Origin of the sequence: Micromonospora sp. C28SCA-DRY-2, from assembly GCF_030519475.1 — a bacterium.
In the GTDB taxonomy this organism is placed as follows: Bacteria; Actinomycetota; Actinomycetes; order Mycobacteriales; family Micromonosporaceae; genus Micromonospora.
This window is the reverse complement of the sequence record NZ_JAUMKD010000003.1, coordinates 630,733-745,081: the sequence shown is the minus strand read 5'-3', so window position 1 is coordinate 745,081 and position 114,349 is coordinate 630,733. Positions and strand designations below refer to the sequence as shown.

101 protein-coding genes, 1 tRNA gene and 3 pseudogenes (2 of these 105 running past the window's edge) are annotated in these 114,349 nt (G+C 72.5%); 55 read left to right on the top strand and 50 right to left on the bottom strand.

The genetic code is table 11. The annotated features are described in order from the left end of the window. Positions 1-4, bottom strand: partial view of an amidohydrolase family protein gene (locus Q3W71_RS16975; RefSeq protein ID WP_302920301.1) — the start only. Its footprint begins 914 nt before the window's first position; only the first 4 of its 918 coding nucleotides appear in the window; the start codon lies at positions 2-4; its stop codon lies beyond the left edge, outside the window. Next, on the bottom strand, positions 1-810 hold the full coding sequence (locus tag Q3W71_RS16970; RefSeq protein WP_302920300.1) for a metal-dependent hydrolase: 810 nt from the start codon (positions 808-810) through the stop codon (positions 1-3). Before Q3W71_RS16970 ends, Q3W71_RS16975 begins: the two co-directional genes overlap by 4 nt. Positions 811-913: 103 nt before the next feature. After that, positions 914-2,563 carry a serine/threonine-protein kinase gene (locus Q3W71_RS16965; protein ID WP_302920299.1) on the bottom strand — a complete coding sequence of 550 codons (1,650 nt, stop codon included), beginning with the start codon at positions 2,561-2,563 and terminating at the stop codon, positions 914-916. Positions 2,564-2,673: 110 nt separating this feature from the next. Then, entirely contained in the window at positions 2,674-2,910 is a 237-nt protein-coding gene (locus Q3W71_RS16960) for a potassium transporter TrkA (RefSeq protein ID WP_302920298.1), read from the bottom strand. Positions 2,911-2,936: 26 nt separating this feature from the next. Then, complete coding sequence (locus Q3W71_RS16955) at positions 2,937-3,746, bottom strand: rod shape-determining protein (RefSeq protein ID WP_302920297.1); 810 nt, start codon at positions 3,744-3,746, stop codon at positions 2,937-2,939. Between the two features lie 151 nt (positions 3,747-3,897). Continuing rightward, on the bottom strand, positions 3,898-4,104 hold the full coding sequence (locus Q3W71_RS16950; RefSeq protein ID WP_302920296.1) for a hypothetical protein: 207 nt from the start codon (positions 4,102-4,104) through the stop codon (positions 3,898-3,900). A gap of 169 nt (positions 4,105-4,273) precedes the next feature. Here Q3W71_RS16950 and Q3W71_RS16945 point away from each other — a divergent pair, with 169 nt between their 5' ends. Then, a complete protein-coding gene (locus tag Q3W71_RS16945; protein WP_302920295.1) occupies positions 4,274-5,119 on the top strand; it encodes a rod shape-determining protein in 846 nt (281 codons plus the stop codon). Positions 5,120-5,141: 22 nt separating this feature from the next. On the opposite strand, the gene Q3W71_RS16940 is transcribed toward Q3W71_RS16945, so the two are convergent. Both Q3W71_RS16940 and Q3W71_RS16935 read right to left on the bottom strand, forming a co-directional pair. Continuing rightward, the gene (locus tag Q3W71_RS16940; RefSeq protein WP_302920294.1) at positions 5,142-6,461 is read right to left on the bottom strand and encodes a glycosyltransferase family 4 protein; all 1,320 of its coding nucleotides are present in this window, start codon (positions 6,459-6,461) and stop codon (positions 5,142-5,144) included. A gap of 137 nt (positions 6,462-6,598) precedes the next feature. Further along, the gene (locus Q3W71_RS16935; RefSeq protein WP_302920293.1) at positions 6,599-8,530 is read right to left on the bottom strand and encodes an amylo-alpha-1,6-glucosidase; all 1,932 of its coding nucleotides are present in this window, start codon (positions 8,528-8,530) and stop codon (positions 6,599-6,601) included. Between the two features lie 42 nt (positions 8,531-8,572). Between Q3W71_RS16935 and Q3W71_RS16930 the strand changes: the two genes are divergently transcribed. From Q3W71_RS16930 to Q3W71_RS16915, 4 genes are all read left to right on the top strand, one after another. Further along, positions 8,573-11,281 (top strand): glucosidase, encoded by a 2,709-nt coding sequence (locus tag Q3W71_RS16930; RefSeq protein WP_302920292.1) that lies wholly within the window; start codon positions 8,573-8,575, stop codon positions 11,279-11,281. A gap of 84 nt (positions 11,282-11,365) precedes the next feature. Beyond that, positions 11,366-12,103 (top strand): TetR/AcrR family transcriptional regulator, encoded by a 738-nt coding sequence (locus Q3W71_RS16925; RefSeq protein WP_302920290.1) that lies wholly within the window; start codon positions 11,366-11,368, stop codon positions 12,101-12,103. 50 nt (positions 12,104-12,153) lie between these two features. Then, positions 12,154-12,864, top strand: a complete 711-nt coding sequence (locus tag Q3W71_RS16920) for an HAD family hydrolase (protein WP_302920289.1) — start codon at positions 12,154-12,156, stop codon at positions 12,862-12,864. A 552-nt stretch (positions 12,865-13,416) separates the two neighbouring features. Further along, the gene (locus Q3W71_RS16915) at positions 13,417-14,079 is read left to right on the top strand and encodes a L,D-transpeptidase (protein ID WP_302920288.1); all 663 of its coding nucleotides are present in this window, start codon (positions 13,417-13,419) and stop codon (positions 14,077-14,079) included. A gap of 120 nt (positions 14,080-14,199) precedes the next feature. Here the strand turns inward: Q3W71_RS16915 and Q3W71_RS16910 are convergent, their stop codons facing one another. From Q3W71_RS16910 to Q3W71_RS16890, 5 genes are all read right to left on the bottom strand, one after another. Then, a complete protein-coding gene (locus Q3W71_RS16910) occupies positions 14,200-14,634 on the bottom strand; it encodes a TIGR03668 family PPOX class F420-dependent oxidoreductase (RefSeq protein ID WP_302920287.1) in 435 nt (144 codons plus the stop codon). 100 nt (positions 14,635-14,734) lie between these two features. After that, positions 14,735-15,010, bottom strand: coding sequence for a hypothetical protein (locus Q3W71_RS16905; protein ID WP_302920286.1), 276 nt, complete (start codon positions 15,008-15,010; stop codon positions 14,735-14,737). Between the two features lie 47 nt (positions 15,011-15,057). Further along, positions 15,058-15,489: a hypothetical protein gene (locus Q3W71_RS16900; RefSeq protein WP_302920435.1), complete on the bottom strand. Its 432-nt coding sequence runs from the start codon at positions 15,487-15,489 to the stop codon at positions 15,058-15,060. 190 nt (positions 15,490-15,679) lie between these two features. Then, on the bottom strand, positions 15,680-16,381 hold the full coding sequence (locus Q3W71_RS16895; protein ID WP_302920285.1) for a VOC family protein: 702 nt from the start codon (positions 16,379-16,381) through the stop codon (positions 15,680-15,682). Positions 16,382-16,542: 161 nt separating this feature from the next. Beyond that, complete coding sequence (locus Q3W71_RS16890; RefSeq protein ID WP_302920284.1) at positions 16,543-17,106, bottom strand: DsbA family protein; 564 nt, start codon at positions 17,104-17,106, stop codon at positions 16,543-16,545. 226 nt (positions 17,107-17,332) lie between these two features. Between Q3W71_RS16890 and Q3W71_RS16885 the strand changes: the two genes are divergently transcribed. The 4 genes from Q3W71_RS16885 to Q3W71_RS16870 are packed head-to-tail and all read left to right on the top strand — an operon-like array spanning position 17,333 to position 21,664. Continuing rightward, entirely contained in the window at positions 17,333-18,613 is a 1,281-nt protein-coding gene (locus Q3W71_RS16885; RefSeq protein WP_302920283.1) for an ABC transporter substrate-binding protein, read from the top strand. Beyond that, positions 18,610-19,608: a carbohydrate ABC transporter permease gene (locus tag Q3W71_RS16880; RefSeq protein WP_302920282.1), complete on the top strand. Its 999-nt coding sequence runs from the start codon at positions 18,610-18,612 to the stop codon at positions 19,606-19,608. The genes Q3W71_RS16885 and Q3W71_RS16880 overlap by 4 nt, the downstream gene beginning before the upstream one ends. A gap of 1 nt (position 19,609) precedes the next feature. Then, positions 19,610-20,446: a carbohydrate ABC transporter permease gene (locus tag Q3W71_RS16875; protein WP_302920281.1), complete on the top strand. Its 837-nt coding sequence runs from the start codon at positions 19,610-19,612 to the stop codon at positions 20,444-20,446. A gap of 9 nt (positions 20,447-20,455) precedes the next feature. Continuing rightward, complete coding sequence (locus Q3W71_RS16870) at positions 20,456-21,664, top strand: ABC transporter ATP-binding protein (protein WP_302920280.1); 1,209 nt, start codon at positions 20,456-20,458, stop codon at positions 21,662-21,664. A 61-nt stretch (positions 21,665-21,725) separates the two neighbouring features. Here the strand turns inward: Q3W71_RS16870 and Q3W71_RS16865 are convergent, their stop codons facing one another. Both Q3W71_RS16865 and Q3W71_RS16860 read right to left on the bottom strand, forming a co-directional pair. Continuing rightward, positions 21,726-22,463: a YsnF/AvaK domain-containing protein gene (locus Q3W71_RS16865; protein ID WP_302920279.1), complete on the bottom strand. Its 738-nt coding sequence runs from the start codon at positions 22,461-22,463 to the stop codon at positions 21,726-21,728. 156 nt (positions 22,464-22,619) lie between these two features. Continuing rightward, complete coding sequence (locus tag Q3W71_RS16860; RefSeq protein WP_302920278.1) at positions 22,620-23,723, bottom strand: winged helix DNA-binding domain-containing protein; 1,104 nt, start codon at positions 23,721-23,723, stop codon at positions 22,620-22,622. Between the two features lie 152 nt (positions 23,724-23,875). Here Q3W71_RS16860 and Q3W71_RS16855 point away from each other — a divergent pair, with 152 nt between their 5' ends. Continuing rightward, entirely contained in the window at positions 23,876-24,262 is a 387-nt protein-coding gene (locus Q3W71_RS16855; protein WP_302920277.1) for a DUF4190 domain-containing protein, read from the top strand. 210 nt (positions 24,263-24,472) lie between these two features. Here the strand turns inward: Q3W71_RS16855 and Q3W71_RS16850 are convergent, their stop codons facing one another. Then, entirely contained in the window at positions 24,473-24,961 is a 489-nt protein-coding gene (locus tag Q3W71_RS16850) for a GNAT family N-acetyltransferase (RefSeq protein ID WP_302920276.1), read from the bottom strand. A gap of 134 nt (positions 24,962-25,095) precedes the next feature. On the opposite strand from Q3W71_RS16850, the gene wrbA reads away from it, so the two are divergent. Further along, positions 25,096-25,713 carry an NAD(P)H:quinone oxidoreductase gene (gene wrbA / locus Q3W71_RS16845; RefSeq protein WP_302920275.1) on the top strand — a complete coding sequence of 206 codons (618 nt, stop codon included), beginning with the start codon at positions 25,096-25,098 and terminating at the stop codon, positions 25,711-25,713. Positions 25,714-25,835: 122 nt separating this feature from the next. Here the strand turns inward: wrbA and Q3W71_RS16840 are convergent, their stop codons facing one another. Beyond that, positions 25,836-27,782 carry a chorismate-binding protein gene (locus Q3W71_RS16840; RefSeq protein WP_302920274.1) on the bottom strand — a complete coding sequence of 649 codons (1,947 nt, stop codon included), beginning with the start codon at positions 27,780-27,782 and terminating at the stop codon, positions 25,836-25,838. A 252-nt stretch (positions 27,783-28,034) separates the two neighbouring features. Between Q3W71_RS16840 and Q3W71_RS16835 the strand changes: the two genes are divergently transcribed. The 3 genes from Q3W71_RS16835 to Q3W71_RS16825 all read left to right on the top strand — a co-directional run bounded on the left by Q3W71_RS16835 (position 28,035) and on the right by Q3W71_RS16825 (position 32,437). After that, positions 28,035-29,414: a gluconokinase gene (locus Q3W71_RS16835; RefSeq protein WP_302920273.1), complete on the top strand. Its 1,380-nt coding sequence runs from the start codon at positions 28,035-28,037 to the stop codon at positions 29,412-29,414. A 99-nt stretch (positions 29,415-29,513) separates the two neighbouring features. Then, a complete protein-coding gene (locus Q3W71_RS16830) occupies positions 29,514-32,015 on the top strand; it encodes a nitrate- and nitrite sensing domain-containing protein (protein ID WP_302920272.1) in 2,502 nt (833 codons plus the stop codon). An 8-nt stretch (positions 32,016-32,023) separates the two neighbouring features. Continuing rightward, the gene (locus Q3W71_RS16825) at positions 32,024-32,437 is read left to right on the top strand and encodes a roadblock/LC7 domain-containing protein (protein WP_172899480.1); all 414 of its coding nucleotides are present in this window, start codon (positions 32,024-32,026) and stop codon (positions 32,435-32,437) included. A gap of 103 nt (positions 32,438-32,540) precedes the next feature. Here the strand turns inward: Q3W71_RS16825 and Q3W71_RS16820 are convergent, their stop codons facing one another. Then, positions 32,541-34,037, bottom strand: a complete 1,497-nt coding sequence (locus Q3W71_RS16820; RefSeq protein ID WP_302920271.1) for a GH1 family beta-glucosidase — start codon at positions 34,035-34,037, stop codon at positions 32,541-32,543. A gap of 950 nt (positions 34,038-34,987) precedes the next feature. Here Q3W71_RS16820 and Q3W71_RS16815 point away from each other — a divergent pair. Further along, positions 34,988-37,879, top strand: coding sequence for a glycoside hydrolase family 48 protein (locus Q3W71_RS16815; RefSeq protein WP_302920434.1), 2,892 nt, complete (start codon positions 34,988-34,990; stop codon positions 37,877-37,879). A 282-nt stretch (positions 37,880-38,161) separates the two neighbouring features. Here Q3W71_RS16815 and Q3W71_RS16810 read toward each other — a convergent pair whose 3' ends face one another. Beyond that, a complete protein-coding gene (locus Q3W71_RS16810; protein ID WP_302920433.1) occupies positions 38,162-38,851 on the bottom strand; it encodes a DUF3159 domain-containing protein in 690 nt (229 codons plus the stop codon). Positions 38,852-39,010: 159 nt separating this feature from the next. Here Q3W71_RS16810 and Q3W71_RS16805 point away from each other — a divergent pair, with 159 nt between their 5' ends. Next, positions 39,011-39,898, top strand: coding sequence for a phosphatase PAP2 family protein (locus Q3W71_RS16805; protein ID WP_302920432.1), 888 nt, complete (start codon positions 39,011-39,013; stop codon positions 39,896-39,898). Positions 39,899-39,904: 6 nt separating this feature from the next. Here Q3W71_RS16805 and Q3W71_RS16800 read toward each other — a convergent pair whose 3' ends face one another. Next, positions 39,905-40,357, bottom strand: a complete 453-nt coding sequence (locus Q3W71_RS16800; protein ID WP_302920270.1) for a YbhB/YbcL family Raf kinase inhibitor-like protein — start codon at positions 40,355-40,357, stop codon at positions 39,905-39,907. A gap of 135 nt (positions 40,358-40,492) precedes the next feature. Here Q3W71_RS16800 and Q3W71_RS16795 point away from each other — a divergent pair, with 135 nt between their 5' ends. The 4 genes from Q3W71_RS16795 (at position 40,493) to Q3W71_RS16780 (ending at position 44,310) form a co-directional block, all read left to right on the top strand. Beyond that, positions 40,493-41,773, top strand: a complete 1,281-nt coding sequence (locus Q3W71_RS16795) for a low temperature requirement protein A (protein WP_302920269.1) — start codon at positions 40,493-40,495, stop codon at positions 41,771-41,773. Between the two features lie 2 nt (positions 41,774-41,775). Then, complete coding sequence (locus tag Q3W71_RS16790) at positions 41,776-42,501, top strand: maleylpyruvate isomerase N-terminal domain-containing protein (RefSeq protein ID WP_302920431.1); 726 nt, start codon at positions 41,776-41,778, stop codon at positions 42,499-42,501. Positions 42,502-42,625: 124 nt separating this feature from the next. Further along, positions 42,626-43,567 (top strand): ATP-binding cassette domain-containing protein, encoded by a 942-nt coding sequence (locus tag Q3W71_RS16785; protein WP_302920268.1) that lies wholly within the window; start codon positions 42,626-42,628, stop codon positions 43,565-43,567. Next, the gene (locus tag Q3W71_RS16780; protein ID WP_302920183.1) at positions 43,564-44,310 is read left to right on the top strand and encodes an ABC transporter permease; all 747 of its coding nucleotides are present in this window, start codon (positions 43,564-43,566) and stop codon (positions 44,308-44,310) included. The genes Q3W71_RS16785 and Q3W71_RS16780 overlap by 4 nt, the downstream gene beginning before the upstream one ends. On the opposite strand, the gene Q3W71_RS16775 is transcribed toward Q3W71_RS16780, so the two are convergent. From Q3W71_RS16775 to Q3W71_RS16765, 3 genes are all read right to left on the bottom strand, one after another. Further along, positions 44,294-47,431: a BTAD domain-containing putative transcriptional regulator gene (locus Q3W71_RS16775; protein WP_302920267.1), complete on the bottom strand. Its 3,138-nt coding sequence runs from the start codon at positions 47,429-47,431 to the stop codon at positions 44,294-44,296. The genes Q3W71_RS16780 and Q3W71_RS16775 overlap by 17 nt on opposite strands. 153 nt (positions 47,432-47,584) lie before the next feature. Continuing rightward, on the bottom strand, positions 47,585-48,448 hold the full coding sequence (locus tag Q3W71_RS16770) for a DUF1028 domain-containing protein (RefSeq protein WP_302920266.1): 864 nt from the start codon (positions 48,446-48,448) through the stop codon (positions 47,585-47,587). Positions 48,449-48,531: 83 nt separating this feature from the next. Further along, entirely contained in the window at positions 48,532-49,473 is a 942-nt protein-coding gene (locus Q3W71_RS16765; protein WP_302920265.1) for a hypothetical protein, read from the bottom strand. A 142-nt stretch (positions 49,474-49,615) separates the two neighbouring features. Between Q3W71_RS16765 and Q3W71_RS16760 the strand changes: the two genes are divergently transcribed. From Q3W71_RS16760 to Q3W71_RS16720, 9 genes are all read left to right on the top strand, one after another. Further along, complete coding sequence (locus Q3W71_RS16760; protein ID WP_302920264.1) at positions 49,616-50,785, top strand: sensor histidine kinase; 1,170 nt, start codon at positions 49,616-49,618, stop codon at positions 50,783-50,785. Next, the gene (locus Q3W71_RS16755; protein ID WP_302920263.1) at positions 50,782-51,450 is read left to right on the top strand and encodes a response regulator transcription factor; all 669 of its coding nucleotides are present in this window, start codon (positions 50,782-50,784) and stop codon (positions 51,448-51,450) included. Before Q3W71_RS16760 ends, Q3W71_RS16755 begins: the two co-directional genes overlap by 4 nt. A gap of 136 nt (positions 51,451-51,586) precedes the next feature. Then, on the top strand, positions 51,587-52,087 hold the full coding sequence (locus Q3W71_RS16750) for a SigE family RNA polymerase sigma factor (RefSeq protein WP_302920262.1): 501 nt from the start codon (positions 51,587-51,589) through the stop codon (positions 52,085-52,087). A gap of 1 nt (position 52,088) precedes the next feature. Continuing rightward, positions 52,089-52,865 (top strand): hypothetical protein, encoded by a 777-nt coding sequence (locus Q3W71_RS16745; RefSeq protein WP_302920261.1) that lies wholly within the window; start codon positions 52,089-52,091, stop codon positions 52,863-52,865. A gap of 445 nt (positions 52,866-53,310) precedes the next feature. Further along, positions 53,311-55,908, top strand: coding sequence for a rifamycin-inactivating phosphotransferase (gene rph / locus Q3W71_RS16740; RefSeq protein WP_302920260.1), 2,598 nt, complete (start codon positions 53,311-53,313; stop codon positions 55,906-55,908). Between the two features lie 250 nt (positions 55,909-56,158). Beyond that, positions 56,159-56,449 (top strand): DUF4287 domain-containing protein, encoded by a 291-nt coding sequence (locus tag Q3W71_RS16735; RefSeq protein WP_302920259.1) that lies wholly within the window; start codon positions 56,159-56,161, stop codon positions 56,447-56,449. Between the two features lie 146 nt (positions 56,450-56,595). Then, a complete protein-coding gene (locus tag Q3W71_RS16730) occupies positions 56,596-57,588 on the top strand; it encodes an LLM class F420-dependent oxidoreductase (protein WP_302920430.1) in 993 nt (330 codons plus the stop codon). A 1-nt stretch (position 57,589) separates the two neighbouring features. Next, positions 57,590-58,381, top strand: a complete 792-nt coding sequence (locus Q3W71_RS16725; protein ID WP_302920258.1) for an SDR family oxidoreductase — start codon at positions 57,590-57,592, stop codon at positions 58,379-58,381. 36 nt (positions 58,382-58,417) lie between these two features. Beyond that, positions 58,418-58,936, top strand: a complete 519-nt coding sequence (locus Q3W71_RS16720; RefSeq protein ID WP_302920257.1) for a hypothetical protein — start codon at positions 58,418-58,420, stop codon at positions 58,934-58,936. Between the two features lie 93 nt (positions 58,937-59,029). Here Q3W71_RS16720 and Q3W71_RS16715 read toward each other — a convergent pair whose 3' ends face one another. After that, positions 59,030-59,305, bottom strand: coding sequence for a hypothetical protein (locus Q3W71_RS16715; protein ID WP_302920256.1), 276 nt, complete (start codon positions 59,303-59,305; stop codon positions 59,030-59,032). A 34-nt stretch (positions 59,306-59,339) separates the two neighbouring features. Here Q3W71_RS16715 and bla point away from each other — a divergent pair, with 34 nt between their 5' ends. The 3 genes from bla (at position 59,340) to Q3W71_RS16700 (ending at position 62,357) form a co-directional block, all read left to right on the top strand. Continuing rightward, on the top strand, positions 59,340-60,296 hold the full coding sequence (bla, locus tag Q3W71_RS16710) for a class A beta-lactamase (protein ID WP_302920255.1): 957 nt from the start codon (positions 59,340-59,342) through the stop codon (positions 60,294-60,296). 80 nt (positions 60,297-60,376) lie between these two features. Next, complete coding sequence (locus tag Q3W71_RS16705) at positions 60,377-61,660, top strand: D-alanyl-D-alanine carboxypeptidase family protein (RefSeq protein WP_302920254.1); 1,284 nt, start codon at positions 60,377-60,379, stop codon at positions 61,658-61,660. A 235-nt stretch (positions 61,661-61,895) separates the two neighbouring features. Beyond that, entirely contained in the window at positions 61,896-62,357 is a 462-nt protein-coding gene (locus tag Q3W71_RS16700; protein WP_302920253.1) for a VOC family protein, read from the top strand. Between the two features lie 38 nt (positions 62,358-62,395). Here the strand turns inward: Q3W71_RS16700 and Q3W71_RS16695 are convergent, their stop codons facing one another. Continuing rightward, the gene (locus Q3W71_RS16695) at positions 62,396-62,962 is read right to left on the bottom strand and encodes a hypothetical protein (RefSeq protein ID WP_302920252.1); all 567 of its coding nucleotides are present in this window, start codon (positions 62,960-62,962) and stop codon (positions 62,396-62,398) included. A gap of 133 nt (positions 62,963-63,095) precedes the next feature. Here Q3W71_RS16695 and Q3W71_RS16690 point away from each other — a divergent pair, with 133 nt between their 5' ends. Beyond that, positions 63,096-63,605, top strand: coding sequence for a GNAT family N-acetyltransferase (locus tag Q3W71_RS16690; protein ID WP_302920251.1), 510 nt, complete (start codon positions 63,096-63,098; stop codon positions 63,603-63,605). A gap of 88 nt (positions 63,606-63,693) precedes the next feature. On the opposite strand, the gene Q3W71_RS16685 is transcribed toward Q3W71_RS16690, so the two are convergent. From Q3W71_RS16685 to Q3W71_RS16650, 8 genes and pseudogenes are all read right to left on the bottom strand, one after another. After that, positions 63,694-64,470 carry a nucleotidyltransferase domain-containing protein gene (locus Q3W71_RS16685; protein WP_302920250.1) on the bottom strand — a complete coding sequence of 259 codons (777 nt, stop codon included), beginning with the start codon at positions 64,468-64,470 and terminating at the stop codon, positions 63,694-63,696. Between the two features lie 152 nt (positions 64,471-64,622). Next, the gene (locus Q3W71_RS16680) at positions 64,623-65,888 is read right to left on the bottom strand and encodes an MFS transporter (RefSeq protein ID WP_302920249.1); all 1,266 of its coding nucleotides are present in this window, start codon (positions 65,886-65,888) and stop codon (positions 64,623-64,625) included. A gap of 55 nt (positions 65,889-65,943) precedes the next feature. Continuing rightward, positions 65,944-68,268 carry a transglutaminase domain-containing protein gene (locus tag Q3W71_RS16675; RefSeq protein WP_302920429.1) on the bottom strand — a complete coding sequence of 775 codons (2,325 nt, stop codon included), beginning with the start codon at positions 68,266-68,268 and terminating at the stop codon, positions 65,944-65,946. A gap of 104 nt (positions 68,269-68,372) precedes the next feature. Then, positions 68,373-69,578, bottom strand: coding sequence for a DUF58 domain-containing protein (locus Q3W71_RS16670; protein ID WP_302920248.1), 1,206 nt, complete (start codon positions 69,576-69,578; stop codon positions 68,373-68,375). Positions 69,579-69,591: 13 nt separating this feature from the next. After that, positions 69,592-70,587, bottom strand: a complete 996-nt coding sequence (locus Q3W71_RS16665; protein ID WP_088993057.1) for a MoxR family ATPase — start codon at positions 70,585-70,587, stop codon at positions 69,592-69,594. A gap of 25 nt (positions 70,588-70,612) precedes the next feature. Next, positions 70,613-73,222, bottom strand: coding sequence for a fibronectin type III domain-containing protein (locus tag Q3W71_RS16660; RefSeq protein WP_302920428.1), 2,610 nt, complete (start codon positions 73,220-73,222; stop codon positions 70,613-70,615). 173 nt (positions 73,223-73,395) lie between these two features. After that, positions 73,396-73,845 (bottom strand): annotated as a pseudogene (locus Q3W71_RS30980) (fibronectin type III domain-containing protein); the annotation flags it as partial. Positions 73,846-76,848: 3,003 nt separating this feature from the next. Further along, positions 76,849-77,022, bottom strand: a pseudogene (locus tag Q3W71_RS16650) (tetratricopeptide repeat protein); the annotation flags it as partial. 233 nt (positions 77,023-77,255) lie between these two features. Between Q3W71_RS16650 and Q3W71_RS16645 the strand changes: the two are divergent. The 6 genes from Q3W71_RS16645 (at position 77,256) to Q3W71_RS16620 (ending at position 83,442) form a co-directional block, all read left to right on the top strand. Next, positions 77,256-77,342: transfer RNA gene (locus tag Q3W71_RS16645), tRNA-Leu, on the top strand. A 408-nt stretch (positions 77,343-77,750) separates the two neighbouring features. Then, complete coding sequence (locus Q3W71_RS16640) at positions 77,751-78,503, top strand: hypothetical protein (RefSeq protein WP_302920247.1); 753 nt, start codon at positions 77,751-77,753, stop codon at positions 78,501-78,503. A gap of 841 nt (positions 78,504-79,344) precedes the next feature. After that, positions 79,345-79,989 (top strand): DUF998 domain-containing protein, encoded by a 645-nt coding sequence (locus tag Q3W71_RS16635; protein WP_302920246.1) that lies wholly within the window; start codon positions 79,345-79,347, stop codon positions 79,987-79,989. Between the two features lie 7 nt (positions 79,990-79,996). After that, positions 79,997-81,139, top strand: a complete 1,143-nt coding sequence (locus Q3W71_RS16630) for a sensor histidine kinase (protein WP_302920245.1) — start codon at positions 79,997-79,999, stop codon at positions 81,137-81,139. Further along, positions 81,136-81,813, top strand: a complete 678-nt coding sequence (locus tag Q3W71_RS16625) for a response regulator transcription factor (RefSeq protein WP_302920244.1) — start codon at positions 81,136-81,138, stop codon at positions 81,811-81,813. Before Q3W71_RS16630 ends, Q3W71_RS16625 begins: the two co-directional genes overlap by 4 nt. A gap of 1,176 nt (positions 81,814-82,989) precedes the next feature. Then, on the top strand, positions 82,990-83,442 hold the full coding sequence (locus Q3W71_RS16620) for a hypothetical protein (RefSeq protein ID WP_302920243.1): 453 nt from the start codon (positions 82,990-82,992) through the stop codon (positions 83,440-83,442). On the opposite strand, the gene Q3W71_RS16615 is transcribed toward Q3W71_RS16620, so the two are convergent. Beyond that, positions 83,432-83,818, bottom strand: a complete 387-nt coding sequence (locus tag Q3W71_RS16615) for a hypothetical protein (RefSeq protein WP_302920242.1) — start codon at positions 83,816-83,818, stop codon at positions 83,432-83,434. The genes Q3W71_RS16620 and Q3W71_RS16615 overlap by 11 nt on opposite strands. Positions 83,819-84,334: 516 nt before the next feature. Between Q3W71_RS16615 and Q3W71_RS16610 the strand changes: the two genes are divergently transcribed. From Q3W71_RS16610 to Q3W71_RS16595, 5 genes are all read left to right on the top strand, one after another. Next, on the top strand, positions 84,335-84,565 hold the full coding sequence (locus tag Q3W71_RS16610) for a hypothetical protein (protein WP_302920241.1): 231 nt from the start codon (positions 84,335-84,337) through the stop codon (positions 84,563-84,565). A 215-nt stretch (positions 84,566-84,780) separates the two neighbouring features. Continuing rightward, on the top strand, positions 84,781-85,683 hold the full coding sequence (locus tag Q3W71_RS30975; RefSeq protein ID WP_368050746.1) for a hypothetical protein: 903 nt from the start codon (positions 84,781-84,783) through the stop codon (positions 85,681-85,683). Positions 85,684-86,225: 542 nt separating this feature from the next. Beyond that, positions 86,226-86,885, top strand: a complete 660-nt coding sequence (locus Q3W71_RS16605; protein ID WP_302920239.1) for a hypothetical protein — start codon at positions 86,226-86,228, stop codon at positions 86,883-86,885. A 313-nt stretch (positions 86,886-87,198) separates the two neighbouring features. Then, positions 87,199-87,633: an SDR family oxidoreductase gene (locus Q3W71_RS16600; protein ID WP_302920238.1), complete on the top strand. Its 435-nt coding sequence runs from the start codon at positions 87,199-87,201 to the stop codon at positions 87,631-87,633. Between the two features lie 38 nt (positions 87,634-87,671). After that, a complete protein-coding gene (locus tag Q3W71_RS16595) occupies positions 87,672-89,360 on the top strand; it encodes a serine hydrolase (RefSeq protein ID WP_302920237.1) in 1,689 nt (562 codons plus the stop codon). A gap of 250 nt (positions 89,361-89,610) precedes the next feature. Here Q3W71_RS16595 and Q3W71_RS16590 read toward each other — a convergent pair whose 3' ends face one another. Next, positions 89,611-89,958, bottom strand: a complete 348-nt coding sequence (locus Q3W71_RS16590; RefSeq protein ID WP_302920236.1) for a hypothetical protein — start codon at positions 89,956-89,958, stop codon at positions 89,611-89,613. A 642-nt stretch (positions 89,959-90,600) separates the two neighbouring features. Between Q3W71_RS16590 and Q3W71_RS16585 the strand changes: the two genes are divergently transcribed. Next, on the top strand, positions 90,601-91,140 hold the full coding sequence (locus tag Q3W71_RS16585) for a hypothetical protein (protein WP_302920235.1): 540 nt from the start codon (positions 90,601-90,603) through the stop codon (positions 91,138-91,140). Between the two features lie 30 nt (positions 91,141-91,170). Next, positions 91,171-91,341 (top strand): hypothetical protein, encoded by a 171-nt coding sequence (locus Q3W71_RS16580; RefSeq protein WP_302920234.1) that lies wholly within the window; start codon positions 91,171-91,173, stop codon positions 91,339-91,341. A gap of 46 nt (positions 91,342-91,387) precedes the next feature. Here Q3W71_RS16580 and Q3W71_RS16575 read toward each other — a convergent pair whose 3' ends face one another. Beyond that, entirely contained in the window at positions 91,388-92,623 is a 1,236-nt protein-coding gene (locus Q3W71_RS16575; RefSeq protein WP_302920233.1) for a DUF5979 domain-containing protein, read from the bottom strand. Between the two features lie 210 nt (positions 92,624-92,833). Next, positions 92,834-93,397 carry a TetR/AcrR family transcriptional regulator gene (locus tag Q3W71_RS16570; RefSeq protein WP_302920232.1) on the bottom strand — a complete coding sequence of 188 codons (564 nt, stop codon included), beginning with the start codon at positions 93,395-93,397 and terminating at the stop codon, positions 92,834-92,836. A gap of 99 nt (positions 93,398-93,496) precedes the next feature. Here Q3W71_RS16570 and Q3W71_RS16565 point away from each other — a divergent pair, with 99 nt between their 5' ends. The 3 genes and pseudogenes from Q3W71_RS16565 to Q3W71_RS16555 all read left to right on the top strand — a co-directional run. Next, a complete protein-coding gene (locus tag Q3W71_RS16565) occupies positions 93,497-93,853 on the top strand; it encodes a nuclear transport factor 2 family protein (protein WP_302920231.1) in 357 nt (118 codons plus the stop codon). Positions 93,854-93,903: 50 nt separating this feature from the next. Continuing rightward, positions 93,904-94,137, top strand: coding sequence for a hypothetical protein (locus tag Q3W71_RS16560; protein ID WP_302920230.1), 234 nt, complete (start codon positions 93,904-93,906; stop codon positions 94,135-94,137). Positions 94,138-94,335: 198 nt separating this feature from the next. Next, positions 94,336-94,512, top strand: a pseudogene (locus Q3W71_RS16555) (transposase); the annotation flags it as partial. Here Q3W71_RS16555 and Q3W71_RS16550 read toward each other — a convergent pair. Beyond that, a complete protein-coding gene (locus Q3W71_RS16550) occupies positions 94,510-95,112 on the bottom strand; it encodes a TetR/AcrR family transcriptional regulator (protein ID WP_302920229.1) in 603 nt (200 codons plus the stop codon). The pseudogene Q3W71_RS16555 and the gene Q3W71_RS16550 sit on opposite strands and share 3 nt — an antisense overlap. Before the next feature lie 99 nt (positions 95,113-95,211). On the opposite strand from Q3W71_RS16550, the gene Q3W71_RS16545 reads away from it, so the two are divergent. Then, positions 95,212-96,414, top strand: coding sequence for an MFS transporter (locus Q3W71_RS16545; protein ID WP_302920228.1), 1,203 nt, complete (start codon positions 95,212-95,214; stop codon positions 96,412-96,414). 536 nt (positions 96,415-96,950) lie between these two features. On the opposite strand, the gene Q3W71_RS16540 is transcribed toward Q3W71_RS16545, so the two are convergent. The 4 genes from Q3W71_RS16540 to Q3W71_RS16525 form a co-directional block, all read right to left on the bottom strand. Continuing rightward, positions 96,951-98,057 (bottom strand): winged helix DNA-binding domain-containing protein, encoded by a 1,107-nt coding sequence (locus Q3W71_RS16540; RefSeq protein ID WP_302920227.1) that lies wholly within the window; start codon positions 98,055-98,057, stop codon positions 96,951-96,953. 58 nt (positions 98,058-98,115) lie between these two features. Further along, positions 98,116-98,958, bottom strand: coding sequence for an NAD(P)H-binding protein (locus tag Q3W71_RS16535; RefSeq protein ID WP_302920226.1), 843 nt, complete (start codon positions 98,956-98,958; stop codon positions 98,116-98,118). Positions 98,959-99,478: 520 nt separating this feature from the next. Continuing rightward, positions 99,479-99,886: an SRPBCC family protein gene (locus Q3W71_RS16530; protein ID WP_302920225.1), complete on the bottom strand. Its 408-nt coding sequence runs from the start codon at positions 99,884-99,886 to the stop codon at positions 99,479-99,481. A gap of 44 nt (positions 99,887-99,930) precedes the next feature. Further along, positions 99,931-100,287, bottom strand: coding sequence for a VOC family protein (locus Q3W71_RS16525; protein WP_302920224.1), 357 nt, complete (start codon positions 100,285-100,287; stop codon positions 99,931-99,933). A 293-nt stretch (positions 100,288-100,580) separates the two neighbouring features. On the opposite strand from Q3W71_RS16525, the gene Q3W71_RS16520 reads away from it, so the two are divergent. Further along, complete coding sequence (locus Q3W71_RS16520; protein WP_302920223.1) at positions 100,581-101,360, top strand: AraC family transcriptional regulator; 780 nt, start codon at positions 100,581-100,583, stop codon at positions 101,358-101,360. A gap of 463 nt (positions 101,361-101,823) precedes the next feature. After that, on the top strand, positions 101,824-102,618 hold the full coding sequence (locus tag Q3W71_RS16515) for an endonuclease/exonuclease/phosphatase family protein (RefSeq protein WP_302920222.1): 795 nt from the start codon (positions 101,824-101,826) through the stop codon (positions 102,616-102,618). A gap of 652 nt (positions 102,619-103,270) precedes the next feature. Here the strand turns inward: Q3W71_RS16515 and Q3W71_RS16510 are convergent. The 5 genes from Q3W71_RS16510 to Q3W71_RS16490 all read right to left on the bottom strand — a co-directional run bounded on the left by Q3W71_RS16510 (position 103,271) and on the right by Q3W71_RS16490 (position 108,998). After that, complete coding sequence (locus tag Q3W71_RS16510; protein ID WP_302920221.1) at positions 103,271-104,473, bottom strand: MFS transporter; 1,203 nt, start codon at positions 104,471-104,473, stop codon at positions 103,271-103,273. A 312-nt stretch (positions 104,474-104,785) separates the two neighbouring features. After that, positions 104,786-106,033 carry an MFS transporter gene (locus tag Q3W71_RS16505; protein WP_302920220.1) on the bottom strand — a complete coding sequence of 416 codons (1,248 nt, stop codon included), beginning with the start codon at positions 106,031-106,033 and terminating at the stop codon, positions 104,786-104,788. Positions 106,034-106,087: 54 nt separating this feature from the next. After that, positions 106,088-107,092: an ABC transporter substrate-binding protein gene (locus Q3W71_RS16500; RefSeq protein ID WP_302920219.1), complete on the bottom strand. Its 1,005-nt coding sequence runs from the start codon at positions 107,090-107,092 to the stop codon at positions 106,088-106,090. Beyond that, positions 107,089-107,883 (bottom strand): ABC transporter ATP-binding protein, encoded by a 795-nt coding sequence (locus Q3W71_RS16495; protein ID WP_302920218.1) that lies wholly within the window; start codon positions 107,881-107,883, stop codon positions 107,089-107,091. Before Q3W71_RS16495 ends, Q3W71_RS16500 begins: the two co-directional genes overlap by 4 nt. Continuing rightward, positions 107,883-108,998: an iron ABC transporter permease gene (locus Q3W71_RS16490; protein WP_302920217.1), complete on the bottom strand. Its 1,116-nt coding sequence runs from the start codon at positions 108,996-108,998 to the stop codon at positions 107,883-107,885. Before Q3W71_RS16490 ends, Q3W71_RS16495 begins: the two co-directional genes overlap by 1 nt. A 322-nt stretch (positions 108,999-109,320) precedes the next feature. Here Q3W71_RS16490 and Q3W71_RS16485 point away from each other — a divergent pair, with 322 nt between their 5' ends. From Q3W71_RS16485 to Q3W71_RS16475, 3 genes are all read left to right on the top strand, one after another. Next, a complete protein-coding gene (locus Q3W71_RS16485) occupies positions 109,321-109,641 on the top strand; it encodes a DUF2716 domain-containing protein (RefSeq protein WP_302920216.1) in 321 nt (106 codons plus the stop codon). Positions 109,642-110,182: 541 nt separating this feature from the next. Continuing rightward, entirely contained in the window at positions 110,183-110,572 is a 390-nt protein-coding gene (locus tag Q3W71_RS16480; RefSeq protein WP_302920215.1) for a DoxX family protein, read from the top strand. Beyond that, entirely contained in the window at positions 110,569-110,979 is a 411-nt protein-coding gene (locus tag Q3W71_RS16475; RefSeq protein WP_302920214.1) for a hypothetical protein, read from the top strand. Before Q3W71_RS16480 ends, Q3W71_RS16475 begins: the two co-directional genes overlap by 4 nt. Here Q3W71_RS16475 and Q3W71_RS16470 read toward each other — a convergent pair. The 3 genes from Q3W71_RS16470 to Q3W71_RS16460 all read right to left on the bottom strand — a co-directional run. After that, entirely contained in the window at positions 110,969-113,707 is a 2,739-nt protein-coding gene (locus tag Q3W71_RS16470; protein ID WP_302920213.1) for an AAA family ATPase, read from the bottom strand. The two genes, Q3W71_RS16475 and Q3W71_RS16470, sit on opposite strands and share 11 nt — an antisense overlap. A gap of 75 nt (positions 113,708-113,782) precedes the next feature. Further along, positions 113,783-114,145 carry a nuclear transport factor 2 family protein gene (locus tag Q3W71_RS16465; RefSeq protein WP_302920212.1) on the bottom strand — a complete coding sequence of 121 codons (363 nt, stop codon included), beginning with the start codon at positions 114,143-114,145 and terminating at the stop codon, positions 113,783-113,785. A 63-nt stretch (positions 114,146-114,208) separates the two neighbouring features. Further along, positions 114,209-114,349: the 3' end of an NADP-dependent oxidoreductase gene (locus Q3W71_RS16460; RefSeq protein ID WP_302920211.1), read on the bottom strand. Its footprint extends 828 nt past the window's final position; 141 of the gene's 969 nt are visible here — the last part of the coding sequence; its start codon lies off the right edge, out of view; its stop codon occupies positions 114,209-114,211.

Genomic DNA, 114,349 nt, shown 5'->3' with positions numbered 1-114,349 from the left:
TCATACTTGAATGTTGAAGCGTTGCAGCACCGACGGGGCGACCAGCCCGGCGGCGGCCAGCACCGCGATCACGGTCAGCGCGGCGCGCACCACGACCACCTCGGTCTTGCTGCCGGCCCGCAGCGCGATGCTGTTCGGCAGGCCGATCATCGTCCACATCCGACGTTTGATCGGGATCGGCCAGAGGATCGGCACCCCGGCCTTGGTGATCATGTCGCCGAGGATGTGCACGAAGCAGCCCACGCCGACGGCGGTGCCGATCAGCGGATAGCCCCGGCCGCCGGGCAGGTTGGCGGCGACGAACCAGGCCGAGCCGGCGGACACCAGGGTCACGATCACCCAGCCGGCCCGCTCGGCCCACTCGTCGAACAGCCCGCGCAGCGCCAGCCCGATCATGAAGAACAGGATGCCGATCACCGCCCACTTGCCGTACGCGGCGCAGAGCGCGGTGGTGCCCCAGCCGACCAGCAGGGTGAACGGGATGGTGTGGGTCAGGGTGCGGTGCCCGTTGCTGCGGCGCGGGTCGCGGCTGAGTTTGGTGGCGTAGTAGACGCCGAGCGAGATCTTCTCCATCACCTCGGCGATGAACAGCGAGAACACCCCGAAGGTGCGGGCCACCGTGGCACCGCCCTGGTTGCGGGTGACCTTGCCGGACAGGTCGAGGTCGGGGAAGAGCGCGCCGCCCGCGCAGACCGCCGTGCCGACGGCGAGCGCGAGCGGGGACTGGTGGTAGTCGGCGAAGTGGTCCAGCGCCCACGACCCGGCCAGCCACACCGCAGCGCCGGACAGCGCGTGGGACGGTCCCATCATCTCGGCTCACCCTCCCCAGGGATCTTGAGCGCCAAAACTACGCCACTGTAGTTCAGAGCCGTGCCGCGCGGGCATCGCCCGGACGGGTCCACAGGGGACGGTGTCAGGGCAGGGGGGTGAAGCTCTGCCGGATCATCGCGAAGTATGCCGTGTTGACCTGCCAGTCGAACTCTTTTGTCAGCCATGAGACGGTGTACGCCCGGTCGGCGGAGACGTTCGCCAGCAGCCGGCCGGTGTGCACCCGGTCCCCGGCCGCACTGATCCAGGCGCACTCCCAGATCGCGGCGCCCCGGAACATGTCCAGTGCCGCGAGGTCGTAGCGCTGGTAGCCGGGGAGCGCACCGCCCCCGGTGAGCCGCCGCTCCTCGGCCCGCCACCAGGCGACCGGGTCGGCCCGCCGGGGACCGGCCTCCACGCTCAGCACGCGGGCCCCGTCCGGCTCCCGGAAGCAGGTCGCCGCGCCGTCGGTCCAGCGCAGCCAGGCCACCGGGGCGGCGATCCGGTAGCCGGCCGGGTCCACGTGCCAGGTCCAGTTGTCCACCAGCCGGAACGCGCCCGCCGGCGCGGGCACCGACGGCACCGGTGCGGCACCGGGCGGCGGCGTCGCCGCACAGGCGAACGCGGCGGGCCGGGGCCGGTCGGTGGCACCGGCACCGGAGCCGGACGGGGCGGTCAGCGGCTCGCCGGTCCGTCCGGCGAGGCTGAGCGCGACCCCGACCGAGGCGAGCAGGGTGGCGGCCAGGCCCGCCGCCACGAGGCGCCGCAGCCGCGTCGACCGCGCGCGCCGCACCGCACGCCCGGCCGGCTCCGCCCGCGCCGGTGGCGGCGTGCCGTCGGGGACCGGGCCGGTCGCGCCGGCAGCGGGCCGCGGCCGGGTCGGGCCGGCCGCCGGGGGTGGCGCCGGCTCCGCCGTCGGTGGCCGGGCGGCGGCCGGCCGGTCCGGGTCGGCGGCGGCGCGCAGCAGCGGTTCGGCCTCGAGGGCGGTCAGCCGCCGCCACGGGTCGCGTTGCAGCAGTCCGGTGAGGACCGGCCGGAGCACGCCGGCCCGGCGCATCGGATCCGGCGGCTCGGTGGCCAGCGCGCTCAGCGTCGCCATCGCGCTGGGCCGGGCGTACGGGGCCCGCCCCTCGACGGCCGCGTAGAGGGTCGCGCCGAGCGACCACAGGTCGGTGCGCGGATCGGAGATCCCGTCCCGGGCCCGTTCCGGGGCGACGAACTGCGGCGAGCCGAGCACCATGCCCGGCCCGGTCATCGCGCCGTCCCCGCCGTCGAAGGTGGCCAGGCCGAAGTCGGTCAGCACCACCCGGCCGTCGTCGGCGACCAGTACGTTGTGCGGCTTCACGTCGCGGTGCAGCACGCCGGCGGCGTGCGCGGCGCGCAACGCGGCGAGCACCGCCAGCCCGATCCGGGCGGTACGTCGCGGGCTCAGCGGCCCGTCGGCGGCGAGGATCTGGTGCACCGAGCGGGAGCGCACGTACTCCATCACGATCCACGGGCTGTCCCCGTCGTGCACCACGTCGTAGATCCGGACCACGTTCGGGTGGTTGAGCCGGGCCGCGGTGCGCGCCTCGCGCAGCGTCCGCAGCCGCACCTCGTCCCGTTCGGACTCGGTCAGCCAGGCCGGCGGCCGGATCTCCTTGACCGCGACATCCCGGTGCAGCATCTCGTCCCGGGCCAGCCAGATCCGGCCCATCCCCCCGGTCCCGACCAGGTCCAGCAGCCGGTACCGCCCCGCGATCAGCCGCTGCCGCACGGTCCGCGATCCCTCCCGGTCACCCTGGGTCACACGATAGTCAGCGCAGCGCGGTTTCTCATCCACCGCCGGCCGGAGGGTCGATCCGACGGCGGACGCGGCCACCGCGGTCAGCCGGTGGCGTCGGGCTGCACGACGTCGAGGATGCCGAGCAGGTTGGCGAGGGCGAGCGCCTCGGTCCGGGTCAACCGCAGGTCGCAGCTGCGGTCCGGATCGGTGGGATCGTCGTGGACCAGGCGGCGCAGCCCGCCGGCGTGGTGGGTGACCACCCCGACCCGGCGCCCCTGCTCGGTGGTGAACGTGTGGCGCAGCCCGATCCCGGGCAGCGGCACGACCTCGATCTGCATGGCGGATTCCCGCTCCTCTCGCTGGGTCAGGCGCCGGGCTGGCCCGGACGGCCGTCGGCGTGCGGCGGCCGGGCCTGGGCCAGCAGGGCGAGCCCCTGGATGGTGGCGAGCCGGACGTCGGGTGGCATGGTGACGGCGCGGCTGGTGAGCGCGGCGAGCCGGGCGGCGACGCCGATGGTGGCCGCCCCGCCGCCGGTCACCAGGAGCCGTCGCGGGCCGGGCCGGTGGGTGTGCTCGCCGAGCCGCCGGACCGCCGCGGCGATGGCGGGCACCTGGTCGACGTCGTTCGAGCCGTCGGCCCGGGCCGCGGCGGTGACCGTGCCGTCGGTGATCCGGGCGACCTCGGTGCGGCCCTGTCCGATGTCGACGACCATCAGGTCCTCGGTGTCCAGGCCGGCCCGGCAGGCCAGCGCCGCGGCGAGCGGCTCCTCCACGGTGCTGACCCGGCCACCGGTCGCCCGCCGTACGGCGGCGGTGAGCCGCTGCTGCTGGCGCAGGGTGGCGGTGGCGGGCACCCCGACCAGGACGGGGGTGTGCGGCGCGCCGGAGCCGGCGTGGGCGACGGTCAGCACCCGCAGCAGGTGCACGCAGGCGGCGAAGTGGTCCACCACGCCGTGCCGCAGCGGCCACACCAGCGGAGCGCCGGTGCGGTCGGCCAGCTCGACGGCGGCCCGGCCGACGGCGCGCCGGGAACCGGGCGGTCCCCAGGCGACGACCGTCGGTTCCTCGACCACCCGGCCGAGGGCGGGCGACCAGATCCGTACGTGGGCCGTGCCCAGGTCGATGGTGAGTATCTGCCGCAGCCCGTCACGGGCGTAGGCGCCGGGGTTGAGCATGTCAGCACCCTTCCGGGCGGGTCGTGCCGCCGGCCGGAGCTGGTCGCGACCGGCGGCGGGGCGCTGCCCGAACGGGCCGGTACGCGGACGGGGACGGCTCGGGACAGCGGAGGAGGACCGACGGCCGGGCGGGCCGTGGCGGTGGTGGACGTCAGGCGATGCCGAGCCGGGCCGGCGGAGCCCGGTCCGCCGACCACGCCGGGACGCAACCCGGAACCGCCCGCTTCGCCAGCCGGTAGACGATGCACAGCCCCACCGCGCGACCGGGCGAGAAGATCACCGCGAGTACGGCGGCGACGACCAGCATCGGCAGCCCGGCGGGCTGCTCGACGGTGCGTCGCTGCTGGGGGACTCGCATGCGGCACACCATAGCCGCGCCGCACGCGGACCGGCCAACCGTCGCCGCCGCGCCCGCCGCCTTGCCGGTGGCCGGCAAGCTGCGGCGCGGTTGTTGGCCCGTCGGCTCCGCTGTCGCCGCCGGGCCGCCGGCCCAAGCTGGAGGTCGTTTCGCGGAAAGTGAGGGCGGCATGCCGGCCAGGACCACCGTCGACCGACCGCAGCCGGGAGCCCGCCGCGGCCCGGTCACCGCCGACCGCGGTACGGGCCCCGCGCTGCTGGCGGTCGACGCCGGCAGTTCCCACCTGCGGCTGTGGGGCCTGGGCCGGGGCACCGTCAGCGTCCCCACCGGAGGCGGCCCCGGCCAGGGGGCGCCCCTGGTGCGGCGCGGACGCCTCGTCGACGCCCCGGCCTGCACCAGCGCGCTGCGCCAACTGCTGCACCGGTTCCGTCCCCCGGTCGAGGCGGAGCCGTTCGTGGTGGCCTGCCGCCCGGTGTCCGCGACGCCGGCCGACGAGTACGCCATGCGGGAGGTGCTCACCGCCGCGCTCGCGCCGCGGCGGCTGCTGTTCATCGACACCCTCCGCGCCGCCGCCATCGGCGCCGGCGCGGCCGCCGGCGCCCTGCTGCTCGCCGACATCGGCGCGCAGGTCACCGAGATCGGTCTCCTCGACGACGGGCAGCTGGTCGCCGCCCGCCGCACCGACTTCGGCACCCGCGACATCACCGACGGCGCCGCCGTACACGTGCTGGCCACCGTCGCCGCCCGGCTGGTCCGCGAGATCTACCAGCAGCCGGCCGTCCGGCCGACCGCCCTGGCGGCCCTGGCCCGGGGCATGGTGCTGGTCGGTGACGGCGCGGCCCGACCGGACCTGATCGCCGCCCTGTCCCAGACCCTGCGGATCGCGGTGCAGCCGGCCGCCGCGCCGTACACCGCCGCGCTCACCGGCGCCGGTCTGGCCGCGATGGCCGCCGCCCGCCACCCCCGCGGCGGCCGCGCCGCCCCGCTGGCCGCGACGCCGACCGGCGCGCCGTGACTCCTCGGCGTCCCGGCCGGGCTCAGCAGGCGGCGTGGCCGAGCAGGTTCCCCTCCGGGATGACGATCCGCTGACCGCCGGCCGGCCGGGCCGCGCGCCGGGCCCGCCACGCGCCCTGCTCCCGCCGGGCGGTCGCGTACGTGCCGGCGGTCCGGTCGGCGATGCTCGCCCAGCCGTAGCGCCGGCCGACCATGGTGCGGGCCCGCCGGGCGACCCGGCGGGCGAACACCTCGTCGCCGAGGAGCTGGTCGACCGCGCCGGCCAGGGCATCCGGATCGCTGTGCGGGAAGGTCACCCCGGTGACGCCCGGCTCGACGATCTCGGCGAGCCCGCCGGTACGGGCCACCGCGAGCGGCGCGCCGGCCGCCGCCGCCTCCAGCGCCACCATCCCGAACGGCTCGTAGAGGCTGGGCACCACCGTCGCGTCGGTGGCCCCCAGCATCGCCGGCAACTGGGTGGTGTCCAGGAAGCCGGTGAAGCGTACGGTCGGCCCGAGCGTGAGCCGGCGCGCCTCCTCCTCCAGTTCGGCCCGGTACGGCCCGTCCCCGGCGATCACCACCCGCAGCCCGGGGTGCCGCTGGCGCAGGTACGGCACCGCGTGCACCAGGTGCTGCACGCCCTTCTCGTAGACCAGCCGGCCGGCGTACCCGACCAGCGGCCCGTCCCCGGCGAACCGGGCCCGGGCCGACGCCACCGCGCGGGGACGGGCCCGCCAGGCCCGGTCGTCGACCCCGTTGGGCACCACGTCGACCTGCCCGGCCGGCACCTCGAAGAGCGTGGTGACCTGGTCGCGCATGTAGCCGGAGCAGGCGATCACCCGGGTCGAGGCGTTGCTGAGCCAGTGCTCGACGCCGTGGATGGTGCGGTTCATCTCCTCCGGCAGCCAGCCCTGGTGCCGGCCCGCCTCGGTGGCGTGCATGGTGGTCACCAGGGGCAGGTCGAGGTGCTCGGCGAGGGTGACAGCGGTGTGTGCGACGAGCCAGTCGTGGGCGTGGATGACGTCGTGGTCGGCGGTGTCGGTGGCGCGCAGGGCGGCGCGGGTGAGGGTGTGGTTGAAGGCCATGGTCCAGGCCAGCAGGCTGTTGGTGGCCAGGGGGAAGGTGACGGGGTCTTCGGCGGCGCGGATGACGCGGACGCCGTCGGCGTATTCCTCCAGGGGCGCGCCGTCGGCGTGGCGGGTGACGACGGTGACCTGGTGGCCGGCGGCGGCGAGGGCGACGGAGAGGGCGTGGACGTGGCGGCCGAGGCCGCCGACGAGCACCGGCGGGTACTCCCAGGAGAGCATCAGCACCCGCTGGTGCCGGGCGGGGTGGATGTCGATCACGTCGGCGTCAGGTGACATGCGGCCCCCTTGGAGTTGTCCCCGGGCGCGCGCCGGCCGGCACCCGCGCGGTGCCCGTCGTCGCGGCTGGATCGCCACCAATCCTGCGGGCAGCCGGCTAACCAGCGGAGACGCCGTCGTTGCAGAGGTGTAAACCGCTACCGGCGAACGCGCAGCACCTCGGCCACCGACCAGGCCTGGAACGGGCAGCCGGTGGCCCGGTGCGGGGCGAGGGCGTCGGCCGTCTCGCTCACCGAACCCAGCCCGTACTCGGTCAGGTGGGCTTCGACGCCGACGAACAGGTCGTCGACCGGCAGGCCCGCGCGCCGGCAGGCGTCGGCGTACGGGCCGAGCAGCCACGGCCACACGGTGCCCTGGTGGTACGCCCCGTCCCGCTCCGCCGGCCCGCCCCGGTGCCGCTCGACGAACCCGGGGGAGCCCGGGGCGAGGCTGCGCGGGCCGAGCGGGGTGAGCAGCCCGGCGGCCACCCGGCGCAGCGCCGCCGCGTCCGGCTCCAGCGGCGCGTCCGGCAGCGACCAGGCGAGCAGCTGGTTGGGGCGGAGCAGGTCGTCGTCGTGCCGCTCCGCCGCGCCCAGCGGGTACGCCGGCGCGGGCGCGTCGACCACGTCGTACAGCCAGCCGGTCGGAGCCGGGAAGCGGGCCCGGAACGCGCCGGCCGCCCGCTCGTGCAACCGGCGCAGCTCGCCGGCGTCCCGGCCGGCCAGCTCGGTCAGCTCGGCCAGGCCGGCCAGCCCGTTGATCCAGAGCGCGTTGACCTCCACCGGCTTGCCCGCCCGCGGCGTGACCGGCACCCCGTGCACCCGGGCGTCCATCCAGGTCAGCGCGGCGCCCGGGGCGCCGGAGGTGAGCAGCCCGTCGGTCGGGTCGACGGCGATGCCGTACCGGGTGCCGGTCAGGTGCGCGTCGACCACCGCGCGCAGCGCCGGCAGCAGCTCGGCGGCCAGGTCGCTGTCGCCGGTGACGGCGACGTGCCGGCGTACCGCGTGCAGGAACCACAGCGTGGCGTCGACCGTGTTGTACTCCACCCGCCCGGTGTCGGCGGTGTTGGCGAGCATCCCCTCCGACAGCGTCGCCGCGTACGACCGCAGCAGTTCGCGCCCCTCGTCGGCCCGGCCGGTACGCGGGAACAGGCCCTCGTAGGAGATCATCGTGTCCCGCGACCAGGCACCGAACCAGGGGTAGCCGGCGACCACGTCCGGCCCCCGGCCGGTGCGCACGACGAACGCGTCGGCGGCCAGGGTGAGTGTCGCGGTCACCTCGTCGGCCGGCGCGGCCGCCGCCACCACCCGGCGGTTGCGGGCCCGGGCGGCGGTGACCACCTCCGCCGCCGGGGGTGGCTGCTCGGCCAGGTCGCCGGCCCACGCCAGCACCGAGACGGTGTCGCCCGGGTGCTCCAGGGCGCCGGCGAAGCGTCCCGCGTACCAGAGGTCCTCGCTCGGGGGCAGGCCCCGCTCCGCCTCCTCCCGGTGGTGCACGCCCAGCCACCACTGGCCCTCCGGGGTCCAGTCCGGGCCGGCGAGCCGGAAGGCGCCCTCGACCACCGCCCCGCCGGCCACCGGCTCCACCCGGAGCGCCGGCCCGTCGGCGCGGCGCTCGCCGTGCGCGTCCCGCCAGGCGCAGGCCGCGGCCAGCTCCAGCCGCACCGGGCCGCCGGCGACCAGCCGGTGCACCACCGCGACGCAGCGGTGGCCGTGCCGCATGGCCAGCTCCCGCTCGATCACCACGTCGCCGATCCGCCACCGCCACCGGGGCAGCCCGTCGACGAGGGTGAACCGTTCCAGCAGCTCGAAGCCGGGCGGGTCGACGACCCCGGAGGCCCACTCGTGCGCGCCCAGCCGGACCCGGGCGCCGGAGGGGAGCAGCACGGCCGGGTCGAGGCTGACCAGGCCGACCCGCCGGGCCGCCGGCGTCTCGCCGGCCACCACCAGCAGCCCGTGGTAGCGGCGGGTCCGCAGCCCGCTCACCGTGCCCATGGCGTACCCGCCGAGGCCGTCGGTGACCAGCCACTCCCGGGTCGCACCGCTGCTGAGCTGCCCGCACACCTGCGGACCGAAGCCAATGTCGATCAACTTTCCTCCACCGGCGGCGGGGTGTAACACGCCACGACGAGAATGGCCGCTGTGGTGGAGTACCCCGGCGGCGTCGAAGATGTGCACGTGATCACCGACGTGCCGCCGACGAACGCGCCCGCGCCCGACCCCGAGCGGATCCGGCTCGCCCAGGCCGACGCGGGGGAGCAGGACTGGCGGGCATGGGGTCCGTATCTGTCCGAACGGGCGTGGGGGACGGTGCGGGAGGACTACAGCGAGCACGGCACGGCGTGGGACTACTTCCCCCACGACCATGCCCGGTCCCGAGCCTACCGGTGGAGCGAGGACGGCATGGCGGGCGTCTGCGACGACCGGCAGACGTTCTGCTTCGCCCTCGCGCTGTGGAACGGCCGCGACCCGATCCTCAAGGAGCGGATGTTCGGCCTCGGCGGCGACGGCGGCAACCACGGCGAGGACGCCAAGGACTACTGGTGGTACGAGGACTCCACGCCCACCCACTCGTGGATGCGCTGGCGCTACCACTACCCGCAGGCCGCCTTCCCGTACGACGAGCTGGTCGCGGTGAACGCGCTGCGCGGCCGGGACGACACCGAGTACGAGCTGGTCGACACGGGCATCTTCGACGACGACCGGTACTGGGCGGTGACCGTCGACTACGCCAAGGCGTCCCCGACCGACCTGTGCGTGGTGATCACGGTGGCCAACCGGGGCGACCGGGACGACCGGCTGCACGTGCTGCCCACCCTGTGGTTTCGCAACACCTGGGCGTGGGGGCTGCCCGGCGGCGACCGGATCCCCCGTCTGGTCGGGGAGGGCTCCCGGCTGGTCGGCGAGCACCGGGTGCTCGGCCAGCTGCGGCTGGAGGGGGAGGGGTCGCCGACCCCGCTGCTCTGCGACAACGACACCAACGCCGAGCGGCTCTGGGGGCTGCCGGGCCGCTCGCCGTACCCGAAGGACGGGATCAACGACCACGTGGTCAACGGCGCGGCGACGGTGAACCCGGCGCGGGAGGGCACCAAGGGCGCCCTGCACTACGTGCTGGACGTGCCGGCCGGCGGGCAGCGGCAGATCCGGCTGCGGCTGACCCGTACCGCCCCGCCGCCCGGCGGCACGGTGCCGCCGCCGGCGGACCTGGGCGCCGGTTTCGACGCGGTGGTCTGGGCCCGGCGGGCGGAGGCGAACCGCTTCTTCGCCGGGGTGATCCCGGCCGCCGCCACCCCGGACGAGGCGCTGGTCGCCCGGCAGGCCATCGCCGGGCTGATGTGGGGCAAGCAGTTCTACCACTTCGACGTGAAACGGTGGCTGGAGGGCGATCCGGGCTCGGCGCCGCCGCCACCGGGCCGCCGGCACGGGCGCAACAGCGCCTGGTGGCACATGACCAGCTTCGACGTGATCTCCATGCCCGATCCCTGGGAGTACCCCTGGTACGCGGCCTGGGACCTGGCCTTCCACTGCGTGAGCATCGCCCGGGTCGACCCGGGCTTCGCCAAGGAGCAGCTGCTGCTCCTGCTGCGCGAGTGGTACCTGCACCCCAACGGGCAGATCCCCGCGTACGAGTGGGCGTTCGGCGACGTGAACCCGCCGGTGCACGCCTGGGCGGCGCTGAAGGTCTTCGAGATCGACGGCGGGCGGGACCACGACTTCCTGGCCCGGGTGATGCACAAGCTGCTGCTCAACTTCACCTGGTGGGTCAACCGCAAGGACACCGGCGGCAACAACGTCTTCGAGGGCGGCTTCCTCGGGCTGGACAACGTCGGGCCGTTCGACCGGTCGGCGGCGCTGCCGGTGGCCGGGGTGCTGGAGCAGTCCGACGGCACCGGCTGGATGGCCATGTACGCCCTGAACCTGCTCGACATCGCGATCGTGCTGGCCGAGCACGACCGCGCCTGGGTGGACACCGCCACCAAGTTCTTCGAGCACTTCGCCTACATCGCGGCGGCCGCGTACTCGCAGGGGCTCTGGGACGACGAGGACGCGTTCTTCTACGACGTGCTGCGGCTGACCGACGGCACCAGGGTGCCGTTGAAGGTCCGCTCGGTGGTGGGGCTGCTGCCGCTGGCCGCGGTCACCCGGCTCACCGCGCGTACCCTGCACCGGCTGCCCGAGCTGGGCGCCCGGCTGCGCTGGTTCCTCACCAACCGCCCCGAGTACGCCGACGTGATCGGCGCCCGCCGGCTCGGCCCGGACGGCCGCCAGCAGCGACTGCTGTCCATGGTCGGCCCGGAGCAGGTGGTCCGGCTGCTGGCCCGGATGCTCGACCCCGACGAGTTCCTCTCCGAGTACGGCCTGCGCACACTCTCCCGGGCGCACCTGGACAAGCCGTTCGCGGTGACCCTCGGCGGGCAGGAGTTCTGCGTCGGCTACGAGCCGGCCGAGTCGACCAGCGGCCTGTTCGGCGGCAACTCCAACTGGCGCGGGCCGATCTGGATGCCGACCAACTTCCTGCTGATCAGCGCGCTGCGCGACTACGCGGCCTTCTTCGGTGACGACCTCCAGGTGGAGTACCCGACCCGGTCCGGGGTGAAGCGGACGCTCGACGAGATCGCCGACGACCTCTCCGCCCGGCTGATCGCGCTCTTCACCCGCGACGGCTGGGGCCGCCGGCCGATCTACGGCGCCTGCCAGCTCTTCCAGACCCACCCCGACTGGCGGGACCTGATCGCCTTCCCCGAGTACTTCCACGGGGACAACGGGGCGGGGCTCGGCGCCTGGCACCAGACCGGGTGGACCGCGCTGGTCGCCGACCTGATCCTGACCCTGCGCCGCTGACCTGCGGATTGTGTCGCGGCGGCGAACAGTCGCCAATCCGTCGCCGGCCGCTCACCGTCCGCGACCGCCGCTAGGCTCGGCGGGGTGTCCCACGAAGAGGACGGCGACGCCGACCACCGGGCCGCCGTCCCCGCCCGGCCGGGCGAGGTCCCGGCCCCCGCCGAGCCGGGCGAGGTCGGGCCCCCCGCCGAGCCGGGCGAGGTCGGGCCCCACGCCGAGCCGGGCGCGGCGGCGGGCATCGTCACGGCGGCCCGGCAGCTGGCCGAGGCGGAGGGCTGGCCGGCGGTGACCCCGCGGCGGTTGGCCGAGCGCGCCGGGGTCGACCTCGGCGACTTCTACCGGTGCTTCGCCGACCGGGACGCCGTGCTGGCCGCGGTCGCGGTGCGCGGCTTCGCCGAGCTGGCCGCCGCGCTCAACGCCGCCCGGGCCGCCGCCGACGGCCCGCACCGGGCCTGGTCCGCGGTGGTCTCCGGCTACCTCGACTTCGCCTACGCCAACCCCGAGGTGTACGACGCGATGCTCGCGCACACCCCCGACCTGACCCTCGGCGCGGACCGGGCGCCGGTCACGCCGGCGGCCGCGTTCGCGCAGCTGCGCGCCGCCGTGGCGCCGCTGGCCGCCGGCCGGGACCCGGACACCCTCGCCGAGGTCGGCTGGAGTCTGCTGCACGGGGTGGTCATGCTCACCCGCGGCGGCCGGCTCCGCCCCGAGGCGCAGGAGCAGCGGGAGGAGATGATCGCCACCCGGCTGCTGGAGGTACCGGCGCCACCGGCCCGGCGCCGCGGGAAAGTCCCTGGGCGCTCCGGCGGCGGTGTCCTATAGTTCCCGCCCGGGCCGGGCGCCGGCCGGGCCCGGCGCGGGGAGGGAACGGCATGACGGACGGTGGTGCGCGGGTGTCGCCCGGGCAGGTGTTGGTGTTCGACGCCGACGACACGCTCTGGGAGAACAACGTGCTCTTCGAGCGGGTGATCGACGACTTCCTGGCCTGGCTGGACCACCCCACCCTCGACCGGGTCGCGATCCGGGCCGTCCTGGACGACATCGAGCGGGCCAACGCGGCGGTGCACGGCTACGGCAGCAAGGTCTTCCTGCACAGCCTCGGCGAGTGCCTGGAGCGGCTGCGTCAGCGTCCGGCCACCGAGGCCGAGCGCCGGGAGATCCAGGAGCTGGCGGTGGCGCTGGTGGAGCACCAGGTCGAGCTGATGCCCGGGGTGGCGGACGCGCTGGACGAGCTGGCCGGCCGGCACGCGCTGCTGCTGCTGACCAAGGGGGACCGGGAGGAGCAGCAGCGCAAGCTGGACGCCTCCGGGCTGCTGCACCACTTCGAGGCCGCGCACATCGTGCCGGAGAAGGACGTCGAGACGTACCGCTGGCTGACCCGGGAGCACGGCCTCGACCCGGCCAGCGCGTGGATGATCGGCAACTCCCCGAAGTCGGACATCCTGCCGGCCCGGGCGGCCGGGCTGAACGCCGTCTTCATCCCCAACGACAACACCTGGGTGCTGGAGCACGACGAACTGGACCGCACCGACCCGGGCGTGCTGCACCTGGGCGCCTTCCCCGACCTGCTCGAGCACTTCTGAACCGGCTTGCGCAGAGGTCGCTCCGACCGGAAATAGCGCTCCTGTCGACGGTCGTGTTACGCCGACATGCCGGTTTTCAACGTTGATATCAATCACCCTCCGTCGAGGGCCGGGCGCCTTGTCCGACCTGGAAGGACCCGCCTAGCCTGATCCGGCGCTCACGGCTCTTCGGGGTGGGTCGGGAGCGCACCGAAGTCCGGTAGCTGGGCACCGTGGAGCTGAGTGCAGGCGGGCCGGCTCGTCGGGTTGAGCCGAGCGTGGGCGGCGTGCCACGCCCGCGCGTCCAATCCGGCGCAGCTCGCTACCACGCCGGACGGCTGGGGGTCAGGACCGGGGAGTTGCGGACCCGGTCCTGACCCGTCCTGTCTTCCCGGGAGCCGGACGGGCGGCTGCTGCGTCCGTCGCGCCGATGCCGTTACACCGACCCGCCGCTGCCCCCGGCGGAGATTCCTCACCTTTTCCGGGGCAGCCGGCCCGAACCGGAACTGCGATCATGCTGCGAATGGAACGGAGTCACTCTTCCGTGCGTACCGGCACCCTGCGGGGGCGCTCGTGACCGGGCGGGCGCGGCCGATCCCGCCGCCGAACCGGGCCTCGGCGCTGACCACCCTGCCGGAGGAGACCCGGCAGGTCGTCCTCGTCACCGGCAACGGCTACAGCACCACGTACGCGACGCTGGAGACGTTCGCCGTGGCCGGTGGGCACTGGGTGGCGGTCTTCCCGCCGCTGCCGGCACGGATCGGCTCCCGGGGCTTCAGCGACAACCACGTCGAGGGCGTGCCCACCACGCCGACCGGCGTCTACTCGTTCGGCGAGACGATGTACGGCATCGGCGCCGACCCGGGGATGCGCTACCCGTACCACCGGGTGGTGACGAACGACTGGTGGAACGAGAACCCCGACTCGCCGCTGTACAACACCTTCCAGCACAGCACCACCAACCCCGGTGGCTTCAGCGAGGCGCTGTGGAAGGAGATCCCCGCGTACACCCACTTCGCGGTGATCACGTACAACATGCCGCCGAACGTGCCGAAGCCGATCCCGAACGCCGGCAGCGGGATCTTCCTGCACGAGTTCAGCACCAGCGGCGGCAACGCGACCGCCGGCTGCGTCAGCCTGTCGCACGCCAACCTGGTCCGGGTGCTCACCTGGCTCGACCCGGCGCGCGCCCCGCGGATCGTGATCTGCCCGGTGCAGAACCTCGGCCGGTACTGACCACCTACCCGTCCGGGAAGGGGGCGCCTGCGTGCCTGGTCGTGGCCGATCTCGCTGTCGTCGAACCACCGGTGGATCACGACGGCGACACACCCGTCCGGCGCACCACACGGGCCGCGCTCACCCCGTCAGGTCCACCGCGCCGCCGGCCGCCGACCACGCCGACCACCGGGTCACCGTGACCGCGACGATCGGCCCGCCCGGCGGGCGCCGCGCGTACTGCGGGTACTTGGCGGCCAGCGCCGCCCGGGCCGCGCCCTCCTCCGCCGGGTCGCCGACCAGGCGGCCGCGGCCGTCCAGCCGGACCCACCACAGCGCCGACCAGTCCTCGTCGTACTCGTCGACGAGCAGGCAGGCGTGCTCCGTCGCCTCGATGTTCACCAGTCGACGCAGCCGGCGGTGGCGCTTGGGCTTCTCGTCCACCGCGTGGTAGGCCACGTCGCCGACCAGGGCGAAGCAGACCGGCACCAGGTGCGGGCGGCCGTCGGGCCGGACGGTGGCGAGCCGGGCCACCCGGGCCGAGCCGACCCGGTGCCGCAGTTCCTCGGGCTGCACGGGCCCGACCGTAACCGGGCCCGACCGCGGGGAGTGCCGACATCGGCCGACATCCGCCGACCGGGCCGTTCCGGCGGGCCGGCGACTGCCGACTCGGCGGTCAGGTGTCTCCGCCGCGGACGATGGCCACCGCCACCCGGCAGAACTCGTCCATGTCGGGCTCGAAGCCGGCCGCGATGTCGGGGTGCAGCCCGGCCCGGGTCTCGTCGAGCAGCCGCTGGCAGACCTGCTCGACCGGCTCGCCGGCGTAACCGGCGCGGACCCGTTCCGTCGCCGCCTGCAGCGCCGAGGTCAGCTGGTCTTCCAGCGGGCCGCGCAGCTTCTGCTGCACGGGGTCGAGCCCGCGGGGGTCCAGCGTGACATGTGGCTCCGACATCGGCGCTCCCTTCGTCGGCGTCCGCGGTACCCCACCGCGGCCGTCGGTCAAACCACGTTCGGTACGGCGGCGACCCGCACCTGGTACGAGAAGTCCTCCGCCGGCTCCTCGACGTACGACAGCCGGCGGATCTGCCGGTCGTCGTCGTAGAGCGCGACGTCGACCAGGACGCCGAGGTGGGCCAGGCCGATGCTGGACACCCGCTTCTTGTCCTGGAGCACGGCGCACACCCCGCCGAGCAGTGTGCTGGCGTCGGAGGTGCGGTGCCCGGGCGGGCAGCGCAGTACCACGTCCACCTCGATCGGCCCGGACAGCGGGGTCCAGCCGGTGCGCTGAGCCGCCGTACAGGCCGCTTCGAGCAGGGCGCGGACCCTCGTCGCCTGCCGGTGACCGGCGGCGAAGATGGACAGCGCCTCGGTCTTCACCGGTGGCAGGCCGCTCACCTCGAACGTCAGGGCGAGAGCGCGGGTGTCCTGCACCACGACGGCACCTCCTCGTTGGGGACGATCCTGCCCAACCGGTGGACCGGCAGAGGGAAGTTCCCGCGAGAACCAACCGATCGGACGGGCTGGGGTCGGCCGGAGGCGTGTCGACGTCGACGGCGAACGCGCTGGCTGCGGAGCTAGGAAAACGCTAGTCCACCCGGCGGCCGCTGGGTAGCACCACCGCTCACTGGGTGGGACGTGGCGCGAACGCGCAGAACTCGTTGCCCTCCGGGTCGGCCAGGACCCACCAGCTGACCGTGTCGTCCGGCTCGCGCAGCAGCGTCGCCCCGGCCCTGATCAGCTCGGTGGGCTCCGGGCCGGTCAGGTCGACGTCCCAGTGCATCCGGTTCTTCACGGTCTTGCGCTCTGGCACCGGGTCGAAGATCCACTGGCGCCAGGGGAAGCCGGCCGCGCCGAGCAGCGAGGCGTGCCCGCAGTCGCTGGTGCGCACCTCGCCACCGGCCACGCCGGCCCACCACGTCGCCTGGGCGACCGGGTCCGCGGAGTCCACGACCAGCGCGATCGGGCCCGGCGACGCACCCTCGCGGGCCGGGAAGGCGCAGAACAGGTTGCCGTCCGGGTCGGCCAGCACCCACCAGCTGATCTCCGCGTCCGGCTCGCGGACCAGCCGGGCCCCGGCGGCGAGCAGCGCCGCCGGCTCCGCGTCGGCCAGCCGCAGATCCAGGTGGACGCGGGTCTTGCCGGTACGCGGCTCGGGCACCCGGTTGACCCAGATCGACTCCGCCCCGGAGCCGCCGCGCGGGTCGACCCGGCTGTCCCCGTCGCCGAGGTCCACCAGCTCACCGTCGAGGATCCGGGCCCAGAACGCCCCCAGCGCCCGCGGCTCCGCCGCATCCAGACACAGATCCTTGAACCGACCCATCATCCCTCCATCCTCCCCACCCACCCCCGGCCCCCTCAACTCCTTTGATCATGAGGTTGGCGGCGTCGAACGGACGAAACGCCCGGCCACTCATGATCAGCTCCGGGGGGAGGGGGAGGAGGGGAGGAAGGGAGGGAGGGAGGGGGGTTAGTGGCGGGCGCGTTTTAGTTCGTGGAAGGCCGGGAGGGTGGAGGGAGGGGGAGCATGCTGTCCCAGATGGTCAGGGCGTCGTCGGTGCCGGGTACCTCGGTGAGGATCGGGCCGTGCATGCCCCGCTCCGCGCCGGGCACCATGAGCACCGGCGAGCCGATGTCCGGGCCGGCCGAGGCGTACGCCAGCGCGTGCGACTCGCGTACCGCCCGGTCCCAGCGCTCGTCGTCGAGCGCCGCCGCCGCGTCACCCAGGCCGGCCGCCTCGACGGCCGCGTCCACGGCCCTCGGCGACAGCGGGTTGCCGGCCTCGTGGCTGCGCGCGCCCAACTCGGCGTAGAACCGGGCGACGTCGTCCGGGCGGCCGTCCGCGCGCAGCGCCTCGACCAGCCGCAACGCCCGGCTCGACGCGGCCAGCACGTCGGCGAACTCGGGGGCGACGTCGCCCTCGTTGAGGATGGCCAGGCTGAAGGCCCGCCACTCGACCCGCAGGCCACGGGCGTCGGCGACGGCGACCAGCCACCGCGAGGTCCGCCAGGTCCACGGGCAGGCGGGATCGAAGAAGAAGGTGGCGTCCATCGGCCGAGGGTAAGCGCCGGCCGGCCGGCCCGCAGCGCGGTGAGCCACGCCACACGCATCGCCTGTCGTGGCCGTCTCACCGCCGCCAGGTTTCGCGCCGCAGCAGGTCGGGCAGTGTTGGGGCCACGAAACGTCCGGGACCGATCACTCACTGGTCAGCGTCCCGACCGTCTCGCCGTGCGCCGGGGCACGGTGCGTCACCCCGGCTGTTGCGAGGGGAGGGGTGATGAGCGATCCCGACGGGACCCGGCGCCGGCCTCGCGTACGCGCGCTGGCCGCGGCCGCGGCGCTGACGTTGGTGGCGCCCATGGCGGCCTGCGGATCCGGCGACGACGGCGGTGTGCCGACGATCAACCTGTACTACCCGCCGGAGCAGAACCTGCAGAAGGTGGTGGACAACTGCAACGCCGCGGCCCAGGGCCGGTACCGGATCGCCTATCGGGTGCTGCCGCGCCAGGCCGACGACCAGCGGGTGCAGATGGTGCGCCGGCTCGCCGCGCAGGACCCCGGCATGGACGTGCTCGGCCTCGACGTCACCTGGACCCAGGAGTTCGCCAGCGCCGACTGGATCCTGGAGTGGACCGGGCAGGACAAGGCGGAGGTCGAGCAGGGCACCCTGGCCGGCCCGCTGGAGACCGCGCGCTACCAGGACAAGCTCTTCGCCGCGCCGAAGAACACCAACGTCCAGCTGCTGTGGTACCGCAAGGACCTGGTGCCCGAGCCGCCGAAGAGCTGGGACCAGATGATCTCGGCGGCCCAGCGGCTGAAGCAGCAGGGCAAGCCGTACCAGGTGCTCACCATGGGCGCCCAGTACGAGGGCCTGGTGGTTCTCTACAACACCCTGGCCGAGAGCGCGGGCGGGCACATCCTCAGCGACGACGGCAAGCGGGCCGTGATGGACGAGGGCACCGTCAGGGCGCTGGAGCAGCTCCAGCGGTTCGCCACCTCCGGAGTGACCTCGCCGTCGTTCAGCAACGCCACCGAGGACCCGGTGCGGCTGGAGTTCCAGTCCGGCAACGGCGCCTTCCAGGTGAACTGGCCGTTCGTCTACCCGGCCATGCAGGAGGCCAACCCGGAGCTGGCCAAGCAGGTCACCTGGGCCCGGGTGCCGGGCATCGACGAGAACACCCCGAGCAAGGTCACCATCGGCGGGGTGAACATGGCGGTCAGCGCCTACTCCGAGCACCCGGCGGAGTCCTTCGAGGCGGCCAAGTGCATCCGCAACGCCGAGAACCAGAAGTTCTCCGCGATCAACGACGGCGTGCCGCCGACCATCGAGCGGATCTACGCCGACCCGGAGATGACCGAGGCGTACCCGATGAAGGAGACCATCCTGGAGGAGCTCAAGGAGCCGGCGACCCGACCGCTGACCCCGGCGTACCAGAGCATCTCCACCGTGATGTCGGCGATGCTCTCGCCGCCGTCGGCGATCGACCCGCAGCGGACTGCCGACGAACTGCGCGGCGCCATCGCCGACGCGCTCGAGTCCAAGGGGGTGCTGCCGTGAGTGTCAACGCCACGCCCGGCGGGGCGGACGTCGCGGCCGACGAGACCGCTACCCGGTCCGGTGCCCGGCACGCCGCCGTGCCCGCCCAGCGCAACCGCCGGCGCAAGCCGCCGCTGAGCGAGAACAAGAAGGCCGAGCGCCGGCTGGGCTGGCTGCTCTGCGCGCCGGCCGCGCTGGTCATGGTCCTGGTGACGGCCTATCCGATCCTCTACTCGGTCTGGTTGTCCCTGCAGCGCTTCGACCTGCGCTTTCCCGACCAGCGCGAGTTCATCGGGCTGGAGAACTACGTCACCGTGCTGACCAACGAGTTCTGGTGGACGGCGTTCGGCGTCACCGCGCTGATCACCGTGGTCACCGTCGCGATCGAACTGGTGCTCGGCATGGGCCTGGCGCTGATCATGCACCGCACGCTGGTCGGCCGGGGCATCGTGCGCACCGCCGCGCTGATCCCGTACGGCATCGTCACGGTGGTCGCCGCCTTCTCCTGGCGGTACGCCTGGACGCCCGGCACCGGCTACCTGGCCAACCTGTTCAGCGAGGGCGCGCCGCTGACCGAGCGGGCCAGCTCGCTGGCGATCATCATGCTGGCCGAGATCTGGAAGACCACGCCGTTCATGGCGCTGCTGCTGATGGCCGGCCTGGCGCTGGTCCCGGAGGACCTGCTCAAGGCCGCCTCGACCGACGGGGCCACCGCCTGGCAGCGGTTCACCAAGGTGATGCTGCCGGTGATGAAGCCGGCGATCCTGGTCGCGCTGCTGTTCCGCACCCTGGACGCGTTCCGGGTCTTCGACAACATCTTCGTGCTCACCGCGGGCGGCAACGAGACCTCCTCGGTCTCGATGCTCGCCTACAACAACCTGATCCGGGGCCTCAACCTCGGCATCGGGTCGACGATGTCGGTGCTGATCTTCCTCACCGTGGCGATCATCGCCTTCGTCTTCGTGAAGCTGTTCGGTACCGCTGCCCCCGGCAGCGACGACGGGGAGAGGCGCTGAGATGGCTGTCGAAACCACCACCCGGGCCAAGCTCCGCTGGGGTCTGCTGGACGTCGTCGTGGTCGTCTTCGCGCTGATCCCGGTGCTGTGGATCGCGTCGCTGTCGTTCAAGACGCCGGCCACCCTCACCGACGGCAGGTTCTGGCCCCGCGAGTGGACGCTGGACAACTACCGGACGATCTTCGCCACCGACCAGTTCGTCCGGGCCCTGGTCAACTCCATCGGCATCGCGCTGATCGCCACCGTGATCGCGGTGGTGCTCGGCGCCATGGCCGCGTACGCGATCTCCCGGCTGGACTTCCCCGGCAAGCGGCTGCTGGTCGGCGTCTCGCTGCTGATCGCGATGTTCCCGCAGGTGTCGCTGGTCTCGCCGCTGTTCGACATCGAGCGGCAGCTCGGCCTCTTCGACACCTGGCCGGGCCTGATCCTGCCGTACATCACCTTCGCCCTGCCGCTGGCGATCTACACGCTGTCGGCGTTCTTCAAGCAGATCCCGTGGGACCTGGAGAAGGCGGCGAAGATGGACGGCGCGACCCAGGGCCAGGCGTTCCGCCGGGTGATCGCGCCGCTGGCCGCGCCCGGCCTGTTCACCACGGCCATCCTGGTCTTCATCTTCTGCTGGAACGACTTCCTCTTCGCCATCTCGCTGACCTCCACCGAGCGGTCCCGCACGGTGCCGGTGGCGCTGTCGTTCTTCACCGGCGAGTCGCAGTTCGAGGACCCCACCGGGGCGATCTGCGCCGCCGCCGTGGTGATCACCATTCCGATCATCCTGTTCGTCCTCTTCTTCCAGCGCCGCATCGTCTCCGGCCTGACCTCCGGCGCCGTCAAGGGATAGGTGATAGTCGTGGCTGACATCGTGCTCGACAAGGTGAGCAAGAAGTTCCCGGACGGGACCGTCGCGGTGGCCGACGTCGACCTGGAGATCGCCGACGGCGAGTTCGTCATCCTGGTCGGCCCGTCCGGCTGCGGGAAGTCGACCACCCTCAACATGATCGCCGGGCTGGAGGACATCAGCTCCGGCGAGCTGCGGATCGGCGGGGAGCGGGTCAACGACAAGGCGCCCCGGGACCGGGACATCGCCATGGTCTTCCAGTCGTACGCCCTCTACCCGAACATGACCGTCCGGGAGAACATGGCGTTCCCGCTGCGCCTGGCGAAGCTGGACAAGGAGACCATCAACACCAAGGTCGAGGAGGCGGCGAAGGTCCTGGAGCTGACCGCGCTGCTGGACCGCAAGCCGGCCAACCTCTCCGGCGGCCAGCGGCAGCGGGTGGCGATGGGCCGGGCGATCGTCCGGCAGCCCAAGGCGTTCCTGATGGACGAGCCGCTGTCCAACCTGGACGCCAAGCTGCGCGTGCAGATGCGCACGGTGGTCTCCCGGCTGCAGAAGCAGCTCGGCACCACCACCGTCTACGTGACCCACGACCAGACCGAGGCGATGACCCTCGGCGACCGGGTGGTCATCATGCGCGGCGGCGCGGTGCAGCAGGTCGGCCCGCCGCAGGAGCTCTACGACCACCCGCGCAACCTCTTCGTGGCCGGCTTCATCGGCTCGCCCTCGATGAACTTCCTGCACGCCGTCGTCGAGGAGGGCGCGCTGCGTACCGCGCTGGGCGAGGTGCCGCTCGGTGACCGGGTCCGGCGCGAGCTGGAAGGGGCCGACGCCCCGCGCGAGCTGATCCTCGGCATCCGGCCGGAGCACTTCGAGGACGCCGACCTGGTCGACGAGGACACCCGCCGCCGCGGCATGGAGTTCGAGGCGCCGGTGGAGATCGTCGAGTCGATGGGCTCGGACAAGTACGTCTACCTCACCGTCGAGGGGGAGCGGGCCACCGCCGCCGAGCTGGAGGAACTGGCCGCCGACGCCGGCGCTGCCGACTTCACCGGGGCCGGGGCGAACCTGGTGACCCGGCTGTCGGCGGAGTCGCCGGTGGTGGAGGGGGAGACCCGCCGGGTCTGGTTCAACCTGGAGAAGATCCACCTGTTCGACCCGGCGAACGGCCGCAACCTCACCCTGCACGAGGGCCGGGCGGCCGGCGCGCTGGCCGACTGACGGTACGACCGAGCGGGCGGGTGGGTCGGAACCGACCCACCCGCCCGTCGTGCGTCAGGCGTCAGCGACGTCGCCGGCTGGGCTCCGGGATGTCGGCCTCGACCTGCTCCCGCCGGATCTGCTCGTCGACGGCCCGCTGGTCGACCACCTCGTCCTTCGCCAGGCGGACGCGCTCCACCGGGACCGTCTCCTTGCTGACCACCGGCCGCTCGGCGCGCAGGGTCATCTCCTGCTGGGCCTCGCCGATGTCGCCGCGGACGTTGCGGGCATCCCCGGCGGCGATCGGCTCGCGCTCCACGTACACCTCGTCGTGCTCGACCGGCACGGTGGTGTGCACGTCCTCGGAGACGACGTACTTGCGCAGCCGCGCCGTGCCGGCGGGCTGGCTCTCGGTGCCGACCCGCAGGCGCTCCTCGGACCGGATGAGGTCCTCACCGGCGCCCGGCGCCCGCCCGCGCTCCCGCGCCGGCGGAGCCGGCTGCGGCGCGAGCTGGTAGTGCCGGTAGAGCTGCTCGACCTGCGCCGTGCTGAGCGGCTCGTCGGTGTCGGCGTCCACGACGGGGGCGTTCTTCACCGTCGACTTGTCGTAGTCGACGGCGAGCCCGTCGCCGGCGATCCGGGCCTTCTGCAGCGGAGCCATCTGCTCCTTCGTGCCCATCACCCCGGTCTTCACGCTGACCCAGGTCGGCTCGCCGGCGTTGTCGGCCCAGATCTGACCCACGCTGCCGATCTTCGACCCTGAGCGGTCCGTGACGTTCTGTCCGTACAGCGAACTGACCTGCTGTGCGTTGAGCTTCATGGACCGTACCTCCCTCTGTCTTCAGCCCGCGGATACCCGACGGGCCGGAGCGGATTCGTCACCGGCCCGCCGAATAGGAGCAGGGGGTGGAAGCTGGGGCGGGTGATGCCGGTGAGGCTCCCGGGCGCCCGAGCACGCTCCGGGACGCCCGGGGCGTCAGGCGGCCCAGTCCACCCGCAGCGGCAGGCCAAGGAAATCGGCGTAGCCGGCCAGCGCCCGCTCGACCCGGGCCCGCTCGGCGTCCAGCGGCACCAGCGGGCGGACCGTGACGGTGACCGCGTCCCGGCCGACGCTGCGTTTCCAGGTGCCGACCACCCGCCCGTCCCGCACGATCGTGGGCTGGAAGACGCCGTTGCCGCCCGGCACTATCGCGTCCTTGTGTGCCGGGTCGAGCATCAGCGAGCGGTCCTTGTAGCCGAGCAGGTACTCGTCGAAGCCGGGCAGCACCAGCAGGTCGCCCAGCGGCGCGCGGGGCGCGTCGAGCAGGGCCGCGTCGACCATCATCGCCGTCCCGTCCACCCGCACCTGGGCCAGCGCGTCGCCGGCCGCCGCGAGGCCCCGGCGCGCGTCGGTGAGGGTCAGCCCAGTCCAGCCGGCGAACTCCCGGTCGGTGGTCGGGCCGTGCCCCCGCACGTAGCGGCGGGCCAGGATGGCCAGCGCCTCGTCGCGGTCGGGCCGGTGCGGCTCCGGTGCCCACTCGTCGAGCAGGGCGAACGTCTGCTCGGTGCCGACGTTCGGGGCCAGGCAGGTGACCCCGCGCACGCTCGCGTACCAGAGCAGGTGGTAGCCGCGCTGTCCGGCGGTGCCGATCCGGGCGGCCTCCAGGGCGGCCAGGCATTCGGCGCGGGTGAGCCGGCCGCCGCCGGCCAGCGCGCCGCCGAGCACGTCGGCCGCCCGCTCCACGTCGGCCGCGGTGAGGTCGAGCTGGGCCCAGCGGGTCGCCGCGCCGGCCAGCGAGCGGACGCCGGTCAGCTCCAGCATCCAGCGGGCGTCGCGGGGCGGCACCAGGTGCACGGTGCCCCGCATCGGCCAGGTGCGCAGCGCCTCCCGCCGCTCCAGCGCGGCGTGCACCGCGGCGTGGTCGTGCCCGGGCAGCCGGACCCCGAGCGACCACATGCCGCTGGCCAGATCCTGCGCCTGCATGGCGCCGAACCACTCCACCACCTCGGCCACCGTGGCCGGGGCGGCGGCCGGGTGGGGACGGAGCAGCAGGCTGGTCAACCGCAGCGCCAGCGCGTCGGTGGCGGTGAGCAGGTGCACGGGGCGGCCCTTTCCGGTCGGCTGGGCGTCAGCGTAGGCGCCGGCACCGACGTTTCCGGGCGCCGCCGCTGCCGCCGCGGGCGAGGCATGACGGCCGGCGGAACGGGGATGCGGCCGTGACGGGGGCGCGCTCCGCGCCCGAAGGGAGCGACATGACAGCGTCCAGCGAGCCGGTGCGGGGCACCGGCGCACCGGCCCGGGCCGGCCGGACCGGCACGGCGGCCAAGACCAGCGCGGCGGCCACCTTCGCCCTCGTGTTCGGGGTGGCCGCGCTGATCAGCGTGCTCACCGTGATCCTGTCCTGGGTCGGCCTGCTGCTCGGCATCATCGGCGTCGTGCTCGGCATCGTGGGGCTCCGGATGGCCCGCCGCCCGGGGGTGACCGGCCGGGGCGTGGCCATCGGCGGCCTGGTGCTCAGCGCGCTGGCGGTGCTGATCGGGCTGGCGTTCGGCGCCGGGATCACCACCTTCCTCAACAACGAGGCGGCGGTGGACCGGATGCAACAGCAGGTCGACGACCTGCGCGACCGGCTCGAATGACCGTTCGGGCCGGACGGTTCGGGGCGGTGGCCCCCTGATCGCGCTACGCCAGCGCCGTTGCCGGCGGAGCGCGATCCCCCGTTCAGGTTTCCCGGTGCGACGGGGGCCGCCGGTCGCGCCGGTGCCACCAGGATCCCTGGCCGGCGGCCGGCTCGGCACCGGTTCACATCGGAACTTGCGGAAATCTTGAGCCGCGACAAGGGTTCCGGTTCAGAGCCGCCGGTGCATGACGAGCAGGTCGACGAGGCCGTCCCGTGGGTGCCGGAACGCCTCCGGCACCCGGCCGACCACCTCGAAGCCGAGCGAGCGCCACAGCGCCACCGCCCGGGTGTTCGTCGCCACCACCGCGTTGAACTGCATGGCCCGGTAGCCCTGCGCCCGGGCCAGCGTCAGCACGTGCTCGCCGAGCGCCCGCCCCACCCCGCGGCCGGCGGCGGCGGGGGCGACCATGAAGCTGGCATTGGCGACGTGGTCGCCCGGCCCGAGCTGGTTGGGGGTCAGCTTGGCGGTGCCGAGCACGGTGCCGTCCGGGTCGACCGCCACCACGGTCCGGCCCGGCTCCGGCACCAGCCACATCGCCCGGGCCCGGTCCTCGTCGACGTCGCGGGGCCAGGTGTACGTCTCCCCGGCGGCCACGATCTCGCGCAGGAACGGCCAGATGCGTGGCCAGTCGTCGGTGATGGCGGGTCTGATCTCCATGCCCCCAGCATCGCCCGCCCGCGCGGCCCGACCGCACCCGGGGCCGGCCGTGCCCGTACCCGCCCGGGCGTCGTTTGCCAGGACTTTTGTCGGGTAGTCGCCGGAGCTGGCCCGAGACGAGGAGGGACCCTTCGATGGCTGACCGGACCAAGGTCGCGGTGATCTACTACAGCGCGACCGGCATCACGTACCAGATGGCACAGGCGGCCTGCGAGGCCGCGGGCGACGCCGGCGCCGAGGTACGGCTGCGGAAGGTGCACGAGCTGGCGCCGGACGAGGCGATCCGCTCCAACTCGGGCTGGCACGCGCACGCCATGGAGACCCAGGACGTGCCCGAGGCGTCGCTGGACGACCTCTCCTGGGCCGACGTCGTCATCTTCGGCACGCCGACCCGGTACGGCGTGATGGCCGCCCAGCTCAAGCAGTTCATCGACACCACCGGCCCGTTGTGGTCGCAGGGCGCCCTGGTGAACAAGGTCTATTCGGCGTTCTGCTCGACGGCCACCTCGCACGGCGGGCAGGAGTCCACCCTGCTGTCGCTGTTCAACGTCATCTACCACTGGGGCGGAGTCGTGGTCACCCCCGGCTACACCGAGGCGAGCCAGTTCGTCGGCGGCAACCCGTACGGCGCCTCGCACACCAGCAACAACGGGGAGACCGCGCCGGACGACATCGCGCTCACCGCCACCGCGCTGACCGCCCGGCGGGCGGTGCAGCTCGGTACCGCGGTGAAGAAGGGCCTGGCCGCCTGACCGGGCCGGCGGACCTGCTCGTCGGGGGCGCGGAAACGGGCCGGTGACCGGTGGCCCGGGCGGGGGCTCTCGGGCCCGTCCGGACCACCGGCACCGCCTGCTCTACCCCGGTGGGCCCGCCGTCACGCCGGCTCGGCGGCCGGCAGGTGCGCGGCAAGCAGCTCGGTCAGCAGCTCATCGAGCACGGCCAGCCCGTCCGGGCTGAGCACCGACTCGGGGTGGAACTGCACCCCGGCGAAGCCCGGGCCGCGGAGCGCGTGCACCGCGCCGTCCGCCCCGTCCCGGGCCAGCAGCACCGGCCCGTACCGGGTGGCCAGCCGGTCGTCCTCGGCGCGGGCGGTGAAGCTGGAGTAGAAGCCGACCCGGCGCGGCACGCCGAAGAGGGTCACCTCGCGTTGCAGCCCCTGGTACGGCGCGTCCCGGCGGTGCAGGGTCAGCCCCAACAGCCCGGCCAGCAGCTGGTGGCCCAGGCAGACCGCCAGCGTGGGCCGGCCGTCGGCCAGCAGGCCGGTGAGCAGCCCGCGCAGCGCACGCATCTTCGGGTCGGTGCCGCTGCCCGGGTCGCCCGGGCCGGGGCCGACCACCACCAGGTCGTGCCCGTCGAGCGGGCCGGGGGTGTGCCAGGGGCGTACGGTCACCGCCAGGCCGAGCGCGCCCAACTGGTGGGCCAGCATGCCGGTGAAGGTGTCCTCGCCGTCGACGATCAGTGCCCGCCGGCCGGTCAGCCCGGGCCGGCCGGTCGCGCCGGGCGTGCGCTGGTCCAGCCAGAACCGGGCCAGCGGCGCGTTGCGGGCGGCGAGCGCCGCCCGCACCTCGGGGTCCTCGGCGAGCGGCTGGTCCGGGCCGGGACGCGCCGGGACGGCGCTGTCGTGGCGTGCCGCCGGCCGCGGGCCGGGTGCCGGCGCCTGCGGGCCGAGCCCCAGCGCGGCGAGCACGCCGGCCGCCTTGGCGTGGGTCTCGGCCACCTCGCCGGCGGCGGTGGAGTGCCGGACCAGGGTCGCCCCGACCGGCACCCGCAGCTCGCCCGCCGGGCTGATCTCCGCGGTCCGGATCAGGATGGGCGCGTCCAGGGTCTGCCGGCCGGCGTCGTCGTGCCCCAGCAGGGCCAGTACGCCCGCGTAGTAGCGCCGCCCGGTGCGCTCGTGCCGGGCGATCACCCGGCAGGCGTTCTCCATCGGGCTGCCGGTGACGGTGGGCGCGAACATCGTCTCCCGCAGCACCTCGCGGACGTCCTTCGAGCCCTGGCCGGCGAGCAGGTACTCGGTGTGCGCCAGGTGGGACATCTCCTTCAGGTACGGCCCGACCACCTGCCCGCCCCGCTCGGCCACGGTGGCCATCATTTTCAGCTCCTCGTCCAGCACCATGTACAGCTCCTCCACCTCCTTGGGGTCGGCGAGGAAGCGCAGCAGCGCGGCGCGGTCCGGGGCGGCGCCGTAGCGGAAGGTGCCGCTGATCGGGTTCATCATCACCAGGCCGTCGTCGACGCTGACGTGCCGCTCGGGGCTCGCTCCGACCAGCACCCGGCCGCCGGTGTGCACCAGGAACGTCCAGTACGCCCCGCGCTCGCCGAGCAGCAGGCGGCGCAGCGCGGCCAGCGCGGCGCGCAGCGGCGGACCCTGCACGGTGGCCCGCAGCGTCCGGTGGATGACGAAGTTGGCCCCCTCGCCCCGGCCGATCTCCTCGGTCAGCACCCGGCCGACGGTGGCCGCGTACTCGTCGTCGTCCACGTCGAACCCGGCGCCGGTGGTGACCACCGGCTGGCCCGGCAGCGCGGCGAGCGCCTCGGCCAGGGTCACCCGTTCGTGTCGCTCGACCAGCAGGCACTCCAGCGGCATCCCGTCGTCCACGCAGGCGAAGCCGCGCTCGGTGACCTGCCGGTAGGGCACCAGCGCCAGCGTGCGCGGTCCGGGCGGGCCGGCCGGCAGCGGCACGTCGGCGAGCCGGTCGACGGCGCGCACCGGGCCGGCGTACAGGTCCAGGTGGTCGGCGCCCTCGCGGCGGACGAGCGCGAACGGGCCGGGGTCCGCGCCGCGGGCGACGGCGGCGAGCAGGTCGGACAGGTGGGTCATGGTCTCTCCTCGGGCCGGGTGCCGTCCGGCGGGACGGCCCGGGGGCCGGAGCAGACCGGCGGCCGCCTCGACGGGCGGCCGCGTGGGATGGCTACGCGCGGGGGATGGCCGCCGGGTCGGCGGGCCACCAGCAGGTCAGTCGCGCGAGCATGCGACCACCCTACGCGGTGGGCCGGCCGGCGGGAAGCCGATCGGGCGTACGCCGTTGCGCCAGCGCTTCGCCGGCCAGCTCAGCGGGTACCTTGACCCGCGATGAACATTCTCGCGCTCGACCTGGGCACCTCGTCGGTACGTGGGCTCGTGCTGGACCCGGACGCCCGGCCGTTGCCGGGTGCGCTGGCCCGGCGCCGGGTGGAGCTGATGGTCGGCGACGACGGCACCGGCACCCTGGACGGCCCCCGCTACCTGGCCTGCCTGGTCGAGTGCCTGGACGAGCTGGCCGCCGGCGGCCACCTGCGGGACGTGTCGCTGGTGGCGACGAGCGCGCAGTGGCACTCGGTGGTACCGGTGGGCGCCGACGGCGTGCCGCTGGGGCCGGTGCTGACCTGGTTGGACACGCGACCGGAGGCGCTGCCCGGCGCGCCCGGGCCGGCCGACCCGGACGAGTACCACCGGCGCACGGGCACGTGGTGGCACCGCTGCTACTGGTCGATGCGGCTGCCCTGGCTGCGGGAGCACACCGGCGCACGGATCGCCCGGTTCCTCGGCCTGCCCGAGTACGTGCTCGGCGAGCTGCTCGACGCCGCGCCCATGTCGATGTCCCAGGCCTCCGGCACCGGCCTGCTGGACCTGCGGACGATGGACTGGGACCCGGAGGCCTGCGCGCTGGCCGGCAGCCGCCCCGCCGGCCTGCCCGAGCTGGCCCCGGTCTCCTGGCGGGGCCGGCTGCGGCCGGCGTACGCGCGGCGCTGGCCGCAGCTCGGCGACGCGCCGTGGGCCGGCCCGGTGGGCGACGGGGCGGCGGCGAACGTCGGCTCCGGCTGCGTCGGGCCGGACCGGGCCGCGGTGACCGTCGGCACCTCGGCGGCGGTCCGCCTGGTGCAGCGGGTTCCGGCCGGAGCGGCGCTGCCCCCGCTGCCCGAGGAGCTCTGGCGCTACCGGGTCGACCACGACCACGTGGTGACCGGCGCGGCCTACTCCTCCGGCGGCAACCTCTTCGCCTGGGCCCGGCGGGAGCTGCGGCTGCCCGAGGGCGTCGAGCTGGATGCCGCCCTGGCCCGGCTGCCGGCCGACGGTCGCCTGCCGGTGAACGTCCGCTTCGGTGGGGACCGGCCGCCGGGCCTGGTGCCGGCCGGCTCGGGCGAGCTGCGCGGGCTGAGCTTCAACACCAGCGCGGTGGACATCCTGGCCGCTCTGATGCGGGGCCTGTGCGACCTGGTCGCCGAGAACCTGACGGTGCTGGAGTCCACCGTCGACGGACCGGTCGAGGTGGTGCTGGGCGGGGGAGCGGTGACCGCCTCGCGGTGGTGGCGCTCGGCGTTCGCCGCGGTGCTCGCGCCCCGGCCGGTGTGGCACGGCAGCAACCCGGAGATCGGCGCCAGCGGCGCGGCGCTGGTGGCGTCCGGCCGGGTCGACGACGCCGCCCGACTCGCCGACATCAGCCGGACGGATGAGAGCCCCTCACCCTCCTGAGTCGCACCTCAGCCCGGCCCGTTGACACAGCTCGCGTGCCTGATTGGATGGACTGCGCTCCCCGGGTCGCGGCGGACGCGGGGAACGTAGGAGGCAGGTGTGGGCGCAGGGCCGGACCGGGCGCACGGCGCGGTGTCCAGTCACCGCCGGCGCCGGTTCGACGTCCGGGTCGTGCCGCACCGACGCCGCTCGCCGTTCCGGCTGCGCGACTGGCGGATGCGGACCAAGCTCGCCACCGTGCTGGTCGTCCCCTCGGTGGCGTTCCTCGTGCTGGCCGGCGTGCAGACCGGCGCGCTGGTCAACCAGACCACGGCGCTGAGCGACTTCGCCGAGCAGGTGGGCATCGGCCGGGAGATCACCGCCGCGGTGCACCGGCTCCAGCAGGAGCGCGACCGGGTCGCCGGTGAGCTGGCCGAGCTGCGCCGGGCCGGCGCGGGCGGCGACCGGGACGTCGCCATCGCCGCGTTGAAGCCGCTGGAGGCCGCCACCGACCAGGCGATGCGGGAGCTGCGCCAGGCGGCCGAACCGCTGACCGACGCCGACGCGTCCTGGCGGGTCGCCTTCTCCGAGGCGCTCGAGGCGTACGACCAGGTGGTCTACATCCGGGCCGCGGTGCCGCCGGCGGTGCTGGGCAGCGACACCATCCTGAGCAACTACCACCGGGCGATCGACGTGCTGCTCAACCTGCTCGCCGAGCCCTCGCCCGGCGACGACCACCCGGCGCTCAGCGACGCGGTGCTGCGCTACGTGCAGCTCGCCCGGGTCAAGGAGCTCTCCTCCCGGGTGCGCGCCGAGCTCTACGAGGCCGCCCGGGCCGGCCGGTACGACGTGGAGGACCAGGTAGCGCTGAGCGACCTGCGTGCCCAGCAGTTGACCGCGCTCGGCGCGTTCCGGGTCGCCGCCACCGCCGAGCAGATCCGCCGCTACGACCAGACCTCGGTGGATCCGGAGTTCCTCGCCGCCACCCGGCTGGAGGAGCGCAGCCTGCCGGGCGACGGCGAACCGCAGGTGCTGCCCGCCCCGGAGTGGTGGGCGGCCAGCGAGGACCGCCAGGAGCTGCTCCGGCAGTTCGAGGTGTCGGTGCTGGACGACGCGGTCCGGCAGGCCGACGGCGCGAGCAACGGCCAGCTGCGGACCACCCTGCTGGTCGCCGGCGCGATCGTCACGGTGCTGCTGTTCGCGCTGCTCATCTCCGTCCTGGTGGGACGCTCGGTGGCCCGGTCGATGCGGCTGCTGCGCAGCCAGGCGTTGCGGATCGCCCAGGTGGAGCTGCCCGACGCGCTGGACCGGCTGCGTACGGTCACCGGGGGCGTGCCGGCCATCGACGTGGCGCCGGCCGTGGTCCGCTCCCTCGACGAGATCGGCGAGCTGGCCGAGGCGTTCGTCGCGGTGCACCGCAGCGCGGTCAGCGTCGCCGTCGAGCAGGCCACCATGCGCCGCAACGTCAACGGCATGTTCGTCAACCTCGCCCGGCGCAGCCAGGTGCTGGTGGAACGGCAGCTGGAACTCCTCGACGACCTGGAGCGGGAGGAGAGCGACCCGGACCAGCTGGAGAACCTGTTCAAGCTCGACCACCTGGCCGCCCGGATGCGGCGCAACGACGAGAGCCTGCTGGTGCTGGCCGGCACCGAGTCCACCCGGCGGTGGAACCGGCCGGTCCGGTTGGCCGTGGTGCTGCTCGCCGCCGGCGCCGAGATCGAGCAGTACCAGCGGGTGCGGCACGAGTCGGTGGCCGAGCTGCACGTGGTCGGGCACGCCGTGGGGGAGGTGGTGCACCTGCTGGCCGAGCTGCTGGAGAACGCCACCGCCTTCTCCCGGCCGGACACCGTCGTCCGGGTCACCGCCCGGCCGGAGGGCCACGGCGCGGTGATCGAGATCGCCGACCAGGGCCTGGGCATGAGCCCGACCGCGTTGGCCGAGGCGAACGCGGTGCTGGCCGAACCACCGGCGGCCGACGTCGCCGCCGTCGAGCGGATGGGCCTGTTCGTGGTGAGCCACCTGGCCGCCCGCCACAAGATCGAGGTACGGCTGCACGCGAGCGCGGACGGGCTGACCGCCCGGATCCGGCTGCCGCGCGAGCTGCTCGCCCCGGACCCGGGGCCGGAGCTGGACCCGCCGGGGGCGTCCCGGATGCTCACCGGCGCGATCGCCGCGGCGAACCGGGCCCGTCCGGTCGAGCTGCCGGTGGCCGGTCGGCGCCCCGATCCGGCCGTGCCCCGGTCGAACCGGCCGGTGCCGGTCCGGGCCGAGGACGTGCTCGCCCCGGCCGCGGCGCCCGTGCCGGACGGCGGCGGCTGGTGGTCCCGGCACGGCCCGGCGACGACCCCGTCCGGGGACGGCTTCCCCGTCCCGCCGCCCGTCCCGGTGACCGGCGGCACCAACGCCCGCGGCCTGCCGGTACGGGTGCCGATGGCGCAGTTGTCGGCGGTCACCCGATCGGCCCGGCCCGAGCAGCAGCCCATCCGTCACGAACCGGATCCGGACGCGGTCGGCGGGATGCTCTCGCGGCTCTACAGCGGCGTGCGCCGGGCCGAGGCCGAGGAAACCCGAGAGATACCCATGCCGCGCGGCGGCGTGCCCACCGAAGGGGGACGACAGTGACGACGACGTTGAGCCAGGAGGCTCGCGACCTGAGCTGGCTGGTCAGCGCGTTCGCGCAGCGGGTGCCGGGGGTGGCGCACGCGGTGGTGGTCTCCTCCGACGGGCTCCTGGTCGCCATCTCCGACCATCTGCCCCGGGACCACGCCGACAAGCTGGCGGCGGTCACGTCCGGACTGATGAGCATCACCGCGGGCGCGGCCCAGATGTTCGACGGCGACGTGGTCAAGCAGACGGTGGTCGAGATGGGGCGCGGCTACTTCCTGGTCATGCAGGTGCGCGACGGTTCCATCCTGGCCACCCTGGCCGGCGCGGACGCCGACATCGGCGTGGTCGGCTACGAGATGGCGCGGCTGGCCAAGCAGGCGGGGGAGATGCTCACCCCGGCGCTGCGCGCCGAGTTGCAGCAGGCGCTGCCCCGCTGACGCGGGCGGTCGCGCGCCGCCGGACCCCCGTGCCGGGCCCCGGCGACGCGCGTCCCGGATCCCCACCGGCCCCCGCCGACCGGGCCGGTGGTCGCCCCGACGGTCAGAGACCGTTGCGGGCGATCACCGTGCGGTACCAGTGGGCGCTGCGCTTGAGCACCCGACGCTGCGTCGGGTAGTCCACGTAGATCAGGCCCCAGCGCTGGTCGTAGCCCTCGGCCCACTCGAAGTTGTCCAGCAGCGACCAGACGTGGAAGCTCTCCAGCGGCACGCCGGCGCCGATCGCGCGGTGCGCGGCGGCCAGGTGGTCGCGGAGGAAGTCGATCCGACCGGCGTCGTCGACGGTGCCGTCGGGGCCGAGCGCGTCCGGGGTGGGCAGGCCGTTCTCGGTGACGGTGAGCGGGATCGGGCCGTAGTCGCGGGTGACCCGGGTCAGGATGTCGTACATGCCGTCGGGGTAGATCTGCTGCCAGTCGGCCTCGGAGGTGGGCCACCGGCGCACCGTGCCGCCGTCGGCGGTGACGTAGATCGGCGTGTAGTACTGCACGGCGAGCAGGTCGACCGGGGTGGAGATGACGGCCAGGTCGCCGTCGTGGATGCCCCGCACCATCCGGCTGTCCGGGCCGAGGTCGGCCAGCACGTCGTCGGGGTAGCGACCGCGCAGGACGGAGTCGAGGTAGAGCCGGTTCTCGTACCCGTCGTAGAGCCGGGTGGCGGCGGCCGCCGCCGCGGTGTCGTCGGCGGGGTAGCAGGGGTGCAGGTTGAAAGCGGGACCGATCCGCCCGGCGCGGTCCGCGGCGCGCAGCGCCTGGACGGCGAGTCCGTGGGCGAGCTGGAGGTGGTGGGCGACCAGGTACGCGGCGGCCGGGTCCTGCCGGCCGGGGGCGTGGTGCCCGGAGAGGTAGCCGTTCTGCACGACGGTCTTCGGCTCGTTGATGGTCAGCCACACCGGCACCCGGTCGCCGAGGGCGTGGAAGACGGCGTCGGCGTAGTCGGCGAAGCGGTGGGCGACGTCCCGGGACTCCCAGCCGCCGGCGTCCTGGAGGGCCTGGGGCAGGTCCCAGTGGAACAGCGTGGCCATCGGCGCGATGCCCCGCTCGTGCAGCCCGTCGACGAGGCGACGGTAGAAGTCGAGGCCCCGCTGGTTGGGCGCGCCGGTGCCGTCGGCCTGGATGCGCGGCCAGGAGATGGAGAACCGGTAGCTGCGCAGCCCCAGGTCGCGCATCAGGTCGAGGTCGTCGCGCCAGCGGTGGTAGTGGTCGGCGGCCACGTCCCCGGTGTCACCGTTGCGGACCCGGCCCGGGGTCCGGCTGAAGGTGTCCCACACCGACTCGCCGCGGCCGTCCTCCTTGGCGGCGCCCTCGATCTGGTACGCGGAGGTGGCCGCGCCCCAGCCGAAGTCCGGCGGGAAGCGCAGCGGCCCGGCGGGCGCGCCGGCGCTGTCCGTCCGCGGGTCCGTGGCGCCCTCGTCCGGGTCGTCGCAGCCGCCGGCGGCGCCCACCACGGCGGCGGTCGTGGTGGTGCCCAGCCCGGCGGCCGTGGCGGAACTGGCGGAGAGCGCGGCGCGGCGGAGCAGGTGCCGCCGGGTGAGTGTCGACATGGATTCTCCTCTGATGGTGCGTGGCCGCCGCGGGTGCCGGGAGCGCTCCCAGCATAGTCACGCGTTGCCAGCCGGTCATCCGCCGGCCGGGGCGGGACGGGGTCCCGGGCCGTGGCGGCGGCGATCGGGGATGGCGGAGCGGGAGGGTGCGGCGCGCACCGGTGGGTGTGCCGCGACCGAGCCGGGGCGCGGGTGGCGCGCCGGCCGAGGCGCCGGTGGGGCGCCGGGGGGCTGGCGAGGCGGGGGAGGCGCGGACGGAGGCGGCTGTGGCGGCGTCGCGGTCGGTCCGATCGGCCTCTTTCCCCGTCATGAAGGGGGGTTTAGTGTGGGGACGGGGGAGGGCAACCCCCGTCCCCACCGTTGCAGTGCACGCACGAGCGGATTTGGCGTCCCTGTCGTGCGTGTCGCGCGGGAGCCGGGCCACGCGAGTGGCTGAGGATCCACCTCCCTCCGCTGGGTGGGACGTTGGCTGGCGGCGGCGTCCGGGCTGGCCCGCCGTCAGCCTTCGGGCTGGTCCCGGGGTCCGTCCGCGGACTCGCCCCAGGTCGATCTTGTTGGTGGAACTTTGTCGATGGAAGCGCTCCCATCGACGATGCTTGCGACTGTAACGCCCGTCACGGCTTTGTGAAAGCCCCAAAACGAGATCGAAACATCTGACTGCCCGGGACGGGTCGTGCTTGTTGTGGGAGCGCTTCCATGACACACTGTCGATCGACCGCGTCGCGGAGCCAGCGCGCGAGAGCGCGGGTCGCCGAGGGCATCCGGCAGGTCCGGCACGGCACCCGAGCCAGCCGGCGAACGCCGCCCGAGCAGGGGCGTCGACGCCGTACCCCGCCCGGGCCGGGGCCACCACCATCCCGGGCGCCCGGATCCCCGTCGTCGGGGCGGGCGCCTCGCCGGGGTTTCGAGCCCCCGGCCTGGTCCGAGGAGACACCGCGCACATGAGAAATCTGGCACGACGTCGCCGGCTGGCGATGGTCGCGGTCACCGCGCTGGCCGTCGGCGGGGTCACCCTGCCGGCCGGCGCCGCGCAGGCCGCCCCGGCCTGCGACGTGGTCTACGCGACCAACGACTGGAACACCGGCTTCACCGCCAACGTCACCATCAGGAACCTCGGCGACCCGATCAACGGCTGGACCCTGAAGTTCACCTTCCCCGGCAACCAGCGGGTCACCCAGGGCTGGTCGGCCCGGTGGAGCCAGACCGGCAACGAGGTCACCGCCACCAACGAGGCGTGGAACGGCAACCTGGGCACCGGAGCCAGCACCAGCATCGGCTTCAACGGCTCGTACAGCGGCAGCAACCCGAAGCCGACCTCGTTCTCGGTCAACGGCGTCACCTGCGGCGGCACGCCGCAGCAGCCCCCGACGGTCGGGCTGAGCGTGCCCGCCGGCCCGTTCGAGGCGCCGGCCGACGTGCCGCTGACCGCCACCGCCAGCGACCCGGACGGCACCATCAGCAAGGTCGAGTTCTACCGCAACGGCCTGCTGGTCAACACCGACACCACGGCCCCGTACGGCTACACGCTGGAGGACCTGCCGGCCGGCGACTACACCGTCCAGGCCAAGGCGTACGACAACGCCAACCTGACCGCCACCGCGGAGCGGGCCTTCACGGTGACCCCGGCCAGCGGGCCGGTGCTGGTGGCGACCCCGTCCTCGGTGAGCGTGACCGAGGGGTCCAGCTCCACCGTCAACCTCAAGCTCAGCGCGGCCCCGACGGCCAACGTCCCGGTGACCGTCGCCCGCACCGGGGACGCGGACATCAGTGTCGCGCCGAGCACCGTGACGCTGACCCCGAGCAACTGGAACACCGGGGTGAACGTCACCGTCGCCGCGGCGGAGGACGCCGACACCGTCGGCGGCACCGCCACCCTCACCGCCTCGGCCACCGGGTACGCCCCGCTGGCGATCACCGCCACCGAGATCGACAACGACACCCCGGGCGGCGACAACGAGTACGTCGAGCGGTTCCTCACCCAGTACGGCAAGATCAAGAACTCCGGCTACTTCAGCCCGGAGGGCGTGCCGTACCACTCCATCGAGACGCTGATCGTCGAGGCGCCCGACCACGGCCACGAGACCACCTCCGAGGCGTTCAGCTTCTGGCTGTGGCTGGAGGCCCAGTACGGCCGGGTCACCCAGAACTGGGCCCCGTTCAACAACGCCTGGACGGTGATGGAGAAGTACATCATCCCGTCGCACGCCGACCAGCCAACCGCCGGCGCGGCCGGCACCCCGCAGTACGCCGCCGAGCACGACCTGCCCAGCCAGTACCCGTCCCAGCTGGAACCGTCGGTGTCGGTCGGCCAGGACCCGCTGCGCAGCGAGTTGCAGTCCACCTACGGCACCGGCGACATCTACGGCATGCACTGGCTGCTCGACGTGGACAACACCTACGGCTACGGCCGGTGCGGCGACGGCACCAGCCGGCCGGCGTACATCAACACCTTCCAGCGCGGCACCCAGGAGTCGGTGTGGGAGACCGTGCCGCAGCCGTCCTGCGACACCTTCGCCCACGGCGGCCGGTACGGCTACCTGGACCTGTTCATCAAGGAGTCCAACGCACCGGCGAAGCAGTGGAAGTACACCAACGCCCCGGACGCCGACGCCCGCGCGGTGCAGGCCGCCTACTGGGCGCTGACCTGGGCCAAGGAGCAGGGCAAGGCGGCCGACGTGGCGGCCACCGTGGCCAAGGCCGCCAAGATGGGTGACTACCTGCGCTACGCGATGTTCGACAAGTACTTCAAGAAGATCGGCAACTGCGTCGGCCCCACCACCTGCCCGGCCGGCACCGGCCGGGACTCCGCGCACTACCTGATGTCCTGGTACTACGCCTGGGGCGGCGCGTACGAGACGAACCAGAACTGGTCCTGGCGGATCGGCTCCAGCCACAACCACTTCGGCTACCAGAACCCGTTCGCGGCCTGGGCGCTGACCAACGTGACCGAGCTGAAGCCGAAGTCGCCCACCGCGGTGGACGACTGGACCAAGAGCTTCGAGCGGCAGTTGGAGTTCTACACCTGGCTCCAGTCCGCCGAGGGCGGCATCGCCGGCGGCGCGACCAACAGCTGGGGTGGGCACTACGGCCAGCCGCCGGCCGGCACCTCCACCTTCTACGGCATGTTCTACGACGTCGACCCGGTCTACAACGACCCGCCGTCCAACCAGTGGTTCGGCATGCAGGCCTGGTCGATGCAGCGGATCGCCGAGCTCTACCTGCAGACCGGCAACGCGCGGGCCAAGGCGCTGCTGGACAAGTGGGTGCCGTGGGCGATCGCCAACACCACGCTCGGCACCAACTGGTCGATCCCGTCGGACATGACCTGGAGCGGCCAGCCGATCACCTGGAACCCGACCAACCCGCAGCCCAACACCAACCTGCACGTCGAGGTCACCACGCGGGGCCAGGACGTCGGCGTCGCCGCCGCCTACGCCCGCACCCTCATCGCGTACGCGGCCAAGTCCGGCAACACCGCGGCGAAGAACACCGCCAAGGGGCTGCTGGACGCGCTGCACGCGGCCAGCGACGCGCAGGGCGTCTCCACCACCGAGAAGCGCGGCGACTACCGCCGCTTCGACGACGTCTACGACGCCGGCACCGGCCAGGGGCTCTACATCCCGCCGGGCTGGACCGGGACGATGCCCAACGGCGACGCCATCGCCGCCGGCAAGAGCTTCGTCGACATCCGTTCCTTCTACAAGAACGACCCGGCCTGGCCCAAGGTCCAGGCGTACCTGAACGGCGGCCCCGAGCCGACCTTCAACTACCACCGGTTCTGGGCGCAGGCCGACGTCGCCATGGCGTACGCCGACTACGGACACCTGTTCCCGAACGGCTGAACCGGCGTCCCGGGTGGACGGCGCGGTCGTCCACCCGGGAGCCGATCGGGCGGCGGGAGCAGACCCCGAGCCCGGTCGGCGAGGCGGCCTGACGCCCACGGTCAGGCCGGGGTGGGCCGGCCATCCGGCCGACGCAGCGGGTCGGTCGGCCCACCCCACCGCCCGGACACCGCGCGGCTCGAAAAAGCCCGAAAAAAGAGGCCGTCACGGGATCACGCGCGGAGCCGGGACGGAGTAACGTACGTCACCGGAGAGGCCGCTCCCCCCGTGGCGGCCTCTCCCTCACTTTTCCGGCGCCGTCGCCACCTCGGCGGCCCGGTCCACCGGGTGCCGCAGCCCTGGATGGCCCGCCGGCAGCGACCGGCGCACCACCACCCAGCTCACCGCCAGCGCGGTGGCCACCAGCGGCCAGCTCAGCGCCACCCGGGCCACGGTCAGCGCGAGCACCTGGCCGGCGAGGTAGAGCGGCAGGAACACCGCCACCCGCACCACGTAGCTCGCCGCCCAGACCCAGCTGCCCCGCCCGTACGCGCGCAGCAGCGCCGGATCCCGCCGCCACCGGCTGCGCTGCCCGAGGGCCACCCCGACCACCACCCCGAGCAGCGGCCAGCGCACCGCGATGCTCACCATCCAGGCCAACGCGCTCGCCGCGTTGGAGAGCAGTTGCAGCAGGAAGAAATCCTCCGCCCGGCCGGTACGCAACGCGATCAGCGCGGCCACGCAGACGGCGAGCAACCCGATCAGCACCGACCGGGGACGGTCGCCGCGGCGCAGCCGCCAGCCGGCGACCGCCGTGCCGGCGACCACGGCCGCCCCGATCCCGGCCCAGAGCGACTGCCCGCCGAGCACCCAGCCGGCGGCGAACGCCACCGGCGGCAGGGTGGCGTCGACCGCGCCCCGCCGGCCACCGAGCAGGTCGGCGAGCGACTCCGGCCGGCCCACCGCCGCCTCGGACCGGTCGGTGGGCGGCAGGTTCTGCTCCGGTCCGCTGGCCACCGTCACCTCCTACCGTCGACACCAACCTAATGTGGTAGCCGCGACGCGTTATCGGGTACCCGGTCGGACGTGGTGAATCGACGCAGTGGCAGCCCGCGGGCCGTCGCCGTTCCGGCCCACCCGCCCGGCTACCGTGTGCGGGTGCGCGCGACGGCAAGGGGTTGGACGGCGGTCTGGTTGGTCGTACTGGCCATCGTCCAGGCGGCGGCCCTGGTCGTCGTGTGGCGGGTCGCCGTGCACACCGGGCTGGGCCAGTGGGTGGACACCGTCGCGCTGACCGGCAACCGGATCGGCCAGGACCGCATCGACGAGCCGGTGGACCGGTTGCTCAACGCCATGTCGGTGGTGTCCCTGCTGGCGACCACCGCGGTGATCGGCTTCATCGCCCTGATCCGGGGGCGGGTCGCCCTGGCCGTCACGGCCACCCTGCTGGTCGTCGGCGCCAACGTCAGCACCCAACTGCTCAAGTACGGCCTGGACCGGCCCGACTTCGGCATCGACCTGCAACGCGCGTACGCCGGCAACAGCCTGCCCAGCGGCCACGCCACGGTCGCCGCCTCGGTGGCGGTGGCGCTGGTGCTCGTGCTGCCCCGCAAGGTCCGGGCGCTCGGTGCCTTCCTCGGCGCCGGCTACGCCGCGGTCGCCGGGGTGGCCACCCTCTCCGCCGGCTGGCACCGGCCCAGCGACGCGGTGGCGGCGTTCCTCGTGGTCGGCGTCTGGGCGGCGCTGGCCGGGCTGCTGCTCCTGGTCCTCCAGCGCGAACAGGCGCAGGTGGCCGCCGCCGACGCGCACCGGGTCGCCGCGGCGGTGCTCGGCGTCGGCGGCGCGCTGGCGGTGATCGGCTGCGCGCTGGCCCTGTCCTGGTTGGTCGACCTGCGCGGGACCCCACCCACCGAGCTGTCCCGGCGGCCGCTGTTCGTCGGCTACGCCGGCAGCGCCGCGGGCATCGCCGGCACGATGGGGCTGGTGATGGCGCTGGTGCTCGGCGTCGTGCACCGGCTCGTCCCGCGCCGCCCGGGCTGACCGCGGTCAGCGGGCGTACGTGCCGACCATGGTGCCGCTGGCGAACTCCTTGTCGGTGAGCGCCCGGTACACGTCGGGCACCTGCGGCGCGTCGGGAAGTTCCAGCGGCCGTTGCAGGGCGTAGAGCCGGAAGAAGTAGCGGTGCGGGTCGTCGCCCCGGGGCGGCTGCGGCCCGCCCCAGCCCAGCTCGCCGAAGCCGTTGGGCCACTCCCGGCCACCGAGCGGCACGCCGCCCTCCGGCGATCCGTCCGAGTTCCGCGCGATGCCGGTGACCAGCCAGTGCAGGAACGGCGTCTTCCCGGCGTCCGGATCCTCCACGAGCAGCACCAGCTCGACGGCGGAATCCGGCACCCGGGACCACTCCAGCGGCGGCGAGACGTTGCCGCCGTCGCGGGAGACCCGGTCCGGCAGCCGGTCGTGGTCGTTGAACGCGGGGCTGCGCATCATGATCCCGGCCATCCCTGACGCTCCTCTCCGTCGACCGGGTCGCGCGTACCCGCCGGACGGGCGCCGAAACGGCCCGCCACCGGACGCGGGACCAGCGCATCCGGCGGTTGTGCCACGAACCGGTCGGAAGTCGGCTGCGATGGGCAGGTGCGCAGAGCGTGGCGGAGCCGGGGGCAGGGTCAGGCGGCCGGGTTGCTGCGCAGCCCGGAGAGCGCGCAGCAGGCCACGTACGTGGAGCTCTTCTTCGACCTGGTGATGGTGTTCGCCTTGAACCGGCTGGTGGCCTCCGCGGTGACCGGCCTGGAGGGGCCGGGCCTGGACAGCTCCGACATGGCCCGGCGCTGGACCGCCCTGGGGCGTACGGTGCTGGTGTTCGTGCCGTTGTTCTGGATGTGGACGATCACCGCCTACCGGACCGCGCGCCTCGATCCGCGGGGTCCGGCGGCGCAGTGGGCGATCCTGACCACGGGATTCGCTCTGCTGATCATGGGCGCCAACGTGGAGCACGTGTTCGACGGCGCTGGCGCCCTGCCCTTCGCGTTGTCGTACGTGCTCGGCCAGCTGAGCTGGTCGGTGATCTTCGCCGTGATGCTCGGCGGGCACCCGCTGGCCCGGGTGTACTGGCGGATCGCGCTCTGGTTCGCCGGGTCGGGACCGTTCTGGATTCTCGGTGCGCTCGTACCCGGCCCGGCGCACCTGCTGCTGTGGATCCTGGCGGCGGTCATCGACGTCGGCTCGGCCCGGCTGGGCTGGCCGGTACCGCGGCTGGGACGTGGCAGGACGTCGGCGTGGACGGCCGCGCCGCACCATCTCGCCGACCGGTACACGCAGCTGGTGTTGATCGCCCTCGGCGAGACGTTCCTCGCGGTCGGCATCATCTACTCCACCGGCCCCGACCGCGGTGCCGGCTACGCGACGACCGCGCTGGTCACCGCCTTCGTCACGGTGGTCCTGCTGTGGCGCATCTACTTCCACCGGGCCGGCCTGGTGCTCGGAGAGGCCGTCGCCGCGGCCCGGGACCCCGCCGGGTTGGGGCGCTTCGTCGCGTCCGTCCACGCGGTGATCATCTTCGGGATCGTGATCACGGCGATCGGGCACGAACTCGTCCAGATCCACACCCTCGGCCGGGCCTACCCGGCGTGGCTGGTGCTGGTCCTCGGCGGGCCGGCCTGTTTCCTCGCCGGCCGGGCCGCCCTGGAACACGCGGTCTTCTCCCGGGTTTCCGTACGCCGCTGGATCGGCGTCGGTGCGCTGCTGGCCGCCGTGCTGCCGCTGCTCACCGCTCCGCCGCTGGCCGCCGGGATCACCGCCGCGCTGGTGCTGTTCGGCATCGCCGTCGTCGACACCCGTCGCGCCGCCCGCCGCCCGCCGGAACCGCCCCACCCGGCCGACTCGCGGGCGAACTGGTCCTGGTGGCGCCGCGGCTGACCATGGGCTTCCGGGCTCCGGACGATGTGAGAGGGTACGGACCGGCGGAGGGGGGACCGGTGGAGACCGTGCGGGCGGGATTCCGGGACGAGTGTGCCCGGCTGGGCGAGGCGCTGCGCGACCTCGACGAGGCCGACTTCGACCGGCCCACCGGCTGCGCGCCGTGGACCGTGCGGGAGTTGCTCGCGCACGTGCGTACCGGCGCCGGGCGGCTGGTCGACATGCTCGCCGCGCCGGCCCCGGCCCGCGCCGAGGTGGACGCCGCCGGCTACTTCGGCGTGGCCAAGTTCGCCCCGGCGGTGGACGCCGACCGGATCGACGCCGGCCGGCGGGAGGCCCGGGAACTCGACGGCGCCGCCCTGGTCGCGGACTTCGACCGGGCCTGGCGGGCCACCCTCGACGCGGTCGACGCCCAGCCGCCCGGCCGCGTGGTACGCACCCGGCACGGCGACGCGATGGCGCTCGGCGAGTTCCTGCGTACCCGGGTGGTGGAGGTCGCCGTGCACGGCCTGGACCTGGCGGCGGCGCTGGACCGGTCGCCGTGGCTCACCCCGACCGCGGCGGAGGTCGTCGCCGGCCTGCTCACCGGCGGCCACCCGGTCCCGGCCGAGCTGGGCTGGGACCGGCTGACCCTGATCCGCAAGGCGACCGGCCGGGTCGACCTCACCGACGCCGAGCGGGCGACCGCCGACGCCGCCGGCTTCCGCTGGCTCTCCTTCGCCGGCTGATCACCGCCCGGCGGCTCGATGGCCGAGTCGGAGCGGGTCGCCCGGCCCGCCCCGGCCAGCCGTGTCAGTGGTCGTGTCAGCGGCATGACAGGGCGGTGACAGATCACCCGGCGATCGTGGTCGCATGACAAGTTCAGCGATTGAGGTTTCCGGTTTGCGGAAGGCGTTCGGGGACAGGGTGGTGCTCGACGGCGTCGATCTGCGGGTCGAGGCGGGCACGATCTTCTCTCTGCTGGGTCCGAATGGGGCGGGTAAGACGACGACGGTGAATGTGTTGACGACGTTGGTGCGGGCTGACGGTGGGTCGGTGCGGGTGGCGGGTCACGATGTGGCGACCGAGGCGAGGGCGGTGCGGTCGGTGATCGGGGTGACTGGTCAGTTCGCGGCGGTGGACGAGTTGTTGACCGGGCGGGAGAACCTGCAGTTGATGGTGGACCTGGGTCGGGTGCCGGCCCGGGACGGTAAGCGGGTCGTGGCGGAGTTGTTGGAGCGGTTCGAGTTGACCGAGTCGGCGGGTAAGCCCGCGTCGACGTACTCCGGTGGTATGCGCCGCAAGCTCGACCTGGCGATGACGTTGGTCGGCAACCCGCGGATCATCTTCCTGGACGAGCCGACGACCGGGCTGGACCCGCGTAGCCGCCGGACCATGTGGTCGATCATCCGGGATCTGGTGGCCGACGGGGTGAGCGTCTTCCTCACCACCCAGTACCTGGAGGAAGCCGACCAGCTCGCCCACCGGGTCGCGGTGCTGGACCAGGGGCGGCTGGTCGCCCAGGGCACGCCCGACGAGCTCAAGCGCCAGATCCCGGGAACGCACGTGCGGCTGCGGTTGGCCACCGCCGCGGACCTCGACGCGGCCGGCCGGATCTTCCCCGACGCCGCGCGCGACGAGGAGGCGTTGACCGTGCGGGTGCCCAGCGACGGCGGGACGGCGTCGCTGCGGGCGCTGCTGGACCGGCTCGACGAGTACCACCTGCGCGCGGAGGAGTTCTCCGTGCACACCCCCGACCTCGACGATGTTTTCCTCGCCCTCACGGGCCGCACCACGGAGGTGACCGCGAAATGAGCACGTCCCACGCGATGGTCATGCTGCGTCGCAACTTCACGCACATCACCCGGAACCCGACCTCGGTGTTCAACGCGGTCCTGATGCCGATCGTGATCATGCTGATGTTCGTGTACATGTTCGGCGACGCCTTCAGCGTCGGGGTCGACTACATCGACTACGCCACACCCGGGCTGATGCTGCTGGCCGTCTGCTACGGCCTCGGCGCCACCGCCACCGCGGTGAACTCCGACATGACCAAAGGCATCATCAACCGGTTCAAAGTCATGCACGTCTCCCGCGGCGCGGTGCTCACCGGCCACGTCGTCGCGACCGTGCTGACCAACCTGGTCGCCATCGCCGCCCTGATCGCGGTGGCCTTCCTCCTCGGATTCGACCCCTCGGCGAGTCTGCTCGACTGGCTCGGCGTGCTCGGCATCATCGTGCTGCTCGGCTTCGCCGCCGCCTGGCTCACCGTCGCCCTCGGACTCGCCGCCAAATCCGTGGAAACCGCCGGCCTGGCCGCCGTGCCCCTGGTCATGCTGCCCTTCTTCAGCAGCGCCATCGTCCCCGCCGACAAGATGGGCCCCGGCCTGCGCGAATTCGCCGAGTACCAGCCCTTCACACCGATCATCGAAACCCTCCGCGGACTGCTCAACAGCACACCCTCGACCACCGACACCATCATCGCCGTCGCCTGGTGCACCGCCATCGCCCTCGTCGGATACCTGTGGGCGCGTGCCACGTTCAACAAGCGAGCGTGACCCCCACCAGCTGACCCCAACCCACCTCCGCACCCACCCGAGCCGCCTCGGCGAACCCCACCTCGCCGAGGCGGCTCCGCACTGCCCGCTCGACCCGGGCCAGATCCGGATGCGACAGATCCGGCAGCCCGCGCACCCCGGTGCTCGCCGCGAGCAGCCGCGCGGCCTGCTCGTACTGGCCGCGGCGCAGCGCCAGGTCCGCGACGCCGACGAGGATCCGGGCGATCAGCGGGGCGTGCCCGGTCTCGGCCGCGGCCTGGCAGGCCGCGGCGTGGTGCTTCCGGGCCTCGTCGAGGTCGGTCGCGAGGTAGCCCAGCAGGTCGTGGGTCACCGCACGGGCGTTCGCCAGCTCCGCGTCGTCGCCCAGCATGGTCGTCGCGACCTCGAGCTGGCGGTACGCCTCCTCGGCGTCGCCGCTCCACCGAGCGAGATCCGCCCTCGACAGGGCCAGCAGGGCCAGCGCGTCCGGCCAGGTGACCCGTTCCGCGCACCGGTGCGCCTCGGCCAGGGCGGTCGCGCTCGACTGCTCGTCACCCAGCAGCCAGTACAGCTGCGCCTGCCGGGACCGCATCCGGATGACGTCCTCGACGGCGCCGACCTCGGTGACGATCGCGATCGCCTCTTCGTAGTGCCGGCACGCGGCGGCGAACTCGCCGCGCATGGCGACGCGGTCCGCCAGCTCGGTCAGCGCGAACGAGATCCCGTACCGTTCGCCGGTCGCCCGGAACTCGGCCAGCGCCAGCTCGAGGTGGGCGTCCGCGTCCCGCCCGCCGTGACCGAGCAGGATCCGCATCTTGCCCAGTTGCAGCCGGGCCAGTGCGCGTACCCAGGGGTCCTCGCTGTCCAGCAGGGGTTCCCAGGCGGGCAGGACCGCGTCCGGCGCCTGCAACATGCGCTCCAGCGGAACGACCAGCGCCAGCAGCGGCTTGCGGGACCGGCTGCGCTGGCTGAGCCGGTAGGCCTGGTGGATCCACTCCGCGGCCTGGTGCTCGTCGCCCCGCCCACCGCTGACGAACAGCACGACGAACGCGTACACCATGGCCCGGATCTCGTCGGGCACCTCGCCGGGCGTCCTGGTGGCCGCGATGAGCAGCTCGATGCCCTCGGCCTTGTGCCCGCTGAGCCACCAGTACCAGCCGGCGCCGGCCGCCAGCCGCATCGCCGCCTGCGCCTCGCCGGCCGCGAGCGCGCCCCGCATCGCGGCGCTGATGTTGTCGTGCTCGACGTTGAGCGTGGCGAGCCACTCCAGTTGCTCGGCGCGGCGAAGGTGCGGCTCCGCGGTCTCGGCCAGTTCGGTGAAGTAGGCGAGGTGCGCCTGGCGCGCCAGATCCGACTCCCCGGCGTCGCTGAGGCGGTGCCCGGCGTACTCCTTGATCGTGCCGAGCATCCGGTAGCGCGGCGCGTCGCCGCCCTCCGCGACCAGCAGCGACTTCTCCACCAGCGCGATGAGCAGGTCGAGGACCTGCTCCGGCTCGACCGCGTCGCCGGCGCAGACCCGCTCGGCCGCCTCCAGGCTCGCCCCGCCGGCGAACACCGAGAGCCGGCGCAGCACCATCCGCTCCGCGTCGGTCAGCAACTCCCAGCTCCAGTCGACCATCGCGCGCAGCGTCCGGTGTCGCGGCAGCGCCGTACGGCTGCCGCCGGTCAGCAGGCGGAACCGGTCGTCGAGCCGGTTGGCGAGCTGATCGAGGGACATGGTGCGCAACCTGGCCGCGGCCAGTTCGATCGCCAGCGGCATCCCGTCCAGCGCCCGGCAGACCCGCACCATCGTCGACAGCGTGTGGGCGTCCACCGCCAGATCCTTGCGCACCGCGCTCGCCCGGTCCCGCAGCAACTGGACGGCGGGCGCGGACGCCATCTCGGCGGGACCGGCGTGCCGCTCCGGCAGGGCCAGCGGCACGACCGGCCACAGCACCTCACCGGTGATGCCGAGCGGTTCCCGGCTCGTCGCCAGGATCCGCAGCCGCCGGCACTCACCCAGCACGCGATGGGCGAACGCCGCCGCCGACTCGATCACGTGCTCGCAGTTGTCCAGGATCAGCAGCGTCTCCCGCTCGCGGATCGCGGCGACGAGACGCTCCGTCGGCTCCACGTTCGGGGTCTCGCCGAGCAGCGCATCCCGGAGGCCGAGCGCGGCCAGTGCCGCCTGCGCCACGTCGCCGTCGGCGCCGATGGCCGCCAGCTCCACCAGCCAGGCCCCGTCCGGCAGGTCACCCAGCAGGGTGCGCGCGGTTTCCGTGGCCAGCCGGGTCTTCCCCGAGCCGCCCGGCCCGATCAGCGTGGTGAGTCGATGTTCGGCGACGAGTCTGCCCACCGCGGTGACATCGGCGTCCTTGCCGATGAAGCTGGTCAGCTCGGCCCGCAGGTTGGTCTTCCGGTTCTCCTCCCGCCGTCCGGACTCGCCCCGCAGCAGCGTGACGTGCAACGCGGACAGCTCCGGTGACGGGTCCACCCCGAGCGCGTCGGCCAGGGCTTCCCGGGTGCGCTGGTAGACGAGCAGCGCCTCGGTGTCGCGGCCGGCCGCGACGAGGGCACGCATCAGCGCGGCGGCCAGCCGCTCCCGGATCGGGTGGGCGGCCACCAGGTCCGTCAGGTCGGCGATCAGGTCGGCGCCGTGGCCGAGGCCGATCTCCGCGTCGAACCGATCCTCCAGGGCGGCCAGGCGCAGCCTCTCCAGCCGGGCGACCGCCGCGTCGAACGCCCCGCTCTCGGGCAGGCCGACGTCCTGCATGGCCGCGCCGCGCCACAGGGCGAGGGCCTCGCGCAGCCGGCGTGCCCGCTGCGGACCCTCGTCGTCCCGGGCCCGCGCGACGAGGCGTTCGAAACGCACCGCGTCGACGGCGTCGGGTTGCACCGCCAGGCGGTAGCCGTCCGGCTGCCCCTCGACCGAACCGTCCGGCAGCACCTTGCGCAGCCGGGAGACCAGGCGGTGCAGGGCGTTCGCCGCGTCGGCGGGCGGGTGTTCGCCCCAGATCCAGTCGACGAGCGTCGCCTTCGGCACCACGCGACCCGGTTCGAGCGCGAGGGCGACCAGCAGTCCGCGCAACCGGGCGCCCGGCACGTCGGCGATCTCGCCGTCGTCCATGCGAACCTCGAACGGTCCGAGCATCCCGAGCTGCACGCGGCTGATCTTGCCATGGGCGTCCAACAGGTAACCAGTGCCGACGCCTGCCCGCGCCGCCCGGCCTCGCCGTCGGGCAGCGGCTGCGCGGTGGTGCCGCACCGACGTACCCCGACACCCGGCAGATCCCGGCGCGGGAGCGGAGCCCGGACCTCAGGCGCCGACCCGCGGCGCGGGCACCTGCGGCACCGCCTTGCGCAGGTGGTCCAGCACCACCGGGTCGATCCGCCCGGGCACCAGCCGCTCCTCCAGGTTCTCCATGCCCGCCCAGGAGAAGAGCGCCTCCTCCGGGTCGGCCGGGTCGACCGGGTGGCCCAGCGCGGTCAGCAGCGCGCCGACCTCCGCGGCGACCGCGCCGGTCAGCTCCAGCAGCGTCGCCGGGTCCGGCCGGCTGAACAGCAGGGTGTGCACGGCGAGCAGCCGGCCCAGCTCGGTCACCGGGTCGGCGTGGTCGTCGACCCGCAGGTCGACCAGCACGTCGCTGGTGCCGCCGTACCCGCCGCCGCGCTCGACCACCAGCAGCCCGGCGCTCTGCCGGCCCCGCCGGTCCCCGCCGGCCTGGTCGCCGGCGCGCAGCGCGGCCAGCAGCCGCTCCGGGAACGGCAGGGTGCCCCCGCCCAGCCAGGCGTCCCGGATCGCGTCGATCACCTGCGGGCCGGCCAGGATGTTGCCCTGCGCCGCCCACCCGTCCCCGGCCTGCCCACCGGCCCAGTCGTGGCACATCGGCCCGGTGAAGGTCGCGCCCGGCCCGGTGGCGGCGACCACGCCGACCTGGCGGTGGTCCCGGTCCGGGTCGGCGGCGACCAGCCCGGCCACGACGTCGGCGGCGGCCACGCCGGTACGCAGCATGGTCAGCCCCTGGGGGCGGTAGGCGAGGTTCACGTGGGCCTGGGTGGCGAGCGCGCCGACCTCGGCCTCGGCGGCCGGGACGAGCGCCCCGGCGGCGAGGAACTTGCTGGCCACGGCGACCCCGTGCAGGCGGCCGTCGGCGGAGCGGGCGACGATGGAGAAGGTCACGCGTGGAGAGTAGCGCCCCCGGCCCGGTACGCATCAGCGTTGATGGATGGCCGACGCCACCTCCGGCAGCGTGTGCTGGGCGTTCAGGCGTTTAGTCCGGCCCTGTCGGCCACCGCGAGGCCGCGACGGCTGGTGCCGGTGGCCGGCTGGACGGTGCCTTCGGCGGTCGCCGCGGGCCGCCCTCGCGGGCTCTCCCGGCGCCCCCAGCGCGTCCGGCCGCCCGGTTTGAACACGGAGAGGATCGTCGCGGTCCAGAGCAGGGCGAGGAACAGCGCCATGGCGCCGACCAGCAGGATCCCCGTCCCGCCGGGTCGGGCGGCAGGGTCCGCGCTGCGCGCCACCAGTTCGTCGATCCACGGGCCCTCGAAGGTGGCGAGGACCGGAAGGCTGAGCGCGATGATCAACTTGGCGACCACCCAGCGGTGCTTGATCAACCCCCACGGCGTGCCGAGCGACACCACCACACCGGTGATGATCGCCAGGAAGACGCTCGGGATCGCCAGCGCGAGGTTGAACGTGTCCATGAGCAGGTAGGCGCCGTGCCGTACGGCGTGGCTGTCCGCGGTCACCCCGACGACGGACAGGGTGAGCATCGCGAGGGAGATGCCCAGCCAGCCGACGCCGATGCCGATGTGCAGCGTCAACCACACCTTGCGCGCGATCCGCCCGAGCCGCGGGAAGCGCGGCTTCAGCCCGGCGGTGATCATCGTCGACAGCAGCATGCCGAGCCACGGCAGCTGGTGGGCGAGCAGGAACAGGAACTGCGCGGGAATGAAGAGCAGGTGGAAGGCGATCAGGATCCGCCGGGCGCGTGCGGCGCTCGGCGCGCGGCCGAGCGCCAACCAGCTCCCGACGGAGAGCACGGTGGCGACCGCGTACCCGACTGTCCCGGCCGACTGGAACAGGGGATGGTGAGCGTCCTGCCGCAGCGCGATCGACGCCCCCGCGACGACGGCGAAGATCCCGAAGGCGAGCTGGAGGTTCCTGGGGCCGAGCCATCGGCGCAGCCGTTCTGGGATGACCATGCGACCAGCGTTGCCGGTCCGACCGGGCCGGGACGTCGGCCGATCCGGGAAGGCGGATCGTTGGATCGGGTGTCATCCACCGGGGTCGCGTACAACTTTCTGCCGACGCGCACGGCGGCGGGGGTGCCTAGCCTGGAGCACGATGAACGCGTACGACCCGCGCCCGGCGACGCCCTGGTCCCGCCGCCCGGTGACCGACACGGCGGTGGCGCTCGTCGTCGCGGTGCTCACGGCGACGGGCGAGTTCGGTACCGACTTCTTCGGGCCGACGCTCGCCGGGCTCGACGACGGCGTTCCGCCGCCCTGGCTCGGCCTCCCGCTCGCCGTGGGAGTCGGGCTGCTCACCCGGTGGCGACGCCGGCTTCCGGTGACCGTGCTGGCGGGAGCACTGCTGGCGAACGCCCTCGTGCCGGCGCACGCGGCCGTCGCGGTCGCGCTCTACACGCTGGCCGAGCGCACCACCGCCTGGCCCAAGGTCACCACCGGCACGGTGGCATCCGCCGTCCTGGTGGGCATCCCGCTCTGGCGCTTCGCCGGAGCCGACGGCGCGATTCCGATCAGCACGGCGGTCTGTGTCGCGCCGGCGCTGCTCGGCATGTACGTCGGCACCCGGCACGAACTGGTGGAACGCATCCGGGAGCGGGCCGAACGCGTCGAACGCGAGCACCAGCAGCGGGTCGCCCGCGCCCGCAGCGACGAGCGGGCCCAGATCGCCCGGGACATGCACGACCTGGTCGCGCACCGGGTCTCGGTGATGGTGCTGCAGGCCACCGCCCTGGAAGTGGCCCAGGGCGAGGATGCGGTCACCATCGGCCGGCAGATCGGCGCGACCGGACGCGAGGCGCTCGCCGAACTCCGCTCCCTGGTGGCGGTCCTGCGCAACGACGGCGACGCCCCGCTCACGCCGCACCCGGGACTGGCCGAGCTGGACGTCCTGATCGAGGAGTCCCGACGGATCGGCACCCCCGTCACCCTCGACGTGGCGAACCACGCGGGGGAACGGCCCCCGCTGCTCGTGGAGCACACGGCCTACCGGTTCGTCCAGGAGGCGCTGACCAACGTGCACAAGCACGCACCGGGAGCACCGACCCGGGTGTGCGTCCAGCAGACCCCGCACCTGGTGCGACTGTCGGTCAGCAACGGCCGGGGGCGGCCGGTCGACGGTGCCTCGCTGCCGGCCGGCGGCCACGGGCTGCTCGGGCTCGCGGAGCGGGTGCGGCTGGTCGGCGGCGCGTTCACCGCGGGCCCCACAGCCGACGGCGGCTTCGAGGTGATCGCCGAGGTGCCGATCCACCGAGGGGAGCAGCGGTGACCTCTCCGAGCGGCCCGATCCGCGTCCTGGTCGTCGACGACGAGTGGATGGTGCGGTCGATGCTGCGCACCATCCTGGAGGCGGCCCCCGACATCACCGTGACGGGGGAGGCCTCCGACGGCGTCGAGGCCGTCGACCTCGCCCGGACGCTCCGCCCCGACGTCGTACTCATGGACATCCGGATGCCCCGGGGCGACGGGCTGACCGCCACCGAGCGGATGGCACGGCTGGACCGGGCGCCGTACGTCGTCGTGCTCACCACGTTCGACCTCGACGAGTACGTGCGGACCGCGCTCCGCAACGGGGCGGTCGGGTTCCTGCTGAAGGACGCGTCGGCCGGCGACATGCTCGCCGCGGTGCGCAGCGCGGCGCGCGGCGACGCGATGATCTCGCCACGGGTCACCCGCCGGCTGCTGCGGACCTTCGCCGAGCCGACACCGGACCGGCGCGGCGACGCCGAGCGGCGGCTCGCGGTGCTCACCGGCAAGGAACGAGAGGTGCTGGTCGCGGTCGGCGGCGGGCTGTCGAACACCGAGATCGCCGCCACGCTCTACATGAGCGAGGCGACGGCGAAGACGCACGTCAGCCGGATCCTCGCGAAGCTGGCCCTGGCCAACCGGGTGCAGGCGGCGATCCTCGCCCACCAGGCCGGCCTGCTCGACTGATCCCGGCCCGCCCGCACCGTCGGGTAGGCATTCGGTTCTTTCGGGGCCGGACGGGGCGCCGAACTCGTGGTGCGGAGATGCAACCCCGCTCCGGATGCCCTACGTCCCCTGCTTGTGGCCGCGGAAAGAGGTGGGTGTGACGCGCGAGGACGAGGCCGAGTACCGGGACTACGTGTCCGCGCGGCTGGAGCACCTACGTCGCGTCGCGTACCTGCTCTGTCACGACTGGCACGCCGCCGAGGACCTGGTGTCGACAGTGTTGTTGAAGCTCTTCCGCTCCTGGCGGTCGGCCAAGCGTGCGGACAACCTGGACGCCTATGTGCGGGGGATGCTGACCAACGCCTGGCTGGACGAGCTCCGGCGGCCGTGGCGCCGCCGTGAACACAGCACCGCGCGGTTGCCGGATCACTGGACAGCGGCGCCGGAACCCGAGGACCGGGGCGCCATCGGACGGCTGCTGCTCGGGCTCGGGCCCCGGCAGCGGGCGGTGGTGGTCCTGCGGTACTACTGCGACCTTTCCGTCGAGCAGACGGCCCGTCTGCTCGGCATCTCCGAGGGGACCGTCAAGAGTCAGTCCGCTCGGGCACTGGAGACGCTGCGGTCGGTGGCGGCGAATACGTGTGTGGGTGAGGGATGACATGAACGAGTACCGGAAGACCCTCGACGAGTACGTGGGAGATTCCCCGCGTACCGCCATCGACATCGACGACCTCGTGCGGCGTGGTCGACGCGGGCAGCGCAGGCGACGGCTCGCGGTCGGTTCGGGCGCGTTGGGGCTGTTGGCCGTGTCGGCGCTCCTCGGCGCCAGTACGCTCAAGCCGTCGACGGGAGGACCGGCCGCGGCCACCGCGTCTGCGAGCATCGCGGCGGCCGACCCGGCGGAGCGGCTGCTGAGGGCGCTGACATCGGCGTTCGCCCGGGAGGCGCCCAACGTCGGTGGCTTCGACACCTTGCAGCGACAGATGCACAAGTGCGACACCGAGAATCCTTCCAGCAGCCAGTTGGTGCCGTACGACGCCGCACGGCTGGACCAGTCCTGCCCCGGTTCGCCGGATAGTGGCGGTGAGTCCTACATCTGGCGAGGCACTTTGACCTCTTCTGCGGGTGTGTACGACGTCCGGGTCGACATCATCCGGACCACTCACCACGAGCCCGAGCCCGCGGCCCGACCAGACAACGGGACCGACGCGATCATGCATCGATCCCCCGAAGCGTACAGCGACAGGCCGCAGCGGGGCCCGAATGGTGAGTGGATCTTGGCCAAGCCGTACGTGTTGAAGATGAGTAAGCCGGACGGCACGGGGATCTTCATCGCCTGCCACGACCCGAACGCTGGCCCGGACTCCGGCACGCATGGCCCGTTCACTGCCGAGCAACTGATCGCCGTGGGCCTGGATCCGGCCCTGCGCCTGTAGGCCCCGGGGCTGTCGATCCGAAACGGAATCCGGATGTTGTGGGCTGGCCCGGCGGACGGACAAACAACAATGGCAAGGAGATGTCTCCCTGCCACTTTCAACATATAGCGCACCCGGGGGCTTGTGGCAAGACCCGGGTCGTGGCGCAGAATCGTCCGCCGAGGCCACAACCTGCGGCAACAGCCGGCACGGCGTGCGTGCCGTTGTCGACGAACGGACGTGCCGTCCGAGCCGGTGGTGCCACTGGCGATGCGGTTGCGGGCGCTCGGGCTCGAGGTGCCGTGTGCGCGCCGCCCGGCTGGGCGGCGCGGCCGGCCGACTCATCAGAGGGAAGGCAACCAGCGATGCGGACGTGTTCCACGAGCGGCTCGACAGAGGCGGCGGCGCCGGTGATTCGATCAGCCGGTGCGGTGCGACCGAGCACGGCCGCCGCGGAGGTGGCGCGATGACCGAGCGGTACGTCCTGGATCTTCGAGAGGTCGACGAGACGCAGGTCGCGCTCGTCGGCGGCAAGGGCGCCCACCTGGGCGGGCTGTCGCGCATCGACGGCGTCCGCGTCCCGGCCGGCTGCTGCGTGACGACGGCCGCCTTCCGGCGGATCATGGCGCAGGTGCCGTCGATCGACGACCGGCTCGACCAGTTGGCGCGCCTGGAGCCGGACGACCGGGCGGCGATCGGCACGCTGAGCGCGGAGATCCGCCGGAGCATCGAAGGGATCGCCATCCCGGCCGATCTCGCGGCGGCGATCACCCGGGCGCTCGCCCGGCACGGGGCGGAAGCGGCCTACGCCGTCCGGTCCAGCGCGACAGCCGAGGACCTGCCGACGGCCTCCTTCGCCGGCCAGCAGGACACGTACCTCAACGTCGTGGGGCCGGCGGCGGTCCTCGAGCACGTCAGCCGCTGCTGGGCGTCGCTGTTCACCGAGCGGGCCGTGACCTACCGCCTGCGCAACGGCTTCGACCACCGGAAGGTCCAGATGGCGGTGGTCGTGCAGCAGATGGTCTTCCCGCATGCGTCCGGCATCCTGTTCACCGCCGACCCCGTCACGGGCAACCGGAGGGTCGCCACCGTGGACGCCAGCTTCGGCCTCGGCGAGGCCCTGGTCTCCGGCCTAGTGAACCCGGACGTCTTCCGGGTGCGCGACGGCGAGGTCATCGCCCGGTCGATCGCCGCCAAGCAGCGTGCCGTACAGGCCCGCCCGGCCGGCGGAACGCAGGACGTGACGATCGACCCGCAACGGCAGGAGCAGCCGGCGCTGACGGATGCGCAGGTCGTGCGGCTGGTGCAGCTCGGCCGGCGGATCGAGGCGCACTTCGGCCGCCCGCAGGACATCGAATGGTGCCTGGTCGACGACGACTTCCAGGTCGTGCAGAGCCGGCCGATCACCACGCTGTTCCCGATCCCCGCGGCCGGCGACCGGGAGAACCACGTCTACCTCTCGGTCGGCCATCAGCAGATGATGACCGACCCCATGAGGCCACTGGGGCTGTCCGTGTGGCAACTGACGGCCATGGCACCGATGCACGAGGCCGGGGGACGGCTGTTCGTGGACGTCACCCGGGCCCTGGCCACACCCGCGAGCCGCGCCGGCCTCCTCGACATGGCGGGGAGGTCCGACCCGCTGACCAGGGACGCGCTGGAGACCGTCCTCGACCGTGACGACTTCCTGCCGGCGCTGCCGGACGCGGGTCCCGGCGGGCCGCCGGCCGGCGGCCCGCCCGACCCGATCGAGACCGATCCGGCCATCGTCACCGAGCTGATCGAACACAGCGAGGCGTCCGTCGCCGCGCTGCGGCGCGACATCCGGACGAAGACCGGACCGGCGCTGTTCGACTTCCTGCTGGCGGCCTTCGACGAGCACAAGCGGGTCCTCAGCGATCCGCGCAGCATGCGGGCGATCATGGCGGGGATGGAGGCCACCTGGTGGCTCAACGACCGGCTGGAGGAATGGCTCGGCGAGAAGAACGCGGCCGACACGCTCACCCTGTCCGCCCCCGACAACGTCACCTCCGAGATGGGACTGGCGCTGCTCGACGTCGCCGACGTGGTCCGCGCGCACCCCGAGGTGGTGGCGTTCCTGCGGAGCGTCGAGGACGACGGCTTCCTGGACGAGCTGCCGAAGCTCGCGGGCGGCACCGAAGCGCGCGAGGCCATCGAGGCCTACCTCGACCGGTACGGCATGCGCTGCGTCGGCGAGATCGACATCACCCGGCCGCGCTGGAGCGAACGCCCCAGCACACTGGTGCCCCTGATCCTCGACAACGTCAGGAACTTCGAGCCGGGCGCCGCCGAGCGGCGCTTCGAGCACGGCCGGCAGGCGGCGCGGAAGAAGGAACAGGACGTGCTCGAACGCCTGCGGGCCCTGCCGGACGGCGAACGGAAGGCGGCCGAGACCAAGCGGATGATCGACCGGGTCCGGACCTTCATCGGCTACCGGGAGTACCCGAAGTACGCCATCATCAGCCGCTACTTCGTCTACAAGCAGGCCCTGCTGGCCGAGGCCGAGCGCCTCGTGCGGGCCAACGTGCTCCCCGAGGCGGAGGACATCTTCTACCTCACCTTCCAGGAGCTCCACGACGTCGCGCGCACCAACCGGGTGGACGAGCAGCTCATCCGGCAGCGCAAGGAGGCGTTCCGGTCGTACCGGGCGCTCACGCCACCCCGGGTGCTCACCTCCGACGGTGAGGCCGTCGACGGGGCGTACCGGCGCGCCGACGTGCCGGCCGGCGCGCTGGTCGGCCTGCCGGTTTCCGCCGGGACCGTCGAGGGAAGGGCCCGGGTCATCCTCGATTTGGCGCAGGCCCGTCTCGAGCCGGGCGACATCCTGGTCACCGCCTACACGGACCCCAGCTGGTCGCCCCTGTTCGTCGCGATCACCGGCCTGGTCACGGAGGTGGGTGGCCTGATGACCCACGGCGCGGTGATCGCCCGGGAGTACGGTCTGCCGGCCGTGGTGGGCGTGCGGCAGGCCACCCGGTTGATCCGGGACGGGCAGCGGATCCGCGTGCACGGCACCGACGGGTACGTCGAGCTCCTGTCGTGAGCGACCACAGCGGGAAGCCTCATCGGTAGCTTCCGGTCGGCACGACGCGTCGGGTGTCCGGCAATCATCGTTGCCTCTGGGGCAACGATGATTGCCGGAACCGTCGTTGATCGTCGTCTCGCAGTCACGGAAGGTGGTTGTCGTAACCCCTTCAAAGGACGACGACGTGACGTACCGGAAGGTCGTTAACGACTCCACGACGTTCGAGACCGGCGTCGTGCACCTGCACCACCGGATCGGAGGCTGACCCATGTCGTTCCAGGCGTACCTCGATGCCATCGAGGACAAGACCGGCAAGACCCCCCGCACCCTCGTCGACGAGGCCAAGCAGCGCAACTTCGACGCGCCCGACGTGAAGGCCGGGGTGATCGTCGACTGGTTGAAGAGCGAGTACGGCCTCGGGCGCGGGCACGCGATGGCCCTGGTCCACGTGATCAAGAAGGGGCCGACGATCAGTACGAAGCACGTCGGCTCGGCCGGTTCACACCGCGACGCCACCGACGTCCTGTGGCTCGACGGCAAGGCCACCCGCCCAACCTGACACCGACGACAGCCGCCGCGGTGCCGCCGGCTCGCCGCGGCGGGGCGGCGGCACCGATCTCGCCGGTGACCGGGAAACCGGCGGGCGGAACCTTGATCCGGGTCGCGGCGAGCGGGCACGATCGACCGGTGACGAAGCGATGGGGAATGACGGTTCCGCTGGGCGGGATCCCGCTGGCCGACCACGCGGCGGTCTACGCCGCCCTCGACCGGGCCGGTTTCACCGACGTCTGGTCGGCCGAGGTCAACGGGGCGGACGCGTTCACCCCGCTGGCGCTCGCCGCCGCCTGGCAGCCCCGGCTGCGGCTGGGCACCGCGATCACCCCGGCCTTCACCCGGGGGCCCGGGCTGCTCGCGATGAGCGCCGCCGCGCTCGCCGACGCGGCCCCCGGCCGGTTCGCCCTCGGCATCGGCGCCTCCTCACCGGTGGTGGTGGGCGACTGGAACGCCATCCCGTACACCGAGCCGTTCCGCCGTACCCGGGACGTGCTGCGCTTCCTGCGCGCCGCGCTGGCCGGCGAGACGGTGGACGGGGCGTACGACACCTTCGCCGTCCGCCGGTTCAGCCTGGAACGGCCGCCCGCCACGCCGCCGCCGGTGCTGCTCGCCGCGCTACGCCCCGGCATGCTGCGGCTGGCCGCGGCCGAGGCCGACGGGGTGATCCTCAACTGGCTGGCCGCCGACGACGTGCCCCGGGCGCTCGGCGCCACGGGCGAGCGCCGGCCCGGGTTCGAGGTGGTCGCCCGGATCTTCGTCTGCCCCACCGAGGACGCCGGGCACGCCCGCGCGCTGGGCCGCCGGCTGATCACCAGCTACCTCACCGTCCCGGCGTACGCCGAGTTCCACCGCTGGTTGGGCCGGGAGGAGGTGTTCGGGCCGATGTGGCGGGCCTGGGCGGCCGGCGACCGGCGCGGTGCCGGCGCGGCGGTGCCCGACGAGGTGGTCGACGCGCTGGTGCTGCACGGCTCGCCCGAGCAGTGCCGCGACCAGGTCGCCCGGTACGCCGACGCCGGGGTCGACGTACCCGTGCTGGCGCTGCTGCCCACCCCGGAGCTGGCCGCCGGTGGCGCCGCGGCGCTGGCCGACCTCGTCGGCCGGCTCGGCCCCGCCCGGGTCGCGGCCGGCGGGCGGGAGAGCTGAGGTGAACCTGACCGACCGGATCGCCGTGATCACCGGTGGGGCGGGCGGGATCGGCGCCGCGCTGGCCCGCCGGTTCGCCGCCGAGGGCGCCGCCGCCGTGGTGGTGGCCGACCTCGACGCCGACGCCGCCGCTGCGGTCGCCGCCGGCATCGGCCCGGTCGCCCACGCCGCGGCCGTCGACGTCACCGACGAGGAGCAGGTCCGCGCTCTGGTCGCCGACACCGAGCGGCGGTACGGCCGGGTCGACCTGTTCTGCGCCAACGCCGGCGTGGCCACCGGCGGGGGAGTGGAACTGCCCGACGCCGACTGGGACCGCGCCTGGCGGGTCAACGTGCTCGCCCACGTCTACGCCGCCCGGGCGCTGCTGCCCGGAATGCTGGCCCGGGGCGGCGGCTACCTGCTGGTCACCTGCTCGGCGGCGGGCGTGCTGACCGCGGTCGGCGACGCCCCGTACACCGCCACCAAGCACGCCGCGGTCGGCTTTGCCGAATGGCTCGCGGTCACCTACCGCGACCAGGGCCTGCGGGTCAGCGCGCTCTGCCCGCAGGGGGTGGACACCCCGATGCTCGCCGACGAGCTCGCCGCCGGGCACCTCGGCGCCCGGGTGATCGCCGCCTCCGGCGCGGTGCTCAGCCCGGACCAGGTGGCGGACGCGGTGATCGCCGGGCTGGCCGAGGAGCGGTTCCTCATCCTGCCGCACCCCGAGGTCGCCGGCTACGCCCGCCGCCGCGCCGAGGACCCGGACGGCTGGCAGGCCGGGCTCCGCAAACTCGTCCGCCGGCTGCGCGCCTGAGCCGCCCGGCTTGTGCGCCGGCACCACACTGCACCCATGGAGGCTGTCCTCGGTTCCCTCGTCGGGGGAGTGCTCGCCATCGCCGGTGGGCTGCTGGTGGCGCTGGCGACCGTCCGCCACGAACGCCGCCGGTGGCAACGGGACGCGGAGCTGAAGGCCGCGATCGACCTGCTGTCGGCGCTGCAGACGCTGGTACGGCGGCTGATGAACCTGGCGTACCTGGAGGACAAACACGGCGACGAGGCGGCGATGGCGATGGCGGACTACCGGGAGGCGACGATCGCCTGGAACAGCGCGATGTACGCCGTCCTGCTGGTCGGCTCGCCGGCCAGCACCGCGCTGGTGCCCAGCCTCGACCGCGAGGTCGACCGGTTGTGGGAACGCGCCATGAGCCGGCGTTGGACGCGTACCGGGTTCCGCGAGGAACGCAAGGCCCTCGGCCAGCTCGCCGCCCGCTACCTGGCCGCCAACCGCACCCTGTCGGGGCACGACGGGATCGCGCTGCGCTCGCTGTGGACCTGGGACGAGACGCCCACCGCCGGCACGGACCGCTGAGCCCGGCCGGCCGGCGGGGTGCCGCCGGCTCCCGCACCGCCGAGCCAGCGAGCAGGCCCGTGGCCGGCTCCCGGACAGCCCACTCGGCCCCGGCTACCCGCCCGGGCAGCGATTGTCGCCGCCGCTGTGCTCCTGACCGACGGTGGGCGCCGGCGGCGGGGGCGGCGGTGGGGTCAGGGTGCGGTACGCGTCCGCCGCGAACGGCGCGACGAACGCGCCGAGCACCAGCGCCAGGGCCAGGTAGACCGCGCCGGTGCGGACCAGGCGACCCGTGAAGGCGGTGACGGCGCCGCCAGCCGGCCGGCACGACGCGCCGCCGCCAGGTGCAACCGCGCCGAGTGGATCACGCGTGTAACCAACGATGGACACCTCGACCAACCATTCCAAAGGCCTGCTCCGACCGATGACCCCGGACGTGTCGCCGCGACCGACCACCACTCGCCGGGCCCTGCTGCGGGCGGCGGTGGCGCTACCCCTGGCCGGTTGCACGGACGGCTCGGCACCCGCTGCCGACCCCACCGCCTCCGCTCCCACCGCTGCGGCCGCGACCAGTTCCGCCGCCACCGGGCCGGACGAGCGACACGACCGGCTCGTCGAGCTGGAGCGCCGGTTCGGCGCCCGCCTCGGCGTGTACGCCCTCGCCACCGGCACCGGCACGACGGTCGCGCACCGGGCGGACGAACGGTTCGCGTTCTGCTCCACCTTCAAGGGCCTGGCCGCGGCGGCCGTGCTGCACCACCACCCGCTGTCGCACCTGGACACGCTGGTCAGGTACAGCGCGGAGGACCTCATGAAGAGTTCCGCCATCACCCGGCGGCACGTGGCCACCGGGATGACGATCCGCCAGATCTGCGACGCGGCGGTCCGCTACAGCGACGGCACCGCCGGCAACCTCCTGCTCCGCGACCTCGGCGGCCCGGCGCGGCTGACCGCGTACCTGCGCGGCCTGGGCGACCCGGTCACCCGGATGGACCGGATCGAGCCGCACATCGTGACAGCCGTCCCCGGAGACCTCCGCGACACCACGTCGCCCCGCGCGATCGGCACCGACTACCAGCGGATCGTGCTGGGCGACGCCCTGCCGCCCGACAAGCGCGCCTTCCTGCGCGACCTGCTGGAGCGCAACGCCACCGGCGCCGGCGCCAAACGCGTCCGGGCCGGCGTGCCGAAGGGCTGGACCGTGGCCGACAAGACCGGCACCGGCGACTACGGCACGCTCAACGACATCGCCCTGGTCTGGCCCCCGGGCGCGGCGCCCCTGGTCATCTCGATCATGTCCAGCAAGCCCACCCGGGACGCCGCATACGATCAGGCCCTCATCGCCGAGGCCGCCGCCTACGTGGTGGACACCCTCACCTGAGCGGCCGGCGCCCGCCCGACGCTTCCGCCAGTAACACCAGATCAGCACGCCTGTCGCGCCACCCCGGGAGACACCACCAGATGACCTACTCCGCCACGGCCCGGGTGACCGGACCGGCCGCCCCACCACCGCCGGGTCGGCGTCGCGGCCGCCGGCTGCTGACCGCCGGTCTGCTGACCGTGCTGCTGGCCGGCACCTCGCTGGTCGCGGTCGAGCCGCTGCGCCGCCCGCTGCCGGCGCCGACCGTCACCCGGACCCTGCCCGCGTCGACGGTCATCCCCGGCGCCGCCCCGACGATCCCGTGGCCACAGCGGGGTCAGGCCGCCCTCACGGTGGCGGGGCTCGGCTCGCTGGGCACCTCGGGCGGCAACGACCCGGTGCCGATCGCGAGCGTGGCCAAGGTGATGACGGCGTACGTCATCCTCACCGAGCACCCCCTCGACCGGGGCGAGGCCGGGCCGAGGCTGACGGTCAGCGCGGCGCAGGCCGCCGCGTACCCGAGGGAACTGGCGCGCGGGGAGTCGCTGGTGCCGGTGGTCGCCGGCGCGGTCTTCACCGAGCGCCAGGCGCTCCAGGCGGTGCTGCTCCCGTCGGCGAACAACATGGCACGGATCCTGGCCGCCTGGGACGCCGGCAGCGTCGAGGCGTTCGTCGACAAGATGAACGACACCGCCGCCGCGCTCGGCATGGCCGACACCCACTACACCGACCCGGCCGGACTCGACGCGGGCACCGTGAGCACCGCCGTGGACCAGGTGATCCTGGCCCGCAAGGCGATGGAGCTGCCGGCGTTCGCGGAAATCGTGGCGCAGCGGACGGCCACCCTGCCGGTCGCCGGCACCGTGAAGAACTACAACTCCCTGGTCGGCAGGGACGGCGTCGTCGGGATCAAGACCGGCTCCACCGACGAGGCCGGCGGTTGCCTGGTCTTCGCCGCCGTCGTCACGGTCGGCGGCCGGAAGCTCACCATCGTGGGCGCCGTCCTCGGGCAGCCCGGCGCGAACACCCCCGTGCAACTGGACCGGGTGTTCCGGGCCACCCGCCCGCTGGTCCGCACCGCCGCCAAGGCGATCGGCGAGCACCCGATCGTGCGGGCCGGCGACCAGGTCGCGGCGGTACGCGGACCGCTCGGCGCCGGCACGACGATCGACGCCACCGCCGATGTGACAGTGGTCGGCTGGCCCGGCATGGAGGTGCGGCTGGACCTCGACATCCCGGCCGTACCGGCGCGGCTGCCGGCCCACACCGAGCACGGCCGGCTCACCGCTGTCGCCGGCGAGAGCGCGCCGGTCACCACGGCGCTGCGCACCGGCGAAGGGCTGGAGCCACCGAGCACCTGGGACCGCATCCGACACCATCGCTGACCAGCCGGCCGGTCGGGGGACGCGGCCTGGATCCGGCGCGACCGTGACGCCCTAACCGTCGACCGTTCTGGCGATTGCGGAACGATCCTGTCCGCCAGACGTGTCAGGGTGACTTTATGGACCACGGCCACCTCGACCGGAAGCCCGCGCCGGCGCCGATCCACCACCGGTCCGCGGCCGGCCGGCCACCCGACCGGTACCCGCACCCGAGACCCGCCACGGACGGAGCAACCCGATGAGCCGCCACTTCCAGGTCACCTTCGACGCCCACGACCCGCGGGCGCTCTCCACCTTCTGGTGCGACGTCCTCGGCTACGTCCACCCCGGCCCACCCGGCGTCGACCTGCCCGAGGGTGCCGACCCGCTCGCCGCGTGGGACGACTTCCTCGCCCGGATCGGCGTACCGGAGGAGCAGCGCAACACCAGATCGGCCATCGAGGACCCGGACGGGCACGGCCCGCGCCTGTTCTTCCAGCAGGTGCCGGAGGACAAGGTCGCCAAGAACCGGGTCCACCTCGACGTCCGGGCCGCTCCCGGCCTGGTGGGGGAGGAGCGGATGGCGGCGCTGGAACACGAATGCGAGCGGCTCGTCGCGCTGGGCGCGACGCGGGTCCGGCGCCACGAGCCGGAACCCCCGCTGAGCGGCGGCTTCATCGTGATGACCGATCCCGAGGGCAACGAGTTCTGCCTGGACTGACGCGGCCCGGGGGCGGCCGTCGAGGAGCCGTCGACGGGCTACGGCCGTTCGTCGGCCACGGCCGTGAGCTCGCTCAGCCTGCCGGCGACGATCATCGCGTTCGCGTGGTCGTCGCCGGCGCGGGCGCCGAGGCTGGGCACACCGACGATCGCCCGGGCGAGGGCGGTGAGTTCGGACCCGGGCAGGATCATCGCACCGTCCACGACCGTCAGCTCCAGGCTCCGGCCCGAACGCTGGTCGATGGCCACGAGGATGAGCGTGACGTCGCCGGCGGTGATGGTCTGCCGCAACTCCACCCGTGCGGTGGACAGATCGATCTTCCGGCGCAGCACGATCCGCCGTTCCACGAGCACGGTGCCCCTGAGCCACGTCCTGGTCCGTCCCATCCGCAGGTACACCCGGGCCAGGGCGCCGACGGCGTAGAGGACGGCGCACATGATGACGACGTAGACGACGAAAAGGAGCACACTGCCGACACTGAAGTCGCCTTCGGTGAAGAACATCGCCGTCGGTTTGACCAGTAGCCCGGCCAGGCAGGCGAGGATCGAGGCCAGGACGAGCCCCGCGGCCAGCGTGACGATCCTGCACCCCGCCGGCGGGTCCACGGACAGCCGGATGCGCTTCCCGCTCATGACGGCCCGCGGTACGCGATCACCGGCACAAGTTAACGGCGCTCGTCAAGGCCGTCGGCACGCGTCGACGACGCGGCCGGCCTACCCCTGGCGCTACCGTTGCCGGGTGCCTGACCTGATCGCGCCCACCGCCCGCCTGCACGCCGCCTGGCTCGACGCGCACGCGGAGTGGGGCCCCGGGCGGCACGAGGACGGTTTCGGGCTCGAGCCGGCCGATGACGTGATCTCGCCGGCCGGGTTCGCGGCGTGGGTGGCCCGGCTACTGGAGCACTCGGACCCGGCGGAGCCACTGGACGCTTGCACCTACCGATGGATCGTGGAGGACGGCCGGGTGCTCGGCGGGATCGCGCTGCGCCACGGCAACAGTGACTACATACGCTGGGCCGGGCACATCGGTTACGGCATCCGGCCATCCGCGCGCCGCCGCGGGCTGGCCACCTGGGCGCTGGGCCGGATGCTGGCGGAGGCGCGCACGCTGGGCCTGGATCGGGTGCTGGCGGTCTGCGCGGTCGACAATGCCGCCTCGGCGACGACGATCGAGCGGTGCGGCGGCGTGCTCGAAGGAGTCGGAAAGACCCCGTTCGGACCGGCCCGGCGTTACTGGATCGACCTCTGACCGGTCACCGGGCCCTCTACGCTCGACTGCGGGCTGTCGCCTGACCTGACCTCGGTCGGCGATCCTCCGCTGGGTGGCCGGTGGCGGATCAGCCGCCGAAGCGACGCCAGGCGTCGTCGGCCACCGCGTGCACGCTGTCGCCGGCGGCCACGAGGTCGGTGGCGGTGAACCGCTCCGCCGCGCCCCCGCGCCAGCGGACGGCCCGGCGCGCGAGGTCGGCGTACTCGGGGAAGAGTCGGGCGAGGTGTTCGCCGGCCGCGGCCTTCGAGATGATGTCGCCGTGGGTCAGCGTGTGGTGCGACCGCGCCGGGCCCAGCACGAACCAGGCCACGATCCCCGGGTCCACGACCGTGTCGGGGGCCGCCTCGGCCAGTTCGGCCGGGAAGGTCGCGGCGCGCGGCTGCCAGTACTTCCGCAGGTTGTCCAGGTTGTAGCGGCGCAGCTGCTCGGAATCGACCCGGATCCCGAGGTCCGCGACGGCCGGGCCGCGGACCGGGATGCCGTACCGCCGCAGGGTCAGCCACAGCACGGGCGTCAGCTCGCCGCACGGCTGGCCGGTCCGGAGCGTGCCGTCGACCACGAAGGGCGCGACCGGCCGATCGGTCGGCCAGGAGTTGGCCAGCGCCGGTTCGAGGTAGACCCCGTCGAGGTGGGGTGGCCGGGGCAGTCCGGCGTGGACTGTCGCGAGCCGGGCGAGATCGTCGCCGGTTGCCGGACGGGAGGTCAGGACCACCGTGTCGAGGTCACTGACGCCGGCCTGCCAGGCGCCGAGCGCGGCGGACCCGACGACGTAGAGGCCGCGCACGTAACCGGGCAGGGCCTGGTCGACCGCGTCGAGGTAGCGGCGGGTCAGCTCCTCGATCACGTCGCCGACCGTAGCAGCGGAACGGCGCCGTCGGGGTGCACCCGGCGGGTTGCGGGAGGCCGTGCCGGCGAAAGGACAGGCGTCTGGCGGTCAGCCCGGTCACGCCGGGACCGGGACGACCCGACCGGCACCGGGTGGGTGGCCGGCCGGGGTCAGGCGGCTTCGCCGGAGACGGCCGGTGCCAGGGCCGGCTCCGCGGCGGCCGGCTCCGCGCCGGCCCGGCGGATCGGGGTGAACAGCCCGCCGATCGCGACCAGCAGGCAGCCGGTGCCCGCGACCAGGGCGACAGCGGTGACCCCGTACCGGCCGGCGGCCCAGGTGAGCACCGCCGCGCCGGCCGGCCCGAGCGAGTAGTGCGTGCTCCAGAACGCCGAGGTGACCCGGCCGAGCAGGTGGTCTGGCGTGATCTCCTGGCGCAGCGACATGGAGCAGATCCCGCCCACGCTGACGCCGCACAGGTACACCGCTGTCAGCACGGTGACCCCGGGCACGGTCCCGACCAGGCCGATGCCGACGATGGCCAGCCCGCAGGTGGAGATCGCGCCGACCCAGGTGACGCCGAAGCCGCGCCGGCGGCGCAGCGGCGCGACCAGCAGCGCCCCGGCGATCGTGCCCAGCGCGGCCAGGCCGAGCACGGTGCCGACCGTGCCGTCGGAGCCGTCGAGGTCGTGCTTGACGTGGTAGACGAGCACGTCGGTGAAGCCGTACGTCAGGAAGATGAAGATGGACAGCAGCACGGTCAGCGAGCGGAGCACGGGCTGACTCCAGAGGAACCGGGCGCCGGCCAGGAACTCGGCGAGCCGCCCGGTGGTGCCGGTCGGCTCGGCGTTCTCGGCCCGGCGCAGCCGCACCAGCCAGAGACCGGCTGCCGACAGGGCGAAGCTGGCCGCGTTGACGGCGATGGCCGCCGTCGGGCCGAACCGGGCGGACACCACGCCGGCCAGCAGCGGCCCGCCGACGGCCGCCAGCGCGTACGTCGCCTGCAGGCGGCCGTTGGCCTCGGTGATCCGGTCCCGGTCGACCAGGTTGCGCACCGCGGCGACCGCGGCGGACTGGAACACCATGCCGGCCGCCTCGCAGATCGGCAGGACGACGAAGAGCAGCCAGACCTGCGGCCCGGCGAGCCAGGCCAGCGGGATGAGGCTGTAGAGCACCAGCCGGGCCAGGTCGGCGGTGATCATCAGGGTGCGCCGGTCGTACCGGTCGACCAGGACGCCACCGAAGACGCCCGCGCCGACGGCCGCGGCGCCGGCGACCGCGGTGAGCAGGCCCATCTGGGCCACCGATCCGGTGGCGTGCAGCACGAGCAGCGGCACCGCCAGGTAGGCGAACGCGTCGCCGGCGGCGGAGAGCGACTGCGCGATCCAGTACGTCCCGAAGTTGCGGTCACGCCACAGGGGAGGCCGGCTCGCGCTCATCAGGGTGAGGGTAGTGCGCGCCGGCGGCGACGGCGGGGCGGGTGGGCGAGGGCGGTCACCGGGTCTGCGACCGGCGGCGCAGCGGACCGGGGTGCACGGACCAGAGCAGCCGCCGCCACCAGGGGCGGGCGGCGCGCAACGCGTCCACGTAGTCGGCGGCGGCCGCGGCGGCGCGGTGGGCCTGCTCACCGGTGGCGGTGCCGGGCGCGAAGGCGACCTGGTTGAGCAGGTCGGCCAGCTCGGCCACAGCGTCGGCCGGTCCGGCCGGGTCAGGTCCCGGCGTGGGTGGCCCGTCGGCGTCCACGGTGCCGGGCAGTCTCGCCCGGGCGGCGGCGAGGGTGCGGCGGGCGCGGGCGGCGACCTCGGTGGCGGCGAGGTCCCCGCCGACCGGGTGCCCGGCCAGCCGCAGCGCGTCGGTCACCTCCCGCCAGGCGCCGGCGATGCGCTGGCCGGGGTCGCCCCGCCCGAGCCGCGCCCGGGTCAGCGCCCGCCGCATCAGCAGCAGGGTGAGCAGCAGCCCCCCGACCAGCAGCAGCAGGCCGCCGGCGCCGCCACCCACCAGCACCGGCGTCGGTACGCCACCGGAGTCCACCGGCGGCCCCGGCGCGGCCGCCGGTTCCGGCTCGGCGGTCGGCTCCAGGGTCGGCTCGGGCGCCTCCGACGGCGGCGGATCCTCCGGCTGGGGGCGGAAGTCCTCCTCGACCGGCCGGGGTTCCTGGTCGGGGCGGGGCAGCGGATCGAACGGCACCCAACCGAGGCCCTCGAAGAGCACCTCCGGCCAGGCGTACGCGTCGGCGGCGCGGACCGGCCCGTCACCGGTGGACTCGAAACCGACCACCACCCGGGTGGGCAACCCGGTCAGCCGGCCCAGCACCGCGAAGGCCGCCGCGAACTGCTCCGACGTGCCGCGCTGCCCGCCGCCGTTGCGCGGCCCGAAGAGGAAGAAGCTCAGGTTCGGGTACGCGTGCCCGCTCGGCGCGTCGGCCACCAGCCGGTAGTGCTCGGCGAGGAACTGCTCCACGGCCAGGGCCCGCGCGTACGGCGCGCCGTTCTCCTCGGCCAGCTGGGTGGCGAGCCGGCGCAGGGGGTCCGGTACTCCGTCGGCGACCCGCAGCACCCGGGCCACCTGGTCGCCGGCCGGCACGTTCGCGGTGGCCAGCAGGTTCACGTCGGGGCGTGCCCGCTCCGAGGTGACCGTGTAGCGCAGCCCCGGGCTGAGCCCCTCCGGCCGGATCAGCGTCCCGGTCGCCGGGTCGTACGCCACCCGGGCGCCGGTGACCTCGCGGGGGGTGGCGACGGCGGGCAGCAGCCGCCCGGTCAGGTCGGCGACGGTGATCTCCTGCCGTACCGTCTCGACGGTGCTGTCCGGGGGCGGTGCCGCCGCCGGCAGTATCCGGCCCGCGTTGCGGTAGGTCGCGCCGACCCGCCAGGTCACCCCGTCGTAGTCGCTGAGCACGGCCAGCCGGATCCGCAGTGGCGCCTCACCGGCCGGCTCCTCCGGCCCGGCGCCGGCCGGATCGCCCGACGGTGGGGCGGCCGCGGCCGGCCCGGCCGGTCGGGCGGTGCGGACGTCGAGCAGTTGCTGCTCCGGGTTCAACGCCCAGCCCGAGATGCGGATCAGCGGGTTCTCGTCCAGCGTCTCCACCTGCGGTGGTTCCACGTACCGGCGCGGGTCCACCGGCCGGTCCTCGACCCGGGCGGCGACCAGCGGGCCGAGCAGCGCGGCCAGCGCCACCACGACGGCCACCCCGGCGGCGGACGCGGCGGCCAGCCGGGCCCGCACGGCGGTGCGCAGTGCCGGCGCGAGCCCGGCCGCCGGGTCGCCGCCGGCCGTGCCGGGCCGCGCCGAGACGGCGAGGCCGAGCACCGCCGCGGCGACCAGGACCAGCGTCGGCCGGATCGCCGGGTCGGCGTTCGGCCCGACCACGTAGAGCGCGCCCGCGTAGAGCAGCAGCGGTGGCAGGTAGCCGAGCAGCACCCTGCCTGCCCGCACCGCCACCTCCGCGCCGGCCAGCCCGGCGAGCCAGGCCGCGACCAGCGGCACCAGCACGGTGTCCGGCGTCGGTTCGACCGGGATCATCGCGGTCAGGAGCCGGGGGATGCCGTTGCGGGCGGCGTCCGCCACCACCTCGCCGAACCCGCCGGGCAGCTCGGCCCGGGTCGCGGTGAACCGCAGGGACCAGGCCGTCCAGCCGGCCATGGCCAGCACCGAGATCGGTGCGACCAGCCAGGACGGCAGCCGCCGGGCGGCCACGCTGACCAGCACCGACCCGACGGCGGCGCCGAGCACCAGCGCGGTCAGCAGGCCGTCGGCGTAGACCCGGCCGAGCACCACGCCGGCCAGCCCGATCATCGCGACCAGGGCCAGCGGCACCGGCACGGCGCGTAGGACCCGGCCGAGGCGGACGGTGGCCGGCCGGCCCGGTCCGCCGGGCTCCGCCGCGGCGTCGGTGGCCGCGTCGGACGCCGGCGGCCCGGTCACGGTCACCACCGGCGCACCCCGTCCCACTCGGCGGCGAACGCGGCCCCGTCGGCCGCGTCCACCACGACCATGCCGGCCGCGCCCGCCGGGGTGGGCTCCGGCGCGCCGAACACCCCGACCACCACCGAGGGGTACGCGCCGCGCAGCGCGCCGACGTGCCCCAGGTCGTCCCGTCCACCGGGGCCGGTGAGGAAGACCAGGGTGTCGCCGAGCCGGTCCTGGCGCAGCCGGTTCGCGGCGGCGCGCAGCGCGTCGTCGACCGTGGAGAGCTGCGCCGCGGCGAGCCGGTCCAGCGGCCCGCCGCCGGTGGACCCGCCGCTGGCGGTGCCCGATGCGGTGGCGTCCGGTCCGGCGGCCTCCGGTGCGGCGGTCTCCGGTTCGGGGGCGACGAAGAGCAGCACCACCGGCAGGTCCTCCCGGACCGCGGCGGTCACGATGGAGGCCGCCGCCTCGCAGCCCGACTCGAACGACTCGGCCACCCCGTCCACCCGCTCCGGGTGGGCGGTGGCCCGGTTGTCCAGCAGCACGACGATCCGGGGCAGACTGGTGTCCACGTTCTCCCGCACCATCAGCTCACCCACCCGGGCGCTGGTGCGCCAGTGCACCCGGCGCAGCTCGTCGCCGACCACGTACTCGCGCAGCGAGTCGAAGGTGATCGAGCCGTGCGGCACCGCGTCCACCCGGCCGTCCAGGCTGCGCCCGGCGCCGGTGGGCACCGCGCGCAGCGGGTGGACCCGCGGGTGCACCCAGACCGGGACGGTGCCGCCGTACGGGCGGGCCACCGACACCAGCCCGAGCGGGTCGCGTCGGGTCACCCGCAGCGGGCCGACCGGCACCACGCCCCGGCGCCGGGTGGGCACCTCGTAGCGGACCGTGGTGTCCCGGCCGGGGCGCAGCCGCAGCACCGGCACCGGCACCGCCCGGTCCCCGCACCGGTCCTCGGCCACCAGGCTCGCCGCCCGCAGCCGGCCGGTGTTGCGCACGGTCACCGTCATGCTCGCCGGTTCGCCCCGGGCCACCCGGTCCGGGTCGGCGCTGCGGGCCACCTCCAGCCGGGGGCGCCAGGCCGCGGTCAGCACGGCGTAGCCGACCGCGGCGCCGGCCGCCGCGCCCAGCAGCGTCAACTCCGGGTACGCGAAGCGGAACCCCACCCCGAGCAGCACCACGGCGGCGACGAGCAGCCCGACCCCGCGGGCGGTGATCCCCACGCCGACCTGCCGGTCAGCCCTGCACCGGGGCCGGCTGCCCGGACGGCAGCGGCACCGGCACCGAGGCGACCGCCTGGCGCAGCACCTCGGCGGCGGTCACCCCGCGCACCTGGGCGTCCGGGGTGAGCAGCAGCCGGTGCGCGAAGACCGGCTCGGCCAGCGCCTTCAGGTCCTCCGGCATGATCCAGCCGCGCCCGTCGATCAGCGCGTACGCGCAGGCCGCCCGGGTCAGCGCGATCACGCCCCGGGGGCTGACCCCGACCCGCACCTGCGGATGGTTGCGGGTGGCGGCGGCCAGCCGGACCGCGTACGCGTAGAGCGGCTCGGCGATGTGCACCCGGCGGGCCATCTTGACCATCTCGCCGACGGTGGCGGTGTCGGTGACCGCGGTGAGCGCCTCGGGGGAGCGGACCGTGGCGCCGCGCAGCACCTCCACCTCGACCGCCTCGTCCGGATAGCCGACGGAGAGCTTCACCAGGAAGCGGTCCAGCTGGGCCTCCGGCAGCCGGTAGGTGCCGTCCATCTCGACCGGGTTCTGGGTGGCCACCACCAGGAACGGCTGCGGCACCGGGTGCCGGACCCCGTCCACCGTGACGGTGCGCTCCTCCATCACCTCCAGCAGCGCCGACTGGGTCTTCGGCGAGGCCCGGTTGATCTCGTCGGCGATGACGATGTTGGCGAACACCGGGCCCGGGTGGAACTCGAAACCCCGGGTGGCCTGGTTGAAGATGGTCACCCCGGACACGTCCGAGGGGAGCAGGTCCGGGGTGAACTGGATCCGCCGCCACTGCCCCTTCACCGTCGCGGCGATGGCCCGGGCCAGGGTGGTCTTGCCGACGCCGGGCACGTCCTCCAGCAGCACGTGCCCCTGGGCGAAGAGCGCGGTCAGCGCCAGCCGGACCACCTGCGGCTTGCCCAGCACGACCGCGTTGACGTTCTCGGCCAGCCGGGCGGCGAGGGCGGCGAAGCCCTGCACCTCCGGCTGGGTGAGCGGCTCGTGGGTGTTCACGGGTGGTGCTCCTTGCCTGGGTGGGTCAGCAGGTCGGCAGGACGTTGATGTTGTCGCCGCCCTCCAGGTTGAGCCAGGCCCAGGGGATGTAGTTCTTCCCGCTGTACTCGACCTGCACCCACCAGGTGCTCTGCTTCTGGTTGTTGTAGATCCACGAGTCGACGTTCTCGCCCTGCTTCTTGCAGTACGCCTTCAGCCGGGTGCCCGGCTTCGCCCAGCCGACCTGGCGGTCGTTGTCCTGGCGGGTGACCGAGAAGATCTCGTTGCCGTTGCGGCCGTCCACCTCCCTGTCGCAGTACGTGCGCTGGTCGCCGTCCGGGCCGTTGTTGCAGGTGGCGATGCCGTAGAGGGCGTCGGTGGTCTGCGCGCGGGTGGCGGTGCCCTCGCCGGCCGCGTTGCTGGCGGTCACCGTGAAGGTGTACTTCGTGCCCGGGGCCAGGCCGCTCATCGTGATGCTGGAGCACGGGCCGGTCTTCGCCGGCTCCCCGGGCGTGCTCAGCGAGCAGGACGCCTGCCCGCCGCCGGCGTCCACGGTGAACGTCACCGTCGCCGCCGTCGCGGTCGCCGACGAGCCGGTCACCGTGACCCGCGGCTCGGCCACCGTCCGCGCGGTGGCGGTCGCCTCCGGGCCGGGGCCGGCCTCGTTGACCGCCTTCACCTTGACCGTGACGTTCTGGCCGTTGCCCAACCCGCTCACCGTCGTCCGGGTGTCGGTCACCTCGCTGCTGCGCCCGCCCACGTCCACCAGGTACTTCGTCACCGGCCGGCCGTTCGCCTCGGCGGGCGACCACTGCACCGAGACCGTGCCCGGCTGGTTGGCCACCGTGCTCGCCCGCAGCCCGACCGGCTGCCCCGGCGCCGCGTACGGCACCACCGTGTTGCTGACCGGCGACGCCGCCGACCCGGCGCCCTTGTCGTTGACCGACACCACGGTGAAGGCGTACTGGGTGCCGTACTCCAGCTCGCCGGCCGGCACCACCAGCTCGGTCTTGCGCGACTCACCCGCCGGGGCGTTGGCGCCCGCCGAGGTGGCCGTCACCACGTACTTCGCGATGGTGTTGCCCTGCCCGTTCGCCGCCGGCCAGCGCACCAGCACCGTGCCGTCCGGTCGCTCCTGGGCGGTGACGCTGGCCGGCGGGTCGGGCACCGCCGCCGTCGGGGTGACCGGGTTGCTGGTCCGCTCCGGACCGGCGCCCTTGGCGTTCACCGCGTGCACCGAGAACCGGTACGTCTCGCCGTTGGTCAGGCCCTTGATCTCCACGGCCCGCTGGTTGGCGCCCACCTCGTGCCGCTGGCCGGCGCCCTCCACCACGTACCGGATGATCTGCGCGCCGTTGGCCGCGGCCGGCCGCCAGCTCACCCGGGCCTGCGCGTTGCCGGCGGCGGCGGTGACGCTGCGCGGCGCGCTCGGCTTGCCGACCTTGGGCTTCTTCGGCGGAGGCGGCGGCGGGGGAGCCGGCGGCGGGTCGCCGCCGAGCACGTCGTTGGCGTACTTGTCGACCTCGCGCACCTGGTGCTTGTCGTTGACCACCCGCGCCGTCGAGGTGTCGGGCGCGTTGATGAACAGGTGGTTCTCCCGGACCTCCAGCTCCAGCGGGCCGGTGGCCTTGCCGCGGATGGTGTCGACCAGCTGGCCGTTGACGTCGAAGGAGTAGACGGTGCCGGTGGCCTCGTCGGCGCAGTAGAACCGGTTGGCCCAGGCCACCGCGGGGGAGAGCCGGTCGCCGGCGCCCGGCACGGTGAACGCGCGCACCTCGCCGCCGGCACCGACCGCGTGCACCTTCCGCTCGTCGGCCACCGTCACCGGCACCAGCGGACCGCTGGTGCGGGTCGGCAGCGCGCCGGGCGCGGTCATCGGCAGCGGCGTCTTGCGCACCTCGCCGCGCTGCACCCGGACCAGCGTGCCGGCCGTGCGGTCGAGCACCGCGACCCCGTCGTCCAGGGTGGAGACGACCAGCTCGTGGCTGGCCTCCGCGACGTCGTACGTCTCCACCTGCTTCGGGCTCAGCCCGGCGCCGGCCGGGGCGGCCGAGGCCGGCGCGGACGGCAGCGTCGCCGCGGTGATCGCCGAGACCGTGCCCTCGCTCGGCACCGCGATCCACAGCCGACCCTCGCCGTCGAACGACCCGCCGGTGATGCCCGGCGGGTAGCGCACCGGCTCACCGACCGGGGCCAGCGAGCGCGGGTCGAGCTGGCGGACCACGCCCTGCACCGCGTCGACGACGAACGCCGCGTCCTCGTGCAGCGCGACGTTCACGCCTAGCCCGGGGGTGGTGCGGGTGGTCGCGGTGATCTGCAGGGTGGCCAGGTCCAGCGAGCTGACCTGACCGGTGTTCAGATCCCGCAGGATCAGCAGCCGGTCGGTCTGGGTGACCTGCATCGGATGCCGGCGGGCGGCCGGGATCTCCACCCGGGTGTCCACCCGGGCGGTGACCCCGTTGACCCGGGCCAGCTCGCTGCGCGCGGCGCTCCACAGCCAGGAACTCGCGTCGTAGCTGGCCACCGCGTTGTCCGCGGCGCCGAGCCCGAGCACGGTCAGCCCCATGGCGGCGAGCAGCGCGGCCACCGTCGCGATGGTGACCAGGCCGCCCCGGAACCGCGATCGGGGGCGAGCGGCGTCGGTGCTGGCGCGCACGGCGTCGTCGATGGTGGCCACAGCCCGGTGCCTCCCCTGGTCGTCCTGGCAGGTGGCGCGCCCGTCGGCGACCCCTCCCCCTGAGCCGGGTGCCATCATATGGCCCGGCCGAGGGCGGGGGAACCCGCACCGTCCCCCTGTGGACACCCAGCGTGCGCGCCCGCTGTGGACGCTCAGCGCGGCGAGGCGCCGCCCTTCCGATCCGTGCAGACCTGGCCGGACGTGGCGAACGAGTCGGTGGAGTAGACCGCCAGCACGGTGAAGCAGTAGTCCACCCGGGAGTTCAACCCGTTGACCGTGTAGGTGGTCTGCCCCGGGTCCACCGACGCCATCACGCCCAGCGCCTGCCCGGTCCGCCCACCGGCCACCATGAACGGCACCGCGCCGTCGGCCGGGTCGGTCCAGGTCAACGTGATCGTCGCGGTGTCGTCGCGCAGCTTCAGGTCGGTCGGGGGCGGCCCGGTCGCGGTGGCCGGGGCCGAGGCCGACGGGGTCGGACCGGCCGGTGGCGCCGCGTCCCGGCCGAGCACCAGCGCGCCAACGCCGGCCACCGCCGCCACCGCCACCACCGTGGCGACGACCGCGACGATCACCGTCGCCCGGCTCCGGCCGCCGGACTCCGGCTCCTCGATGGCGTACGCGGGCAGCGTCGACGGGTACGCCGGCTGCTGCGGGTACGCCGACACCGGCGCGTCCGCGCTCGTGGCGTCGGCTGGCGGCTCCGGTGCCGGTTCGAGTCGCGGCTGGTCCAGGTCGAGGTCCACGTAGGCCGGTTCGTCAGTGCCCTCGTCCTCGTCGTCGGCGTCGTCCGGCTCGGCCTCGGCATCGTCGACCGGCGCGGCCAGCGGCTGCGGCGGCGCCATGCTGCCCCACGGCGGCGCCGTCATCCCCCACGGCGGCGCGCTGACCGGCGGCGGCGCCACGGGCGGCCCGCTCACCTGGTGCGCGTGCCCAGGCGGCGCGCTGACGGGCTGCGGGTGTCCGGGCGGCGCGCTGACCGGCTGGGGCCGGGCCGGATACGCCGGGTGCGGCGGCGCGCTGACCGGTGGTGGCGGCAGGGGCGTGCCGCTGACCGGGTGCGGGTGCGCCGGCGGCGCGCTGACCGGCGGTGCCGGGTACCCGGCGTGCGGCGGTCCGCTGACCGGGTGCGCCGGCGGTACGACCGGAGGCGGGGGGAGAACCGGCTGGGCCGGCCCGGGCGGCGCGCTGACGGGGTGGGCCGGGGGTGCGCTCACGGGCGGTGAGCTGACCGTGTGCGGGGGAGCCGGTGGCGCGCTCACCGGCGGTGCCGGCGGTGCCGGGGGCGCGCTGGTGGGGTGTGCCGGTGGTGCGCTGATCGGCGGTGCCGGGGGCGCGCTCGTGGGTGCTGCGCTGACCGGGTGGGCCGGGGCCGCGCTCACCGGTGGCGCGCTGACGGGCGGCGCGCTGACCGGTGGCGCGCTGACCGGTGGCGCGCTCACCGGCGCGGGCGACGGTGCTGCGCCCACCGGTTGTGCGGGTGGGGGCGGAGTGACCGGGGACGCCGTGGCCGGCGGTTCGGCCGGCTTCTTGGCGACCCGTGCCACCTCCTCCGCCAGCAGCGGCCCGATCTGCTGCACCTGGATGGTCGGCTTGTCCCACCCGGGTGCCGGGATCGGCGGCGGGTCCGGCAGCTGCTGCGGCCGCGTGGCCGGGCCGGACTCCTCCGGAGTCCGCTGCCGCGGCGGCCGGGGCGGTACGACCTCCGGGCTTGCCGGCGCCGGGCGGCCGGCGCTCGCCGGCGGCGCCGGCACCGGCCGCGCCGGGGTGGCGGACTGCGATGCCGTGCTGGCGGCCTGCGGGGTCGCGGACGGCACCGGGACCGCCGATGCCGCAGGAGCGGACGGCGGTGCGGAGACCTGTCGGGCCTGCTCCGCGGCGGGCGGCTCGGGTGCCGGCTGCGCCGGAGGGGTCGCTGGCGGTGCCACGACGTGCCGCGCCTGCTCCGCCGAGGGCGCTGTGGGAGCGGGCTGCGCCGGAGGAGCGGCGGGCGGCGCGGAGACCTGTCGGGCCTGCTCCGCGGCGGGCGGCTCGGGTGCCGGCTGCGCCGGAGAGGCCGCTGGCGGTGCCACGACGTGCCGTGCCTGGCCCTGGGCAGGCGGTGCGGGAGCCGGTCGGGACGGGGCGGTGGCCTGTTGCGCGGCGGCCTGCGGAGCCGCGCCGGCCGTCGGCTGGTCCGGGACCCGCCGGGTGGGATCCGCGGGCGGCTGCGGCGGGGCCCACGGCGACTGTCGCGGGGCTGGCACGACCGGGGCGGCGCGGTGCTGCGGCGGCGGTGGGAGCTGCTGTGCCGTGCCGGCCCCGCCCAGCGCCGTCATGGGCACGGTGCGGTCCCCGCGGACCTGCGGTGGCGGCGGAAGCGGCGGTGCGGGCGGAACCGGAGGTGTCGTGTGCGGCGCCGCCGGGGTGGGCGCGGTGCGCGCCCCCGGCGCGGATGGCGGGACCGGGGCGGGCTGCGGTGCGGGCGCGGTCGGGGGCGCCGCGGCGTGCGCCGCGACCTGGGGGGCCGGCGGCACGGCGGCCCGCGCCGGCGGGACTGCCGCCGCCGTACCACGGCTGGGTGGCAACGGCGGCGGAGCCGGCAGGGGCGGGCCCGGCGGAACCGCCGAACGGCCCGCCTGCTGACCGGCGGGCGCCGGCGGGACGGGGCCGGCTGGGCGGCCCGCCGGATGAGCTGGGGGCGTCGGCGGCACCGGAACGGGCGGGGCCGGCGGAAGCTGTCCCGCCGGACGGCCCGTCGGCGGAGCGTACGGCGTCGGTGCGGCCGGGGCTGGCGTCGGGCCCGGCGGGGTCGACGGAAGCTGTCCCGCCGGACGGCCCGTCGGCGGAGCGTACGGCGTCGGTGCGGCCGGGACCGGCGGGGTCGGCGGAGTCGGTGCCGCCGGACGCCCCGCCTGCAGGGTGGGGGGTGCCGGTGGAGCCGAGGTGGGCGTAGCGAGGCGGTGCGGGTGGGGTGCCGGAGGCGGCGGCGTGGCGTGGGCCGGTGCCGCACGACCAGCGGCGTGGTGGCCGGGCGCGGGCGGGGCCGGGTGGGGCGGGCTGGACACCGGCGGGCCGGCGGTGGGCGGCGCCGGGGGAGCGGCGACGACCGGCGGATGCGGGACGGCCTGGGCGGAGCGCGCCGACGGCGGGGCGGACGGGCCACGGCCCGGCACCGGAGGAGGCGGAGGCAGCGGGGGTGCCGGAGCGACCACCGGTCGGGCGGCGGGGGCCTGCGGCGGTTGGGCGGCGACCTGCGGCTGGTCGGTGGCCGGAATGGTGCTCATGGACACGGTCGGGCCGCTGAGCGCCGCGCCGGGCCGGGCGTCGGCGCCACCCTGGCCGCCGCCGGGGGCGGGCGGCTGCGGCGCGGGAGCGGCCTGGCCGAGGTACTGGTGCGCGGTGCGTACCGCCGGATGGTCGGCGCCGAGCACGGCGGGCCCGGCGGTGGCGATCCGGAGATAATTGCGGCGTGCTTCGTGCCGATTGCCCAGTTCGTCCGCTACCCCGGCCAGCTCGAACGAGAGCGCGAGCATCAGCGGCTCGGCCTGCGACCAGCGGCGCTCGCCCGCGGCGAACGCCTCCTCCAGCACCCGGCGGGCGGCGCCCGGGTCGTCCGCCTCGCGGTGCAGCCGGGCCAACAGGTGTGCGGTGTTGAGCACATCCGGGTGGTCTTCGCCGTACGCGGGCCGGGCGGACCCGATGGCGTCGGCGAGCATCCGGCGGGCGGCGGTCAGATCGCCAGCGGCGCGCAGCGCGAGAGCCCTCTGTTGGACGACGGCCAGGGAAGCGGGATGGGACACGTGGCCATGCTGCCGGGTGACGGCGGCCGGACGCTACCCGGGCACGCCGGTCCACCCCTCGCCGGCACCGGCCGACCCCTGCTGAGCAGGGTGCGAATGGTTCCGGCGGGAGGGGCGGAAGCCGATGTGCATGATCCACCCGGGCCGTGTACAGTAACTCCCCGTGCGGCCCGCCGGGCGGCCGAACGGGTGACGGGTTCACCCGGTACGGCGCGGTAGGCTGGACGATGCAGGTCCGGGTGGCGGAATGGCAGACGCGCTAGCTTGAGGTGCTAGTGCCCGTATAGGGCGTGGGGGTTCAAGTCCCCCCTCGGACACCAGCAGAACTCCACATATAGAAGGCCGCTGACCAGTCGTTATTCAGGTCAGCGGCCTTGATCGTGCTCGGGCAAGATCCGCCGTGGGAGCGCCTTGGGAACACCGGCTCTGAGTCGCGCCGGCCGGCGCGATCTTGTGCCCGGCGAGCACGACGGTTACGGCCCCACTGTTGCGCATATAGGTGCGTCGGCGGTGGAGTCCGCAGGACACCGGGTTGAGGCCGCCTACGTTCACGTGGAGGAACGGTGGCGTCAGCCGAGAAGAGGACGACGAAGGACGGCAAGAGCAGCCGGCGGCGGGTGAAGTGGCGGGACGGCGGCCGCCGCGAGAACTCCTGGAGCAGCCGCACGTTCGACTAGCAGACGGACGCGAAGCGGTTCAAGACGCTGGTCGAGGCGGCAGGCGAGCGGATGCCGACGCCGGAGCAGCTTGCCGAGCACGGCTTCGCCCAGCCCGTCCCGGCGGGTGTGGTCCTGTCGCCGGAGCCGGCCGAGGGGAAGCTGACGTTCCGCGCGTACGCCGAGGAGTGGCTGAGCACGCTGGTGAAGCCGCACCCGGAGACGATGCGCAAGTACCGGGAGCACCTGGAGAAGCACGTCTACCCGCGGCTGGGCGACTGGCCGATCGCCGAGATCACCCGGCGGGAGATGCGCGAGTGGCAGCAGGGCCTGCGCGACGCCGGGCTGTCGGCGAAGACGATCGCCAACATCCGGGGCGAGAGCGTGGTGCCGATCTTCAAGGCGGCGTGCCGGCCGGGTGAGGACGGCGGGCCGGCCGTGCGTACGTCGAACCCGATGGACGGGCTGCCGCTGCTGGAGGGGCCGCGCGCCGAGCGGGACATCCTGGAGAGCCCGGACGAGGCGCGGCTGTTCCTCGAGGCGGCGTACGCGGTCGATCCGGAGGCGGCGGACCTGCTGCTGTGCAGGCTGTCGACGGGGCTGCGCTGGGGTGAGGTGTCGGCGCTGCCGCCCCGGGCCGTCAACGTCGCGCGGGGCACGGTGTCCATCGTGCAGGTCCTGCGGAAGGTGAACCGGCGGTGGGTGGTCGAGCCCAAGCCGAAGACGAAGCAGGGCTACCGGGAGGGTCCGCGACGGAGAAGGGGCTCAACACCCTGCTTGAGATGCCGGAGTCGTTGCAGCTGCTGGGACCTGATCTCACCCTAGAACTGCGTGCCCTGCTGTGCGAACAGCTCGGCCCAACCTGCGTAACGACCCGGCGCACGGGTTGCTCAACGACCCCAGGTCGTGGAGTGCTGCGGCGGTCTACGCGTGGTGGTTGTGCCTGCGACTGGTGGTCGTGCCCTACTACGGCATGCTCATGAAGGCGCAGGCAGAGAACGGTTCAGCGGGTGGGACAACGGACGTGGAGCGACCGAGCTGAGGCCACTGCGGGAGCGTCAAGTCAAGGTGTCGCACGGGACCACAGCAGCAGCACCCTAGCAGCGCGGGCGGCGTGCCAGATGCAGTTTCGCGCCAATCGATCATGTGAGGCATCTGGCGGGATGCGAGCGCCAAGCATCTCCCGTGCACCGACAACCGACAGCAGCTCACCGCCGTGACATTGCCGAAACGCGCTCTATCTGATCAAACGGGCCGCGCCGGCCCGACCCCGGCCTGCTGGCGACCTCCGGCCGGCATCGGTCAGGCCGACCGACCACCGGCGACGCCAACGCCGCCAATCGTTGCCCGCCACCAGCCGAGTGTTGAACCGTCATCGTGCCCGCCGACGGACGGGCCGCGATGCCCACTGGGGCCCCTGACGTGCGGCCGGTTCGGGACGGGCCAGGGCTGTGAGCAGCTGGATGAACGGGGCGGGCACCTGGCTGGTGTTGCGGATTGCCGTGGGTCACCTTGGGACCGGTGTTCGAGAATCCGGGTCGGGCTCAGCTGAGTGTGGCCGAGCTCCTGCCTACTTCTTCTGGTGTATGCCGTACTCGAATGGCGCAGTTCAGGATCGCTCGGTTTGGACGACGACCGGACGTGTTTCGCCACATAGCTTTTGGGCATGGCGAACACACTTGTTCAGCGAATCACGGCCGGCACGGCCGGCGCGGTCCTTCTCATCATCGGCGCTGCGGATGTTCTCAACCCCCAATATCATCCGTTCAGCGAGACGGTCAGCCGTTATGTCAACGGCACTGCTGGCTGGCTCATCCCCGCCGCGATTCTGGGCATGGGGCTTTCCTCGTTGTTGCTGCACTCGCTGTTGCGGCGGCTGCCGGGGCGGCGGGTGGGCAAGGGGGCGCTGGCGCTCTGGACCGCTGGGTTGACCGTCGCGGCTGTCTTCCCCGCCGATCCGCCGGGCCGGTGGAGCCGGCCGTCTACCTCGGAGATGGTTCACGGGCTGGCAGCATGGCTGGCCTTTGCCGCCTTTCCGGTGGCGGCGGTGCTGCTCACCAAGCCGCTGACTGCCCACGTGGGCCGTGGGCGCCGGTGGCTCATCGCCGCAGCGGCGGGATCGGTGCTGGGGACGGTGGCGCTGGCGGTCTTCATGGCCGATGTCATGGATGGGCCCTCGCTGGGTATCGGCGGCGTCCCCACCCTCCTTGGGCTGGTGGAGCGGCTGCTGCTCGGGGCGAATCTGGCCTGGATCGCGCTGGCGGCAACGGCGGCCACCCGGGCACCGGCCCGCGCCTCGGCAGCGGAATGATCACACCATGCGCATGGAACGGATCACCGACTTGGTCCTGGCGGCGGTGACCGTCGTAGCATTGCTGGCCGGGACAGCGCTGGCCGGGGAACCGGTGGGGTATTCCGCCACGGTGCCGCTGGCCGTGGCCCTGGGCTTGGCGGTGCTGCTGCGCCGGTGCCGGCCGGTGGGGTTGCTGATCGTCAGCGCCGCGCTGATCGTCGCGATGCGCACGTCGGGACTGACCCATACCGGGTGGATCTGGCCGGCCGCGGTGGCCTACTTCGCGGCCGCCGCGGCGGACCGGCCGGGCCGCACGGGCCAAGCGGGGGTCGGCTGGGCGGCCGGTGTGGGCCTGACCGTGCTGGCGATCGCGGCGAACTGGGAGATCACGGTGCAGGGCCGGGATCCGCAGGCGGTGCTGGGCGCCCTCGGTGCGGAGCTGCTGTCCCTGATAGCGATAGTGAGCGCAGGTGTCGCCTACCGTAACCAGCGCCGGTGGCGGGCTCAGCTCGCCGAAAGCACTCGGGCCCTGGCGCTGCAACGGACCGCCGAGGAGCGGTTGCAGATCGCGCGCGAGTTGCACGATGTGGTGGCGCACACCCTGACCGTTGTGGGGCTGCAGTTGCGGGTGGCTATGGAAGCCGTCGATGACTCCCCAGGCGAGGTGCGAACCGCCTTGCAAGCGGCCCAGCAGGTGCGCAGCGAGGCGATGTCCGACCTGCGTGCGTTGATCGCCGTGCTGCGGGACGGCGCAGCTGGTTCCGAGCTGGCTCCGTCGTCCGGACTGGAGGGCCTGGCTCCGCTGATCGGCCAGGTGCGCGCCGGTGGCCTGCACGTCGCCTACCGCGCCGAAGGCGACGTGAACACCGTGCCCGCTCCGGTGGCACGGGCCGTATACCGGGTCGTGCAGGAGTCACTGACCAACGCCATCCGGCATGCCGGCGCCAGTGCCGCAACGGTAAGCCTGAGCTGCTCCGACGGATGGGTGACCGCCGAGATCAGCGACAACGGCACCGGGCCGACGGGTGACTCTGTGGCCGGTGCGGGCCTGCGCGGCATGCGCGAGCGGGTTACCACCCTCGGCGGCACGTTCGCTGCCGGGCAGGCCGGTCCGCACGGTGGATACACCGTGCGGGCCAAGATCCCTGTGCCAGACTCACGGCCATGACGATCAAGGTGCTCCTCGCCGACGACCAGGCGCTGGTGCGGGCCGGGTTTCGCAGCCTGCTGCGGCGGGCCCGTGACATCGAGGTCGTCGGCGAAGCCACCACCGGTGAAGAGGCTGTGCGCGCAGCGAAGGCGCTGCGGCCAGATGTCATCCTGATGGACATCCGCATGCCGGTGCTGGACGGGCTCGAAGCCACTGAGCTGATCACGTCCGATCCCGCCCTGACCTGCACAAGAGTCATCATCCTGACCACGTTCGAATCCGATGAACACATCTTCGCCGCTCTCCAAGCGGGTGCCAGCGGCTTTCTCACCAAAGAAGTCGAGCCTGTCGAGCTACGGCAAGCGATCACTGCGGTCGCGGCCGGCGATGCCCTTCTGTCGCCGAGCGTCACCCGGCGCGTGATCGAGCAGTTCGCCCATCGTCCCGTCCTGACCGGCAGCAGCGGCCATCGGCTGGAGCCACTCACCGAACGCGAGCGGGAAGTGGCGCGGCTGCTGGCCACGGGCCTGTCCAACGAGGAGATCGCTCAGCGGTTGTTCATCAGCCCGCTGACCGCCAAGACGCACATCGCCCGGGCCATCACCAAGCTCGGTGTCCGTGACCGGGTCCAGCTGGTCATCCTCGCCTACGAAACCGGCCTGATCCAGCCCGGCTCCGGATCACACCCGTAGCGGCCTTCAGCTGCCTGCTGATGCCCGTCGACAAACGGCCGAAATTGACACGGCCGGCGCCTGAACTACTGGAATGCGGTTGGGTTCTGCCATCCGGTCCACCAGCACCTTCCTCGGCCGACCTCGGTCCGACAGCCAGGCGGTCATGCCGTCCCCCTCGCACAGCATCCGATCAATGGCTGAGGCGGCCTGACGAGCCCGCGCCGGTAGGACGTGGCCTCAGGTCTCGGCTGTTACTCGGATCGTGGAGTGCCCAAGCAGCTCCATCGCCGTCCGCCGCTCCTCGCCCTGGCCCAGGAGTGTGGCCAAGGCGTGCCGCAGGTCGTGCACTTTGATGCTGGTCGGCGTGGGCTTGCGCGCAGACTACGGGCAAGGCTGTCCAGCCCGTCCTGATCGATTCGCGGGTCCGCAACCAGGTCCAGGTAGTCCCGCGGTGTCCGTTCCCGTGAGAGCAGCGCGTCGATACCCACTACCGGCTCCGTCGCCGCTTCGTTTGAATCGGCCTCCGCCGTCGTCTTGTAGACCGGAGCGCCTGGGCGGACGAACCTTCCTCCCGGTGCGTCGAGTATCCACGCCACCCGTCCTGCGGGGCGCTTCGCGTCGCTACGCGGATGGTCTGTCGCCACCCGTGACCCCGGCTGGGAGTCGAGGAGCCGGCACCTATCGGGGTAGCGAGACCGGATTCTCCGCTGGTGTCCAGCAGCGGCCGTCATTCGTCGACACTATCCAGGGCTTTCTGTGTCAACGCCCAGCGCCAGCCCGTGCTTGTTGATTGCGATCACCGTACGGCAGTTCGCCATCCGATCATCATGCAGGCGCTGCGGCACGTGGCTGTACAGCCATCCGGACAGCCCAGCCCAGCCAGGAGACAGGCACAGGTAGCAAGCGACCGTAGCCGCCAAGTCAAGCGGTTCAGCGCCGATGGCCGACGCTGGCCGTCAGCGGTCTTGATCTTGCACGGCCGGGTGCTGCGTGGCTGTGGCGTGCCCGTTGCGTGCCCGTTGTGAGGGGAGCCGCGGGGTCAACGGCGGTCAGTTCCTGGACTTCGCGGCCGGCACGGCAACGCAGGTCAAGCCAGGTCTTTGCCGAGCCAGTTCCGCCCGTGTCCTCACTTCCTAAACCGCGTGACGTCCGTCGGCCAGCGGCCCTGCCAGGCAGGTTGATAGAACAGGCGGCGTGGAGATCACCCAGTTGCGCCGAGCCCTGGACGACGTCTTCGACCAGGCCGTGCTGTACCACGCCTTCACCGACTACATGCGCGACTACGAGGTCATCGTCTACCTGACCGCCTCCCCAAGCACCGGTATTCGGCCGACGCACCTCCGATACCTCTTCAAGTTCTGCGTCGAGGCCGAGGTGCGCACTGCCTTGAGCCCAGAGACCTGGCGCGAGTCGTTGGACGAACGGCTGACGGACCCGGAGATCGGGCCGGATCTCGACGGCTACGTGTGGGCCGTGAGGTGGCAACCGCTCTATCCCGGAGCGGAACTGATCACTGACTCGCGGCGTGCGCAGGCCTGGGCAGAACGAGTCGGAATCGACTTTCACGAGGTCCGTATCGAGAGGCCAGCGCGTTGCACCGAAGCAAGGCTCGACCATATAGGTGTGACCGCTCACGCTACTTATTGAGGTCTGCCCATTGTGCCTGCGTAGGCAGCCCTCCGCATTCGAGCCGCTGAACGATCGCCTGCTTTGTAGTCAGGTCCAAGGCCTCGGGCAGTTGGTCAAACGAAGGGGGCCAGATATCTAGCAACGAGAAGACTTCCTGGCCATCGCGCATCGTCAGCAGCAGCATGCACCGCCAGTGCGGAGAGAACTCGGGCCGTCGGCCGGCTCGGTGCACCATCACGGGGCGTAGATAGTGCACTGCTTGCGGAGCAAGATGCTCGGCGAGCCAGCCGTGGCCGTGATTGCGGTTGAACCCGTACTCAATCGCCTCGGCGTCGAGCCGGATGAGCTCGGTGGTGTCGAGCGCCTTGACGGTTCGCGGAACCCTGGACGACACGCCAGGAGTCTTCCACGCGGTCGGCCGGATTCCAAGATCAAAGGTGAGAGGTCGAACCTCGGCCAGCAGCGACTAAACGCCGATGCCAAGCATCTACCGGGACGGCATAAGACGATCGAAGGACAGGCGATCGAAGGATCGCACTGTCGAATTGGCCTCGTGAAGGATCAGGGCGGCCCGCAAAGCGGGCCGCGCCGGCTCGGCCCCGGCCTGCTGGCGACCTCCGGCCGGCACCGCCGGGCCGGCCGGCCACGCTTGGGACTACCAAGACCTTGAAGACCTCGGGGCACTGCCCCGAACCCCGGCCCTCCTCAGAGATGCCGCGTGCGGATCACCTCGCCGGGCACCACAAGGGCTACCAGCCTCCCCGGACGGGGACAAGGTCGTTCGTCCGATAGGGCGCTCCACCTTGGCCCCGTCCGGGGGAGGCTGGACGGGCTACGACTGCCCGACGAGGAGATCCTGCTCCGTCCGCAGCCTTCCCTGCTTATTGCGCCAAGGCCGCACACTCGGTGCATGGGCACGATCCAGGACCCAAACCCCGACCGCGACTGGTTGAGACGCAGCTACGTGGATACGAGTACCAACCCGTACTCCATCGATTCGCGCACGGAGATGATGGGCCGCCTTGCTGAGGGCACCGGAGGCAGTCGGGTGGCCCGTGCCGTCATGCGCGCCGTCGCCGGCATCGCGCTGGTCGGGATCGCCTTGTCGATCGTCCTAGGGGTCCTGGACCTAATGGGGTAAGCCGGACCGCTCCGGTGGGCGGTCCGCATCTAGTCCGCAAGAGGTCGACGGACAGTGGGGGAGTGGTGAGAGATGTCGAGAGGTGTTTCCGCTGCTAGAACGCCATACGCCGAGGTCGCTGAGTCGCGCATCTTGATCTCATAATCCACTTGTCGCCGGTGGGCCGGCGGTAGCTTGCCCTCTTCGATCCTCAGGACGCCTCGCAACGGGTCGAGGTGTACGTCGGCGTCGTAGGCGAACCAGGTGAGGAGCAGTACCAGGTGACTGTATGCACCCCTGCCGCCCTGGCCGACCTACTGGTCCGGCAGCCCTTCCTGGTGGGGCGGCACGCTGTTCGTGGCAGAGTTCTCGCCGGCGCCCGTCGAGGCAGCCTTGCGCCAGTGATCGGGAACGTCGAAGCGGCCAGCCGGACCGAGCTCGCTGCGAGAAGGTCGGCGGTGTTGGTCTTTGGGAGTTTGAGGACTACGACGGCTAACAGGCGCTGCTGGCCCTGCAGCCGGTACAGCCATCCGTACAGTCAAGCCGGTCGACGGCGCTGGGCTCGGGCCGACGCAAGGCGACGAGGTGAGCGGGCCAGCCGCAGTGATCGCCGGTCGACAGGAGTCTTGATCTTTGCAAGGCAGGGGCCGGCGACTGACTCCGGCTGGCCATCCCGGCGAGCACCCGGCGTGCAATTAGCGTGCCATTGGGCGAGGACGACGGAGTCAGCCGAGCCCACGAGAGACTGCCGAGACCAAGCCGCCAAGCCGGTGCCCTGCCGAAGCTCGACAGTTTCCGAGCTGACAGTCAGGGTCCCGGAGAAGACGAGGCGGACAGCTCGACCTGGTCGCGGTGTACACGGAACTCGTCCAGGCTGTCCTGGTCCTCCAGGTGGTCGACGGCGGTGGGACGAGGAGTGTCTCTCGGCCGTCCCTGCCCATCTCAACCTGAAGCAACTGGCAGCGGATGTGAGCCGGTGCCGGGAACGTCGTGGCTGGCGTGGGTTCGTCTCCGTGGAAGAAGATCGCAATCTTGCCTTCGAAGACCCTCGGTTGGCCGCCAGCATCGACCAGGCGTACCCGCACCCAGTCCGGAAAGTCGTACTCGATCAGCTCGACGGCTTGGACCTTCAGCAGTGACCATGCGGCGGCCTCCCGCTCATTCGTCGCATGATGCCAGAGCTGCTTGCCGAGCTGACGGCAATCACAGCGGCGATGACAGCAACCGATGACAGCAACGGCGCTGGACGAACCGACGCGCAGCGGACGTGTAGATCGCCGCGATCAGCAGTTGCCGACACTCCTGCACCGAGCCGGTCAGTCCGGCCAGGCTACGGATCAGAGGGTAGCTGGACAGCGATCCGTACAGCCAAGCCCGCCGACGGAGAAGGCCCGGGTCGAGGGGGCGACATGGCGAGCAGGTCAACCTCAGTCAACGACGCTAGCCGATAGCCGTCTTGATCTTCGCAGGGCACTGGTCGCCCGGTCGGGGTCTCTTGACGCATGACGTACCGGTGATCACGGAGCAGGAGGCAAGACGGACGGCCGAAGCTGTGCTGCAGGACATGTCCTCGATGCCGGGTGTGCCGCATCTGGTGGCAGGAGGTCGGCGCCGATACACCCGATGAGCCGGACTCGGCTCGTGTCCGGTTGACGAAGGAGCCCGTGCGATCATCGGGGCCGTGAGCGACTGGGAGCAGTTCCTTGACGAGGTGTCATGGTTCCTCCGCCCTGGAGAAAGCGCCGCGGTGGGCGAGGCCCGACCCTGGGCCCGCGGCTCGATCGATGGTCTGCCTGAGCTGTCCGCGTTGCTCGCCTCGGCCACGGTCACGCCTGTGTCCGTCGGAGGCACCGACTTCGAGTTGCTGGCATGGGGATCATCCGGCCATCGGCGGGGATGGCTCTGCCAGCCACCCCGAGAGCAGGAGGGCGATTACGTCGCGCGGACCCACATGAGCTTCTGGAAGGCCTGCGGTGGGATCGTCGAACGGTTTAGCGAGCCGACCACCTGGTGGACCAATCAGGACGAGGTGCTCACGGTCGGGGCAGCGCACGTACGGATCGCGGACGCACTCAACGACTATGCGTGGCTCTGGGAAGATACCGGCCTGGAGTTGCCTATCGACCCAGATGAGTACTACGCAGTTGCGGTAGAGGCCAACGGAAATCTGACGCTGGCGCATCGCAACGACGGCCACCTACTGCTATTCGCGCCGGACCATGATTTCGCCGGTGTCACACCAGTGGTGGGCTTCCCACCGTACTCACTGCTCACGATCGATGGTGTGCCCGACCTCGCGACCTGGATGGAAGCGTGTGCTGCGGTTTGGCGGTATCAGTAGGCCGACAGCGCGCCCACACCGGACCCTTATGGGGCTATCAGGACGGTGGTGGATGGCGACGCGGTTGTGCGCAGGATCCAGGCGAAGCACCCGCAGGCAGATGTTGTCTCGCCGATGGCCTTGACGGTCAGTGACGATGCTGTCTCGGTCCGCCTCATGGTTGCGGATGAGAAGGCGACTCACCAGGCGCTCGTAGGATAGGTCCGGACGGCTGGGGGTCGGGTTGTCCGGATCTACTTTGCGGAATCGGTGACTGGGTTGGTCGCTGGATCGGTATTGGTCGCCCGTAGTTCCCCAGCCGAAGGACGACGCCATGGAGTTGTTCTTCCCGCTCCTTGCCCGCTCTGCGAGCCCGGCTGCCGAGCCGTGCGCCTGCCCTGTCCGGCCAAGAGGACATCGATCCGTTCACCCAGGAGCGGCGCGGGGTGCCGTCGGGCGGCCGGGCGACGCGCGGGAGGTGGCCGCCGTGGTGGCGCTGCTCGCCTCGCCCGCCGCCGCGTACGTCACCGGCGCGTCCTGGCCGGTCGACGGCGGCATGTTGATGATGGGGCCGCAGGCCAACACACTGACCTCGCACACTGGCGGTCGGTCCAGGGATGACGTGACAGCCCCCCGCGGACGGGCCGTCCCTGAACGGCACCGTCCGCCGGGCCGGGCGGGCACGCACGCCGCCTCCCTCCCGCGGCGGGTCGTCGCACATCCCCCGGTGGTCGCCACCGGGACCGTCCAATCTCGAATACTTCAGTAGAGTTTCCCCGGCTAGATCAATTGGACGGGGAGACTTCGTTGCGGACAGTCAGCAGGAGAACGTTCGGAAAGCTCGTCGGCGCGGCCGGCGCCGCTGGTGCCGCCGGTGCCGGTGCCGGCACACTGCTCGCCGCGCCGGCGTACGCGGCGGACGGATGGGTCGCCACCGGCACCGCGGTGGCGGCGCTGAGCAGCTTCGACGACACCATGAAGTCGTTCATGCAGGCGCGCGGGGTCAGCGCCGGGCAGCTCGCGGTGGCGTACAACGGGCGGCTCGTGCTGGCCCGGGGCTACGGCAACAACTCGGCGGAGACGATCCAGCCGACGTCGCTGTTCCGCATCGCGAGCCTCAGCAAGTCGCTCACCGCGGCGGCGGTGCTCCGGCTGGTGCAGGACGGCCTGATCGGCCTCGACGATCCGGTGACCTCGGTGCTGGACTTCATCCCGCCGACCGGCCAGTCCGTCGACCCGAGGCTGCCGCAGGTGACCCTGCGGCGGCTGCTGCAGCACCTCGGCGGCTGGGACCGGGACCTCGCCTTCGACCCCCTGCACGGCCGCGACCACGTCATCGCGCAGGCGCTGGGCGTGCCGCTGGAGCTGCGCAAGGAGGACGTCCTGCGCTACATGTCCGGCCAGCCGCTGCAACACGATCCCGGCAGCACGGTGGCGTACAGCAACTACGGCTACTTCCTCGCCGGCCGGGTCGTCGAGAAGGTCACCGGCATGTCCTACGAGGCGTACGTCAAGCAGAAGCTCCTCGCGCCGCTGGGCATCACCCGGATGGCGCACGGGAAGGCCCTGACGCGGCTCACCGGCGAGGTCGGCTACCGGTCGCAGTACACCGGGCGCACCGTCCTGGACGACTCGGGTGCCATCGTGCCGGCCCCGTACGGCACCTTCAGCATGAGCCTGCGCGACGCCAACGGCGGGTGGGTCGCCTCGGCGGTCGACATGGTCCGCTGGGCCACCATGCTCGACGGCGCCGGTGGCGTGCTCGACGGTGCCTCGCTGGCGAAGGTCACCGCGGTGCCGTCGACCGGCGTGAACGGCAACGGCTGGTACTACGGCCTCGGCTGGGCCGTGCGCCCCTTCGCCACCAGCGGCGGGACCAAGTACAACGTCTGGCACACCGGCAGCCTGGCCGGCACCTACACCCTGCTGGTCAAGAGCTACCAGGGCATGAGCTGGGCGGCGCTGTTCAACCAGCGCGACGACCCCTCCGGCCTCAGCTACGGCGACATCGACAGCGCGCTGTGGGCCGCCTCCCGTCAGGTGACCAGCTGGCCGACGCACAACCTCTGGTCGACGTACTTCAGCCCGTGGAGTGCGGTGGTGGACAACACCACGGCCGGCCGCTTCACCGCCAGCACCAACTGGACCGTCGCGTCCAGCCTCGCCGGCCGGTACGGCACCAACTACCGCCGGGCGGCCCCGGTCGCCGCCAGCGACGTCGCCTGGTACAAGGTGAACATCCCCGAGACCGGCACCTACCGGGTCGACGTCTGGTACCCGGCGTCGACCGGCAACAGCGCCGCCACCCCGTACATCGTGGCCACCTCGACGGGCAACAAGACCGTACACGTCGACCAGCGGAGCAACGGCGGGAAGTGGCGCTCCCTGGGCACCTTCACCCTCGTCAAGGGCGACGGCAACAAGGTCGGTGTGAGCCGGTGGACCTCGGGCACCGGCTACGTGGTCGCGGACGCCGTACGGGTCACCCGGGTCTGAGCACCGCCGCCGGGCGGACCGGCGTGGCCCGCGGTGGGCCGGCCGACGGGCGCGGGCGGCAGCTCTTCGTACTGCCGCCCGCATCTCGCGTGGGCCCGCCTGAGGGCGGGCCCACGCCGCTGGGCGACTAGACGGCACGTTCCGAGGTCATCCGGAGCCAGGGAACGCCCACTCGAACCACGCCGGAAAGGTGTGCCCGATGACCGACCTAGCGCCGAGCCGGCTCGACCCAGCGAGCTGGGATCTTCTTCTAATCCCCAGGCCGCTGCCGGTCCCGGCGAATGAGCAACACAAACACCGCAGCGCTGGCCAATGATATCGCCGCCATAATAAGCCCGCTCGAGCGCTTCTCTGGCCGACCGGCGAGGATGGCTACCGCGAAAACACCGGTAATGATCGAAATGGCTGCTGACGATCCCCGGTTAACCAGATGATGATGTCGACGATCGGACTCAATCATCGCCGCGCGCTCAGCCTCGCTTCGGTCGGCCAACCCTGGTCCGAAGCGTGACGGGTGACCCATCAGAAAGAGAACCCCAAGCCCTGCGACGATAACGACGGCCACGAGGACTGACTTCAACACCGTCGTGAGTTCCATCGTTGGCAAACGTACTAGAGATCGAAGCCAGGAGGAACAACACAGGGAGCTGGCCCCGTAAGCCGCAAGCGGTTGCAACTCGCAAGCGGCTGCCGCCTGATGTCAGTCTAGGCCCCAACGTGCCGCTCAGTGACAACGAGGAGCCGGGCTTAACCTGCTTGCGTGCCCGTTGGTGTGGGCGACGGCGGTCAACAGGGTCAACCTCTGAAGGCGGCAGCCAGTGTGGCGGCGCAGGTCAGGCCAGCTCATGGCCGAGCAGTCGGCCGGTGTACCGCAGCCTTCCTCGCCGGTTGCGCCGCCTGAGCAGCACGGTGTTCGGGTCGCGGATGCTGTCGGTCACGTCACCGATGATCGCCTCCGTGGTGATCCGGGTCCTGGCACCCGGGCCCAGCTCACCCTCACTCCGCAGACCGTGGACATGCGGCAGGCGGCGGACTGACTGACGCACTGGACCGTCGCCACCGGCATCGAAGGCGTGGTCAGCAAACGGTCGACCGGCCAGTACGAGCCTGGCCGGTGCCGCTGGTGGACGTACGGCGAGCAGCTGTTCGAGCCGGCCGCACCGCTGCGGCAGCTCGCGGTTCAGGAACACCTAGACGCCCGGGGTCGGGACCACGACAGTGGTCGGCGCGGTGACCATCGTTGCCGTGGGAGAACACGATCACCGGCACAGAACTCGCAAGCCACGGCTACGTCGTGGTCACGGTGGATCATACCTACGACGCGTTCAGCGAGTTCCCCGACGGCCGGCTCACCGTCCCCGTCGACGGCATGTCCTTCACGCCATGGGACTCCTCCGACGACATGCGGTTCGTCCTCGACCGAGTCGAGGAGCTCGCCGCCGGTCGCAACCCCGATGCCCAGCGCCGTCCGCTGCCGGCCGGCCTGGGTGCCGCGCTCGACCTGCGTCGCATCGGCATGTTCGGCTGGTCGAAGGGCGCCACGGCGACCGCTCTCGTCATGAACACCGACCGGCGCGTCCGGTGCGGGCTCAGTTTCGACGGGCCGATGGAGTCGGCGCCGCCGGTCACCGACCTCGACCGGCCGTTCATGCTGATGACCGCAGATTTCACCCGGACCGCCGAGCCGAGCGTCGCCCAGTTCTGGTCGAGCCTGCGCGGATGGCGCCTCAACGTGCATGCCGAGGGCGCGGCTCACGGGGCGTACTGCGACCGCCAGTGACTGATCCCGCAACTGGCGAGGTTCGTCGGGATGAGCGACGAGGACCTCGCCGGCTGGGTCGGCACCTTGAGCCCGGCCCGGGCGATTCGGATACAGCAGGCGTACCCGCTCGCGTTCTTCGACCTGCACCTTCGCCACCAGCGGCAGCCCCTGCTCGAAGGCCCGAGCCCGGCCTACCCGGAGGTGCGGATCATCGCTTGAAACGCATCGATCCTGACGCCGGGTCCGCGTCAACCCGTGCGGCTGGTCACCGTGCTTCGATCCGGCACCTGCCCCGCAGCGAGCGCGCGAGGAGCAGCATCGCCGACCCGGAGGCGATGAAGATGCCGGCGAGGGCGACGACCTGGCCGGTGGGGGCGCCGGTCACCGGCAGCCCCGGTTCGCTCGGCGGCGTGTTGGTCACGGTGACGGTCACCGTCTGCTGGTTCTCGACGGTGAACAGCGGCGGACTCGACGTGGACGGAGCGCCGTCGACGGAGTACGAGACGGTCCAACCGGCCGGGACGATCTCCTCGACGCGGCAGAGCGACTCGGCCGTGACGGTGACGGCATCGGCCGGTCCACCCGTGGCGGGCAGCGACACCGTCTGGCTGGACGGCGTGTCGCATTCGACCCGGGCGGTGAAGCTCGCTGGCGGCGAGGTGGGCGCACCAGTGATCCGTTTGACGACCTGAACGGTGCCCGTCTGCACTGCGACCCGGGAGAAGTCGTTGGTTATCGTGCCGCTGACGGTCGTCCCTGGTGCGATTTCCACTGTGGAAGGTGAGCCGGTCACCACCGTTCCAGCGGGGAGCGGCTGTTCCAGCTCGACGACGGTGCACCTGTCACCGGCTACCAGGTCGGGGATGACGACGGACCCGCCGCCGCTTTCGAAGGTGACGTCGGCGATGCCGGTCTGCGGGCAGTTCACTCTGACGGTGTAACTGTCGGGAAGCGGTTGCGCCGAGCGGCCCAGTGGGGGAATCACCAGTTTTCTGACCAGCAGCGACCCGGACGGCAGGGGTCCGGTGTGGTAGCAGACGAACCAATGGCTGATGTCAGGAATGTTGCCGCCCTCGGTCCGCGGGGAGATGTAGCGCTGCGGCGGCGGCAGGGTCGGTGGCAGGACGGCCGGGTCTCGGTAGACGTTGTACCCGTTGCTGCCCTTCACGACCACGGCGTCGACGACCACGCCGCCGGTGACGCCCGCCGGGGTGATCGCGACATTCAGCGCCTGCCCCTGAGGTAACGACTCGACGGTTCCGGCCACGAAATCGTCGGCGGAGTCGCTGTCGTCCGGTGCGCCCATCTGGAGGGCGTCGGCCTCACCGACCTGGGCACAGGTGGTCGCGTTGCCCTCGTGAAACTCGGCGCGCGGGTCAGAGGGAAAGGCCCGCAGCTGCGCGTACCCGGGGGACGCGGCGAGCGTGGTGGCCCCGACCACCACGGCGGAAACCACACTGGCCCGGATACCTACCCGTATCCGGCGTTGCCGCAGGTTCATTGTCGATTCCATTCCCTCGGTTCAGGTTCGTCAGTGACTGCCGATCCTGTACAGCGCCCGCAGTCGATTCCTAGCCACCGCGCGCGTGCTCTCTCCAGATCAGACACCCCATTCGTGACACCAGGAGGTTACGAGTCCGGGGAGAGCCTCCGATGCGGAATCGGAAATCCGGTCGCGGGAAGTGCCGCCGCGCCGGGTGACGTTGGAGTACTAACGCGTCGAGTACGCGTTGAGGAGCAGGTTCAGCTCCCGACGGAGCTCGGCTTTCGCCGTAGGGTCGCGCGCGAGCAACAGACCCGCCTCGCAGAGCGCCCCGACCAGCAGGTGGGTACGGGCCTCGATATTGCCCCCGCTCGCGCGCTCCAAGCCGCGGCGCAGCAGGGCGACGAGGTAGTCGTCCTCGATGCGGCGGACCTCCTGCCAGCCGAGGACCGCCGGTCCGTCCAGCAGGATGATCTGCCGCACGGCCGGGTCGAGACAGGCGTCGAGAAACGCGGCGCAGCCGGCCCGGATGGCCTGCCAGGGGTCGGCCGTCCCGCCGGCCGCGGCAGCCAACCGCTCCACGAGCCGCTGCTCCTCGCGTACGAAGACCGCCCGGAACAGCCCGATCTTCCCGTCGAAGTGGTGGTACACCGCTCCCTTGGTGACCCCGGCGGCGCGTGCGACGTCATCGATGGAGGTGGCCGAGTAGCCGTCGCGGCCGAACAGCCCGGCCGCCGTCTCCACCAGCCCCGAGGTCGTGGCCTCCGTCCGCTCCGCCTGCGTACGCCGCATCCCTGCTCCCTCCACTTGACATCACATACTACGGGTACGTAACTTCCAACCCGCAAGTACGTACCTTGAGTACGTATCTTTCTAGCTGAGGAGATGGCGATGCCTGACTTCGTCGAGCGGTGGGCGGCGGCCTGGGGTGACCCCACGCCGGAAAAGATCCGTACCCTGAGCGATCCGGACATCGTGCTGACCTGGCCGGGTCTGGCGGAGCCGATTCGCGGGGCCGACGCCTGGGCGAGCCGGGTCGCCGGAACCCTCCAGCGCTTCCCCGACCTGCGGCTCGAGGTGACGGACCACGCCCAGCGCGACGACCTGCTGTTCATCAGCTGGCGGGCCCGGGCGACCGTCGCCGGTGTCGCCATCGAGTGGCAGGGCATCGACCGGATGCGGATGCGCGACGGCGTCGTGACGGAGTCCCTGGTCGCGTTCGACACCGCGCCGCTTCGAGCCGGCTAGTCGCAACGCCGCGCGGTCCTTGCCAGGCTGGGGCGGCACGACGAGGGGACGTGCGGTCGAAGGACGCAGCGGTGGGGTGGTCGAAGACGTTCGTCGACATCTTCATCGACGCCGGGTTCGACGTGGAGGTCGACGTCCGCCGGGCGTACGAGGGGCCGAAGGGGTCTGATGTACGTGGGGAGCCGGCTGTGGTGGCCGGCTCCCCTGACTCCTTGGTCAGCAAGTACATCAGCAACATCTTCAGCAAGCCCGGGATGCCGCCATCGGACGAGGACAACCTCTGACTGCTCGCGTACCTGTGTCCTCCGCGCAGCATCATTCAAACCGGTGAACGGCGGCATGCGGCACGCTTGAGCGGTGGACGTGGGGACCGTACGGGCGAGGGCTACCACGAAGTGCTGGCGCTTCATCGGATGCTCGCCGCGGCATGTCAACGCGCGAACGGGGGACAACGGCGCCGCGAGTTCGGCCCGCCGTGTGGGGGTTCAGCGGGTGGGTGCGGCCGGCCGCCTGCCTTCGATCTGAGTCTGCCGGCAGCGCCACGCGGTCGAGTGCGGCATCAACCGCCTCAAGCGCCACCACGGGCTGGCCACCCGATACGAAAGCTGGCTGTCCGCTACGAAGCCACCATCCACGTCACCGTGATCCACGAGTGGCTACCCGCACCTCGAGACACTGCCCAGAGACTGGACCGCGACGTCGATCGCAGTGGCAAGTCGTGCCCGGTCGTGGCCCGCGCGCTCTCGTACCCGCAGTCCGAGTACCGTGGTGAACAGCAGTTCCACGGCGGCGTCGATGTCGAGGTCGGCGGGTAGTTCGCCGCTGCGACGGCCCTCCTGCAACAGCGTCCGCAGTGCATGCCGAGTGACCTCGAAGGCGGCCTCGGTTCGCTGGCTGACCTGGGCGTCGGTGGCGCCGAGTTCGGTTGCTGTGTTGACCACGAAGCAGCCTCGACCGGACTCGCTTGCCTGCGGGCGGGAGACCAGCCACAGCATCCATTCTCGCAGTACCTGGCGGACCGAACGCCCTGCGGCGTCCAACCGCTGCTCGGCCTCGGCGGACTCGGTCGCCCGATAGTGGTCGAGCGCGCGCAGGAACAACGTGTGCTTATCGGTGAACGTGCGATAGAGGCTGCTGGGAGTGAGTTCGAGTTCGGCGCCCAGATCACGCACGGAGGTGGCGTTGTAACCGCGGCGCCAGAACAATTCGGTCGCCCTGATGACCGCGTCCTGCTCGTCGAACTGTCTGGGGCGTGGCATGCCCGTCACCCTACCAAGCTTGTGGAGCGACCGCTCCCATACTAGGGTCCCTTCTGGCATACGGGAGCGATCGCTCCCGTATAGGTCGAGGAGGTATCGGTGACGACGACAGAACGAACCGCTGACCGGGCGACCGAGCAGCAGGCGCCACGGAGGAGTCGCTGGCTGGCAGTCACTGCGGTTGCTCTGGGAACATTCCTGTTGGTGACCGTCGAGCAACTGCCGATCGGACTACTGACCTCCGTCGGATCGGCCATGTCGGTCTCCGAAGGGACGGCCGGGTTGATGGTGACCGTGCCCAGCCTGGTCGCCGCGGTCGCGGCACCGCTGGTGCCGGTACTCGTCGGCGGGATGGACCGGCGACTGCTGCTGCTGGGCCTGATGGGGCTGATGACCGTCGCGAACGTGGCCTCGGCCCTGGCGCCTGACTTCGCCGTGCTGGTGTCCTCTCGGGTGCTCGTCGGGGTGGCGATCGGAGGCTTCTGGGCCGTTGCCAGCGGCTTGGCCGTCCGACTCGTGGCTCCCGCGTCTGTACCACGGGCCACCGCGGTCATCTTCGGCGGTGTCGGAGCCGCGAACGTGTTTGGCGTTCCCCTTGGCACGCTGCTCGGCGACTTCTCCGGCTGGCGTTTCGCCTTCGCGACGCTGAGCGCCCTGGCCTTCGTCGCGCTGCTCGCTCTGCTGGCAGTGCTGCCACCGTTGGCCGCGTCCCAGCCCGTCAGCCCGCGGCTGTTGGCCGAGCAATTCCGCAACCCGGGTGTCCGCGTCGGCATCCTCGCGACATTCCTCATCGTCACCGGCCACTTCTCGGCGTACACCTTCGTGAGCCCGGCACTGCAGCAGCTGTCGGGGATCGACGAACGACTCGTCGGTCCGCTGTTGTTCGGGTTCGGTACGGCCGGCATGGTCGGCAACTTCATCGCTGGCGCCGCGTTGGCGCGCAACCCGCACCGGACCGTGCTGGCCATCGCCGTCGCACTGACTGCCGCGATGCCCCTCTACCTGGTACTGGGCGGGGGACCAGTCGGCGGCGCGGCACTGTTGATCGTCTGGGGCCTGGCCTTCGGCGGAGTGTCGGTCGGCCTGCAAACATGGATGATCAAGACCGCGCCTCAATCCGTGGAAGCGGCCTCCGCCCTGTGGGTGGCGGTGTTCAACCTGTCGATCGGGCTCGGGGCGCTCACCGGCGGCGTCATCGTCGACTCGCTCACCCTCCAGGCAGTCCTGTGGCTCGGCGGCGCCTGTGCTCTGGCAGCAGCACTGGCGGTCTGGAGCGCCCGCACCAACAAAGACCTGCTATGACCAGGCGTCCGCAGCGGCTCCGGGACTTGCTGCGAGAGCGGATCGCGGTCGTCACGGCCGTCGTGCGAGCCCTGTCAGTGGTGCTAGGTCCTTGTTGAGGCTGGTCCGAGCCATTCGATGGTGGCGCTGTGCACCGTGGTGTGGTGCCGCACGACGAGCTTGTTCCAGCACGTGGCCGCTTGGTGTTGCGTTCCAGCTGATTGACGCCCCATTCAGTGGCCGGGCACTGCCCGTATGCGGGGTCGAAGGTCGGCGGCCGGCCGCCCTTCCACCCCGCTGCGTGGGCCGTCGGCTTGGCCGGTCTTCGTGGGAATGGCCACGGCGATACCCCGGCGGGCCAGGTGCTGTCTTGCCTGGTTCGCGGGCCGCGCGGCGATCGGCTGACCGGTCAGCGTCGCCACAGCCCGGGCGCTGTCATTGAGGGGGCCACACCTACCAATGGCGCCTCGTCCATCTCGACTTCGGCGATGGGCAAAGGTCGACGGCACCCCGGGTCCTCGACGCACATCCGCAGGCGCTCAAGGGGGTGGCCACCGTCAGGTCCCGACCGTAAACCGGTGCCAGCGGATGTCGTGGCGGTCCTCAGGCGCAGCGAACGCGAGTAACCGGACACCCTCGATCTGAACCTCGTCGCGCTCGGTCGCGTTGAGTGGCCGGAACGGCTCTATCTCCAGATTCGCTGCCCCCGTATCACGATGAAGCTTCCACACGCCCGCCACCTTCCCGTCCATCAGGAAGGTGGCGCGCATCCCGTTGCGCAAGGTGACTCGTTTGCGGGCCTCCTCGGAGATCACGCGGCTGCGATCGGCGTGAGAGGCCAGTAGGTTGTCGTATTCGGGCAGGAAGCGAACCGGCGCGTGGGCGTCGGCGCCCGGGCGTGGCCCGTCCGGGAGGTCGAACAATTCCACGCCGCACTCGTCGCGGAAGACCGCGAGCCGGGGCCGCAGCCTTTCGAGGATGGGACGCAGGCGGGTTCGACCGGCCCAGGTCTGTACATCCTTGACCGACGCCGGGCCGAACGCGGCAAGGTAGCGCAGCACGACCCGTTCACAGTCGGCGACCGGGGCGGGCTCGGCTCCGGTCCAGCCGGCCGCCGTCGCGTACCGGGTGGTGCCGCCGATGCCCCAGACGGCGCGTGGCGGCACTTGTACCAGGGGTACCAGGTTACGCACGACGGCGGCGAGTGCGCCGGGTTCGCGATCCGGCCACCGCTCCCGCAGCGCCACGCCGAGCTGTGTCGGAGTGAGGTGCTGTGCGTCGAGTAGCGCCTGGCCTGCCTCCGCTACGGCCGCGCGGTGCAGGCCGGTCAGCGCCCTTTTGAACGCGCTGTCCAGTTCCCGGTCGAGCGCGGGCTGCGCCCAGGGCCGCAGCGCGCGGTAGTCAGCGATGGTGACCAGGTGGATAGTGCTGCGCATCAGCGCGATCCTTACCAGGCGGCGTCCGGTCAACGCCTTCACCAGGTCGGTGGTGCGGAACTCGCGCAGTCTGGTCCAGAGCCCGAAATAGGGCGCGTACGGTGCCTGCGCCTGCATGCCGACCAGTTGGGTGACCGCGCCCTCGGTGGTCACGTCAGCCCGTTCGAGCAGCATCTGACGGGCCAGCAGGGCTCGCCCCAACTCCCTCTGGCTCAACACGCGTGCCACCGTGCGTCCCCTCTCCATCCCGCGGCAGGGGCGGCGAACGCCGCCCCTGCCGGATCGATCAGCCAGCGAATTCGGCCCGGTGGTCCGCGGCCCACTGCGCGTAGGTACGCGCGGGATGCCCGGTGATCTGTTCGATGACGTTGTTGACCGGCGCTGGTTTGCCGACCGCCTCCGCCATGAGGCCAAACAGTGCCGCCAGGAACTCGCGGTCCATGAACTGGCTCATCTGCTCCAGCACTGGTTCCGGGGCGAGGTCTTCGACGCTGAGCGGGCGCCCGAGCGTCTCGCCGAGGATGTGGACCTGCTGTGCCTGGGTCAGCGACTCGGGGCCGGTCAGGTCGTAGGTTCGTCCTTCGTGCCCGCCGCCGATCAGGATCCGCGCGGCCACCTCCGCGACGTCGCGTTCGTGCACGGCGCTGAACGCCGCCTTGGTATAGGGCGCGCGGATCACGTCGCCGCCCGTGAGCTGCATCCCGAACGTCAGCGAGTTGATGGCGGGGAAGAGCAGCCGCAGGAACGTCCACTCCATGCCGGATCCCTCGATGGCCCGTTCGACGTCTCGGTGGTACTGCGCGATCACGTTGGGTTGCCGCTCGGCACCAGGGATGATGGCTCCGGAGGAGAGAAACACCAGCCGCCGTACGCCGGCCGCGTTCGCGGCCGCCAGCAGCGGGGCGACGTCCATGCCGTATTGCAGGACCAGAAAGGCGACCTCGACGCCGGCCAGCACTCCCCGTAGCGTCTCCGGCTTGGTCAGGTCGCCACGGACGACGTCGACGCCGTCCGGAAGCGCTGCCCGCTCCGGAGCGCGGGTCAGTGCCCGAACCGGCGCGTCGGCGCCGAGCAGTTCCTCTACTACCTGACGTCCGAAGTGGGCAGTGGCCCCTGTGACGAAATACACGAGAGGGATCCTTTCGTCGGAAATGTACGGTGGCGCAGGATTGGGCTTGCGGAGGAAGCCGCGCACCTTGGTCGACGACCGCCGGGATGGCGTCGAAAGCAGATCGGGATGGTGGCGCACCGCGAAGTGCCACCCCGGTTGTGAGGGCGCCACGCGAGCTAGACAGGCCGAGGGCTGTGGGTTCCCCGGCACGCTGGCGGCCGGGGTTGCTCGTCGCTCGCGGTAGCTGTCCTGCGGGGCCGCGCCGCTGTGGGTAACCACTCGGCGGACCTCAGCTCGCCGCGCTCCTGATCGGGTCGGCCGGTCAGCCTTATCAGGCGCGGGTCCTGCCGGCCTCGTCTGACAGCGACAGGTGCGTGAATTCACCCTTCCCGTCCCAGTCCATGCCTGTTGGCTCGACTCGACGAGTCGAGCCAACAGGCTCCGCTGCGGGTCACGGGTCGCATGGTTGGACGGGTGGACCGTCGAGGGGTCCGGTGTATGTGTTGGCCGACCTGAGAAGGGTTCCCGCTGGGGTGCGTCAGGTCGTCTCGGGTTCCAGCGTCTGTTTGATGGCCTCCATCCCGTGGATCATGGCCGTTTCGATGGGTTTGGCGAGATCGTGGGGTAGGACGTCGTGAATCCAGATCAGTCGGCAGCTGTGCTCGTCATCGGCGACGACCTGCATAGAGGCGTTGTCATGGGTCGGACTCAGGGTGCCGCCGACGACCGAGTAGACGATCCGGCGAGCGCCGTGGTCCAGGGACACGAGCCGTTCCCGGGCCACGGCGCCATCGGCGAACGTGACGACCCGGCAGTCTCCGTCGAGGCGAGTGTCGACGACGTAACCGGATGCCATGCGGGTGGGACCGGCTTCGAAGTCACCGATCACCTTCCAGATATCGTCAGCGCTGGCTCTGATCGAGATTTCCTTGCTGAGTGACGCCATCTCTCCTACTCCTATGGAACGTGGTGCGGCAGACGACCCGGGACTCAGTCGCCGGCAGCCAGGCAGAACAGGTGCCCCTCGGGGTCGGCGAGCACGACCCACTCGTCGCCGCCGGGTTGAAACGCGGGCTTGGTCGCGCCGAGGGCGAGCAGTTCCTTGACGGCGTGTTCGACATCGGCAACCTTGAAGTCGAGGTGAGCGTGCTTCGCCGGGTCGGGCCAACTCGGCGGCTGGTAGCCCTCGACGCGCTGGAATCCGAGCTGAACGGGGCCGCCGAGGTAGACGCAATCGGCATCGCTGTACGTGATCTCCCAACCCGTGACCGTACGGTAGAACTCGGCGAGCGGGCCAGGTGCGCCGCAGTCGATGACGACGGTGGTGAGTTGCGCAAGTGCGGGCATATCGATAACTCCTTCGAGGCGCAGAACCACTCACAGCCTTGTCCAGGCGGCACCCAACGTCTTGAAGATCCTTGCAAACGTCCGGGTCGACACCCACAATCTCGCCGGCGGCCTCAAAGCCCGCCACATAGGGTGCCTGCGGGCCTCCGCCATCAGTTCCATGCGTCTGCATGACGTCAGCGACGTTGACCCCGGCGGGGCGCCCGCGCGGATCAGATACTCGCTGGGCCCCGGGGTGGGGCGGCGACGATGGTCGTGAGAGTCAGATCCGACCCGCGTCTATCCTGGCTGTTATGCGGAGCAGCGTTGCCCTCGCCCGCCACCCCGACTTCCGGATCGACGCCGTGTTCTGCCGGGACGACCACACCGACTGGTCCGCACCGGAACCCTGCCCTTCATACGGCTTGGTGTTGACACGTCGCGGCGGCTTTCGGCTACGCGGGCGGGGCGGCGAGGAGTTCGTCGACCCGACGGTGGCCTACCTGACGGTGCCTGGCGAGGAACAACGCTTCGCCCACCCAGCCGGGGGCGACGAGTGCACCTCCCTACATCTGTCGTCGCAGCTGTGGTGGGAACTTTTCAACGGGCGGGCGGCGCCAGCCGTGGTCCACCTCGACGCCCGGATCGACCTGGCGCACCGCCTGCTGCTGCGCGCCGTAACCCGTCCCGACCCGGACTTCGCCATCGCCGAGCGACTCGTTCGGCTCGTCGGCGCAGCGGCAACGCCCGCCAACGGCGTGTCCGAGCGAGACCGGTCGCTGGTAGAGGCTGCCCGGGCGGCGGTGCACGACGACGCTCCCGAAGCCGCCGGTCTGCTGCCGTTGGCCCGCTCACTCGGGGTGTCGCCATACCGGTTGAGTCGGTCTTTCCATGCGCTGGTCGGGGTTCCGTTGACCCGCTACCGGAACCGACTGCGGGTCGGCCGGGCACTGGACCTGCTAACCGCAGGCGCGGAGCCGGCGCGGGTGGCGATCGACGTGGGTTTCGCCGACCAGGCGCACCTGACTCGGACGGTCCGCGCGCATGTCGGTCACACCCCAGGTCAATTGCGCCGGTTGCTGCGTGATGGCTGATACCGCCCGGCGCTCGGCTCGATCGCCCCGGTCAACACTGAGTTAATCAGATAAGGGGTCGTACAGCTCTCGATGGCGATGGTCTGCACGAAGGGTCGGATCTCCTTGTTTCCGATGTCGCACGCCATGACCACCGTGCCCTGCCGGCCCTATCAGCTCCACCAGCGCCTTTCGCCTGCTCGTGAGCCGGTAAGGCGAGGGCCACCGCGGCCCTCACCCCGCAGGGACACGCCGAACACCATCCGTCAGGGGCGCCAGGAATAGTGATGCTCCCTGGCCGCGCACGCTCATATCGAGATCCGCGCCTCAGCCCTGGCGTTAAGGAAGAGCGACCTGTCGACACCGCCTACGTCGCGCAGCCGACCCCGCCCAACCCGCTACTGCCCCCGCGATCTATGGTCGAGTCGCTCCCTGGCAGACCGATGAGTGCGAGAGATCAACCTGAGACGGCGGGTGCATCGCTGTGCGGATCGTGAGTGTGAACGCCTGGGGCGGCGCGCTGTTCGACGAACTTCTCGCGTGGCTGCCCTGCGCCGGGGCCGACATCGCCTGCCTGCAGGAGGTAACTCGGACGCCAGGGCTGACCGGATGGACGCGCTTCGAGGACGGGCAACGCACGCTGCCCCAGCGTGCTGATCTCTTCGATGACGTCCGCAGAGCGTTGCCGCGCCACCAGGCCACCTTTGTGGCCAGCGACTCCGGCCCGGTGCATGACAGCACCGGAGCCCGCCATCGGCAAGATTTCGGTCTGGCGACCTTGGTGGGGGAGCACCTGCCCATCATCGGTGTCGACTCGGCCTTCGTGCATGGGCAATTCGTCGACCATATTGAGTGGACGGTCGGTAATCGGCCTCGTATCGCGCTCGCCGTGCGTACGGTTGATCGTGCTGTCGGCCGGTCTGTGTGGGTCGTCCAGGTGCACGGGCTGCGCGATCCGATCGGCAAGACTGATACCCCGGCACGGCGTCGCCAGGCCGAGCGGCTCGCGGAGCTCGTCCGCCGGACACGCGAGCCTCACGATCTGGTGATCGTCTGCGGAGACTTCAACCTACTGCCCGAGAGCGAGACATTCAGCGTGCTGGCCGAGGTCGGCCTCACCGACCTGGTAGGCATGGCGGACACACGGACCTCGCACTACCGCAAGCCAGTACGACACGCGAGCTACATGCTCGTCTCCGATACCACCGCCGTCAAGCGGTTCGAAATCATGGCCGAGCCGGAAGTCTCGGACCATCGTGCACTGATCCTCGACATCTGACCCGGCTCCCCGGCAGCACTGAATCCCGAACCGGCAACCAACGCTCTCACAGTCATAAACCAATAAGCGAGGCTCAGCCACGCGGGTACAACAGGGCTGCACCCCAGGGCGTTCTCCGCATGCCCGGCCACTATGTTGGCGCGCACTTCGGTAATTCTGATCGTGCTGAAACTGCGGCGCGGATCTGCAAGGTTGGCTGGAACTGCTCGACGAAGTGCGCCTCGAGTAGCCGAGCGAGGGGTGCGGAGGCATAGGTTGTCCGTGTGCCGGGTGTGCGACGGCCAGCATCCCAGCGTGGGCCATCAGGGCTTGTAGTCCTGGCGGGTGCGAGGGAGCCACTGTGGGTGGACGGTGCGAAGATACTTGATGAGGCCTTCGCGCAGGTCGCAGCTAAGATCCCATGCGCTGGCACCGTCGCCGATCGAGGACCAACGTCGCAGTTCTGTCGGGTGCCATGGCTGCTCCTTCCGTAGCGGCTGAACCCATGTGCTACCCGGCAGCGCCGCGGACCCGACGACGAAACGATGACGGTCTGTGCCCACTATGGTGACGGCCGACCGGCAGTGATTTGACGTGGCGCCGGGGTGCGGCAGCGGGTTCGCCAGCGCAGGAAGCACCGATGGTCAAAGGACCGAGATGGCAGATGTAGGTCTTACCGCCCCCACATAGGAAGGCCGGAGGGCCTCGCGGCGACCAGCGCCACGAGCAGGGCGGCCCCGGCGCCGAACGCCATGAGTACCGACGGCGACGTCGCGTCGACCACGACGCCGCCGAGCAACGCGCCGAGCGCAATGGTGGCCTGGAACGACGACGTGAACAGCACGGACGCGGCCTCAGTCGAGCCCGTGTTCGAAGCCGCGAACCAGGACTGCGAGCAGACCGGCACCGCCCCGTAGGCGAGGCCCCACACAGCGAGCAGCACGACCGCTCCGATCGACGCGGTGCCGAGCACGGACAGCAGCCCGGTGGCGGCGGCGAGCGCGACGGCACTGGCGATCATGGTCGCCCGTAGGCGAAGCCGAACGGTCGCGCCGGCGATGAAGTTACCCACGACGCCGGCGATGCCATAGACCAGGAGGAACGGGGTGACCGTCCCGACGCCGGTGACGTGCTGCAGGAACGGAGTCACGTAGGTGTACGTGCCGAAATGCGCGGTCACGACCAGGACCGTCAGGACCAGTGCCGTGCGACCGGTGCGACTACTCACCACATCGACCAACGCGGCGAGCTTGACCGGTTGGGCGGCGGGCAACGGCGGTAGCACCGCGACCAACGCCAGCAACACGATCCCGGTGAGCGCGCCGAGCACGATGAACGCCGTGCGCCAGCCACCGAATTGGGCGATGAAGGTTCCGGCCGGAACGCCGAATACCGATCCCAGCGGTACGGCCGAAAAGACCACCGCGGTAGCCACACCGACACGTTCAGGCCGCACCAGCCGTGGGGCGAGGCCCGCCCCGATCGACCAGAAACCACCGATCACGACGCCGACGATTGCTCGGGACGCCACCATGACGGGGTAGGACGTCGCGGTGGCAGCGACCAGATTCGCCGCAGCCAGCAGCAGGATCAACCCGCACAGCAGCACTCGTCGGTCGAGCCGACCGACGGCGACGGTGACGATCGGTGCTGACACAGCCGCCAGCAACCCTGGCATGGTCATCGTCAAACCAGCGATGCCGTCGGACACGCCGAACGTGGATCCGATCGAGGTCAACAGTCCGATCGGCAGGATCTCGGCGGTGACGATGACGAAGATGCCCATCGCCACCGAGACCACGGCCAGCCAACCGAGGAGCGGGGAGCTGTGGAAGGCACGACGGGCGGTGGTGGTCGGATCGGTATGAGTCGGCATCCGTCGAGCCAACTGCGATCGGTGGACGATTGCTGGCGGCTTTCAGCCGCGAACGTGAAAGGGCTCGTATCCTTCCAGGCGGTCGTGGATCGGTCCGCGGCGACGAACATAGGCACCCGCTGGTGCTGGGCGCCCTGGGTCTGGGACCGACTCAGCGCTGCAGACCGCCGACGCGCTGCTGGTACACGGCGACTCCACCGCTCCGCCCTCGCTTCTCGGGCTCGCGGGGCGAGCCCACCGTTTCGTGGTGGCGAACCTCGTCATGCCAGCACGGGCATCGGTCCTGGCCACCGGTCACGCGCATGATCGCCTTCACCGGGCAGACCCGGCGGCAGGGGCCCGGGCGCGCCGCGAAGAGTTACCGGAGAAGGTGCGGGTGGTCGGGATCAGCGCCGAGACCGTCGGGGCGGCGAAGCAGACGACCGCGCAGGTGGCCAGCACAGCGGGAGTACCGTACGCGTTGATCGCCGGTGCGATGACGGCGAGGCCGACCGGCGCGAGCCCGTAGGAGAACAGGAAGTCCAGGGAGGAGACCCGCGCCAGGAGGCGGGGATCCACTTCGCGTTGGGTCGCGGTGAACCAGGGCACGTTGAACAGTTCGATGCCGAGTCCGGCCAGCGCGTAGGCTCCGACCACCACGGCGGGGTGGACCGGGAACAGCAGGCTCAGCGGCACGAAGCCGTAGAGTGACAGCCCGGCCAGGGCGGCCCAACCTTGGTTCCGGGGACGCCACCGGCTGATCAGCACCGCACCGACGAGCGCGCCGACGGTGTATGCGGTGGTGGCCGCCGCCAGCACCGCTTCCGTGCCGTAGCGGTCCCGGCTGACCAGGGGGAGGGCGACGCCGGTCGCGGAGTACCCGGTGGCGATGACCGCGGTAAGGGCCGCCAGCCCGGCCAGGAACCACGGGTGCCGCTGTACCTCTCGCATGCCGTCGACGAGGTCGGTGGTGATTCGCTGGCTGGCGGTGCCGGTGTCGGGCATGTGGTGACCGCGCGGTGGCACGAGCGCCGCGACCAGCCACAGGGCAGCGGTGCCCAGCAGGAGTGCCGGAACGGACAGGGCTGCCGCCAGCAGCGCCGTCAGTGCCGGGGCGACCAGCGTGCTGACCCGCACCGCCAGGGTCGTCGCGGCGTTCGCCTGTTGACGGCGTTCCGGTTCGACGATCTCGGCGGTGAGCGCCTGGAAGGCCGGGCGGCAGGCACCCTGGCCCGCGCCGACCACGGCCGCCGCAGCCGCGGTCAGCGCGACCGATCGGCCCACGCCGACGGCGAGCAGCGGGCTGGCCGCCGCGGCGGCCAGCCCGGACCAGAACAGCACCGCCCGCCGGGAGTGCCGGTCGGCCAGCACACCCCCCAGCGGTACGGCGGCCAGGAAGCCAACCGTGCGGGCCGCGAGCACGACGCCTAACGTGACCGGGCCGATCCGCCGGTCCAGCACGGCCAGACCGAGCATGAACGGCATCGCCCAGGTGGCCAGACCCGACGCGGTCGTGCCCAACCAGAGGCGCAGGAAGGCCGGCTCGCGCAGGATCGACCGGCCGGGGCGTGGCTCGGTCACGACGGGGTAGGTGGGGACGTGCTCGTCACGTGGGCTGATCTTTCGTTGCTGCGGTCAGGACTGCAGGTCCCGCAGGTACGCGGCGAACTTCTCCAGCCCGTCGACGTTGCGCGGACTGCTGATGCCCTCGTTGTAGTCGAGGACGAAGAATCGGTTGTTGACCACCGCGGGCAGGTTCTTGATAGTGGGCGAGGTCTTCAGGAATCTGATCTTCTGCTCGGCCGGTTGGTCCTGGTAGTCGAGGATGATGATCACCTCGGGCTGGGCCTGGACGACCGCTTCCCAGCCGACCTGCGTCCAACGGCCGTCGAGGTCGCCAAAGATGTTTCGGCCGCCAGCGAAGGAGATGATGTCGTTCGGCGGCACTTGCTTGCCGGCAGTGAACGGCTGATCGGTGCCGGAGTCGTAGAGGAACACCGGCGTCCGGGTGGCGGGTGACTGGGCCTTGACCGCCTCGACCCGCCGCTTCAGATCGGCAACCACCGTGGCGGCCCGCTGCTGCACACCGAAGATCTGGCCGAGCCGCTCCAGGTCGGTGTAGAGGCCGTCGAACGGAGCGTGCCGCTCGGGGTAATTCGGATAGTTGAAGCAGGACTCTGCGTGCATGAAGCTCTGGATGCCGAGCCCGTCGAGGATCTCCGGAGAGGTGCCGCGTTTGTCGCTGAGCCCGGAGTTCCAGCCAGCGACCACGAAGTCAGCCTTGGCCTCCACCAGGAGTTCCCGGTTGAGGAGATCGTCGCTGAGGAACTCGACCTTGGCGTACTCGGGGGCCCACGGTGATTCGGTGACCGGCGGATTGGCCGGTGGCATGACGTACCCGTGGACGTGCTCGGTGAGGCCGAGGGCGAACATCTTGTCGGCGCTACCGCCCTCGTAGACGACCGCGCGTCGCGGAGTGGTGTATTCCACCGGTTCGCCGCACCGGTTGACCGTGACCTTCCGCGCTTCGCTCCCGCTCGGTTCGACCTCGGCACCACAACCGGCGAGCAGTGCCGCGGCGACCAACGACGCCAGCACGGCCTGCAGCGCGGCCGGCCGGCGGGAAATTGTCCCGTTCATGTGGTGATTCCTTCCGAAGAGGGTGCTGAGTCGAGGGAATAGAGCAGTTGCGGATCACCGGTCAGCGGGTGTGTCACGACGCTGACCGCGACGCCGAACACCGTGCGGACCAGATCGGCGGTCAGGACGTCGGCCGGGGTCCCGGTGGCGACGAGCCGTCCCTGCGACAACACGGCGAGCCGGTCACAGGCGGCAGCGGCGAGGTTCAGGTCATGCAGGACGACGAGCACGGTGAGCTCTGATCCACGCAACAGGGACAGCAGCTCGATCTGGTGCCGGACGTCCAGGTGATTGGTCGGCTCGTCGAGCACCAGGACCTGCGGCTCCTGCACGAGGGCCCGGGCGACGAACACCCGCTGCCGCTCACCGCCGGACAGGGTGAGCATCCCCCGGCCGGCCAGATGCAGCACGTCGAGCTGGGCCATCGCCCGACGACACAGGTCTCGCTCCCGGTCGCTGAGTGGCTGGTTGCCGCGCAGGTGCGGGGCGCGACCGAGCGCCACCGTCTCGGCAACCGTGAAGTCGAGGTCCGTACCGCCGTCCTGGGTGAGCGCGGCGACCGACCGCGCGCTGCGGCGCAGTGGCAGGGTGGACAAGTCGTCGGGGCCGATCCACACCGCGCCGCGGCTCGGGCGCAGGGCCCGGTAGATGCAGCGCAATGCAGTCGATTTACCGGATCCGTTCGGTCCGATCAGTCCAACAACCTGCCCGTGCGGCACGTCGAGCGACAAATCACGGACGATGACGTTGTCATCGACCGCCACCGTGACGTCGTCGAGGCGGAGATCCATCACCGACCGCCGAACAGGTAGCCACGGCGGCGCATCAGCGCGAGGAACACCGGCACCCCGACCAGCGCGGTGATCACACCCAGCGGTAGCTCCCGAGGGGCCACGAGAGTGCGGGAGATCAGGTCCACCCAGACCATGAAGACGGCGCTGGCCAGCGGCGCGACCACCAGCACTCGGTGGTGCGAGGCGCCGACCACGATGCGGACCACGTGCGGCACCACCAGACCGACGAACGCGACCGCTCCGCTGACCGCCACCATCGCACCGGTGACCAGTGAGGTGATGACGAACAGTCGCCGACGTACCCCGATCGTGTCGACGCCCAAGCTGGTGGACGCCTCGTCGCCGAAGGTCAGCACGTCCAGGGTGCGGCCGTGCCAGTGCAGGACGACCACGCCGACGAGGACGACGGCCGCGACCACCGGCAGGCCACCCCAGGTCGCGGCGCCGAAGCTGCCCATCGACCAGAACAGCATGGTGGCGGTCGCCTCGCTGTCCGGTGTGAAGTAAATGATCACCGCCATCAGTGCCTGAAAACCGAACGACATGACCACGCCGGTCAGCACGAGACGCAGGGGCGTGACGCCGGCGCGGCTGTACGCGACCAGGTAGACCAGCGCCGCGGCGGCCATCGCGCCGAGGAAGGCCCCAGCGGAAATCGCGTAGATGCCGAGCGCGCTGAGACCGCCCGCGACCGTGACCGCGACGGCGCCGACCGATGCCCCGGAGGAAACCCCGAGTACGTATGGATCGGCCAGGGCGTTGCGAACCAGTGACTGGATCGCCACACCGACCGCGGAAAGGCCCGCACCGACGATCGCCGCGAGCAACACCCGGGGAGTACGGATCTGCCAGATGATCTGGTACGTGGTCACCTCATCGGCGTCGATACGGCCGCCGGTGAGCGCCGCCCACAGGTACCGGGCCGTCTCGTCGGGCGGGATGACCACGGGGCCGAGGCCGATCACCACCACAATCGAAATGACCAGCAGCGCCAACAGGGCGGCGACAGCATTGCCTGTCCGGGGCGACGGACGCGCAGCGACCTCTGCCGAGGTGTCGCCGGCGGAGGCGTCCGAGTTCGCCACATGATCGACGGCCGTTGAAGACGTCATGACGAAGCACCTTCATGCAGATGAAAGTGATTGTCAAATGCATGTAACGATATGTGACCTGAACCCGGCGCCACCCGCCAGGGCGATGGTCTCGGCGGGCAGACAGCGAACGAAACGCCGTCCAGCACCACCCGGCGGGTAGGTACGCAGAGTCGAAGATGCCCGTGCACTGCCGCGAGGGTGTCGAAGCAGGTCGGCGCCCGGGCCGCGGCCCGTAGCATCGCCACCGGACGGCGGCGTGGTGGAGGTGGGTTCGTCCGAGCTCACGTTCTCGGGTCGAGGGGAGCGACACGTCGCGCCAGCGTCCAAAGACGATCGATAGATGCAGCCTGTGGACGGTGCCGGTAATGCTGGCTGCTCGGGCCGGCGGTGCTTGCGCGGGAGCGAACGCGCGTCGGTCGACATACTGGTTGGGCCAGAGAACATCGATCCGCCCGGCCGGCCTGGCTGGCCGTTGTTGCCGTACCCCGACGGCGACTACTACATCTACCTCGCGGAGGACTTCCGGTTCGGCGCCTTCGGCCATCCGAGGAAGCTGTCGCTGTGCGTGTTCGGCGGCGGCCTGCTGGACCTGGTCGAAGCCGACCTCCATGACCTCCTCGGCAAGGTGATGAGACGCGTCGGCCGGCAGGTGACGGCGTGAGCGAAGGTCTGTGCGATGGAACGGCAACAACGCCAGCACATTCGCCCCTGGTCGCCCTGAGTCGATGTCCTAGGACGGTTTAGAGGAGGTGTGCAGCAGCGCACGCGGTAACGGCTTCGACCGCGTACGCACTCGGCCGGCTCCGCAAGGTCGAGGCAACCCCCGCGTTGCTGCGGCTGTGACACGACCCCGATCGGCACGTCCACGAAACCGACATGAAGCCCTCGGCTCAGTCGGCGGAGCGGCTGTCGTCGACGCGTTGCCGCTGAGCGCCGGTGACGAGAACCGCTGTTGCGCTGACCAGCGGACGGTGCCGGTGCGGACGGCGGCGGCCACGCCACCGGTGATCGCACCGACGATGGCCCGGGTGGCAGCGAGGTTGATGGCGGTGTCGGTGGGAATCCTGTTACGGAACTTTCCGGTGGGGAAGTGAGACGCGGCTGACCTGCCGCGGTCAGGTATGGCGACGGATGCGGCTACTGATAGCCCCGGTCATACCGTCCTCGTGACGATCGATCAACCGTCGCAGAGGAGATCCGTCATGAGCAACAGTCGTACCGTCGTCCTGCCGGCCAGCCGCCGGTCGGTCGCCGTCGCCCTCTGGGTGGCGCAGGCCGTTCTCGCGCTCCAGCTTGCCGCCGGCGGGGTTCTGAAGCTGATCGGCGACGCCGCCATGGTCGACCTGTTCGCCGAGATCGGCGCCGGCCAGTGGTTCCGCTACGCGGTCGGCCTGGTCGAGCTGGCCGGCGCCGTCGGCCTGCTGATTCCCCGGTTGTGCGGGCTCGCCGCGCTCGGCGTGACCGCGCTGCTGGTCGGCGCGACCGTCACCAACGTCGCGCTCGGCGTCGCGCCCTGGCTGCCGCTCGTCCTGCTGCTGGTGGCGGCCGCCGTCGCGTACGCCCGCCGGTCCGAGATCGGAGGGCTGCGATGAGCGCCGACCGGGACCAGGCCCTTCGGAGTCTGGCCGTTCTGGTCGGCACCTGGCGGGTGTCTGGATGGGACGGCGGGGAACCCGGCCGCGTCACCTACCGGTGGATGGAGGGTGGCCGCTTCCTGATCCAGGAGGTCGACCTCGGCGACGACGGCGACGGCACCAAAGGTGTCGAGTACATCGGCTTCGACACCGACACCGGCACGTTGCGGTCGCACTTCTTCGGTCAGTCCGGCGAGATCCTCGAGTACACGTACGAGGTGGCCGGCAACAGGCTCACGATCTGGTTCGGCGACCGCAGCTCGCCGGCCAGGTTCGAAGGCACGTTTAACGACGACTTCACTGTCAACACCGGCCGCTGGGTCTGGCCGGGCGGCGGGTACGCGTCGACGATGGTCAAGGTGTAGCGCGCGCGGCCAGGTCCGCCAGCTCGGTGCGTCTGGTGACGCCGAGCTTGGGATAGGCGCGGTGGAGGTGGTAGCCGATGGTGCGCGGGCTGAGGAACAGCCGGGCGGCGATGTCCCGGTTGCTCAGCCCGGCCGCGGCCAGCAGCACCACCTGGCGTTCCTGCGGGGTCAGCCGGGCCAGCGGATCGCGGTCGCGCGGCCGGGCCACCGGTCGGTCGCCGAGCGCGGTCAGTTCGGAGCGCGCCCGGGCCGCCCACGGCTCGGCACCCAGCGACTCGAAGCCGGACAGCGCGCCGGCCAGGTGGGTGTGCGCCTCGGTCCGGCGCCGCTGCCGGCGCAGCCACTCGCCGAAGAGCAGCGCGGTGCGCGCATGGTCGTACGGCCGCCCGGCGTCGGACAACAGCGCGAGGGCGGCGTGGTAGTGGGCCTCCGCCTCGGCGCCGACCGCGCGCAGGGCATCGCAGCGCCGCACCAGCGCGGCCGCGTGCGGCTGACCGACGTGCTCGGCCCAGTCGCGCAGTCCAGGCAGGAACCGGGCCGCCCGTGCGGAATCCCCGCCGCGTACCGCCGCCTCGACCTGGTCCGGTACCGCCCGCAGCGGAAAGTCGTGTCGGGCCGGACCGGCGCACACCGCGTCGAGATGCCGGGATGCCGCGTCGTAGCGGCAACGGCCGAGGTCGAGCAGCCCCAGCGCCCAGGTGGCGAGGGCGGCGTTGGTGGGATGCCGGGACGCGGCGCGCAGCATCCGGCCCGCCATCGCCTCGCAGGCGACCGCGTCGCCCGCGATCGCGGCCAACCAGGCCGGGATGGCGGTGAGGATGGTGGTCTGGGTGTCCTGGCCGAGGTCGGTCGACACGTCGAGCGCCTCGGCCGCGACAGTCTCGGCGTCGCGGAACCGACCGCGCAGCAGCAGCGATATCGCCAGCGGCTCCTGGGCGTACGGTAGCCAGCCCAACGCGCCCTGCCGGCGCGTGTCGGCGGCGAGAGCCTCCAGCGTCTCGGTCGCGGCCTCGTCGTCCCCGACGATCAGTGCCAGGTACCCGGCGAGCACCCGTTCCACGAACCCGGTGACCCGACCGCACCGCGCGGCGGTCACCAGGGCGCGCATTCCGGTGACGGCTTCCCTCGTGCTGCCGTCGAGGAGATTCCGGAATCCGACGATCCCGGCGACCACCGGCCGCAGCGGGGAGTCGGGCTCCAGCGGTACGGTGCTCAGCAGGTCCGCCGACTCGCGGATCACGTCGGGCGCGCCGGCGTCCTTGGCGCACCCGACGGCGTCCGTGAGGATCGACACGGCCTGCTCGGGATGGGACGCGACGATGGGCGCGGCGCCCCGCACCATCAGCGCCGCCGCCGCAGCGGGGGAGTCGCGCTCGTAGGCGACCTGAGCCTGGATCCAGGCCGCCTCCGCGCGGGTCGGCCGGTCGGTGGCGAGGTCGACGCCGGCCGCCGAGAACACGGCCGCCCGGTCGAGCCAGCCGGCGTCGTACGCCGCGCGGGCCGCGCCGACCAGCCGCCTTGCCTTGCGGCCCGGGTCGCTGCTGAGGGTGGCCGCGCGGTCCAGCGCGGCCGCCACGGCCGCCGAACCGCCCCGCTGGGCGGCCCGCCGCGCGACGCCTTCGAGTTCGGCGGCCACCGCCTCGTCAGATCCGGTGGTCGCGGCGGCCCGGTGCCAGGCGCGGCGGTCGGCGGACGCGTCACCGTCGAGCGTCTCGGCCAGCGCCCGGTGCGCGGCGACGAGCCAGCCGCGGGCCGCGCCCCGGTAGGCCGCGGACCGGATGAGCGGATGCCGGAAGCTGATCGACTCAGCGGTCAACTGGACCAGCCGGGCCCGCTCGGCCGGTTCCAGGTCGGCCGCGGACAGCCCGAGCCGTTCGCCCGCCCGCACCACCACGGCGAGCTCGGCCGTGTCGTCCGCGGCCGCCAGCACCAGCAGCCGCTGCGTCGCCTCGGGGAGGTCGCCGATGCGGGACCGGAACGCCTCCTGCACCTGTTCGGTCACCGGCAACGGCTCGACGGGCGTCGACCACGGACGCCCGCCGGCCTTCCGGTCGGTGAGGGCGGCCGCGAACTCGAGGATCGCCAGCGGGTTGCCGCCCGCCTCGGCCACGATGCGGGCCCGCGTCGCCGGGGCCAGAACGTTCGCCCGCTGGTCGAGAAGCGAACCGGCGCTGGCCCGGTCCAGCGCCGACAATGCCAGCACCTCGAGGCTCGGGGCGGTGAAGCGCCCGGCCTCGTCGCGTACCGCGAAGAACATGACCACGGGCTCGCGCCGCAGCCGCCGGGCCGCGAACAGCAACGCGTCCGCGGACGCCCGATCGAACCATTGCGCGTCGTCGACGATGCACACCAGCGGCCGATCCCCGGCCAGCTCGGACAGCAGTGACAGCGTGGCCGCACCGACCAGGAACCGCTCGCCGGCACCGGCCGCGGTCAGGCCGAGAGCGGTCCGCAGCGCCGCCGCCTGCGGCCCGGGAAGCGCCTCGACGCGGTCCAGGTACGGGTGGAACAACAGGTGCAGACCCGCGAACGGCACCTCGATCTCCGACTCGATGCCCACACCGCGCAGCACCGACATGTCCCTCGCCGACGCGGCGATGCGGTCAAGCAGCGCCGACTTGCCGATCCCGGCCTCGCCGCGGATGACCAGGGCGCCGCCGTCACCAGCCCGGGCGGCGGTCAGCAGCCGGTCCAGCCGGGCCAGTTCCTCCGTCCGCCCGAGGATCACCCGTGCACAGTAGCAACGGGCCCTTTCACTCACCCGTACACGCGCTGCGTGGGCCCGGGATCGCGGATGAGGCGTTCAGGCTGGGTCGAGCGAACTGAACTGGATGCCAGCGAGTCGCCACCCATCCGGTAGTTCGATCCATGTCTGGCTCAGCCGGACTGTCAGTGTCATCGCCTCACCGCGCCAGGTCGCCCGGCTGCGCTGGACGCAGCGCACGATCGCGGCGCGGTCGTAGCGGCGTACGTCGAGTTCGGTTGTCGTCAGGGACAGGTAGGCGAAGTCGGCGTGTCGGTCGATCCACTGCCGTTTGTCCAGGAGGTAGCCCCGCTCGCCGATGGACGTGAAGTCATCCGCCAGCAGGGCGTTCAAGCGGTCGGTGTCGGCATGCAGTTCGGCGTCGTCGAATGCTTGCTGGAGTTCGCGGATGTCAACTGTCACGTGGTGATCCTGTCCCGGTCATCGGACGGTCGGATTGTCGAGAAGTGCCGATGGCAGTGGGTTTCACATCGTGACGACGAGCTTGCCGGTCGTGTGCCGGCGGACGAAGTCGACGCATGCCTGAGCGCCCTGGTCGAGGGTGTAGCGGCGGCCGATCGTGGCCGGTAGTTCGCCGCGGACCGCCAGCTCACCGACGTCCCGCAT

What these genes read in the sequence shown, in the direction of transcription:
- Q3W71_RS16970 (WP_302920300.1), bottom strand. Translation starts at nt 810, where the DNA reads ATGATGGGACCGTCCCACGCGCTGTCCGGCGCTGCGGTGTGGCTGGCC.
- Q3W71_RS16960 (WP_302920298.1), bottom strand. Translation starts at nt 2,910, where the DNA reads ATGCAGATCGAGGTCGTGCCGCTGCCCGGGATCGGGCTGCGCCACACG.
- Q3W71_RS16955 (WP_302920297.1), bottom strand. Translation starts at nt 3,746, where the DNA reads ATGCTCAACCCCGGCGCCTACGCCCGTGACGGGCTGCGGCAGATACTC.
- Q3W71_RS16950 (WP_302920296.1), bottom strand. Translation starts at nt 4,104, where the DNA reads ATGCGAGTCCCCCAGCAGCGACGCACCGTCGAGCAGCCCGCCGGGCTG.
- Q3W71_RS16945 (WP_302920295.1), top strand. Translation starts at nt 4,274, where the DNA reads ATGCCGGCCAGGACCACCGTCGACCGACCGCAGCCGGGAGCCCGCCGC.
- Q3W71_RS16940 (WP_302920294.1), bottom strand. Translation starts at nt 6,461, where the DNA reads ATGTCACCTGACGCCGACGTGATCGACATCCACCCCGCCCGGCACCAG.
- Q3W71_RS16930 (WP_302920292.1), top strand. Translation starts at nt 8,573, where the DNA reads ATGGCCGCTGTGGTGGAGTACCCCGGCGGCGTCGAAGATGTGCACGTG.
- Q3W71_RS16920 (WP_302920289.1), top strand. Translation starts at nt 12,154, where the DNA reads ATGACGGACGGTGGTGCGCGGGTGTCGCCCGGGCAGGTGTTGGTGTTC.
- Q3W71_RS16905 (WP_302920286.1), bottom strand. Translation starts at nt 15,010, where the DNA reads ATGTCGGAGCCACATGTCACGCTGGACCCCCGCGGGCTCGACCCCGTG.
- Q3W71_RS16895 (WP_302920285.1), bottom strand. Translation starts at nt 16,381, where the DNA reads ATGATGGGTCGGTTCAAGGATCTGTGTCTGGATGCGGCGGAGCCGCGG.
- Q3W71_RS16890 (WP_302920284.1), bottom strand. Translation starts at nt 17,106, where the DNA reads ATGGACGCCACCTTCTTCTTCGATCCCGCCTGCCCGTGGACCTGGCGG.
- Q3W71_RS16885 (WP_302920283.1), top strand. Translation starts at nt 17,333, where the DNA reads ATGAGCGATCCCGACGGGACCCGGCGCCGGCCTCGCGTACGCGCGCTG.
- Q3W71_RS16875 (WP_302920281.1), top strand. Translation starts at nt 19,610, where the DNA reads ATGGCTGTCGAAACCACCACCCGGGCCAAGCTCCGCTGGGGTCTGCTG.
- Q3W71_RS16865 (WP_302920279.1), bottom strand. Translation starts at nt 22,463, where the DNA reads ATGAAGCTCAACGCACAGCAGGTCAGTTCGCTGTACGGACAGAACGTC.
- Q3W71_RS16855 (WP_302920277.1), top strand. Translation starts at nt 23,876, where the DNA reads ATGACAGCGTCCAGCGAGCCGGTGCGGGGCACCGGCGCACCGGCCCGG.
- Q3W71_RS16850 (WP_302920276.1), bottom strand. Translation starts at nt 24,961, where the DNA reads ATGGAGATCAGACCCGCCATCACCGACGACTGGCCACGCATCTGGCCG.
- wrbA (WP_302920275.1), top strand. Translation starts at nt 25,096, where the DNA reads ATGGCTGACCGGACCAAGGTCGCGGTGATCTACTACAGCGCGACCGGC.
- Q3W71_RS16840 (WP_302920274.1), bottom strand. Translation starts at nt 27,782, where the DNA reads ATGACCCACCTGTCCGACCTGCTCGCCGCCGTCGCCCGCGGCGCGGAC.
- Q3W71_RS16835 (WP_302920273.1), top strand. Translation starts at nt 28,035, where the DNA reads ATGAACATTCTCGCGCTCGACCTGGGCACCTCGTCGGTACGTGGGCTC.
- Q3W71_RS16820 (WP_302920271.1), bottom strand. Translation starts at nt 34,037, where the DNA reads ATGTCGACACTCACCCGGCGGCACCTGCTCCGCCGCGCCGCGCTCTCC.
- Q3W71_RS16800 (WP_302920270.1), bottom strand. Translation starts at nt 40,357, where the DNA reads ATGGCCGGGATCATGATGCGCAGCCCCGCGTTCAACGACCACGACCGG.
- Q3W71_RS16790 (WP_302920431.1), top strand. Translation starts at nt 41,776, where the DNA reads ATGGGCTTCCGGGCTCCGGACGATGTGAGAGGGTACGGACCGGCGGAG.
- Q3W71_RS16785 (WP_302920268.1), top strand. Translation starts at nt 42,626, where the DNA reads ATGACAAGTTCAGCGATTGAGGTTTCCGGTTTGCGGAAGGCGTTCGGG.
- Q3W71_RS16780 (WP_302920183.1), top strand. Translation starts at nt 43,564, where the DNA reads ATGAGCACGTCCCACGCGATGGTCATGCTGCGTCGCAACTTCACGCAC.
- Q3W71_RS16765 (WP_302920265.1), bottom strand. Translation starts at nt 49,473, where the DNA reads ATGGTCATCCCAGAACGGCTGCGCCGATGGCTCGGCCCCAGGAACCTC.
- Q3W71_RS16760 (WP_302920264.1), top strand. Translation starts at nt 49,616, where the DNA reads ATGAACGCGTACGACCCGCGCCCGGCGACGCCCTGGTCCCGCCGCCCG.
- Q3W71_RS16745 (WP_302920261.1), top strand. Translation starts at nt 52,089, where the DNA reads ATGAACGAGTACCGGAAGACCCTCGACGAGTACGTGGGAGATTCCCCG.
- rph (WP_302920260.1), top strand. Translation starts at nt 53,311, where the DNA reads ATGACCGAGCGGTACGTCCTGGATCTTCGAGAGGTCGACGAGACGCAG.
- Q3W71_RS16735 (WP_302920259.1), top strand. Translation starts at nt 56,159, where the DNA reads ATGTCGTTCCAGGCGTACCTCGATGCCATCGAGGACAAGACCGGCAAG.
- Q3W71_RS16730 (WP_302920430.1), top strand. Translation starts at nt 56,596, where the DNA reads ATGACGGTTCCGCTGGGCGGGATCCCGCTGGCCGACCACGCGGCGGTC.
- Q3W71_RS16720 (WP_302920257.1), top strand. Translation starts at nt 58,418, where the DNA reads ATGGAGGCTGTCCTCGGTTCCCTCGTCGGGGGAGTGCTCGCCATCGCC.
- bla (WP_302920255.1), top strand. Translation starts at nt 59,340, where the DNA reads ATGACCCCGGACGTGTCGCCGCGACCGACCACCACTCGCCGGGCCCTG.
- Q3W71_RS16705 (WP_302920254.1), top strand. Translation starts at nt 60,377, where the DNA reads ATGACCTACTCCGCCACGGCCCGGGTGACCGGACCGGCCGCCCCACCA.
- Q3W71_RS16700 (WP_302920253.1), top strand. Translation starts at nt 61,896, where the DNA reads ATGAGCCGCCACTTCCAGGTCACCTTCGACGCCCACGACCCGCGGGCG.
- Q3W71_RS16680 (WP_302920249.1), bottom strand. Translation starts at nt 65,888, where the DNA reads ATGAGCGCGAGCCGGCCTCCCCTGTGGCGTGACCGCAACTTCGGGACG.
- Q3W71_RS16640 (WP_302920247.1), top strand. Translation starts at nt 77,751, where the DNA reads ATGCCGACGCCGGAGCAGCTTGCCGAGCACGGCTTCGCCCAGCCCGTC.
- Q3W71_RS16635 (WP_302920246.1), top strand. Translation starts at nt 79,345, where the DNA reads ATGGCGAACACACTTGTTCAGCGAATCACGGCCGGCACGGCCGGCGCG.
- Q3W71_RS16630 (WP_302920245.1), top strand. Translation starts at nt 79,997, where the DNA reads ATGCGCATGGAACGGATCACCGACTTGGTCCTGGCGGCGGTGACCGTC.
- Q3W71_RS16625 (WP_302920244.1), top strand. Translation starts at nt 81,136, where the DNA reads ATGACGATCAAGGTGCTCCTCGCCGACGACCAGGCGCTGGTGCGGGCC.
- Q3W71_RS16610 (WP_302920241.1), top strand. Translation starts at nt 84,335, where the DNA reads ATGGGCACGATCCAGGACCCAAACCCCGACCGCGACTGGTTGAGACGC.
- Q3W71_RS16600 (WP_302920238.1), top strand. Translation starts at nt 87,199, where the DNA reads ATGGAGTTGTTCTTCCCGCTCCTTGCCCGCTCTGCGAGCCCGGCTGCC.
- Q3W71_RS16590 (WP_302920236.1), bottom strand. Translation starts at nt 89,958, where the DNA reads ATGGAACTCACGACGGTGTTGAAGTCAGTCCTCGTGGCCGTCGTTATC.
- Q3W71_RS16580 (WP_302920234.1), top strand. Translation starts at nt 91,171, where the DNA reads ATGAGCGACGAGGACCTCGCCGGCTGGGTCGGCACCTTGAGCCCGGCC.
- Q3W71_RS16575 (WP_302920233.1), bottom strand. Translation starts at nt 92,623, where the DNA reads ATGAACCTGCGGCAACGCCGGATACGGGTAGGTATCCGGGCCAGTGTG.
- Q3W71_RS16570 (WP_302920232.1), bottom strand. Translation starts at nt 93,397, where the DNA reads ATGCGGCGTACGCAGGCGGAGCGGACGGAGGCCACGACCTCGGGGCTG.
- Q3W71_RS16565 (WP_302920231.1), top strand. Translation starts at nt 93,497, where the DNA reads ATGCCTGACTTCGTCGAGCGGTGGGCGGCGGCCTGGGGTGACCCCACG.
- Q3W71_RS16550 (WP_302920229.1), bottom strand. Translation starts at nt 95,112, where the DNA reads ATGCCACGCCCCAGACAGTTCGACGAGCAGGACGCGGTCATCAGGGCG.
- Q3W71_RS16530 (WP_302920225.1), bottom strand. Translation starts at nt 99,886, where the DNA reads ATGGCGTCACTCAGCAAGGAAATCTCGATCAGAGCCAGCGCTGACGAT.
- Q3W71_RS16525 (WP_302920224.1), bottom strand. Translation starts at nt 100,287, where the DNA reads ATGCCCGCACTTGCGCAACTCACCACCGTCGTCATCGACTGCGGCGCA.
- Q3W71_RS16520 (WP_302920223.1), top strand. Translation starts at nt 100,581, where the DNA reads ATGCGGAGCAGCGTTGCCCTCGCCCGCCACCCCGACTTCCGGATCGAC.
- Q3W71_RS16510 (WP_302920221.1), bottom strand. Translation starts at nt 104,473, where the DNA reads ATGCCGACTCATACCGATCCGACCACCACCGCCCGTCGTGCCTTCCAC.
- Q3W71_RS16500 (WP_302920219.1), bottom strand. Translation starts at nt 107,092, where the DNA reads ATGAACGGGACAATTTCCCGCCGGCCGGCCGCGCTGCAGGCCGTGCTG.
- Q3W71_RS16495 (WP_302920218.1), bottom strand. Translation starts at nt 107,883, where the DNA reads ATGGATCTCCGCCTCGACGACGTCACGGTGGCGGTCGATGACAACGTC.
- Q3W71_RS16490 (WP_302920217.1), bottom strand. Translation starts at nt 108,998, where the DNA reads ATGACGTCTTCAACGGCCGTCGATCATGTGGCGAACTCGGACGCCTCC.
- Q3W71_RS16485 (WP_302920216.1), top strand. Translation starts at nt 109,321, where the DNA reads ATGCAGCCTGTGGACGGTGCCGGTAATGCTGGCTGCTCGGGCCGGCGG.
- Q3W71_RS16480 (WP_302920215.1), top strand. Translation starts at nt 110,183, where the DNA reads ATGAGCAACAGTCGTACCGTCGTCCTGCCGGCCAGCCGCCGGTCGGTC.
- Q3W71_RS16475 (WP_302920214.1), top strand. Translation starts at nt 110,569, where the DNA reads ATGAGCGCCGACCGGGACCAGGCCCTTCGGAGTCTGGCCGTTCTGGTC.